General features: G+C 36.1%; 111 protein-coding genes and 1 pseudogene (1 of these 112 running past the window's edge). 34 read left to right on the top strand and 78 right to left on the bottom strand.

Annotated elements, in window-relative coordinates:
* The first annotated feature begins 772 nt into the window (after positions 1 to 772).
* On the top strand, positions 773 to 1,471 hold the full coding sequence (locus EV200_RS07345; RefSeq protein ID WP_132530706.1) for a ComF family protein: 699 nt from the start codon (positions 773 to 775) through the stop codon (positions 1,469 to 1,471).
* Positions 1,472 to 1,821: 350 nt separating this feature from the next.
* On the opposite strand, the gene glyA is transcribed toward EV200_RS07345, so the two are convergent.
* A complete protein-coding gene (gene glyA, locus EV200_RS07350) occupies positions 1,822 to 3,093 on the bottom strand; it encodes a serine hydroxymethyltransferase (RefSeq protein ID WP_132530708.1) in 1,272 nt (423 codons plus the stop codon).
* Positions 3,094 to 3,434: 341 nt separating this feature from the next.
* A complete protein-coding gene (locus tag EV200_RS07355) occupies positions 3,435 to 4,169 on the bottom strand; it encodes a segregation and condensation protein A (RefSeq protein ID WP_132530710.1) in 735 nt (244 codons plus the stop codon).
* Between the two features lie 161 nt (positions 4,170 to 4,330).
* On the opposite strand from EV200_RS07355, the gene dxs reads away from it, so the two are divergent.
* Positions 4,331 to 6,259 carry a 1-deoxy-D-xylulose-5-phosphate synthase gene (gene dxs, locus EV200_RS07360; protein WP_132530712.1) on the top strand — a complete coding sequence of 643 codons (1,929 nt, stop codon included), beginning with the start codon at positions 4,331 to 4,333 and terminating at the stop codon, positions 6,257 to 6,259.
* A gap of 133 nt (positions 6,260 to 6,392) precedes the next feature.
* Here the strand turns inward: dxs and EV200_RS07365 are convergent, their stop codons facing one another.
* From EV200_RS07365 to EV200_RS07475, 23 genes are all read right to left on the bottom strand, one after another.
* Positions 6,393 to 7,784: an undecaprenyl-phosphate glucose phosphotransferase gene (locus EV200_RS07365; protein WP_132530714.1), complete on the bottom strand. Its 1,392-nt coding sequence runs from the start codon at positions 7,782 to 7,784 to the stop codon at positions 6,393 to 6,395.
* 246 nt (positions 7,785 to 8,030) lie between these two features.
* Positions 8,031 to 9,176, bottom strand: coding sequence for a mannose-1-phosphate guanylyltransferase (locus tag EV200_RS07370; RefSeq protein ID WP_229676800.1), 1,146 nt, complete (start codon positions 9,174 to 9,176; stop codon positions 8,031 to 8,033).
* Positions 9,177 to 9,186: 10 nt separating this feature from the next.
* A complete protein-coding gene (locus EV200_RS07375) occupies positions 9,187 to 10,161 on the bottom strand; it encodes an NAD-dependent epimerase/dehydratase family protein (RefSeq protein ID WP_132530716.1) in 975 nt (324 codons plus the stop codon).
* A gap of 5 nt (positions 10,162 to 10,166) precedes the next feature.
* Positions 10,167 to 11,099 carry a glycosyltransferase gene (locus EV200_RS07380; protein WP_132530718.1) on the bottom strand — a complete coding sequence of 311 codons (933 nt, stop codon included), beginning with the start codon at positions 11,097 to 11,099 and terminating at the stop codon, positions 10,167 to 10,169.
* Positions 11,099 to 11,812, bottom strand: coding sequence for a glycosyltransferase family 2 protein (locus tag EV200_RS07385; RefSeq protein WP_208864526.1), 714 nt, complete (start codon positions 11,810 to 11,812; stop codon positions 11,099 to 11,101). Before EV200_RS07385 ends, EV200_RS07380 begins: the two co-directional genes overlap by 1 nt.
* Position 11,813: 1 nt before the next feature.
* Positions 11,814 to 13,064, bottom strand: a complete 1,251-nt coding sequence (locus tag EV200_RS07390) for an O-antigen polymerase (RefSeq protein WP_165877888.1) — start codon at positions 13,062 to 13,064, stop codon at positions 11,814 to 11,816.
* Positions 13,054 to 13,764, bottom strand: coding sequence for a glycosyltransferase family 2 protein (locus EV200_RS07395; RefSeq protein WP_132530722.1), 711 nt, complete (start codon positions 13,762 to 13,764; stop codon positions 13,054 to 13,056). Before EV200_RS07395 ends, EV200_RS07390 begins: the two co-directional genes overlap by 11 nt.
* Positions 13,765 to 13,768: 4 nt before the next feature.
* Entirely contained in the window at positions 13,769 to 14,905 is a 1,137-nt protein-coding gene (locus tag EV200_RS07400; RefSeq protein WP_132530724.1) for a glycosyltransferase, read from the bottom strand.
* Positions 14,884 to 15,774, bottom strand: coding sequence for an NAD-dependent epimerase/dehydratase family protein (locus EV200_RS07405; protein ID WP_132530726.1), 891 nt, complete (start codon positions 15,772 to 15,774; stop codon positions 14,884 to 14,886). The genes EV200_RS07400 and EV200_RS07405 overlap by 22 nt, the downstream gene beginning before the upstream one ends.
* Positions 15,771 to 16,397 (bottom strand): acyltransferase, encoded by a 627-nt coding sequence (locus tag EV200_RS22155; RefSeq protein WP_132530728.1) that lies wholly within the window; start codon positions 16,395 to 16,397, stop codon positions 15,771 to 15,773. The genes EV200_RS07405 and EV200_RS22155 overlap by 4 nt, the downstream gene beginning before the upstream one ends.
* Positions 16,394 to 17,659: a lipopolysaccharide biosynthesis protein gene (locus tag EV200_RS07415; protein WP_132530730.1), complete on the bottom strand. Its 1,266-nt coding sequence runs from the start codon at positions 17,657 to 17,659 to the stop codon at positions 16,394 to 16,396. Before EV200_RS07415 ends, EV200_RS22155 begins: the two co-directional genes overlap by 4 nt.
* Positions 17,656 to 18,561, bottom strand: a complete 906-nt coding sequence (locus EV200_RS07420) for a glycosyltransferase (RefSeq protein ID WP_132530732.1) — start codon at positions 18,559 to 18,561, stop codon at positions 17,656 to 17,658. The genes EV200_RS07415 and EV200_RS07420 overlap by 4 nt, the downstream gene beginning before the upstream one ends.
* Before the next feature lie 20 nt (positions 18,562 to 18,581).
* Positions 18,582 to 19,886 (bottom strand): lipopolysaccharide biosynthesis protein RfbH, encoded by a 1,305-nt coding sequence (rfbH, locus tag EV200_RS07425; RefSeq protein ID WP_132530734.1) that lies wholly within the window; start codon positions 19,884 to 19,886, stop codon positions 18,582 to 18,584.
* Positions 19,876 to 20,757, bottom strand: coding sequence for an SDR family oxidoreductase (locus EV200_RS07430; protein WP_132530736.1), 882 nt, complete (start codon positions 20,755 to 20,757; stop codon positions 19,876 to 19,878). Before EV200_RS07430 ends, rfbH begins: the two co-directional genes overlap by 11 nt.
* A gap of 1 nt (position 20,758) precedes the next feature.
* Positions 20,759 to 21,295, bottom strand: a complete 537-nt coding sequence (locus EV200_RS07435) for a dTDP-4-dehydrorhamnose 3,5-epimerase family protein (RefSeq protein ID WP_132530738.1) — start codon at positions 21,293 to 21,295, stop codon at positions 20,759 to 20,761.
* Positions 21,295 to 22,386 (bottom strand): CDP-glucose 4,6-dehydratase, encoded by a 1,092-nt coding sequence (rfbG, locus tag EV200_RS07440; protein ID WP_132530740.1) that lies wholly within the window; start codon positions 22,384 to 22,386, stop codon positions 21,295 to 21,297. The genes EV200_RS07435 and rfbG overlap by 1 nt, the downstream gene beginning before the upstream one ends.
* Before the next feature lies 1 nt (position 22,387).
* Positions 22,388 to 23,164, bottom strand: a complete 777-nt coding sequence (gene rfbF / locus EV200_RS07445) for a glucose-1-phosphate cytidylyltransferase (protein ID WP_132530742.1) — start codon at positions 23,162 to 23,164, stop codon at positions 22,388 to 22,390.
* A 9-nt stretch (positions 23,165 to 23,173) separates the two neighbouring features.
* Complete coding sequence (locus EV200_RS22160) at positions 23,174 to 24,205, bottom strand: ferredoxin--NADP reductase (protein ID WP_132530744.1); 1,032 nt, start codon at positions 24,203 to 24,205, stop codon at positions 23,174 to 23,176.
* Positions 24,205 to 25,155, bottom strand: coding sequence for a GDP-L-fucose synthase family protein (locus EV200_RS07455; protein WP_132530746.1), 951 nt, complete (start codon positions 25,153 to 25,155; stop codon positions 24,205 to 24,207). The genes EV200_RS22160 and EV200_RS07455 overlap by 1 nt, the downstream gene beginning before the upstream one ends.
* Positions 25,155 to 26,282: a GDP-mannose 4,6-dehydratase gene (gene gmd / locus EV200_RS07460; protein WP_132530748.1), complete on the bottom strand. Its 1,128-nt coding sequence runs from the start codon at positions 26,280 to 26,282 to the stop codon at positions 25,155 to 25,157. The genes EV200_RS07455 and gmd overlap by 1 nt, the downstream gene beginning before the upstream one ends.
* Before the next feature lies 1 nt (position 26,283).
* A complete protein-coding gene (locus EV200_RS07465) occupies positions 26,284 to 28,647 on the bottom strand; it encodes a GumC family protein (RefSeq protein ID WP_132530750.1) in 2,364 nt (787 codons plus the stop codon).
* 20 nt (positions 28,648 to 28,667) lie between these two features.
* Positions 28,668 to 29,477 carry a polysaccharide biosynthesis/export family protein gene (locus EV200_RS07470; RefSeq protein WP_132530752.1) on the bottom strand — a complete coding sequence of 270 codons (810 nt, stop codon included), beginning with the start codon at positions 29,475 to 29,477 and terminating at the stop codon, positions 28,668 to 28,670.
* Between the two features lie 198 nt (positions 29,478 to 29,675).
* Positions 29,676 to 31,406 carry a capsule assembly Wzi family protein gene (locus EV200_RS07475; RefSeq protein ID WP_132530754.1) on the bottom strand — a complete coding sequence of 577 codons (1,731 nt, stop codon included), beginning with the start codon at positions 31,404 to 31,406 and terminating at the stop codon, positions 29,676 to 29,678.
* Between the two features lie 217 nt (positions 31,407 to 31,623).
* On the opposite strand from EV200_RS07475, the gene EV200_RS07480 reads away from it, so the two are divergent.
* The 4 genes from EV200_RS07480 (at position 31,624) to hisS (ending at position 36,481) form a co-directional block, all read left to right on the top strand.
* A complete protein-coding gene (locus EV200_RS07480; RefSeq protein ID WP_132530764.1) occupies positions 31,624 to 32,376 on the top strand; it encodes a polysaccharide deacetylase family protein in 753 nt (250 codons plus the stop codon).
* A gap of 305 nt (positions 32,377 to 32,681) precedes the next feature.
* Complete coding sequence (locus tag EV200_RS07485) at positions 32,682 to 34,274, top strand: sensor histidine kinase (RefSeq protein ID WP_132530766.1); 1,593 nt, start codon at positions 32,682 to 32,684, stop codon at positions 34,272 to 34,274.
* Entirely contained in the window at positions 34,275 to 35,018 is a 744-nt protein-coding gene (locus tag EV200_RS07490) for a LytR/AlgR family response regulator transcription factor (RefSeq protein WP_132530768.1), read from the top strand.
* 65 nt (positions 35,019 to 35,083) lie between these two features.
* Positions 35,084 to 36,481: a histidine--tRNA ligase gene (gene hisS, locus EV200_RS07495; protein WP_132530770.1), complete on the top strand. Its 1,398-nt coding sequence runs from the start codon at positions 35,084 to 35,086 to the stop codon at positions 36,479 to 36,481.
* Positions 36,482 to 36,706: 225 nt separating this feature from the next.
* On the opposite strand, the gene EV200_RS07500 is transcribed toward hisS, so the two are convergent.
* Both EV200_RS07500 and EV200_RS07505 read right to left on the bottom strand, forming a co-directional pair.
* Positions 36,707 to 37,438, bottom strand: a complete 732-nt coding sequence (locus tag EV200_RS07500; protein WP_132530772.1) for a class I SAM-dependent methyltransferase — start codon at positions 37,436 to 37,438, stop codon at positions 36,707 to 36,709.
* 3 nt (positions 37,439 to 37,441) lie between these two features.
* Complete coding sequence (locus EV200_RS07505; protein WP_132530774.1) at positions 37,442 to 37,840, bottom strand: VOC family protein; 399 nt, start codon at positions 37,838 to 37,840, stop codon at positions 37,442 to 37,444.
* Between the two features lie 136 nt (positions 37,841 to 37,976).
* Here EV200_RS07505 and EV200_RS07510 point away from each other — a divergent pair, with 136 nt between their 5' ends.
* The 4 genes from EV200_RS07510 to EV200_RS07525 all read left to right on the top strand — a co-directional run bounded on the left by EV200_RS07510 (position 37,977) and on the right by EV200_RS07525 (position 42,336).
* On the top strand, positions 37,977 to 39,257 hold the full coding sequence (locus EV200_RS07510; protein WP_132530776.1) for a replication-associated recombination protein A: 1,281 nt from the start codon (positions 37,977 to 37,979) through the stop codon (positions 39,255 to 39,257).
* 59 nt (positions 39,258 to 39,316) lie between these two features.
* The gene (locus tag EV200_RS07515) at positions 39,317 to 40,789 is read left to right on the top strand and encodes a DUF5687 family protein (protein WP_132530778.1); all 1,473 of its coding nucleotides are present in this window, start codon (positions 39,317 to 39,319) and stop codon (positions 40,787 to 40,789) included.
* A 2-nt stretch (positions 40,790 to 40,791) separates the two neighbouring features.
* On the top strand, positions 40,792 to 41,484 hold the full coding sequence (locus EV200_RS07520; protein ID WP_132530780.1) for an ABC transporter ATP-binding protein: 693 nt from the start codon (positions 40,792 to 40,794) through the stop codon (positions 41,482 to 41,484).
* A 174-nt stretch (positions 41,485 to 41,658) separates the two neighbouring features.
* Complete coding sequence (locus EV200_RS07525; RefSeq protein ID WP_188754110.1) at positions 41,659 to 42,336, top strand: OmpA family protein; 678 nt, start codon at positions 41,659 to 41,661, stop codon at positions 42,334 to 42,336.
* Between the two features lie 97 nt (positions 42,337 to 42,433).
* On the opposite strand, the gene EV200_RS07530 is transcribed toward EV200_RS07525, so the two are convergent.
* Together EV200_RS07530 and EV200_RS07535 are read right to left on the bottom strand one after the other, a co-directional pair.
* A complete protein-coding gene (locus tag EV200_RS07530) occupies positions 42,434 to 42,682 on the bottom strand; it encodes a DUF6814 family protein (RefSeq protein WP_132530784.1) in 249 nt (82 codons plus the stop codon).
* A 3-nt stretch (positions 42,683 to 42,685) separates the two neighbouring features.
* On the bottom strand, positions 42,686 to 44,206 hold the full coding sequence (locus EV200_RS07535; RefSeq protein WP_132530786.1) for an MFS transporter: 1,521 nt from the start codon (positions 44,204 to 44,206) through the stop codon (positions 42,686 to 42,688).
* Between the two features lie 120 nt (positions 44,207 to 44,326).
* On the opposite strand from EV200_RS07535, the pseudogene EV200_RS07540 reads away from it, so the two are divergent.
* A pseudogene (locus EV200_RS07540) lies at positions 44,327 to 45,220 on the top strand (bestrophin family protein); the annotation flags it as partial.
* Positions 45,221 to 45,265: 45 nt separating this feature from the next.
* Here EV200_RS07540 and EV200_RS07545 read toward each other — a convergent pair.
* The 6 genes from EV200_RS07545 to EV200_RS07570 form a co-directional block, all read right to left on the bottom strand.
* Entirely contained in the window at positions 45,266 to 46,042 is a 777-nt protein-coding gene (locus tag EV200_RS07545; RefSeq protein WP_132530790.1) for a TerC family protein, read from the bottom strand.
* A 74-nt stretch (positions 46,043 to 46,116) separates the two neighbouring features.
* Positions 46,117 to 46,671 (bottom strand): TlpA family protein disulfide reductase, encoded by a 555-nt coding sequence (locus EV200_RS07550; RefSeq protein WP_132530792.1) that lies wholly within the window; start codon positions 46,669 to 46,671, stop codon positions 46,117 to 46,119.
* Between the two features lie 74 nt (positions 46,672 to 46,745).
* Entirely contained in the window at positions 46,746 to 48,107 is a 1,362-nt protein-coding gene (locus tag EV200_RS07555; RefSeq protein WP_132530794.1) for a S41 family peptidase, read from the bottom strand.
* 198 nt (positions 48,108 to 48,305) lie between these two features.
* Positions 48,306 to 49,586 carry a DUF4097 family beta strand repeat-containing protein gene (locus EV200_RS07560; RefSeq protein WP_229676801.1) on the bottom strand — a complete coding sequence of 427 codons (1,281 nt, stop codon included), beginning with the start codon at positions 49,584 to 49,586 and terminating at the stop codon, positions 48,306 to 48,308.
* 127 nt (positions 49,587 to 49,713) lie between these two features.
* On the bottom strand, positions 49,714 to 50,241 hold the full coding sequence (locus EV200_RS07565) for a hypothetical protein (protein ID WP_229676802.1): 528 nt from the start codon (positions 50,239 to 50,241) through the stop codon (positions 49,714 to 49,716).
* Positions 50,234 to 50,791, bottom strand: a complete 558-nt coding sequence (locus EV200_RS07570; protein ID WP_132530796.1) for an RNA polymerase sigma factor — start codon at positions 50,789 to 50,791, stop codon at positions 50,234 to 50,236. Before EV200_RS07570 ends, EV200_RS07565 begins: the two co-directional genes overlap by 8 nt.
* Before the next feature lie 201 nt (positions 50,792 to 50,992).
* Here EV200_RS07570 and EV200_RS07575 point away from each other — a divergent pair, with 201 nt between their 5' ends.
* The 4 genes from EV200_RS07575 (at position 50,993) to aspS (ending at position 54,139) form a co-directional block, all read left to right on the top strand.
* Positions 50,993 to 51,394 (top strand): hypothetical protein, encoded by a 402-nt coding sequence (locus EV200_RS07575; RefSeq protein ID WP_132530798.1) that lies wholly within the window; start codon positions 50,993 to 50,995, stop codon positions 51,392 to 51,394.
* 76 nt (positions 51,395 to 51,470) lie between these two features.
* Complete coding sequence (locus tag EV200_RS07580; protein ID WP_132530800.1) at positions 51,471 to 51,695, top strand: DUF2798 domain-containing protein; 225 nt, start codon at positions 51,471 to 51,473, stop codon at positions 51,693 to 51,695.
* A gap of 15 nt (positions 51,696 to 51,710) precedes the next feature.
* Complete coding sequence (locus EV200_RS07585; RefSeq protein ID WP_132530802.1) at positions 51,711 to 52,280, top strand: Crp/Fnr family transcriptional regulator; 570 nt, start codon at positions 51,711 to 51,713, stop codon at positions 52,278 to 52,280.
* A gap of 113 nt (positions 52,281 to 52,393) precedes the next feature.
* Positions 52,394 to 54,139 carry an aspartate--tRNA ligase gene (gene aspS, locus EV200_RS07590; RefSeq protein ID WP_132530804.1) on the top strand — a complete coding sequence of 582 codons (1,746 nt, stop codon included), beginning with the start codon at positions 52,394 to 52,396 and terminating at the stop codon, positions 54,137 to 54,139.
* Between the two features lie 453 nt (positions 54,140 to 54,592).
* Here aspS and EV200_RS07595 read toward each other — a convergent pair whose 3' ends face one another.
* From EV200_RS07595 to EV200_RS07625, 7 genes are all read right to left on the bottom strand, one after another.
* Positions 54,593 to 54,994 (bottom strand): hypothetical protein, encoded by a 402-nt coding sequence (locus tag EV200_RS07595; RefSeq protein WP_244312973.1) that lies wholly within the window; start codon positions 54,992 to 54,994, stop codon positions 54,593 to 54,595.
* 22 nt (positions 54,995 to 55,016) lie between these two features.
* Positions 55,017 to 55,397 (bottom strand): phage holin family protein, encoded by a 381-nt coding sequence (locus EV200_RS07600; RefSeq protein ID WP_132530808.1) that lies wholly within the window; start codon positions 55,395 to 55,397, stop codon positions 55,017 to 55,019.
* A 55-nt stretch (positions 55,398 to 55,452) separates the two neighbouring features.
* Positions 55,453 to 55,719: a YtxH domain-containing protein gene (locus EV200_RS07605; RefSeq protein ID WP_029282112.1), complete on the bottom strand. Its 267-nt coding sequence runs from the start codon at positions 55,717 to 55,719 to the stop codon at positions 55,453 to 55,455.
* 71 nt (positions 55,720 to 55,790) lie between these two features.
* Positions 55,791 to 56,840, bottom strand: a complete 1,050-nt coding sequence (locus tag EV200_RS07610) for an AI-2E family transporter (RefSeq protein WP_132530810.1) — start codon at positions 56,838 to 56,840, stop codon at positions 55,791 to 55,793.
* Positions 56,841 to 56,909: 69 nt separating this feature from the next.
* Positions 56,910 to 58,319 carry a sigma-54-dependent transcriptional regulator gene (locus EV200_RS07615; protein ID WP_132530812.1) on the bottom strand — a complete coding sequence of 470 codons (1,410 nt, stop codon included), beginning with the start codon at positions 58,317 to 58,319 and terminating at the stop codon, positions 56,910 to 56,912.
* A 172-nt stretch (positions 58,320 to 58,491) separates the two neighbouring features.
* On the bottom strand, positions 58,492 to 59,271 hold the full coding sequence (locus EV200_RS07620) for an enoyl-CoA hydratase-related protein (protein ID WP_132530814.1): 780 nt from the start codon (positions 59,269 to 59,271) through the stop codon (positions 58,492 to 58,494).
* 3 nt (positions 59,272 to 59,274) lie between these two features.
* Positions 59,275 to 59,694 (bottom strand): cobalamin B12-binding domain-containing protein, encoded by a 420-nt coding sequence (locus tag EV200_RS07625; protein ID WP_132530816.1) that lies wholly within the window; start codon positions 59,692 to 59,694, stop codon positions 59,275 to 59,277.
* A 258-nt stretch (positions 59,695 to 59,952) separates the two neighbouring features.
* Between EV200_RS07625 and EV200_RS07630 the strand changes: the two genes are divergently transcribed.
* From EV200_RS07630 to EV200_RS07640, 3 genes are all read left to right on the top strand, one after another.
* Positions 59,953 to 61,602, top strand: a complete 1,650-nt coding sequence (locus EV200_RS07630) for a glutamine--tRNA ligase/YqeY domain fusion protein (protein WP_132530818.1) — start codon at positions 59,953 to 59,955, stop codon at positions 61,600 to 61,602.
* Positions 61,603 to 61,733: 131 nt separating this feature from the next.
* Positions 61,734 to 62,033, top strand: coding sequence for a nucleotidyltransferase family protein (locus tag EV200_RS07635; protein ID WP_132530820.1), 300 nt, complete (start codon positions 61,734 to 61,736; stop codon positions 62,031 to 62,033).
* Positions 62,026 to 62,385 (top strand): HepT-like ribonuclease domain-containing protein, encoded by a 360-nt coding sequence (locus EV200_RS07640; RefSeq protein WP_132530822.1) that lies wholly within the window; start codon positions 62,026 to 62,028, stop codon positions 62,383 to 62,385. The genes EV200_RS07635 and EV200_RS07640 overlap by 8 nt, the downstream gene beginning before the upstream one ends.
* A gap of 191 nt (positions 62,386 to 62,576) precedes the next feature.
* Here the strand turns inward: EV200_RS07640 and EV200_RS07645 are convergent, their stop codons facing one another.
* Positions 62,577 to 63,413: an N-acetylmuramoyl-L-alanine amidase gene (locus tag EV200_RS07645; protein WP_132530824.1), complete on the bottom strand. Its 837-nt coding sequence runs from the start codon at positions 63,411 to 63,413 to the stop codon at positions 62,577 to 62,579.
* 114 nt (positions 63,414 to 63,527) lie between these two features.
* On the opposite strand from EV200_RS07645, the gene EV200_RS07650 reads away from it, so the two are divergent.
* Together EV200_RS07650 and EV200_RS07655 are read left to right on the top strand one after the other, a co-directional pair.
* Entirely contained in the window at positions 63,528 to 65,207 is a 1,680-nt protein-coding gene (locus tag EV200_RS07650) for a dipeptidyl-peptidase 3 family protein (RefSeq protein WP_132530826.1), read from the top strand.
* Positions 65,208 to 65,473: 266 nt separating this feature from the next.
* Complete coding sequence (locus tag EV200_RS07655) at positions 65,474 to 67,912, top strand: TonB-dependent receptor domain-containing protein (protein ID WP_165877889.1); 2,439 nt, start codon at positions 65,474 to 65,476, stop codon at positions 67,910 to 67,912.
* Positions 67,913 to 68,004: 92 nt separating this feature from the next.
* Here EV200_RS07655 and carB read toward each other — a convergent pair whose 3' ends face one another.
* Positions 68,005 to 70,842, bottom strand: a complete 2,838-nt coding sequence (gene carB / locus EV200_RS07660) for a carbamoyl-phosphate synthase large subunit (protein WP_132530830.1) — start codon at positions 70,840 to 70,842, stop codon at positions 68,005 to 68,007.
* Positions 70,843 to 71,189: 347 nt separating this feature from the next.
* A complete protein-coding gene (locus EV200_RS07665; RefSeq protein WP_132530832.1) occupies positions 71,190 to 71,507 on the bottom strand; it encodes a carboxypeptidase regulatory-like domain-containing protein in 318 nt (105 codons plus the stop codon).
* Positions 71,508 to 71,985: 478 nt separating this feature from the next.
* Here EV200_RS07665 and pnuC point away from each other — a divergent pair, with 478 nt between their 5' ends.
* Together pnuC and EV200_RS07675 are read left to right on the top strand one after the other, a co-directional pair.
* A complete protein-coding gene (pnuC, locus tag EV200_RS07670; protein ID WP_244312976.1) occupies positions 71,986 to 72,597 on the top strand; it encodes a nicotinamide riboside transporter PnuC in 612 nt (203 codons plus the stop codon).
* Entirely contained in the window at positions 72,581 to 73,111 is a 531-nt protein-coding gene (locus tag EV200_RS07675; RefSeq protein ID WP_132530834.1) for an AAA family ATPase, read from the top strand. The genes pnuC and EV200_RS07675 overlap by 17 nt, the downstream gene beginning before the upstream one ends.
* Before the next feature lie 514 nt (positions 73,112 to 73,625).
* Here the strand turns inward: EV200_RS07675 and typA are convergent.
* Positions 73,626 to 75,431, bottom strand: coding sequence for a translational GTPase TypA (gene typA, locus EV200_RS07680; protein ID WP_132530836.1), 1,806 nt, complete (start codon positions 75,429 to 75,431; stop codon positions 73,626 to 73,628).
* A 229-nt stretch (positions 75,432 to 75,660) separates the two neighbouring features.
* Between typA and EV200_RS07685 the strand changes: the two genes are divergently transcribed.
* Entirely contained in the window at positions 75,661 to 76,008 is a 348-nt protein-coding gene (locus tag EV200_RS07685; protein WP_132530838.1) for a hypothetical protein, read from the top strand.
* A 100-nt stretch (positions 76,009 to 76,108) separates the two neighbouring features.
* On the opposite strand, the gene EV200_RS07690 is transcribed toward EV200_RS07685, so the two are convergent.
* Positions 76,109 to 76,561, bottom strand: a complete 453-nt coding sequence (locus EV200_RS07690; protein WP_132530840.1) for a VOC family protein — start codon at positions 76,559 to 76,561, stop codon at positions 76,109 to 76,111.
* A 146-nt stretch (positions 76,562 to 76,707) separates the two neighbouring features.
* On the opposite strand from EV200_RS07690, the gene EV200_RS07695 reads away from it, so the two are divergent.
* Positions 76,708 to 77,385 (top strand): TIGR02117 family protein, encoded by a 678-nt coding sequence (locus EV200_RS07695; protein WP_132530842.1) that lies wholly within the window; start codon positions 76,708 to 76,710, stop codon positions 77,383 to 77,385.
* Positions 77,386 to 77,388: 3 nt separating this feature from the next.
* On the opposite strand, the gene EV200_RS07700 is transcribed toward EV200_RS07695, so the two are convergent.
* Complete coding sequence (locus tag EV200_RS07700; RefSeq protein WP_132530844.1) at positions 77,389 to 78,198, bottom strand: alpha/beta hydrolase; 810 nt, start codon at positions 78,196 to 78,198, stop codon at positions 77,389 to 77,391.
* 167 nt (positions 78,199 to 78,365) lie between these two features.
* On the opposite strand from EV200_RS07700, the gene EV200_RS07705 reads away from it, so the two are divergent.
* The 9 genes from EV200_RS07705 to EV200_RS07745 all read left to right on the top strand — a co-directional run bounded on the left by EV200_RS07705 (position 78,366) and on the right by EV200_RS07745 (position 86,226).
* The gene (locus EV200_RS07705) at positions 78,366 to 79,070 is read left to right on the top strand and encodes an esterase family protein (protein ID WP_132530846.1); all 705 of its coding nucleotides are present in this window, start codon (positions 78,366 to 78,368) and stop codon (positions 79,068 to 79,070) included.
* Between the two features lie 101 nt (positions 79,071 to 79,171).
* Positions 79,172 to 80,227, top strand: coding sequence for an ATP-grasp domain-containing protein (locus EV200_RS07710; protein ID WP_132530848.1), 1,056 nt, complete (start codon positions 79,172 to 79,174; stop codon positions 80,225 to 80,227).
* A 27-nt stretch (positions 80,228 to 80,254) separates the two neighbouring features.
* Positions 80,255 to 81,355: a carboxylate-amine ligase gene (locus tag EV200_RS07715; RefSeq protein WP_132530850.1), complete on the top strand. Its 1,101-nt coding sequence runs from the start codon at positions 80,255 to 80,257 to the stop codon at positions 81,353 to 81,355.
* A 7-nt stretch (positions 81,356 to 81,362) separates the two neighbouring features.
* Positions 81,363 to 82,190, top strand: coding sequence for a type 1 glutamine amidotransferase (locus EV200_RS07720; protein WP_132530852.1), 828 nt, complete (start codon positions 81,363 to 81,365; stop codon positions 82,188 to 82,190).
* A gap of 35 nt (positions 82,191 to 82,225) precedes the next feature.
* On the top strand, positions 82,226 to 83,413 hold the full coding sequence (locus tag EV200_RS07725; protein WP_132530854.1) for an ATP-grasp domain-containing protein: 1,188 nt from the start codon (positions 82,226 to 82,228) through the stop codon (positions 83,411 to 83,413).
* A gap of 413 nt (positions 83,414 to 83,826) precedes the next feature.
* Positions 83,827 to 83,985 carry a FeoB-associated Cys-rich membrane protein gene (locus tag EV200_RS07730; RefSeq protein ID WP_132530856.1) on the top strand — a complete coding sequence of 53 codons (159 nt, stop codon included), beginning with the start codon at positions 83,827 to 83,829 and terminating at the stop codon, positions 83,983 to 83,985.
* Positions 83,986 to 83,995: 10 nt separating this feature from the next.
* A complete protein-coding gene (locus EV200_RS07735; RefSeq protein ID WP_088299767.1) occupies positions 83,996 to 84,583 on the top strand; it encodes a Crp/Fnr family transcriptional regulator in 588 nt (195 codons plus the stop codon).
* Positions 84,584 to 84,750: 167 nt separating this feature from the next.
* Positions 84,751 to 85,281, top strand: a complete 531-nt coding sequence (locus EV200_RS07740) for a YceI family protein (RefSeq protein ID WP_132530858.1) — start codon at positions 84,751 to 84,753, stop codon at positions 85,279 to 85,281.
* A gap of 75 nt (positions 85,282 to 85,356) precedes the next feature.
* Positions 85,357 to 86,226 carry a pirin family protein gene (locus EV200_RS07745; protein ID WP_132530860.1) on the top strand — a complete coding sequence of 290 codons (870 nt, stop codon included), beginning with the start codon at positions 85,357 to 85,359 and terminating at the stop codon, positions 86,224 to 86,226.
* Between the two features lie 65 nt (positions 86,227 to 86,291).
* Here the strand turns inward: EV200_RS07745 and ispF are convergent, their stop codons facing one another.
* Positions 86,292 to 86,771, bottom strand: a complete 480-nt coding sequence (ispF, locus tag EV200_RS07750) for a 2-C-methyl-D-erythritol 2,4-cyclodiphosphate synthase (protein WP_132530862.1) — start codon at positions 86,769 to 86,771, stop codon at positions 86,292 to 86,294.
* 56 nt (positions 86,772 to 86,827) lie between these two features.
* Positions 86,828 to 88,012, bottom strand: coding sequence for a type IX secretion system outer membrane channel protein PorV (gene porV / locus EV200_RS07755; protein ID WP_132530864.1), 1,185 nt, complete (start codon positions 88,010 to 88,012; stop codon positions 86,828 to 86,830).
* A 426-nt stretch (positions 88,013 to 88,438) separates the two neighbouring features.
* Between porV and EV200_RS07760 the strand changes: the two genes are divergently transcribed.
* The gene (locus tag EV200_RS07760) at positions 88,439 to 90,100 is read left to right on the top strand and encodes an SUMF1/EgtB/PvdO family nonheme iron enzyme (RefSeq protein ID WP_165877890.1); all 1,662 of its coding nucleotides are present in this window, start codon (positions 88,439 to 88,441) and stop codon (positions 90,098 to 90,100) included.
* Between the two features lie 59 nt (positions 90,101 to 90,159).
* Here the strand turns inward: EV200_RS07760 and EV200_RS07765 are convergent, their stop codons facing one another.
* From EV200_RS07765 to pckA, 28 genes are all read right to left on the bottom strand, one after another.
* Positions 90,160 to 90,660, bottom strand: coding sequence for an acetyl-CoA carboxylase biotin carboxyl carrier protein subunit (locus EV200_RS07765; protein WP_132530866.1), 501 nt, complete (start codon positions 90,658 to 90,660; stop codon positions 90,160 to 90,162).
* Positions 90,661 to 90,664: 4 nt separating this feature from the next.
* A complete protein-coding gene (locus EV200_RS07770) occupies positions 90,665 to 91,288 on the bottom strand; it encodes a DUF4159 domain-containing protein (RefSeq protein WP_132532161.1) in 624 nt (207 codons plus the stop codon).
* A gap of 88 nt (positions 91,289 to 91,376) precedes the next feature.
* Positions 91,377 to 92,081 carry a 16S rRNA (uracil(1498)-N(3))-methyltransferase gene (locus tag EV200_RS07775; RefSeq protein ID WP_132530868.1) on the bottom strand — a complete coding sequence of 235 codons (705 nt, stop codon included), beginning with the start codon at positions 92,079 to 92,081 and terminating at the stop codon, positions 91,377 to 91,379.
* Positions 92,082 to 92,090: 9 nt separating this feature from the next.
* The gene (locus EV200_RS07780; RefSeq protein WP_165877910.1) at positions 92,091 to 93,446 is read right to left on the bottom strand and encodes a hemolysin family protein; all 1,356 of its coding nucleotides are present in this window, start codon (positions 93,444 to 93,446) and stop codon (positions 92,091 to 92,093) included.
* 71 nt (positions 93,447 to 93,517) lie between these two features.
* Entirely contained in the window at positions 93,518 to 94,069 is a 552-nt protein-coding gene (locus EV200_RS07785; RefSeq protein ID WP_029282047.1) for an inorganic diphosphatase, read from the bottom strand.
* A gap of 8 nt (positions 94,070 to 94,077) precedes the next feature.
* The gene (locus tag EV200_RS07790; protein ID WP_132530872.1) at positions 94,078 to 94,728 is read right to left on the bottom strand and encodes a DedA family protein; all 651 of its coding nucleotides are present in this window, start codon (positions 94,726 to 94,728) and stop codon (positions 94,078 to 94,080) included.
* A 47-nt stretch (positions 94,729 to 94,775) separates the two neighbouring features.
* Positions 94,776 to 96,149, bottom strand: coding sequence for an NADH-quinone oxidoreductase subunit N (locus tag EV200_RS07795; protein WP_132530874.1), 1,374 nt, complete (start codon positions 96,147 to 96,149; stop codon positions 94,776 to 94,778).
* A 3-nt stretch (positions 96,150 to 96,152) separates the two neighbouring features.
* A complete protein-coding gene (locus EV200_RS07800) occupies positions 96,153 to 97,634 on the bottom strand; it encodes a complex I subunit 4 family protein (protein WP_132530876.1) in 1,482 nt (493 codons plus the stop codon).
* Between the two features lie 20 nt (positions 97,635 to 97,654).
* Positions 97,655 to 99,550: an NADH-quinone oxidoreductase subunit L gene (nuoL, locus tag EV200_RS07805; protein WP_132532164.1), complete on the bottom strand. Its 1,896-nt coding sequence runs from the start codon at positions 99,548 to 99,550 to the stop codon at positions 97,655 to 97,657.
* 19 nt (positions 99,551 to 99,569) lie between these two features.
* Entirely contained in the window at positions 99,570 to 99,899 is a 330-nt protein-coding gene (gene nuoK, locus EV200_RS07810) for an NADH-quinone oxidoreductase subunit NuoK (RefSeq protein WP_132530878.1), read from the bottom strand.
* Positions 99,899 to 100,402, bottom strand: a complete 504-nt coding sequence (locus EV200_RS07815) for an NADH-quinone oxidoreductase subunit J family protein (RefSeq protein WP_132530880.1) — start codon at positions 100,400 to 100,402, stop codon at positions 99,899 to 99,901. Before EV200_RS07815 ends, nuoK begins: the two co-directional genes overlap by 1 nt.
* Before the next feature lie 111 nt (positions 100,403 to 100,513).
* Positions 100,514 to 101,017: a NuoI/complex I 23 kDa subunit family protein gene (locus EV200_RS07820; protein ID WP_029282034.1), complete on the bottom strand. Its 504-nt coding sequence runs from the start codon at positions 101,015 to 101,017 to the stop codon at positions 100,514 to 100,516.
* A 2-nt stretch (positions 101,018 to 101,019) separates the two neighbouring features.
* Positions 101,020 to 102,057, bottom strand: a complete 1,038-nt coding sequence (nuoH, locus tag EV200_RS07825; protein WP_132530882.1) for an NADH-quinone oxidoreductase subunit NuoH — start codon at positions 102,055 to 102,057, stop codon at positions 101,020 to 101,022.
* Entirely contained in the window at positions 102,057 to 103,067 is a 1,011-nt protein-coding gene (locus EV200_RS07830) for a 2Fe-2S iron-sulfur cluster-binding protein (RefSeq protein WP_132530884.1), read from the bottom strand. The genes nuoH and EV200_RS07830 overlap by 1 nt, the downstream gene beginning before the upstream one ends.
* Before the next feature lie 69 nt (positions 103,068 to 103,136).
* A complete protein-coding gene (locus EV200_RS07835) occupies positions 103,137 to 103,679 on the bottom strand; it encodes an ORF6N domain-containing protein (RefSeq protein ID WP_132530886.1) in 543 nt (180 codons plus the stop codon).
* Between the two features lie 60 nt (positions 103,680 to 103,739).
* The gene (gene nuoF, locus EV200_RS07840) at positions 103,740 to 105,107 is read right to left on the bottom strand and encodes an NADH-quinone oxidoreductase subunit NuoF (RefSeq protein WP_132530888.1); all 1,368 of its coding nucleotides are present in this window, start codon (positions 105,105 to 105,107) and stop codon (positions 103,740 to 103,742) included.
* Positions 105,108 to 105,182: 75 nt separating this feature from the next.
* The gene (locus EV200_RS07845; protein ID WP_132530890.1) at positions 105,183 to 105,698 is read right to left on the bottom strand and encodes an NADH-quinone oxidoreductase subunit NuoE family protein; all 516 of its coding nucleotides are present in this window, start codon (positions 105,696 to 105,698) and stop codon (positions 105,183 to 105,185) included.
* The gene (locus EV200_RS07850) at positions 105,691 to 106,905 is read right to left on the bottom strand and encodes an NADH-quinone oxidoreductase subunit D (protein ID WP_132530892.1); all 1,215 of its coding nucleotides are present in this window, start codon (positions 106,903 to 106,905) and stop codon (positions 105,691 to 105,693) included. The genes EV200_RS07845 and EV200_RS07850 overlap by 8 nt, the downstream gene beginning before the upstream one ends.
* Before the next feature lie 5 nt (positions 106,906 to 106,910).
* Positions 106,911 to 107,411, bottom strand: coding sequence for an NADH-quinone oxidoreductase subunit C (locus EV200_RS07855; RefSeq protein ID WP_132530894.1), 501 nt, complete (start codon positions 107,409 to 107,411; stop codon positions 106,911 to 106,913).
* Entirely contained in the window at positions 107,411 to 107,953 is a 543-nt protein-coding gene (locus EV200_RS07860) for an NADH-quinone oxidoreductase subunit B (protein WP_025146324.1), read from the bottom strand. Before EV200_RS07860 ends, EV200_RS07855 begins: the two co-directional genes overlap by 1 nt.
* Before the next feature lie 186 nt (positions 107,954 to 108,139).
* Entirely contained in the window at positions 108,140 to 108,511 is a 372-nt protein-coding gene (locus EV200_RS07865) for an NADH-quinone oxidoreductase subunit A (RefSeq protein WP_029282018.1), read from the bottom strand.
* Between the two features lie 83 nt (positions 108,512 to 108,594).
* Complete coding sequence (locus EV200_RS07870; RefSeq protein WP_229676804.1) at positions 108,595 to 110,181, bottom strand: tetratricopeptide repeat protein; 1,587 nt, start codon at positions 110,179 to 110,181, stop codon at positions 108,595 to 108,597.
* 203 nt (positions 110,182 to 110,384) lie between these two features.
* Positions 110,385 to 111,293, bottom strand: coding sequence for a PstS family phosphate ABC transporter substrate-binding protein (locus EV200_RS07875; protein WP_132530898.1), 909 nt, complete (start codon positions 111,291 to 111,293; stop codon positions 110,385 to 110,387).
* Between the two features lie 243 nt (positions 111,294 to 111,536).
* A complete protein-coding gene (locus EV200_RS07885; protein ID WP_132530902.1) occupies positions 111,537 to 112,358 on the bottom strand; it encodes an energy transducer TonB in 822 nt (273 codons plus the stop codon).
* 17 nt (positions 112,359 to 112,375) lie between these two features.
* Complete coding sequence (locus EV200_RS07890) at positions 112,376 to 112,882, bottom strand: ExbD/TolR family protein (RefSeq protein ID WP_029282008.1); 507 nt, start codon at positions 112,880 to 112,882, stop codon at positions 112,376 to 112,378.
* A gap of 3 nt (positions 112,883 to 112,885) precedes the next feature.
* Positions 112,886 to 113,500 (bottom strand): biopolymer transporter ExbD, encoded by a 615-nt coding sequence (locus EV200_RS07895; protein ID WP_132530904.1) that lies wholly within the window; start codon positions 113,498 to 113,500, stop codon positions 112,886 to 112,888.
* A gap of 74 nt (positions 113,501 to 113,574) precedes the next feature.
* Positions 113,575 to 114,405 (bottom strand): MotA/TolQ/ExbB proton channel family protein, encoded by an 831-nt coding sequence (locus EV200_RS07900; protein WP_132530906.1) that lies wholly within the window; start codon positions 114,403 to 114,405, stop codon positions 113,575 to 113,577.
* 299 nt (positions 114,406 to 114,704) lie between these two features.
* A protein-coding gene (gene pckA / locus EV200_RS07905) for a phosphoenolpyruvate carboxykinase (ATP) (protein WP_132530908.1) crosses the window boundary here: on the bottom strand, positions 114,705 to 115,343 show its end. Its footprint extends 957 nt past the window's final position; the window shows 639 of its 1,596 coding nt (coding positions 958-1,596); its start codon lies off the right edge, out of view; it ends in the stop codon at positions 114,705 to 114,707.

Consider the following 115,343-nt stretch of genomic DNA (forward strand, 5'->3'; position numbering starts at 1 on the left):
AACTTATCGACTGTTGTTGCCTCGCGGCCCGTCTTTATATATCTTCAAACTTCAGTTCGCTTAAGTCGTATTCGTCTTAGCTTGTTTTTCGTTCGTTTCAATCTTGTTTTCTAATCGCCATGACATCCGCCACTTGATTCTTTTTTCCTTCCCTTTCGGTTGGGAGTGCAAAGGTAGAAATCTTTTCTGAACTTCCAAATAAAATAATTTTATTTTTTCTGTCCCTCTTTCCTCTCTAACCTTTCAATTTGCCAGCCTTTAAAACCAGCTCCCCGTTCTTTCCGAACCGGGATGCAAAGGTAATGATCTTTTCCATTCGAGCAAATTTTATTTGAAATAAATTTCACCCTTTTTATCCCCTCTCACCATCATTAACCCCCTTTTCAATACATCCGTTTCCTCCGAAGCGGGATGCAAAGGTAGCAAAAATTAATACCCCTGCAAACCGATCAACACTCTTTTATCCCCTAAAATCATAAACCCCTGTCAATCATCACGAAAAAATCGAAATAAATAAAACATTTCGTAACAATGGGTGTTTTCGAGGGTTGTTACCAAGGCTGGATTTGGGTAAATTGGTTTTGGACCATATAGGCATAGAGAACATGTAGGCTTAAAGAAAATGAAGTATCCATGAAATTTATTAATATAATATATAGCATATAGAAACTGTATAACCCAGAAACGCCATATACAATAGAAAATACTAGCCTAATCATACAATAATATAAAGACCATACAACTTATTGCTATAAATAGGTAAATTAGTGATATGCTAAGAATATCACGTTGGGGAAGTGACTTATTAGGCCTGCTGTTCCCGAATTTATGTAATGCATGCGGAGCAAGCTTATTCCAAGGTGAGAAGCTAATTTGTACCAAATGCCTTTTTGATCTTCCATTTACAGATTATCATTTGTATCAGGAAAATAAAGTCATGAAACAATTATGGGGAAGGGTTCCTTTAAATGCAGCGATGGCGCTACTTTATTTTAGAAAAGGAGCAACAGCACAACGGCTTATACATAGCTTAAAGTATAATGGAAAAACTGATGTTGGCCTACTGCTAGGTAGTATGATTGGTGAGAGATTAAAGTTAAGTTCGCAATATTCGGATATCGATTTTATTGTGCCTGTTCCACTCCATCATTATAAGTTACGATCAAGAGGTTATAATCAAAGCAGTTTCATTGCCGAAGGTATTGCGCAAACCATAAACATTCCTTTTAAAGAAGAAATTTTAATCCGTACTGTTTCAACAGAAAGTCAGACAAAGAAAAATAGATTCAGCAGATATGAAAACATGAAGGCTGTTTTCAAAGTACCGGAAACTAATCAGATAGCTGGCAAACATATTTTATTGGTAGATGATGTCGTCACTACTGGAGCGACTTTAGAGTCATGTACAAATGCGCTGTTGGCATATGGTGCATTAAAAGTCAGTATCGCCGCTGTAGCTTTTGCAGAATAATGGAATATATTTAGTTTACCCATAATCTTCCATACCCGGCGTCAGTGATATCAATCTGAAATTCTTAGTGAAAAATCCAGAGATTTAGATAATCAATTAATTAGTACCTCTGAATAAGGATAAAATCAGTCTGATAATATTTTTTCACTTTTTAAAAACAATCGGGCTATATATAGGTTATTATACCGAGAGCGTTAATTTAGATGGTAAGGGTCGATACTTCTTTTGGGGTATCGGCCCTTTACTTTTTAGAGAAGATTTTCAGGATTAAAGAATTCTTTTCGTTTAAATAAAAAGAGCCTTACAAGTAAATGTAAAGCTCTATATTTTCAACGCTTAAAGTTTCTATATTATTTATAAAGTGGAAATGCGCTTACTAAATTAATAACTTCAGCTTTCACGGCATTTAGATTCGCTTCATCTTCAGGGTTTGTTAATACCTGATCAATTAAATCTACAATTTTTTCCATTTCAGTTTCCTTTAAGCCTCGGGTAGTAATCGCTGCAGTACCTACACGAATCCCTGAAGTTACAAACGGAGATTTATCATCGAAAGGAACCATATTTTTGTTTACTGTGATTTCTGCTTTCTCTAATGCGTTTTCAGCAACTTTACCAGTTATATTTTTATTTCTTAAGTCGATTAACATTAAGTGGTTATCTGTACCGCCAGAAATAATACCATAGCCTTTTGCCACAAAAGCTTTGGCCATGGCCTGTGCATTGGCAGCAACCTGTTTGATGTAAACACCATACTCATCTGATAAGGCTTCACCAAATGCAATGGCCTTAGCCGCAATGATATGCTCTAACGGCCCACCCTGCGTGCCTGGAAAAACAGCCATATCTAATAAGTTGCTCATCATGCGGGTTTCGCCTTTTGGTGTTTTTAATCCCCATGGGTTTTCGAAATCCTTACCCATCATAATCATTCCACCACGAGGACCACGTAAAGTTTTATGGGTGGTAGTGGTTACAATATGACAATGCGGAAGAGGGTTAGCCAATAAGCCCTTAGCGATTAAGCCGGCAGGGTGAGAAATATCGGCTAAAACCAAAGCACCAATTTTATCGGCAACCGACCGAATAAAAGCATAATCCCACTCACGAGAATAAGCAGAAGCACCACAAATAATCAACTTTGGTTTTTCAGCTAAAGCAACTTCTTCTAATTTTTTATAGTCGATCAATCCAGTTTCCTTTTCTACACCATAGAATAAGGGTTGATAAAGTTTACCAGAAAAATTCACTGGCGAACCATGTGTTAAGTGTCCACCATGCGATAGATCGAAACCTAAAATTTTATCGCCAGCCTGCAAAACAGCAAGCATTACGGCTGCATTTGCCTGCGCACCAGAATGTGGCTGAACATTAACCCATGCAGCACCAAATAATTCCTTTGCTCTATCGATAGCAATTTGCTCCACCACATCAACCACCTGGCAACCGCCATAATAGCGTTTTCCCGGTAAACCTTCAGCATATTTGTTGGTTAGCACCGAACCAGCGGCTTCCATTACTTGCTTGCTGACAAAGTTTTCTGATGCAATAAGTTCTAAACCATGTTCCTGGCGGTTTAATTCCTTATCAATAAGTTCAAAGATTTTGGTATCACGTATCATCCTGTATAGGTTTGTGTTTTTTTGGCAAAAGTAAGAAAATTAATCCTTAACATACAGATGAATATGAGTGAATTAAAGGATAAATGTTTAATCCTAAAAAGGTAAGAGTGTTGCAATAAAACTTATTTGTGGTTAGAAATATAAAGAAAAGAAGAAAGTTTAAACACGAAGTCTTGCCTTGCAACGAAGCTTATTTTTTTAACTTATAAATGCTCCACCCTGAAGCGATAAATAAAATGTGGCAATCTGAAAAAGTCGCTGTACTCAGCATCCAATCTTGATACTTGATACTCACTGCTCGATACTTGATACTTGATACTCGATACTCAAAACCCCCAACCCTACCTGATGCTAAAATTATTAAAACCACTACCAATAGTAATTTCCACTAGCTGTTGCTGTAGCATCTCCAAAATAGCCAGAAAATTATAAACAAAATGAACTTTGTTTTCAGAATGCTTCAATACCAGGGCAAAATCAATTTGTTTATTAATGTTTAATAAGTTCGCCATAACATACTTCTGCTCTTCAATAGTATAAGGATATTGCACTACCGTATGCTTAACCTCTTCGCTGCGCAGTTCATACTTTTGCATTAGGCGATGATAAACTGTAAGCAGCTTATAAAGATCAAGTGATAAAAGTTCATCCTGATGGGTGGAAGCTTCCGCAGCAAGACTGAGATCGTATTCAATGTTTCCCCTGCGTTCTTGTTTCAGCCTGGCATCTTCCAAAACCTTCATTTCTTCAGCGGCAGACTTAAATTGTTTGTAGGCAATTAATCGTGCAATCAGATCTTCTTCGGGATTAATTTCCTGACCAGACTCATCCAATTCCATCCTTGGCAATAACATCCTGGATTTGATACGCATAAGCGTGGCTGCAACCAGAATGAATTCACTGGCAACCTCTACATTTACCGCCAGGAGCTGATGGATATAAGCTAAAAAGTCATTCGTAATTTTTGCAATCTCCACATCCTGAATATTTAATTCATCCCTTTCGATGAAAAATAACAAAAGATCAAATGGTCCTTCGAATACCGGAAGTTTTATCTCAAAAATCTCTGATTGCATTTATAAAAACAAACATAATGAATTTTATATTAAAGCTTTAGCAAGGCATTTGAGTTTTAAAAAATAAGCCAATCTGGCTTTCAGCGCATTGATTGTTTTTTTACATGAATATTAAAACAAAAATACCTTACTTTGTATCTTGTTTCTACTAAAAAAATTGAATGCAAGTTAAAGCTGGCCCCCTATTATCTAAAATTAACTATCCTGCTGATTTAAAGCAGTATGGTGAGTCTGACTTAGAACAAATAAGCCAGGAATTACGTCAGTATATTATTGACGTGGTAAGCGTAAATGGTGGTCACTTTGGCTCCAGCTTAGGTGTTGTTGAATTAACAGTTGCTTTGCATTATGCCTTGAATACCCCTTATGACAAACTGGTTTGGGATGTTGGACACCAGGCATATGGCCATAAAATCCTGACTGGCCGCCGTGAATTGTTTCATACCAATAGAATTTATAAAGGCATAAGCGGCTTTCCAAAGATTTCAGAAAGTGAGTACGATACTTTTGGTGTTGGCCACTCCTCTACGTCTATTTCTGCCGCTTTAGGCATGGCCGTGGCTTCGCAGCTAAAAGGCGAGACCAACAGACAACATGTTGCCGTAATTGGTGATGGTGCCATGACAGCCGGTTTAGCCTTTGAAGGTTTAAACCATGCCGGGATTGAAAACAGCAATGTACTGGTGATTCTAAACGACAATTGCATGTCGATTGATCCCAACGTTGGTGCGCTGAAAGAATATTTAACCAGCATTACCATATCAAAATCTTATAACCGTTTTCGTGATGATATTTCCAATGTGCTCGCCGGCTTATCCAAGCTTGGCCCTAATGCACATAAATATGTAAAGAAAATCGAGAAAAGCATCAAAGGAACACTCCTGAAGCAGAGTAATTTATTTGAAGCTTTAAACTTCAGGTATTTTGGTCCTGTTGATGGACATGATGTGACGCGTTTAGCACAAGTCATAAAAGACTTATCGGCCATTCCAGGTCCTAAGCTATTACATTGTATTACGGTTAAAGGTAAGGGTTTTGCACTGGCAGAAAAAGACCAAACCATTTGGCATGCACCAGGTCTGTTTGATAAGATCACCGGAGAAATTAAGAAAAGTGTTCAAGATAAACCGCAGCCACCAAAATATCAGGATGTTTTTGGCCATACCATGGTAGAATTGGCTGGGGCGAATGAAAAAATTGTAGGGATTACACCTGCTATGCCATCAGGTTCTTCGTTAAATATTATGATGAAGGCCATGCCCAAACGTGCTTTTGATGTGGGCATCGCAGAACAGCATGCTGTTACCTTTTCTGCAGGTTTAGCTACTCAGGGATTAGTTCCCTTCTGTAATATTTATTCCAGCTTTATGCAAAGGGCATATGACCAGGTGATCCATGATGTGGCCATTCAAAAACTGAATGTTGTGTTTTGCCTGGATCGGGCAGGTTTAGCCGGAGCAGATGGTGCCACACATCATGGTGCTTATGATATCGCATATATGCGTTGTATCCCAAATCTGGTGATTTCTTCACCCATGAATGAAGAAGAATTGAGAAACCTGATGTTCACTGCCCAGCAAGAAAATATGGGTCCATTCGTGATCCGTTACCCACGTGGTAATGGAGTGATGCCCGATTGGAAACGCCCATTTAAAGCTTTAGAAATTGGTAAGGGCCGTAAAATATGTGATGGGGAAGAAGTGGCTTTGCTTACCATTGGTCACGTAGGTAATTTTGCCGTTGAAGCACGGTCGGATTTAAATAGCGAAGGCATTTACCCGGCTCATTATGATTTACGTTTTGTAAAACCACTAGATGAACAAATGCTGCATGAGGTTTTCTCTAAATATAAATACATCATCACCGTAGAAGATGGATCATTGCCAGGCGGTGTCGGTTCCGCAATTCTAGAATTTATGGCAGATCATCACTATAATTCAAATGTAATTCGCCTGGGCATTCCCGATCAGTTTATTGATCATGGCGAACAGCCTGAATTATGGGCAGAATGTGGTTATGATAAAGATGCCATCGCAACTGCAGTAAGAAAGGTGGCCGTAAAGCGGACGACGAATACCATGGCAGGATAAAATTGTTGAACAGAAACCTGTTTGTTCAATCAATACACCAAAACAGTTTAATCAAAAAAGCTCGATCTGTAATAGACCGAGCTTTTTTGGAAGATCTTATCTTTAATTAAGACTTACGGTGATCTAACCTAAGTTAAAAAGCATTTTCCTCGCCTTTAACCATATTAATTGCCGTCATAAAAATGATTTTAACATCTAGCGCAGCGGTCCAATTTTCCAGGTACCAGATATCATGTTCCACGCGCTTCACCATTTTATAATCTTCTTTCGTTTCTCCACGATATCCATTTACCTGCGCCCAGCCCGTAATCCCCGGTTTTAAAAAATGGCGCACCATAAACTGATCTACAATACCTTTGTACTGTTCGGTGTGGCTTAACATGTGTGGACGTGGCCCTACTACACTCATATGCCCCATAAATACATTAAAGAATTGTGGTAACTCATCCAGACTGGATTTCCTTAAAAACTTACCAATTGGCGTAATCCGGTCATCATCTTTACTGGCCTGTCTTTTATCGCTATCTGCATTCATCCGCATACTTCGAAATTTAAAACAATAAAACGGTTCATCATCCCGGCCGCTTCTTAGTTGTTTAAACAATACAGGTCCTTTACTTTGCCACTTAATCAAAAGTGCTATAATAGGATATAACCAGCTCAACACAAATAAAATCACCAGTCCACTAAAAATAACATCAATCAGTCTTTTCTTGAAACGGTTATGGATTTTCTCTAAAGGCTCTGAACGAAGTGAAATCACAGGAAATTCATTTCCTAAATAACTTACTGTATAAGGAGATAATAATGCGCCACTGATATCCGGTATAAACTTCAACCGTACACACTGACGTTCAGCTTCCTGGGTCAGAATCAGCATATCGCTCATGCGTTCTGGCGCTATGGTGACATAAATATCCTTAATTCCTTTTTCTACAGCCAATTCAAATTGCTTGCCAACAGCACTACTTAACTGACCATCTCGCTCCAGGTAGTGATCAGGAACATCTGGAATAAATCCATGAAATTCAATATATTTTTGTTTCTCAAAATAACTTGCCAGCTGCTCACCTGTGGCATTGTTTCCCATAATGGCAACAGATTTTACGCCCCTTAAATGGTTAAACAACAAAAACTGAAAAGAAGTACCGATAAAACGATTAACTAAAAAAAGAATCCCAAGGGTGCCATAAAATACGACTAAAAAAGACCTGGAAAAATCATTCTGCTTAGAAAAGAATAAATAAACTGAAAACAAAATGGCGTGTAAGAATACACTTCGCCAGGTTCCTCTATAAATTCGTTCAATGCGCCTCGATCCATATTCAGTGTAAAGGCCAAAAGACGTAGTAGAAACAATCCAAAGCAAGCTACACACCACCACATAATGCCACTGTAGCTCAGAATCAACGCTTTTGCCTAAATAACTCGTAAACTGATAAGAGAAGAAGTAAACGGCCAGCACCATTAATAAGTCAGTGACTGGTAAGATGAATTTCAGGATGTAAAGGTACCGTGTTTGCATAAAAATTTGTGCGTTAACAATAAAGTGCTACAAATGTTTTACCCATAGCAATAATAATGCCCCAATAAATTCAATGTGAAGTTTAACTCAATAAACCTATTCATCAATATTTTAAGATCACAGCAAAGTTACACTTTTTAGCTTAAACAAAATGAAAAGTATGATTGGTTAATCATTTAGTCGAGCTACATATATGGATGGTAGAAAAGAGCCCATTTATCAGATGGGCACTCTTCTATTATCGCATTATGAATATTGATTTCCGAATTTTGAAACCATTTCTTTTGATACCCCTTTAATTTCCTGTTCTTCTGATTTGGGATAAATCAATAACACCTGTTCATCATCCACCACTATAAAGTTTTCCAGCCCCCTGATTACTGCTGCTTTTCCTTTAGGTAAGTTGATCATGCAGTCATGCGTATCATGCAAATGAATATGTTCCGAATTGCATACATTTTGATGTTTGTCCTGTTGAGCAATGGCATGTAAAGAAGCCCATGTTCCTAAATCAGACCAACCAATATCGGCCGGGATAGTATAAATATTATCTGCTTTCTCTAAAATGGCATAGTCAATGGAAATATCCGGACTAGTAGGGTATTTCTCTAAAATAAACTGCGCTTCTGCAGGGGTATTGTAAAATTCATTCCCTAATTTGAATAAGGTATCAATTTCTACTTCATATTTTTCAAATGCTTTCTGTAGGTTTTCCGCTTTCCAAATGAAAATCCCTGCATTCCAAAGGTAATTTCCGCTATTCAGGTATTCCTGTGCTTTTTCCAATACTGGTTTTTCCTTAAAAGCATTTACCTTGTGAATTCCATTACTTGATTCTTGATACTCACTACTCGATACTTGATACTCGCTACTTGATACTTGATACTCGCTACTTGATACCTCATATTCAATATACCCATAACCTGTATCTGGCCTGGTCGGACTAATTCCTAACGTAAGCAAAGCATCATTTTCTGCAGTAAAATCCAATGCCTGATTGATCTTCTCTATAAAAACATCCTCTTTCAAAATCAAATGATCCGATGGTGCGACTACAATATTCGCATCTGGGTTCTTTTGAAGAATTTTATAAGTGGCATAAGCAATACAGGGCGCTGTATTGTTGCGGCTCGGTTCTAATAAAACATTGTCAATTAATACTGCGGGTAGCTGTTCCTTCACCAGGTCTGCATAAACAGCATTAGTCAAGATCAGGATGTTTTCATTCGGACAAATCTTTAAAAAGCGCTGATAAGTCAACTGTAACAACGACTCTCCTGTACCTAAAATATCGATGAATTGCTTTGGGAAATGATTACGGCTCTTTGGCCAAAAGCGGGAACCTACCCCGCCAGCCATAATGAGCACAAAAGTATTATTTGTATTTTTCATCTATGCTGATTTAATATAACCCATTTCTTCCGCAATCCTCAAACCAATCCAATAACGCCTCTTTTAAGGTAAACTGGAGATGATAGGGTGACTGACTTAACTTTTCTCCCGAAATATTCGTAGAAATCATGAGTTTTTTCACCCGATCCGGATGGATACCCGCTATTTTCTTGCCTAATAATCTTCCACCGGTATAAGCACTTCTGGCAGCTGACTTTAATGCCCATCCCGGTACCAAAACCTTTGGCGCTTTTACGCCAGTAGCTTCTGCCATCGTTTCACAGATTCTTTCAATTGTGGGTGCCGGAAAATAGGTCAGGTTAAAAGTAACTACGCCTGGTAATTCCTTTTGCGCCGTTTCGAATAGAATCCGAACGACATCCTTCACATATACGGAGGCTTTAATCGTGTCTTTTCTACCAGGATAAAAAAAGAATCCCTTCTTCATAGATTCGTACAACCTGGTGAAATTTCCACCTTCCTGTTTACCAAATACCACACCTGGACGAACAATAATCAGTTTTCTTTTAGCAGGATTTTCTGCCTGCCACAATTTGTGAATATATTCCGCCGTTAACTTAGATATCCCATAAGGGGTATTGGGCATAGGCAAAGTATCTTCAGTTTTATATTCTTCTGATGCACCGTAAGGGGCAATAGAGCTGGTAAAAACAATCGTTTCAATATTATTTTTCCTGGCAAAATCGCAAACATTTTGCGCACCATAAATATTGGCTTCAAAATATTCATGATCCGGATGACCTGGTGTGGTATGAACAGCCGCAAGGTTGTAAATAATGCTGTTAGCTGCATCAGGTATATTTACGGAAATGGCTTTTCTAATGTCAAGTTCAGTAAAACCATCACTAACTTTTTTCCTGATGTCATAACTATAAACTTGATCAGGCAAAGCTAAGGTTTCATTAATATAGCGTTTTAAATGCGTTCCGATAAATCCGGAGCCTCCAAATATGATGTGATTCATTTTTTCTATTTTACTTTATCCCAATATCTTTTATGCATCGAGAAATCCTTTCTCTGTTTTGGCGATAGCTTTTTATGCATCATGCCAAGCTTATATCCTAAAAATTTTGCCCCAATAGAAAGCATCATTTTTGGCAATACCAACGGATTATTTTTTAATACGTATTTTAATTCCGATTTTAGATATTTAAGACCTTCACCTCCTGCTGTACCAAACTCCTCCAGTAACCACTTATTAGTTGAATGAAATACACCAATATCAAAATATCGCTTAAATTCTTCTTTTGTAGTATAATCATGAGAATGATATACCTGCGACTCTGCAACATAGGCAATCTTCCAGTCTTTAATCAGCAACTGGCCACCTACTATTACATCTTCTGCAAAGATCGTATGACTTGGAAAGCCTCCAACATCTTGTAAGGCAGTTTTCCGATAAGCAGCATAAGAATTTGAACACGAAGCTGTTTTAATTCCCAGTTCATTCTTATCTTCTATTGTCTTTACTCGGGAAACGTCGGTATAGTTAAATAGCCTGGCATGGGTCTCTAAAGTCTTTGCACCAATATGAGGTAACTGTCTGCCATAAGCAAGACCTACCTTTTCATCCTTGAAAGCATTAACAAGGTAAGCAAACGAAGTAGAATCTTTTAAAATGCAATCCTGAGTCAGGTAAATTAGAATATCACAATCACTTGCAGCCTCCGCAAGTAATTGCCTTGCATAACCATGATCAAAATCAACTTTATCTATTGTTAGAACTTGAAAACCGTTCTTTTCAGCTAATGGGACAGTTTCATCCAATGAGCCAGAATCTATTATTATTTTACGGTCTACTTTTACTGATTGTAAACTTATAGATTCAAGGATTGTAGTCCATACCTTTCCAGCATTAAGCGTAGGGATAAGAATAGCAATCTTTAAAGTATTATTAGTCATTATTTCAATTTTATTAAATTGTAAATCAAATGCATTCGATTTTTAATTTGATCTTTAAGTGGCAAAGTTACGGTTAAGGTGCCGGAAGCATTATTGCTATGCCTTATATAATACATTAAAGGTTTATTTAAAAAATACACTTCTCCTTTTAATTCAGCAACAAGACCTATCCACCAATCATGCATGTGCAATCCATCAGGAAAAGGTAAAGCATGCCCCAGAGTCTTCCGATTGAAAGACATGCAACAACCTATATACCTATTCTTTAATAAATTATGTAAAATACCTGACTTTGAATTCCTAGCACTAAAAAAAGACGGATATATTATTTGCAGTTCTGGATCCACTACTATCGCATCGGATATTACCAAATCATATTTCTCATGCACTTCTAAGTGATCTTTAATTTTTGTATCAAACCATATATCGTCTTGATCACATAAAAATACAATATCACCCTTTGCTTGCTCCATTGCAAAACCAAAATTTAATGCCGGATTCCTAAAATTATTCCCTGTAAATATTTTTATTCTATTATCGTTAAACGTCTTTATAATATCTATCGTATCATCAACAGAGGAATCATCAGAGATAATTATTTCATCTTCTGAAGACAACTGTGGAAGAACACTTTCAAGTTGTCTTTTTATAAAATGACTACCGTTATATGTAGCTAAACAAACTGAAATCATTCTTTCAGATTTTATATCCATTTTATTTAAATGTGAATTTGTTAATAGGATAGATAACAAAATAAAAGACTAACAAACCAGAAATCATTAACAAAACCCAATATTCTATATCCTCTGATAAAACGTAGGATGTCGATGAAAGAAAAAATGAAAGAGGTAAAAAAGATATTGATTTGAATTTAACCGTCCTCAGTTTTGCCGATAAATAAGCAATTATAGGAACATATATAAAAAAAAATTGATATCCTAAAACCATTGTTTGAAGCAAAAATGTGTAATTAGAACCTTGAGTAAATTCCAATTCGCCCAAAACTAGCTCAGATAATTGCAACCCTACATTTTTATACTCTTCACCAGTAAATCTTTTTATATAAATCCCAAAAATTGAATAAATATATTCTCCAAGGCCAGACTTAATTTTATGCAGACCATCATAGTTCATGTAGTATTCAAGTCCATCACCAGCAGCTAAAAATCTATTGGTAACTATTGAAAATCCATCTTTTACGCTATAATCGGAGCTATAAAAGGAGGTTACTAAAATGGCAGCTAAAACTGCTAACATAACAAAAAATAAGCTTCTATTTGTAAACTTTTTAATTTCTGTAATTTTAAAATAATCTGAGAAATAAAAAATACCTAAGCCTAAACTAAATATAACACCAATGAGAATAGATCTTCCCCCAGCAACTACTTCTAGCGCAATTATAGAGCCATAAGCAATTACAACAAAGTATCTCCACCTTTTCATCACTGCAAAAAGCAAAAAAGTATAAAATAATAGAAAAATTATTGAGGATGTTGCAAGTATTCTAAAAAGAGGATCTCTTCCTTGCATATCTGTAAAGCGATACATAAACCAAGAAGAAACATCAGGATTTGAGAGAATAAATTTGAAAAAATTAATTTTAGAAATTATATTTAATATTAATAATACTATAAATATGATTTTAATTCTATTTATCTTTTTAAACAAATCATCAGCTTTCTTTCGAGAAAAAAGCTTTATAGTATTTCGCTTTAGAAAGAATTTGTATACAAAAGTGTAAAGTAACATATTTAAAAAAAAGAAAGCTGGTAGCATACTAACTCCATTCTTAAACATGTATCCACATAAAAATGCTAGATGGCCCGCCATCCAGATTAGGTGCATAGTTATAGGATCAATAATAGAAACATAATTAGATCTAAACAGATAGACCCCTCCTCCTAAAAAAAATATTAAGGAAAAAAAAAGTACGTATTGATTATAGTTTGTTATATCAAATAGCATAACTTATTTTAAATTTTATAAAATATAACCACCTTAATATAGGCTTTTTACCTAAAAGTTTTTCTCTAACCGTATTTGTCTCATTAAAGGCGAGATTTAGCATTTTCCGACTTGCCCCTCCATCTGAACAAATACTGATATCATCTTTAATAAATTTATATCTAAATCTTTTTTTATTTAAATAAATAAACAAATTTAACTCATAATCAGCAATAAGCCTTAAGTTTATATCATATGAAAAATTATCATATAAATTTTTATTGTAAAATGCTCCTTGATGATGTATAGTATTATTTAATAAGGTTTTAAAATTGAAGCTTGATTGAAAAATCTTTCCAGTGTCATAAGATATATTGCCAACTAAGAGATCTAGGTTGTCAGAATTCAAATAGTTGGAAACATTTTTTAAAACATCAGTATTAGCTAAAATATCGTCAGCCCCTAAAAAATATAAATAACGTCCTTTCGCAACTGCTATACCCTTATTCATTGCGTCATAAATGCCTTTATCTTCTTCAGATATAATTTGTGTTATACTCTTGCTATACTTTGAAATTATATTCATAGTACCATCTGAAGATTTACCATCAACAATAATAAACTCAAAATCTTTATAAGATTGAGAAATGACACTTAAGATAGTCTTTTCTAAGGATTCATCAGCGTTAAAAGTCACTGTAATTATAGAAATACATGCCATATTTTTAATTAAATAAGGATAAAAATCTGGTGGAAAATTCTTTAATTTTTAAATTATAGTCTTCTGAAACAATTTCAACTCCCGATAATACTTCTATCATTGTTTCTGCCAAGCTTGCTGGACTATATGGATCAAAGAATTTACGATTAGATAACATTTGTTCTCTGTGTAAAGGAATATCAGATAATATAATAAAATGATTGAGAGCCTTAGTATCTTCTACAACAGTACTCCATCCTTCAAAAAGTGACGGTTGGATAATAGACTTAGAATTTTTCATTAATTGTAACTGTTCATCCCGATCAATAAATCCCAAAAACTTTATATGTCCTTCCAAATTATTTTCTCGAACAAACGCCTTTATTGAATCTACATATAAAGGATTCCTATGATCATACTCTTTACCAGTGAAAACAACCTTAAAACAATATCCTTTTTCTTTTAAAATTTTGGTCGCTTTTAAAACTACCTCATGGTTTTTATGTTTCCAAAATTGGTTTGGAACCATAAAATATGGATCAGTTATTTGATACTTTTCTAATAAACCTGATATATCAATTTGCTCGTATCTACTATCTATTATACTAACAAAATTTAATATTTCCTTTCGATTCTTATTGCCTTTATAAAATTTATTATAATCTTCTTTAGCATTCCAACTACTAAAAATTATTGGAACCTCATTATTTTTCATCCATATTTGAGTATTGTACCTGGTATTAATTTCTGATTTAGAAAAGAAATGAGGAAGATAATGTTCTTGAAAGTCTGGTATCCAATAAAAAAAATTAGATACGTTCTTAGTTTCTATACTATCTGATACTGGATATAAATTATTTATCTGTTTTAGAAAGATTCTTTTTTTAATTAGTGGCTTCTTCAATAGCGTTCTTGCAATTTTGTTGACAACTTTCTCTGCCAGACTAAATTGCAAATCTTGCCCTAAATAAGTGATAAAAGGATATTTTAAAGCATAAATAGCCTCATATCCACTCTTCAAGTCATATATAATCGTTAATTCGGGTTGTAATTCACTTTCTAGAAATTTTAATGACCTTATAATATTTAGAATATAATAGGTGCCCCCAATCCAATTATCGTTATATTGATAAATTAATGTTATTTGTTTTCTTTCAGCCATTCTACTGTGTTTTCTAATCCAACTTCAATTTTAACTCTTGGTTGAAAGCCAAAACTCTTCAACATATTTATATCTGCAAGCCAATTTAAGGGATCACCTGGTTTGACAATCTTATTGAAAGAAATTTTTATAGCTGGATCAATAAATTCACAAAACTTTTGAGTTGCATCTTTTATGGTGGTCTCTTCGCCAGAAGCAATATTCACAGCCTCGCCATTAAAAAGACCTCTATTTATTATGCAATCTATTGCATCTAATAAATCTTTAACATAAATAAAATCCCTAGTTTCATCACCTGTGCCAAAAAGCTCTATATGCTGTGATCTAAGGGTTTTCTGATAGGTATCCCAAAATAATTGTTTTCTCAAATTTTCTCCATATACAGAAAACAACCTCAAATTGATTGTTTTAATATTATATAAATAATAATATTCCTTACAAAGTTGCTCAGCATAAAGTTTGTGCCATCCATATGGCGATAACGGTTTAAGCTCCATTGTTTCCACGATAGGTAGAGTTATTGGATTTCCATAAACTGCAGCTGAAGACATATTGATAAATTTGCATGATGGATTGTGCACTCTTATCGCATCTAATATTTTTATAGTATTAGTAACATTTAGTTCGTAATCAAAAACGGGTTTATTTAATGATATCGGCACGCTTCCATTACCGCTAGCATTGATACATACATCAAACTCCATTTGTTCAAAAATGATTTCAAAATTCGTATTTTGCATATCAAGTTTGATGTAATTTTTTTCAGATTTATCGTATACATCAGCACCCCAAACTTCATGGGAAATTGAAAAATACTTAACAAGATGAGATCCGATGAATCCTTTAGCACCAATAATTAATATTTTCATTTTTTTCTCAATTCTAGTGGTATATCTTTAATTTTTTTTGCGGGATTACCCCCTACTATTGTCCAAGGTTCGACATCCTTTGTAACGACACTCCCTGCTCCAACTATTGCACCCTCACCAATTGTCACACCCTTAAGTATTAAACAGTTCATACCAATCCAAACATGATCACATATTATAATTGGCTTCGAATTAACTACGCTCCAGTTCTTATTTGTAATAAAGCTCCTACCCGCCTTATAATCAAGTAATTGATCAGTAATATCATTTTGTCTTTCCCTATAATCTAAGGAATGTGAATCATGATCATAAATATATCCTCCCCAAGCTATAAAAACATCATTTCCAATTTCTATTTTATTTCTTGAAATCAAATGACTATTACCAACGAAGGATCTGTTACCCACTATAACCTTACCTTCAGTTGACTCGAAAGTGATTTGGCAATCTAGCATACTATTGTCTCCAATTATAAGATATTTTTTATCTTTCAAAGGAAAAAATACATCAAGATTGAATTGTTCTAAAAAAAAAGAATTTCCATTTTGAATAAAAGAAAACACTGTGGCTAATTTCTTCTTTGAGCGGTACTGCCTGAATTTTTTTATAATTGTGCCTATCATGATAAATCTTTTATAACATTTCTTGCTTTAAAAATAATGATTATTGCAGTTGGAAGAAGTAAAATAGAACTGGCTAAAGGCACCGATCCAATACTAAAATGAGACGCAAAAAGGAAATTGGCTAATGGTATAATTAGTACGCCAGAGATAACGGCAAGAATAATCTGTTCTTTTAGCCGTTCAAATGCGTTTAAGATAACCCCTCCAGAATAAGCAAATGCTTGTATACAAACTAAAATTACGAAAGGATAAAGTTGGGCAAATTTAACTATAATTATTTTTTTTGTCCATATGCTAACTAACATGGGCACAAAAAAAGTGAAAATTACAGCACCTATCGAAAATAGCAATGCTATTATTAAAAGTTGCCTAAATAGTTTGCTCAATAATAATTTGTCTTTAACCGCCTTGGCATGAGATATTTCAGACCAATACACTGAAATAACTACGTTAAATAAGGTCATGCCCATTAAATATATTTTATTTATTGTATCATACTCAGCTACATCTGACAATGTTAAATTATTATATGTAAGTATATTACCTAAAGAAAATAAAAATAAAGATGAGATTTGAAGTAAAAAAAATCTGTATCCAACTTTTAATGAATCTTTAGAAGCTGATAAATTTTTGAAGTTTACGATCTGTTTTATATCGAAGCTTAGACCTTTCAAAGAATAAATAAAAATGGCTAAGTTAGTTAGTAAAAACAGAGAACTATAAATAGCTGCTAACGTGTATATATCTAGGCTTATAACATTAAATCGATACGCCAGAACAAAAAAGAACCATCCTCCAGACTGAGCTAATAACAGAAAGTTAAACACATTAAATTTTTTTCGCCCTTGAATAATAAAGTGACCTAATGTGAAGGGAAAAGAAAATATAATTGGCAAATATAATATTAGAGCCAATATTTGATTACTTTTAAAAATCTCAACAGAGTATAATGCTCCACAAAAAATCAGTAGTATAGCTATCGACATTAAAAAATAAAATTGGATAGTTCCAGCTATTAAAGTATTCAATTCTCGATAATCATTAATGGCCATGCTTTCTGTCACCTTATTTTTCAAACTATATCCAGATCCAAAATCAAAAAGATTTAACCAAGCAATTAAGGCCGTTGATGTTACCCAAACTGCATAGCTTTCTTTTCCTAATGCATGTAATAATAGAGGCACTGTTATAAAAGAAATTAAAGCAGATATAAGCTTAAAAGAAGTAGAGCCTGCTATAGATTTGACTAGGTTCTTTTTCATTTTAAAGCTATTGACTTTAATATATGGAACTTTGTTCGAATAGTCGCATTCCATGGAAGTCTATTCGAAAGAACAAATTTGACAACTGAAAACAAATTCTCATTATTTCTTTTCATTACATGAATTCCATTTAACAGATTTTGTGCATAAACCTCGTCCTTAACTAATTCAAAATCATTATTATCTATGTTATGTTTACTCAACTCTAAAGCAATTTCATCTTGCCACCTATCAATTTTCTCCAGCCATGCTTTTGATGCTATTAATTGATTGGTGAAATTGTTTGGCCAAGTACGATACGCTCCAATGATCTTATCTATAAATACTGTATTTCCATTAATCAAACATTTTTGAACAAGCAGACTATCGCCTGCAGTAAAGGAGTAACTGGTATCAATGCCTCCCATTTTCCTAACGTGTTCTGTACGAAATAAAATAGATGGAAACCTGGCATTTACACCGTATTTAAATTGATAAAATCCCTTAGGCATGAGATATTGTTCCTCCTTATCAGGCAGCCATTCTGAAAGAATATTATCATTTTCGTCAATTACATTATGACCAAATATAATAACATCAGCATTTGGATACTTCCTTAAAGCATCACATATAATGTATAGTTCTTCTGAATAGTACAAATCATCATCAGATGGAATAAAGAACCAGTCTGTTTTAACCAGGCCAATTACTTTATTCCAATTATCATACATTCCAATAACTTCTTCGGACGAAATGATTTCAGTTTTATCTCTATGAATTTGAATAGTTTCCTCTTGCACATAATTTCCATTATCACTAATCACAAAATTTGCATTAAGCGATGCGGGAATTGAATGTAATAATCTTTTAAGATATTCATTCCTATTATAAGTAGGAATAGCAAAGGTCACTTCCTCAAGCATAACGTTGTTATTTATCAAAATTAAGAATTAATATAATCCCGAATAACATCTGCAATATAGTCGTAATGAGTCGCTTCCAATCCTGGCCAAACACCTAACCAAAACGATTGATTCATGATGATATCTGTATTGGTTAAATCGCCAACAACACGGTGTTCTACATTTGCGTAAGCAGGTTGCCTAAGTAAATTTCCAGCAAATAATAACCTGGTTCCAATTTTATTTTCTTCTAAGTGTTGAACCAACATGTGCCTGTCGTTTGCATCACCCTCTCTAAGCGTTAGTAAAAATCCAAACCAGGATGGTTCAGAATCTGGCGTAGCTTCAGGTAAAATGAAAACTTCCTCAAACTCTTTCATACGTGTATATAGAAGTGCAAAGTTTTCACGCCTTTTTTGTATAAACCCATCTAATTTTTTTAGTTGGGAAACACCCAATGCCGCCTGCATATCTGTTACTTTTAAATTAAAGCCTACGTGGGAATAGGTATACTTATGATCATAACCAAAAGGTAACGAGCCTAACTGCTGGCCAAAGCGACAGCCACAAGTATCATCTTTACCAGGTAAACAATAGCAATCTCGACCCCAATCTCTGAAGCTTTCCGCAATCTTAGCCAATTCAGGATTATTTACAACTACTGCTCCACCTTCACCCATGGTAATATGATGAGCAGGATAGAAAGAGAAAGTAGATAAATCACCAAAAGTACCTGTTTTTTTACCTTTATAAGTTGCACCTAAAGAATCACAATCATCTTCAATTACCCATAAGTTATATTTTTTAGCCACCCTCATCACTTCATCTAATTCAAAAGGATTTCCTAACGAGTGTGCAATCATGATGGCTTTAGTCTTTGGCGAGACAGCTGCTTCGATCATATCTGCCTTCACGTTATGTGAAGCAACGTCAACATCGATGAAAACTGGTATTGCTCCTGCTTGCACAATAGGATTTACTGTAGTCGGAAAACCTGCAGCAACAGTAATAACTTCATCACCCGCCTTTATCGCTCTATCCCCCAATTTAGGTGATGTTAAAGTATAGAAAGCTACCAAATTAGCAGATGAGCCTGAATTAACTAATAATGCTTTAGAAGCCCCAAAATACTTTGCAAATTCCGCCTCAAATTCTGTAGCGAACCTTCCTGCAGTTAACCATCCGTCAAGCATAGAATCAACGCCTAACAATAAGTCGTCCTCATCCATTACCTTCCCAGTTACAGCAATATAGTCTGTTCCAGGGATAATCTCTCTCTTAGCATTTTTCGCTGCAATGACAGCAAGTTTCTCTTGCAAATCACTGCTAAAATTTTTATAATTCATTTTTTAAACTTTTTAAAATATAGGAGTCTACGTTAGTAAGTGAGAAGTTAGGGTATTCGTTAAGAAATTTGTTGTTTAGCAAACCTCCATTTAATGGCCTAACTGCCGCTTGATTCGCATTAATTGTCTGTACAGGATTAAATTTTACCGACTTATTTTTTTCAAAATAGGAACTAATCTTAACCGCCAAATGATATCTGCTATAATAATCGGATGAACCTAAATGGTATAAACCATTTTTTTGATCTCTTAGCAATAAAAAAACCATGTTCGCAATATCACCTGCATAAATGGGTGTAGCAAACTGATCGTAAGGTAGATTTAGCATCTTTTCTGGTTGTTGAACCAAATCTTCCATTAATCGCGCTATGAAATTTTTAGATCTTAATTCTTCACCATAAACATTGGTTATGCGAAGAATTAAGTTTCTTTTCAGTGAGGAAACAAGTCGTTCCGCTTCTAGTTTATGGGCGCCATATACGTTTAATGGATTTACAGATGCATCTTCAGAATATGGTCCTTGTTTTCCATCAAAAACATAATCAGTAGATATATATGTTAAAGGTATTTCTGCCTCTTTGCAAAATTCAACTATTTTAGCTGTGGAAAGAACTGTCGCTTTATGACTGGTCTCAACATTATTTTCACAAAAATCAACATTTGTAAGGGCTGCACAGTGAACAATTGCATCAGGGGCAAAATTATGAACAGAAAAAAAATCTTTTAAATTATCAATTAAAGGATCGAAATATACCGTTTCCGATGTCGGATAGTTCAAGTGTGTGCCTAATGTTAGCCAACTATTATTCTGAAATACTTTCGTACAATGTGAGCCAACCAAACCAGATGCTCCTACAACAAATATGTTCATATTAAAAAAGACTAATTGTTTCTGTAAATTTCTGAAATGCTAAATCTCTGTCAGACATGATTGGTTTGGAGACTTTCCAGTCGAAACCAAAGGAATCATATCTAATGCCCGCTTCAAATTCTTTATGCTGTGAAGTTGTGGTATGATACTCAACGGTAGTATCATCTTCAAGTGCCAAAAAACCATGAGCAAACCCTTTGCCTATGTAAATCCCATTTCTGTTATTTTGTGATAATTCGACAAAGAAATACTTTCCATATGTTATAGATTCCTTTCTGATGTCAAGAACTACATCTATAATAGCACCTGTTAATACGTAAACAAGTTTTACATGATCTTCAGGAGGATTCTGATAGTGCATTCCCCTAATTACATCTTTGGCAGAAACAGAATAAAAACTTTCTGTAAATACTGATTCCAGCCCAAACTCATCAAAAGTTTGTTTATGGATTGTTTTTACAAACTCTCCTCTATTATCTTTATAAGAACTATAGTCCATTATAAATAAGTTTTCAAATTCTGTTGAAACAATTTTCATTATATAGACCAGTTTATTAACTTTTCTTCTGCTTTCTTCGTGTATTCTTTTATCTGATTCAACCGCGATTCGAGAATGTTTCCATCATCCGCAATATCAGTAAGATACCCATCAACAGTAAATTTCACTGTTTCTTTAAAATTTAATACGGGCTTCCATTTCAAGTAATTTGCAGCCTTTGAAATATCTAATTTTAATAAAACGGCTTCATGCAATTTTGGAGTTCCTTCAGGAATGATATATCCACCTTTAGATTCAATTAATAAAGTTTCATCAATTAAATCTTTTACAGAATAGTTAGAGGTATCCTCAGGACCGAAATTCCATCCACCACTAAAACTTTTCCCTTTAGAAAACAATTCTGCTCCCAGAATCAGGTAACCACTTAGCGGTTCTAAAACATGTTGCCAGGGCCTGGTTGCATAAGGATTTCTAATTTCTAATTTTTGATTGTCTTTAACTGCTCTAAAATAGTCTGGAACTATACGATCGGCTGCCCAATCTCCTCCTCCAATCACATTACCAGCTCGTCCTGAGGCAATGTTACAGGTCCCTTCATTCTTAAAAAAAGACTCTAAATAGGAATTTGTAATTAATTCGGAACACCCCTTTGATGCACTGTATGGATCTTTGCCCCCCATTGGGTCATTTTCTCTATATCCCCATACCCACTCTCTATTATCGTAACATTTGTCAGTTGTTACATTTACAGCAGCTCTAACAGATGGTGTAGCCCTTACCGCTTCAAAAAAGTTGACAGTTCCCATTAGGTTAGTATCAAAAGTACCAACAGGATCTTGATAAGATAATAAAACTAAAGGCTGAGCAGCAAGATGAAATGCAAAGTCTGGCTGCACTTCCTGAAAATATTTTTTCAGTTTTTCCCCATCGCGAACATCTCCTTCCTGGTGATGAATGACATCTGCCAGATTTGTAGTAACGAAATTATCTAAAGGCGTGTATGGAGCTAGTGCGTATCCATATACTTCAGCACCAAGTTCTTTCAACCAAATGGATAACCAGGAACCTTTGAAACCTGTATGTCCGGTGACTAACACCTTTTTACCTTGATATATATTCTGAAAACTCATACTACCAGATTTTCCATTTTGCCTGGCCGGTTGACCAGAGTTGTTCCAATTCTATTCTATCTCTTAATGCATCCATTGGTTTCCAAAAACCAGAATGTTTAAAAGCCGCTAATTGACCATCATTTGCAATTTCTTTTAAGGGTACATTTTCCCATTGAATCTCATCCATTTCTCCTTCCAAATATTTGAAAATCCCCGGTTCTAAAACAAAAAAACCGCCGTTAATCCACATCCCATCACCTTGCGGTTTTTCCACGAAGTGTTTAACACCACCATATTCATCCATTTCAATATTGCCGAAACGGCCTGGTGTCTGAATGCTGGTTAGTGTCGCCAACTTGCCATGCCCTTTATGAAATTCAGCTAATTTGTTAATATCTATGTCAGCAACTCCATCTCCATAAGTGAGCATGAAAGTCTCTCCATCTACATACTTTTGAATTTTTTTGATCCTGCCTGCTGTATTAGTAGTTAAACCGGTATCTACCAAAGTAACTTTAAAAGATTCAGAATTGGAAAAATGAACATCTACCTTATTCTTCTCAATATCAATAGATACATCTGAATTATAGAGATAGTAATTTAAAAAATACTCTTTAATGCTTTGCGCTTTGTATCCCAAGCACAATACGAAATCATTATAGCCATACGCTTCGTAAATCTTCATAATGTGCCATAAAATTGGCTTACCACCAATTTCAACCATTGGTTTTGGACGGGCTTCTGTCTCTTCCATAAGCCGGGTTCCCAAACCACCCGCAAGTATTACAACTTTCATATCTTTATCTTATATTTCTATATGTACATTATCTGTTAACGGATGCGTGCAACAAAGTAAAAACTCGTCTATTTCTAGATCCTCCCGTTGCTTACTCAACCCAATCATTTTCGCACTGCCAGCAATTAACTTCCCCTTACAGGTACTACAGTTACCAGTTTGGCAAGAATAAGGCAATTCTATATCTGCATTTAAGGCGGCTTCTAGAATACTTTTTCCCTTTACTATTTCCAATGCATGTTTAGTACCTTCAAATACTAACGAAATTTTCTGGGTATGTATATCCTCAAAATCCTTTGGATCTTTGATGAGCTCAAAATCTTCTGAAAATACATTAACTAGATTCCCGTATTTGCTTTGTATGGCATTTTTTACCGACTCTTTAAGACCTGCTGGCCCACAAATATAGTGGGCACAATTTTCTGGCGCAAGCTGTCCATCAAGGATGGAGAGGGCTTTATTTTCATCAATTCTTCCTTGAATAACAGATGGATTGCTTTCATCTACAATGAGCTTCGTATGAAAATGCCTGATTATTAATCTTCTTGAATATTTCTTTTCAAGTTCCAGTATTTGTTTTCTGAAAATGGTAGCCTCATTATTTTTATTCCCATAGCTTAAATGTACCCTTACATCTGTTGTTGAGGTAAGAATATGTTTGATGATAGACATTAGGGGTGTAATCCCACTGCCTACTCCCCAAAAATAAACATCGGTGAGATGTTCTTGAGATTCAAAAATAAAATCGCCCATGGGCGGCATGGCCTCTATTACATCACCTACATTAATCATATCGTTAATGTGGTTTGAAACTAAGCCACTTTCAACACGCTTAATGGTAACTTCTAAATATGAATCTACACTTGGGCATGAAGAAAAAGAATAAGGCCTGATGTAACGCCTGCCGTTGATTCGGAAGATTAAGGTTAAGTATTGACCAGCCAGATATTTAATTTTCTTAAGGCCAGGTTGTTTAAAGCACAAGGTCACTGTATCTTCAGTTTCCTTTCGGATTTCAGCAACCTTTAAAGTATAATTCATTAAACCAATGTTTTGTTTCTAAAGTCTTTATAAGCAATTTGCAAGCCATCATTAAGTGAGGTTGAGAATTTCCATCCTAATGCAGAAAGTTTATCAACATTCATCAGTTTACGCGGTGTTCCGTCAGGTTTTGACAAGTCATACTCAATCGTTCCTTCATAACCGATGACCCTCTTAATTTCATTTGCCAATTCCGCAATACTTAAGTCAGATCCACACCCAACATTTACCAAACCAGACTCATTGTAACTCTTCATCAAGAACACACAAGCATCTGCTAAATCATCTGCAAACAAAAATTCACGTTTTGGTGTACCAGAGCCCCATATGGTTACACTTGGTAAATTTTGCTGTTTGGCTTCATGAAATCTCCTTATTAAAGCCGGTAACACATGCGAGTTTTGCGGATGGTAATTATCATTCAGGCCATAGAGATTAGTAGGCATAACGGAAATATAGTTACATCCATATTGATCCCGATAAGCATCACACATTTTGATCCCTGCTATCTTTGCGATGGCATAAGGTTCATTGGTTTGCTCCAATTCACCTGTTAATAAATATTCCTCTTTTAAAGGCTGTGGCGCCATTTTAGGATAGATACAAGAAGAACCCAAAAACATCAGCTTTTTTACATCGGCTTTTCTGGAGGCCTCAATAATGTTGCTTTGAATCATGAGGTTATCATACAAAAACTCCCCGCGGTATGTATTATTGGCAACAATCCCTCCAACCTTAGCAGCAGCTAAGAAAACGTATTCCGGTTGATTTTTTTCAAACCAATCTGAAACGGCATGCTGATTACGTAAATCTAAGGTTTTAGAATCTGCAACCAAGATATTCCGGAAGCCTTCGCTTTCCAGTTTTCGCTTAATTGCAGATCCTACCATGCCTTTATGTCCGGCAATGTAAATTAATGATGATTTATCCTGTAAATATAGTTCTGGCATTACTCATATTGATTTTTAATGGTGTACCCATGAGATTTCAAGAGTGTTTCTTTCTTGAAGTGATCCACATCAACAGCTACCATTTCTTTTACTAAAGCCGCTAAATCATATTTTGGCTCCCAACCCAATTTCGTTTTAGATTTGGTTGGATCACCAATTAACAAATCAACTTCAGTAGGACGGAAATAGGATGGGTCTACGCCTACCACTTCAGTGCCGATGGCAACCTGGAATTCAGGATTCGAGCATGCACTTACAAAGCCTTTTTCTTCTACTCCTTCACCTTTAAAATCGATGGTGATGCCTACTTCAGCAAATGCCATTCTTACAAATTCACGAACCTTTGTCGTTACACCTGTAGCGATAACATAATCTTCAGGTATATCTTGTTGTAAGATTCGCCACATCGCCTCAACATAATCTTTTGCATGCCCCCAGTCACGCTCCGCTTCTAAATTCCCTAAAAACAATTTGTCTTGTAAACCTTGTGCGATTTTGGCTACCGCTCTTGTAATCTTGCGGGTCACAAAAGTTTCACCTCTTAAAGGACTTTCATGGTTAAATAAGATACCATTGCAAGCAAACATGCCATAAGCCTCGCGGTAGTTTTTAGTAATCCAAAAACCATAAATTTTGGCTACACCGTAAGGCGAGCGTGGATAAAAAGGTGAATGCTCATCATAAAATCCACTTGCATTTTTATTTTCCGGCATACCTCCATATAACTCAGAAGTAGATGCCTGATAAATTCTGGTCTTTTTTTCTAAGCCTAAAATCCTTACCGCTTCCAATATACGCAATGTACCGATACCATCTACATTTGCAACATATTCTGGCGAATCGAAAGATACCTTTACATGACTCATGGCGCCCAAATTATATATTTCATCAGGTTGAATCTCTTGCACAATCCTAATTAAATTAGTAGAATCTGTTAAATCACCATAGTGTAATTTGAATCTAACATTTTTGTCATGAGGATCTTGATATAAATGGTCAATACGGTCGGTATTGAATAAAGAACTTCTTCTTTTGATACCATGAACCATATATCCCTTCTCTAATAACAGTTCTGCAAGATAAGCCCCATCTTGTCCAGTAATACCAGTGATTAATGCAATTTTCATTTTATTTTTTACTAAATTTTAAATATTTGGAGATTTTTGAAAGAAAATTATCATTTATTTCTTCCCCATAATTTCCATAACCATAACCATAACCATAAATTTTTGTGATGATATCATTGACAACTATTCCCAAATTTTTCATCTTATTGGTTCTATATAGTTCTTCTACAATTTTTAATTGATCTTTTTTAGTAATTTTTTGTCTTATTACATAAATTGTTAAATCAGCATAAACTGCTAGAAGCTGAGCATCAGTAATAATACCTACTGGTGGTGCATCCATAATAATATAGTCGAATTGATCTTTCAACTCACTAATTAGTTCCGGTGTACGTTCTGAAATTAAAGTTTCAGCAGGATTTGGCGGCAATGGTCCTGAAGAAATAATAAACATATTTTTGTTAACGGCTAAAGGCTTAATTATATCTTCAATTCTTACTTTTGAATCTATTGTATAGTTACTAAAACCAATATCATTACTTACTCCTAACTTAGCTGATAACCCTGGTTTTCTTAAATCTAACTCCATTAATAAGACCTTTTTACCAGCTAATGCCAATATATTACCAAGATTAATTGCAGTGAAGGACTTACCTTCGCCGCTCATACTTGAAGTAAGTAGTATTATTTTTTCATCAGCATTTTTAAGGTAAAAGGATAGATTTGTTCTAAGTGCCCTGAATTGCTCTGATATTGCAGACCTTTCCTGGTTTGCGACAATTAAATTATCATTTTCTGAATTATGGCTAATCTCACCAATAACGGGAACGCTAGTAGAATTAGTTATATCCTCTTTTGTTGAAATAGTAGTTTTTAACATATCCCCAATAATCAATACTAAAGAAGGTATTATAAGCCCTACAATTAAACCCAGTAAATATACTACGTTTTTCTTTGGGCTGATTGGTCTATTATCTGCCTTAGGGGGATCAATGAGTTTGGCAACTGATATATTCGAGGTTTTAGAAATCGCAGTTTCTTCTGCTTTCTGCATTAAGAAAATGTATAGCTCCTGCTTTATATCCCGATTACGTGCCAATTTGAGATAGTTTTTTTCTATCTGAGGAACTCCGCCTATTTGGCCCTGAGCCTGCTCTAATTGATTTCTTAATTTATCTCGACTTACTACAAATGAATTTTTAGTACTTTGAATATTAGCCAATATCCCAGCTCGCATCTGTGAGATTTGTTCATCGATATTTTTAATAAACGGACTTTCCTCAGTTACACTAAGCAATTGTTTTTCTCTTTCAATTAATAAAGCATTATATTGATTCATTAAGCCCGAGAAAACCATATCCTGAGGAAGTAAAGATGCAGGAAAAACACGTTTATTTTTACCAGAATCTTTCATGTAAGACTCTAGATCATTTAATATTGTAACTTGACTTTCAGCTTTTGCTAATTCACTTGTCAATCCACTAGTACTTTGTACCAAAGCCTTTCCTTGCTCCGACATATCTGCGAGTTTATTTTTCTCCTTAAAACTCTCAACATCATTCTCCACATCACCCAATTCGGAAGCAATAGCATTAATTCTTTGTTTAATAAACTTTCCCGTACTATCTGCAATGGAATTTTTATCCCTCAAATTAGTTACTATATACTGGTATATCAGTTTATTTAAAATATCCTCTCCTTTATTTGGCAAAGAATAAGCCAATCCTAAGTCAACAATTGAAACTTGCTTGTTAGCTACACCGACAGAAAGCTGTTTCATCATTGTGGCTACACGATCATCAATTGAGTATATATCAATTAGCACCTTACCATCAATAAATTTAATCTCAGTCGGCAACAAAGATACTACACCCACATTTTCGATGGAGAATGCCTGTCCCCATTCCACCTCCCTCTCAGAAGCTTCAGTTTTAACACTTATTTTTGAATTAGAAATTTTTTTTACTTCTATTTCTGTACTCTGAATTGAATCTATACCTTTTAGAATTGTAAGTTTTATAGGTGATTTATATAACTCTTGAGTCATTAAACCATTTTTTTTCGAATACACTATATTTAGTTGCATATCCCTAACGACTTGCTCCATTAAAAATCTCGTCCTAAGTATTTCAACTTCATTCTCAACCGAGTTTTTACCAGTCATTAGACCACCGAGATCCATTAAAGCACTTGCCTGCTTACCAATACTACCACCTTTTTCATCATCATTAACGAGTAATTTAGCACTAATTTGATAAGATGGAGATGTATAATGTAGATAAATATATGACGAAATCAAGCCAAAGCAAACAAAAATCGCTAGCCAATACCAACCAGATAATAACCTATTAATTATTACTTTGATATTTATAAATTCTTCTGTATCAACGTTATGTTGATCGTTAGTTGATTGATTATGACTCATTTATTTGATAGACTAATAGACTATTTGAAACTAGATATTGCTAAAACAATTACTGATACCACAGATGCGATCACACCTACCGTTTGGATTTGTGCGGAATTAGAAGCAGAAACTTTACGCTTATTTGGTTCTACATACACCACATCGTTTTGCCTTAGATAATAATATGGACTATTAAATATTTCAGAAGAATTTAAATCCAAACGGGCAAATTCTTTCTTACCATTGTTATCCCGAACAATTAATACGTTTTCACGTTTTCCATAAATGGTTAAATCACCTGCTAAACTCAATGCATCTAGTATTGAAACCTTTTCATTTGGGAGTGTGTAGGTAGATGGAGAATTTACTTCCCCTAAAACACTAACCTTGAAATTTGCAAATCGGAGCTGAACATTAGGCTCCTTGTAAACGATAGCAGCCTTTTCGCGAATCAATTCCCTAGCTTGAAAAGTAGTTAATCCTGCAACTTTTACTTTGCCAATTAAGGAAAGTTCAACCTCACCATTCCGATCCACTAAAAAGCCCGTAACTTGTTGTGATGCTACTGCAGTATTTGCGCCGCCCCCTAATACCGTATTGGAAGCTGCCTGATTGACGATGGCACCACTTTGAGGATTTAATGTAAAAACATTTATACTCAGAATATCATCAGGCTGAATAATAGGCTCAGTAAATTTAGTAGCGTTTTCCAATTGGGCCTGGTTAACCGTTTGAATGTCCTGAAAATAGGCAATTTTTTTATTGCTCACACAAGAGGTAGTGAAGCAAAAAGCAACAAGTAACATACAATAAATGACCTTGTTTCTGTTTAATTTATATTTATTCATAGGTATTTTAGAGGTAAGCATCGAATTATCTATGACAGTACACAACACACATTACTTATAGATATATATGGAGGATTATCAAAAAATATCACATCAAACCGGTTGCAAACTTAATCATTTAAATGTAATAACAAAAAAGGCGTCTTTTCAAGTTCTTTCTTATTAACACAACCAAATTCTATATTAATAAATTTGTTTTTAATTAAACAAATATACTAAGCCAATTTTCGCATGCACATTATTGACATCTTGTTTGTTCCAGTTCCAGTAATCTCCCGGAGGAGTACTATCCTGCCATTGATATAGATAGTTCAGTGATCTGATATAGGTAAGTTGCGCATTGGCAACAAAGCGCTTAAAATTCCAGGAGAAAGTACTGCCGATCGCTAAATCAACCCAATGTCTATTAATATATTGTCTTCGGTCTGCGGAAGCAAATGCAAATTCATAAAATAGGTCGTTATTGTTTACTTTACGCTCTAATTGAAATCCAATTCTTTTCAATCCTTTTACCCAACTAATATCCAAGGTCTGTAAGTTGCTTCCAGGTCCAATACCTGCACCTAACACTTGCCCCTTGTTGGTATACCCATCCAATACCTGTCCGTGAACGTACCATGTTGGATAATCTCTTAGTTGTGTAGTAGCACTTCTTTCCAACTGAGTCAGTTCCACCCCAACCTGAATAAATTCATCAGCTCTCTTTAGTGGAATTAATTTTCGCACACCAACAACGTATGCACGGGTATGTTCTGGTTCAGCTAAGGCATCACGTAAATCATAAGAATGGTCATTTCTCCCAAATTGGAAATAAACCTCTGCTTTACTTTCCGTAAATACATATCTAGTAAAAAATGAAATATACTGATCTCTCTCTGCAGCATCTTCACTGTAAGTTCCTTCTGGTGTTACATAACCTACTTTCTCTACCTGGGAAAATATTGGGAAATAGTCACCAAATTTATTTCCCATTTTTGATCGGTTCACGATAAAGGAACGATCAAATCCTACATAAAAACCAGGCACCCATTTAGGTTGATAGGTTAGCACCATACCTGAAAAGTAACGCCAATCGTATGGCTTTTGAACCAATTCATTCCTAATGGCTTGTGGAACAGTAGGGTCTCTATTTAAGGTGTAACCAGATTGCTCCAATCGTCCGCCAACAATTTGAGCTTCAAAAGATCCGATATAAGTTTTTATCGGACGGGTAGTATTTAATGTTAAGTGCCTAAATCCAGATGCATTGTTAGTCATTAATAAAGAGTTTCGAACACCTGGTCCCCACCATAAGTTTTCATTAGAGAACCCAGCAGACACTGGCCCAACATTTAATCGGATACTGCTCTGCCCTAAACTTAACTTAGAGTACTGCCTGTTGCCCATACGATCAGGTAAGTCTATGCGGTTGTAATAGGCCCCAGTTACAGGGGTATTCCAATAAACACCATTTGGAGCGTCAGCTATACGCTGAAAAACACTATTTTGCGCAAACACGTATTCCGGTCTTAGCTGGATCGATAAAGGCCCGATCTTAGCATAAATGCCACCAGAAATTTGAGTTTGATATCCTTTTGCCTGAACCATCGAACCGTCATTCATGCCATATGGATGGTGAGAATTGAATTGTTGTTGCCAGGCTATAGGCAAAGCGTAAATTTGTGTCTTGAATTTGGGATTGTTATACAACAACTTCCGGAAATGAAGCAAAGAATAACTGGTATCCGGGTCTAAGGCCAGGTCATTTCCATCAGACATGAACATCGGTCTGATCATATAAGAACTATTGGAAGTATCCTTCCCTAAAAGCTGCTGCCTTCTGTAGGCATCCTCTACATTTTCCAATAAACCAACTGGTAAAGTCTGTGCAGACACCCATGTACTTATAAAGATCAGCAATAAAAAGGGATAAAATATCCTCATAGTCATGATATAGTTTTGTTACAAGAACGTTAAAATGCTTGCAAAGGTATGTAAACTTTCCCCTGCTTAGAAATTTTTTTACAAGTTAGCAAAGATCATACCACGTAAAGAAATTTATTTTATTTATTTTAGCTTTACAAAACCCACAAATATCCAAGGTTTTGTACGATTAAATGTGTTTATTTGAGAGATATAATTTTCGCTGACGATTAACTGGAAAACCTTGAATATTCCCATTGCCATGCTACACCACGTAGCAGAACAGCCTCACCCGAGTTTGCAAACATGGTGTATCAGTCACAGTAAGTTTCTGGAATTTTTAACCTGCATTGAAAACAAAGGTTTACAGACCACTACTTTTCAGGAAATTATCACCCAAAAACCCAGCCCCAAAGATTTAAGGAACCGAATCATCATCACTTTTGATGATTGTGCCGCCGAACTTTTGGATTTTGCGATCCCTGAACTGGTAAAACGCAACATGAAAGCAGTGTTTTATATGCCCTCCAATCACATTGATGGTGAAAACATCTGGGACATTGAGGAATTTGCCATGACCAGCGTTAAACTGATGAATCTTCAACAGCTACAATACTTGCTGACCCTAGGAATGGAAGTGGGGAGCCATGGTGAAAACCACATTAGACTAAACCAAGTGAGCGAGGAAATGGCTAATCAGGATATTACCCTTTCAAAGAAAAACCTGGAAAATTTGTTGAAACATCCCATCTATTCATTTGCCTACCCTTATGGAAAGATCCCCGATCATCATCAAAAAATGCTAACTCAGGCAGGTTATTACTTTGGCTTATCCATTTATACCGCATTGGAAACAAAGTATACCTTACGTAGATTTGCCATTAATGAAACAGATGACCGGAAGATTATCAACATGAAACTGAGCAGGCGATATCGCTTAATGCGTGCGCTATATGATCCTGTTTTATTGCTGAAAAATCAACTGGCTAAAGATTAAAAGTCTTTAAATTAAGTCCATCATTGCGAACTAAAAGGCACACCATTGCAATAGCTTGAATTAATCTTTCTTATAAAAGATGTCATCATGCCTAAAAAGCCACTGTATAAAACCCCTTATTGCGAACAGCTATAACGAACAATTTTTATCAAAGCAGATAGCTTTTTGCCGCTCAAAAGAGTTGAAAAAAATGAGCAAAAATAAATTCTGCTCCAAACCATTCAAATACTAGGTTATAGGTTTCGTTTACTATTTTGGCATTTTGTAAACCAATTTTTAAGCGGAGGTTTATAAAAAATTAACGTATGAAAAAGATATTCATCACATTCTTCAGTTTCATTTTTGTGGTATCTACAGTATTTGCGCAAAAAATCATCAACTTTTCTCAGATTTATTCAGGCGGAAGAAAATTGGGATTTTGTGTTGATAGTTCTGCCAAAAACATTTATTATGACAATAAATTTCCAAATCAGCCTAATACATCATTTACCTATTTACCTGAAGTGAATAACATAAGTATACAAGCTTATTTCGATCGGAAAGATGATGTAAGACAGTATAGATACACAATTTTGGTAGATAACAAGCCAATAGTGGTAAACAAGTCTATTAACAAAAAACAACTAACCGATATTGAAACTCCTGATTTAATGAGCTTCACAAAGCTTGGTGTTTTCGCAATAAAAGGTAAAAATATAACAACCCTTATTTATAACATCAATAAACCTCTTGATATTTATAAATCTGTTTTTTATGCTAAACCAATTCCCCGAGCAAAAATAGTTTTATTTTCAAAGCTTGTTGCAATCAACCAAGGCGAAGGCTTTACAAATGTCATTGCCCCAAAAGAAAGAACAAGCTTTAGTTTCTCTAAAAAAGATATTGGTTTAAGAATTATAAAAAACAAATCGGATATAGACTATCTCTACTATGTTTTAATAAAAAATAAGCTAACAAACAAAATAATTTTCAGATCCACTTATTGGGAATATGGCAGCTATATTGATGCAAATGAATTTTTGCCTTACGTAAAGATTGATAAGAGCATTTTCAAAAAATCAGGAGATTATGAAATTATTATTCAACCATTCATTAATGAGAATACGCCGCTAAAAGAAATAGAAAAATACACAACCAGATATACGCTTGCTTTAACTTTAGATGAACCAAGAATGTTCTCTGGAAGAACGATGTTAATTTTTGGAATTATTACTCCATTACTGCTTGCTGCTATTTTTGTAGCAACACTTATCTACACCAAAAGGAAGAATGAAAAAAAACTTGCTAAACAATATAAAGAGAAAGAAATTGCTCAGCTCCAACTCAATTCTGTCCGTTCGCAATTAAATCCACATTTCCTGTTTAATGCCTTGGCAGGTATTCAAAATCTGATGAATAAGCATGAAATTGATAAGGCTAATCGCTACCTCAGTAAATTTGCCCGGCTAACGCGTAATGTTCTGGATAGCCAAAATCTGATTAACCTAACAGGTGAAAAAACCTTGCTTGATGATTATCTGCAGATGGAGCAACTGCGCTTCGGCTTTAACTACACGATCACAGCTTCAACTGATATAGATACCGAAAATATTGAAATACCATCAATGCTTTTACAACCCTTTGTAGAAAATGCAGTAAAACATGGCATAGCCGAAAATGGCGTTGAGGGAAAAATAGAAGTGAGTTTTGATCGAAAATCTTCAGATTTACTACTTAAAATAGTGGACAATGGCAAAGGATTCACCACCACAAAAACTTATAATGGTTTAGGTTTGTCGCTTAGTAAAAACAGAATATCTTTACTAAATACGATATATAAAGACGCACCATTCGTTTTGGATATTCAATCGAGCATTCAAGGAACAGCTATTACAATTACTTTAACACAATGGTTATAAATGAGAGCAATTTTAGTAGATGATGAACCTGCAAACTTAGAAAATCTTCAGATTTTGCTGACCAAGAACTGCCCTCAGGTTAAGGTGGTTGCCGTTGCCAATAACATCCATGATGCTTTCGAAGAAATAAATCTACACCTCCCTGATTTGCTCTTTCTCGACATTCAGATGGGAAAAACAACAGGCTTTGATCTTCTTAGCTTACTTACTGAAAACACTTTCGAAGTCATCTTTGTTACCGCTTTTGATAACTATGGCATCCAGGCGGTAAAATTTGCTGCCCTTGATTATTTGCTCAAGCCAGTAGACCTTGATGAATTAAAGATTGCTGTTTCAAAAGCTGAAGGCAGGATAAAGCGCAAAATAAATGGCGATCAACTTAATTTTTTGATCCATCAGATTAAAAGAACAGAACCCAATATTCTAAAGATTGCTTTACCTCAGCAACATGAAATCCGTTACGTTTCAGTGAATGACATTGTGCGCTGTGTTGCTGATAATACTTACACTTTTTTTTATTTATTTGATGGAGAGAAAATTTTAATTTCAAAACCACTAAAAGAATACTCAGATTTACTAAAGCCTCAAGGTTTCGTTCGGGCGCACCAAAGCCATCTGGTCAATCCTAAATTTGTTAAAAGCTGGCTAAAAGAAGACGGCGGAACTTTATTGATGAAAAACGGCGATAAAATCCCAGTTTCGAAACCGAATAGAGACATCGTTAAGGCGGCATTAGGAAAATAGTTAACAAACCTTGCAGTTTTAAAAACCTGTAAGGTTTAAGCCCACATTTTTGTACTTTTGCGGCTATGTCAGTTATTAAACCCTCATTAGCAAAAGGTACCCGCGATTTTTCACCAATTGAAATGGTTAAACGCAACTTTATTTATGACACCATTAAAACGGTTTTCAAAAAATATGGTTATGCAGAAATTCAAACGCCAAGTTTTGAAAACCTTTCTACCTTAACCGGCAAATATGGCGATGAGGGAGATAAACTGATATTCAAAATCCTAAACAGTGGTGAATATTTAAAAGACCCAAAAAAGAAATCCTTTGATTTTTCAGAAGAGGAAAATAGCAATAAATTAATTCCACTTATCTCTGAAAAAGCCCTCCGTTACGACTTAACCGTTCCATTCGCCCGTTACGTGGTGATGCACCAGCATGAAATCACCTTACCTTTTAAACGTTTCCAGGTGCAACCCGTGTGGCGTGCAGACAGACCACAAAAGGGAAGATACCGTGAATTTTATCAGTGTGATGTAGATGTGGTTGGTTCAGAAAGTTTATTAAACGAAGCAGAATTTATCCTGATTTACAATGAAGCTTTAGCAAAATTAGGTCTGAAAGATTTCAGCATTAAAATTAATAATAGAAAAATTCTATCAGGCATCGCCGAGATTATAGGTAAACCTGATTTGATTATAGACATGACTGTTGCCATTGATAAGCTGGATAAAATCGGTTTAGATGGGGTAAGTAAAGAACTGTTAGAACGTGGTTTTACTGAGGATGATTTAGAGAAACTACGTCCAGTGATTTCATTAGAGGGAAGCAACGAAGAAAAATTGGCAAGCCTGAAAGAAGTTCTTGCTACTTCAGAAACAGGTTTAAAAGGGGTAGCTGAAATTGAACAGGTTTTTGAATATGTAGAAAGCTTAATTTCTTATGCTTTACCACTAACCGCTAAACTGGAACTAGACATTACTTTAGCGCGGGGTTTAAATTATTACACCGGTTGCATTTTTGAAGTAAAAACCAATGAAGTATCTATGGGCAGCATTGGTGGTGGTGGCCGTTATGATGACTTAACAGGTATGTTCGGGTTAAAAGACTTAACTGGCGTTGGTGTTTCTTTCGGTGCAGATCGTATTTACGATGTTTTGGAAGAATTAAATCTTTTTCCTGCCGCAGCAGAAGTAGGCACAAAAGTTTTACTTAGTAATTTTGATGCAGCAGCAGAAAAATATGCTTTACCCATATTACAACAATTTAGAAACGCAGGTATTTCGGCTGAATTATACCCATCATCTGCAAAATTGAAAAAACAAATGGCTTACGCTGATGCAAAGAAAATACCATATGTTGTTCTTATTGGTGGAGATGAAATTGCAAGCGGTGAATTAACCTTGAAAGATATGCAAAGCGGTGAGCAGAAAAAGCTAACGGTTTTAGGTATCCTGGATTTTTTGAAAGATATTTAACCGCAAAAACCGCTAAGTTTTGCGCAAAGAAACACAGCGTAAATTCATCGTCATTGCGAAGCCAATTCTTCATTGGATGAAGCAATCTCTCTTAAGGATTAGTTGAAAGTTTAACCGCAAAGACCGCTAAGTTTTGCGCAAAGAAACACAGCGCTTGGTTAAAACAACAACCAACTTCGCGCTTCTTTGCATTTTCCTCCTTCTTTACTTTGCGGTTAGACCTCCTTACTTCCCCACCCGCAACAATACAGGGAAACGTACGTCTTTCTCCGCATCATCACCCCAGGCTTCCTTTAATTCTGTCATCACGTATTCTAGTGGATTTCGGTCATTCGCCTTTTTATAATGCTGAAGTGAAGACCAGGTATTCAAATATCCAATCATCTGGTTAAAATTCCAGGTGGTTTTAATTTGAAAATGAGGTGCCGTAATTTCTTCAAACGGGAAAGGAATGGTTTTATAACCTTCTTCGATATATCTGCGTTCACTATCCCAGTATTTCCCGAGGATAGTTTCATACAACTTGTAAATAACCTGATCTACCTTCTTATCAATAAACATCAGGCCATAGCCTATAACAGCAACAATTCCATTTGGCTTCAAAGTACGCTTAACCTCACTATAAAATGCATCGAAATTAAACCAGTGAATGGCCTGCGCAACTGTAATCAAATCAAAACTTTGATCCGGAACATTTACCTGATCTGACGATTCTACCTGGTAAACCACGTTAGGCAATGGAAGTGCCTGGCTCAATTGTTTCTCACTGATATCAGTAGCATAAACACGCTGAAAATGCTGTGCCAGTACACTTGCTACCTGACCATTTCCTGTAGCACAATCCCATGCAGCACTTTTCTCCGTCACTAATTTAAAAAGGAAGTCGTATAGATTATCTGGATATTTTGGGCGGTAAATGGCGTATTCAGCCGCTTGTGTAGAAAAGTTATCTTTCATGTCTTAAGGATTGGATGAGTGAATAATATAATTGCTAATCTCAATTAAATTTAAATCCGGATCTCGAAGGTAAACAGACCTGATTTTTCCATTTGCACCAGTCCTTTCTACAGGATCATTTTCAATTTCGATACAGCATTGTTTTAGTTCATGAAGTACTTCTTCAATTGGTTGATCAGTGATGAAACATAAATCGGCAGAACCTGGCGTAGGCTTAAAAGCCTTTGTCGCAATTTCATCTCCATATTGATGAAGGTTGATTTTCTGGTTGCCAAATTTTAAGGCTTTCCGGTTTTCATCAAACTCCACAACTTCCATACCCAAAGCATTCGTATAAAATTTGCAGGTACTTTCCATATTTACCACTGTGAGTACCAAATTGTCTAAGTTACTAACTTTCATATTCGATTATTTAATAAGAACTAAGCTTTTATCTAATTGTTTTAGATGATGGTGACGCATTTTAAATGCAGTTTTCGCAATAAAGTGTTGGCAATAATCTAACGACTAAATAATCAATTTTTATATATTTACCATTATGCAAAATCAAGCTCCATTAGCCGAAAGAATGCGTCCGCAAAACCTTGATGAATATGTGGGACAAAAACATTTAGTAGGTACAGGTGCTGTATTACGCAAAGCGATAGAGAGCAGTCAATTGCCTTCCATGATTTTCTGGGGACCTCCCGGAGTGGGAAAAACCACATTGGCATATATTATTTCCCAGGCACTGGATCGTCCATTTTTTAATTTGAGTGCCATCAATAGTGGCGTGAAAGATATCCGTGAGGTTATTGACAAAGCTGCTGCATTAAAAGATAGTTTTTTAGGTTTGCCCATTTTATTTATTGATGAGATACATCGTTTCAGCAAATCGCAGCAAGATAGTTTGCTGGGTGCGGTAGAACGTGGTTTGGTAACGTTAATCGGGGCTACAACAGAAAACCCATCATTTGAGGTGATATCCGCTTTACTTTCCCGTTGTCAGGTTTATATTTTAAAATCATTAACAGAAGAAGAATTATCTGGCTTATTAAAAACAGCTGTTAAAAAGGATGTATTACTTGCTCAAAAGAAAATAACGATTAAAGAACACGAGGCGCTTATACGTCTCTCAGGCGGTGATGCACGCAAGCTTTTAAATGTACTGGAAATTGCCATAAATGGTATTGGTGGTGATCAAATCACCTTAACGAATGAAAATGTTCTCGCCCATGCTCAACAAAATTTAGCGCTCTATGATAAAGCAGGTGAACAACATTACGACATCATCTCGGCCTTCATTAAGTCTATTCGTGGTAGCGACCCAAATGCTGCAGTTTACTGGCTGGCCAGAATGATTGAAGGAGGTGAAGATCCTTTGTTCATAGCCAGAAGATTATTGATTTTATCCTCAGAAGATATTGGAAATGCCAATCCGAATGCCTTGCTTCTGGCCAACAATTGTTTCACTGCAGTCAACGTAATTGGTTACCCCGAAGCAAGAATTATCTTATCACAATGTGTGACCTACCTGGCCAGTTCACCAAAAAGCAATGCCTCTTACGAAGCCATCAATCATGCTCAGGCTTTGGTTAAACAAACCGGAAATTTACCCGTGCCATTACATATCCGTAATGCACCGACTAAATTGATGAAGAATATCGGCTATGGAAAAGATTATAAATATTCGCATGGCTATGAAGGGAATTTCGAGGCACAGGAATATTTCCCTGATGAATTAAGCGGAACCAAGCTTTATGATCCGGGTAAAAATGCTGCCGAAGAAAAGCTGAGAGAAAAGCTTAGGCAAAACTGGAAAGACAAATACAACTATTAATGTAACATTTCGTGAAAAAGTGATACTAATAGATGAAATTAACTAATACCTAAACCTATATGCTCAATACTTTCTTAAGCCATCAAAGGAAATCTTTCTGGCGTTCGCGAAACAGGGGTGGCAGCATTGCCGCTCAGGTTGTTTTAGGCCTTTTTATGCTCTATTTTTTATTGGTTGCGCTTGGAATAGGTTTTGGAATGAAAATTTTCTTACCTAAATTTTTCCCTCACCAGGATGCCATCACCAGTTTCAACGGAATCATTCTTTATTATTTTGCTTTCGACTTACTGATGCGTTTACAACTGCAGGAACTCCCTACTTTAAGCATCATCCCCTACCTTAATTTGAAAATTTCAAAAAGCAAAATTGTAGCTTTTTTAAATATCAAGGCGCTGTTTTCAGCATTCAACCTTTGGCCATTCTTACTATTTCTACCCTTTTGTTTCGTAGCTGTATTACCGCAGCATGGTTTTCTTGTGGTTTCAGCCTATATTTTAAGCATCATATCTTTAATGCTGCTCAACAATTATCTCATCCTGTTTCTAAAAAGGAAATCAATTTCAAATATTCTCTTTACCATTGGCGGCCTAGCCATCGTTTCAGCTTTTGTAGCGCTAGAATATTTTAAGATAATTTCTATTATGGCCGGATCGGATTGGGTATTTAAGGCCATAACCAAACAACCACTATTAGCACTAATTTTCCCAGCAATTGCATTTTTGATTTTTAAAATAAATGCTGCTTTTTTACGCAAAAACCTTTATGTAGAAGAATTAAGTGCAAAGCAGGAGAAAAAGGTAAGTACCGATTATGCCTTTTTTAACCGTTTCGGAAAAGCTGGCGAGCTTGCAGCCTTAGAATTGAAACTGATCATCAGACATAAACGCCCTCGAAGTACCGTATTAATGGGTACCATTATTCTTGTTTATGGTTTTCTATTTTATAAACCAGAAGTGATACAATCTAATTCATTTGGAATGATGTTATTCGCTGCCGTATTTATGACGGGGATGTCTATTATCAGTTATGGCCAGTTTATGTTCGCCTGGCAAAGCTCACATTTTGATGGCTTATTAAGCAATAAAATTGATTTCAAGGATTTCATTAAAGCCAAATTTTTATTGTTTACCATTGCTTCTACCATCCTCACGATTCTGGCCAGTTTCTATTGTTTCATTAGTGCAAAGTTACTTATCCTGCATTTAGTGGCTTATTTATACAATATTGGCTTTACAACGGTAATGGTATTAATATTGGCCACCTATAATTACAAAAGAATTGATATTTCCAGAAGTGCGAGTTTTAACTGGCAAGGCATGGGCGCAACCCAATGGATCTCTATTTTTCCATTCATTTTACTCCCAATATTAATTTATTGGGCCTTCAATATATTTCATCAGCCTTATATGGGCTTATTGGCAATAGGTTTATTTGGATTAATCATGCTGGTTACGCGTGGATTTTGGGTAAATTTTATTGTAAAAAGATTTGAAAAACAACGTTATAAAATAGCCGAGGGCTTTAGAGAATAATTATGATTTTAGAAGTAAAAAATTTGAAGAAAGTTTATGGCGATAAAACAGTTGTAAACATTGAGCACATCCAAATTACCCCAGGTGAAACCATTGGTTTAGTTGGAAATAATGGTGCCGGAAAAACCACGTTTTTCAGAATGCTTCTGGACCTCATCCGACCGACTGAAGGGGAAGTTTTATCAAAAGGGGAAAATGTTGCTCATCAGGAAAACTGGAAAAATTATACCGCATCTTTTTTAGATGAAGGTTTTTTGATCGATTACCTTACACCTGAGGAATATTTCACCTTTATTGGGAGTCTGAATCAGTTAAGTACGGCAGATGTAGGCGCTTATTTAATGCAATATGGTGAGTTTTTCAATAATGAGATTCTAAACAGTGGCAAGTATATTCGTGATTTTAGTAAAGGTAATCAGGTTAAAGTAGGCATAGCCGCAGCATTGATGCAAAAGCCAGAAATCCTGATTTTAGACGAGCCTTTTGCCAACCTTGATCCAACTACTCAAATCCGTTTAAAAAATCTTTTGAAGGCACAGGCTGGCAGTATGACAACCTTTATATCCAGTCATGATTTAAATCATGTTACCGACGTCTGTAATAGAATCATTTTGGTAGAAAAAGGACAAGTGATTAAAGATTTTCAAACGGATGAAAATACCTTAAGAGAACTGGAAAGCTATTTCTCTGCTTAATTCTTGTACTAAGAATGATACATTATAAATGAATGACAATTTGATTGCGCATTTTATATTGCCATATTTTATTCTTTTTAACACTTAGCTGTGTAAATCTCACGAAATTTTATTTAAATGATTTTTTGGCATCGTGTTTGAATATGATCGCTTAGAATTTAAATATAAATAATCATGAGTATCTCAAAAGTAAGAATAGCAACATTAAGCATAGGATTAGCAGTAGGTTCAATCGCATTTCAAAGCTGCGACAGTTTAACCAAAACACAAAAAGGTGCAGGTATTGGTGCAGCCGCAGGTGGTGTAGTAGGTGCATTAATTGGTAAAAAAGCAGGTAACACTGCAGTTGGTGCATTAATTGGTGGTGCTATTGGTGGTACTGCTGGTGCTTTTATTGGCCGTAGAATGGACAGACAAGCTGCTGAAATTCAAAAAGCAATCCCTAATGCAGAAGTTATTCGTGAGGGCGAAGGTATTATTGTAAAATTTGATAGTGGTATTCTATTTGATTTTGATAAAACAGCATTGAAAGATGCCGCTAAAACAAATGTTCAAAGCTTAGCTGCTTCTTTAAATCAATATCCTGATACTGACATTAAAATTATCGGTCATACAGATAGTAAAGGTACAGAATCTTACAATCAAGGATTATCAGAAAGAAGAGCAGCAGCAGTTAAAGCTTATGCTGTTTCACAAGGTGTTCCTTCATCAAGATTAGTAACCATTGGTAAAGGTTTTTCTGAGCCAATTGCTGATAATGAAACTGAAGCCGGTCGTGCAGCAAATCGTCGTGTAGAGATTGTAATCGTTGCAAACGATTCATTAAAACAAACAGCTCAAAAACAAGGATAATAAGCAATTACCCTCTACCTATGAGGTCATCATATATCCACCCCGATGCAAGCAGCATCGGGGTTTTTTATTTTATGGGCATTTTCACATCATTGAATTAATCTGAAGAATGATCTGCCAATTGATCATATTCACCCTTCCAGGCGTAATAACCGAAAACCATTAAGCCAATACTAATTGGGAAAAAGATAAACAGAATGATTCCCCACTGCAAAATGGTATTCGTTCTTTCCATATCACTGTGCGCCAAACCTACTTTATCTAAGGCCTGCATCAATAAAAACCCCATGGCTAGTGGCCCCAAAATCATCCAAACCAAGCCCAAAAATTTCTTTACCGTACTCATAATTTAATCGTTAATGGTTTCATCTTTTTTATTTGATAAATAAACAGTTCCTATAATTAAACTCAGTGAAGCAATCCCTATCGGATACCATAAGCCAGAAAGCGGTGTGGAACCAGAGAAACTGGCAATTAATGTGGCCACAAAAGGCACCAACCCACCAAAAACACCATTACCAATATGGTATGGAAGTGACATAGAAGTATATCTGATTTTAGTTGGAAAAAGTTCGACTAAAAATGCAGCAATCGGACCGTAAACCATAGTTACCAACAAAATCTGAAAGAAAATTAATCCAACAAATTTCCAGAATATGGGGGTTGGCAAAACTTTATCCTGAATGAATTCCTGAGCTGGATGGATACCGGATTTTACGGAAATGGTATCTACCTGCACTTTATTAAATGAAGCACCGCTTTTTAAAACCACATGAGTGATGGATGTATATAAGCTGTCCTGAATTCCGGCAATCTGCTCGCGTTTAAGCACAGGTGCACTATATTTTGCTTCTGTTAAATCCATTTTGGTCGTGTCCGTATCATCCAGAAAGACCTGATAAATGGGTCTGTAGAAGATAATCCCCAGAAGCATGCCACTTAACATGATCCACTTGCGACCAATCCGATCACTCCACGCGCCAAAAATCACAAAAAATGGTGTGGCAAAGGCAATTCCCCAAAGTAGAATATATCTCGAATCATTAAAATCAAGTTTGCAGGTATTTTCCAGAAAGGATTGTGCATAAAATTGTCCGGTGTACCAGATTACGCCTTGCCCCATAGTTGCACCAAACAAAGCCAGCAAAACCATTTTAAAATTAGCTTTATTATTGAAGCTTTCTTTCAACGGATTTTTAGAAACATTCCCTTCGGCCTTCAGCTTTGAAAACATAGGAGATTCATGCATTTTCATTCGGATATAAATCGATACAACGACCAAAAGAATGGAAAGTAAAAAAGGAATCCGCCAGCCCCAATCTGCGAAAGCATCTGCACCTAAAACATTTTTGGTGATGACGATAACACCCAGAGAAAGAAATAAGCCTAAAGTTGCTGTGGTTTGAATCCAACTGGTAAAAAAACCCCTTTTGTTTTTTGGTGCATGTTCTGCAACATAAGTTGCCGCACCACCATATTCGCCACCTAGTGCCAATCCCTGAATTAGCCTTAAGATCAACACCAAAATTGGCGCAGCATACCCAATACTTTGATAGGAAGGAATTAAACCAATTAGAAACGTTGATCCTCCCATTAATACCAGTGTGAGCAAAAAGGTATATTTTCTACCAATTAAATCACCGAGCCTTCCAAAAACCAAGGCTCCAAACGGACGAACAATAAAGCCCGCAGCAAAAATAGCAAGCGTATTAATCAGTGCCGAAGCCCCGGCATCTTCAGGGAAAAGCTGATGTCCAATAATTACGGCTAAACTGCCGAAAATGTAAAAATCGTACCATTCGATAAGTGTGCCCAATGATGATGCACCAATAACTTTGAAGATGTTATTCTTCGGTAGCGTTTCGCTCATAAACAGGAATATTTGGTTTCCCAATATAAACATTTGAGTGATAAAAAGATGATGAATGATTTTAATTTGAATAGTAAACCATTTTGGAACTAGTTTTGTACTTTCACACCGAAAACCAAACATATGCTTTTAATACAAAATATTAGATTAAGTAGAATCCTGAGGAATACATGGCAAGTTGATCTCATTATGATTGCATCCTGCACTGCGGCTTATTTTGTTAGGGAATATTTAATTGCTCATCATTTTGAAATCCCATCGATAATCCCTACCGTTTTGGGTACGGCTATTGCGTTTTTTATTGGCTTTAATAATAATCAGGCTTATGATAGGTGGTGGGAAGCCAGAAAAATTTGGGGCGCTTTGGTAAATGACTCCCGATCCTTTGCCAGGGCTTTAATTAATTATGTAGATGAAGATGAGGCCAGTTCTAAAAGAATAATCTTTAGGCACATAGCCTTTTTATACGCACTAAAAGCAGGTTTACGAGGTACTGTTGATGAAATCTATATTAAATATTTATTGCCTGAAGACCTGATAGAAGTTCGAAAACACACCAATGTACATAACGCGATCTTAAATATCCAATCAAGAGAATTACAAAAACTTTCTAAAGAAAATAAAATTGATGGCTTCCGTTTTATTGAAATCAACGAAATGCTGGTTCGCTTTTCTGATTCGATGGGCATGAGTGAGCGGATTAAAAATACCATTTTTCCTACCACCTATACTTATTTAACCAAAGTTTTTATCTGGCTTTTTGTGGTTACTTTCACGCTGGTGATTAGTCAGTCTGCTGGTCCGGCCGCTATCTTTTTAGGTTGGTTAATCGGTTTTGTATTCGTTTCTACCCAAATTAATGGAATGAGCCTGGTCGATCCTTTTGAAAATAACTCTGCAGGAATCCCTTTAAATCAGATTACCAGAACTATCGAAATTAACCTTTTACAAATGCTGGAAGAAACTGATATTCCGGAGCCGATCAAGCCAATTAACGAAGAATATATATTATAAAATTATTCAGATGATTTGCGATCATCTGATTGACTAGATTGCACATTATTTCTTTGGTACATTTCTGAGCTCAATTGGTTTTTTCGTATTCTTTTTCATTTTAAGATTCAGCATTTCAACCAGAACTGAAAATGCCATAGCGAAATAAACATAGCCTTTCGGAATATGCTGATCTAATCCTTCAGCCAATAATGAAACGCCAATCAATAACAAGAATGATAACGCAAGCATTTTAACCGTTGGATGGTCGTTTACAAACTCACTGATTTTACCAGCTGAAAACATCATGATAATTACGGCAATTACCACTGCAGCGATCATAATTTCGATATGTTCTGCCATCCCTACTGCAGTAATTACAGAGTCTAATGAAAATACAATATCCAGAATTAAAATCTGAACGATAGTTGCCCAAAATGAATGAACCTTTGTTTTACCTTCCTCATCTTCTTCACCCTCTAATTTGTTATGAATTTCGTGTGTACTTTTATAAATTAGAAACAGTCCGCCGGTAATTAAAATTAAATCGCGACCCGATATAGCAAGTTTTTCATACCACTCTCCACCGTTGATGCCGATCCAACTTCCAATATTAAATAAAGGCGAGGTAAGCGTCATGATCCAGTTGAGCGAAAGTAGCAATAGTACTCGGGTAATCATGGCCAGGCCCAAGCCCAGCTGTCTGGCTTTTTTCTGCTGATCCTGCGGCAATTTGCCTGAAAGAATGGAAATAAAGACAATGTTATCAATACCTAAAACAATTTCAAGCAGTGTTAAGGTTAAGAGTGAAATCCACGCTTCAGGTGTACTTAAGAAATCCATATGTATTTTATCTGATAGGCGAAGATATATAAATCGCTGCCATTTACGGAAACATATTTTTTAGACAATTGGTTTTAGTTTGCCTCTGGATGATTTTTGATTTCAGTTTTTAATTTCTCTTCAAAAAGGATTGATTTGGCTTTGAACGCTGCGTCGGAAAAGGAAATATTGGCAGTGGCGTAGATTATCTTCCCATTTCTCCCAACCAAAACATTTGATGGAAAACCATGGTTGATATTCAACTTTTGGATTTCATCCAGAGTTAATGAAACAATTTCATATTGATAACCATTTCGTTTCTGAAAACGTTTGGCATTCGCCGGTAGATCGTGCGTAATACCAATAAACCTAATGCCTTTTGCCTTGTATTGCGCTACCAGCTTATTTAACGCCGGCATTTCAGCAATACAAGGTGGGCATTTCTCAAACCAAAAATTGATAACAGTGATCTTATTTTCCAGCTGCTTACTTGAAAATTTTTTACCATCTACTGTTAGTCCATGAAATTCTGGCAATGGTTTACCAACCAGGTCTTCAAAAAAAGTTTCTTGTGTAGCCCATTTAACAGGTTTTTCCTGGGCACTGGCCAAACCTGCTATCAAAAGAAATGCAGCAAAGTAAATCTTCATAGAAATTTTGATGATCGAACGTAGTTATAATACTTGCAGCCAATATGGTGAGACTTATTGGTTTATCTAGTTAATTATTTTATCTTTTTATTAAGGTAATTTACCGCAGTATTTAGGGTTGCATCCTTATTAGCAATAAAATCTTTTACTGTTGGGATGATTTCTATATCAGGTTTTATGCCATAACCAACAAATTCACGCCCATCCGGATAAGTATCTTTTTTAGTGCATACTCTTGCGCTTCCTCCGCCAGGAAGATCGAACCAATAAGGTTGTCCGGTACTTCCACAAGAATTTCTACCAATTTTGGTCATGTGTTTTTGGTTATCAGCATAAATCAAAAAATCTTCGGCAGCCGAAGCGGTATGGTGGCCAATTAATAAAACCGTAGGAACGACTATTCGCTTTGCCGAAAGATCATTTTTCAGTGGATGATAATCAAAATCGTAAAAATAATTATCCTGATAAGTTAGCAATGCCTTTTTGTTCCATTCGCTATTGACTGTATCCTTTGTGGAGGTATATTTCCCCCAGGCCTTAAAGGCCGAGTTCAATTGTCGGGTAGAATAGCGTGCCCCATAAAGTAAGCTATCGTTTGTTAAGTATTTCAAGATGTAACTTCCAACCCAGGTATCCCCTCCTCCGTTCTTTCTTAAATCAACAATTATGCCCTTCGCTTTATATAATTCTGGAAGTTTGCTGATAAAAAGAGAATCTATTTTCGCCTCTACAAACGAATTAAGCGCAATATAGGCTACGTTATTAGGATACCATTTAAAATCTAACAGAGATGACGAGAATGCAGGAAAAACTTCCTTTTCCTCAGTATGCTGATGCGTTAATTTTAAACTTAAAATCTGCCCCTTAGGTTTTTTAATTTTGATTTCGAACTGACTTCCTTCTAATCCCTGAAGTAGGTTACTCCTACTCCAATCCTTTAAACCATAATCGGTTGATGAAGAGATATACGGAGCAACATATTCGGCGATATATTTAGCAGTGGGGATTCCATTCACCTCTATAACCTCACTTCCAACCGGGATTTCATCCTTTTTACTAAAGTTAACACGTGTAATGATTGCCTTATCTTCTACATTTTCGATAAAGAGGCGATAGTTGCCAAACATGGTGGTTAGCGGTTCAAAATCCTTACCGGCAGGCATGTTAACATTGGTATGGCCATCTTTAAGTGTGGCGCAAAACCGTTGCATTTCGTGGTAGTATTCGTAATCGGTTTTGGTTTCTGGAATAGAAATAATTAATGCTTTATAAGTACTATCCCATTTATTCCGATCTATTTTGTTTAAATAAACGAAGTTATAATTTACTTCCTGCCAGAATTTTGATAACCCGTAAATTTTATCTGCCTTGGTTAATTGGTGAGATTGAGCGAAAGCTACCGCAGGCAGGAGCATCAGTAAAAGAAGTTTTTTCATATTATTTGTTCAGTTTTATCTGGATGATTTTGAATTTCAACTTTTCTACCAGTCTAAAAAACACCTTTTAAGTAAAGATATTTGCATTTCGAGAAAAATACAGCAACTCCTAATCTGACACTTTTACATCAAACAGCATAAACAAATCAGAAGCCTTACTAAATAGCAAGACTTCTGATTTGTTAAGCTTAGAAATTCTTATTTAAAGGTAATTGAACCATAGCTGGTTTTAATATTTATATTTCCTGCACCACCGTTACCAATCTTACCCGCATATCTTTTGTCTTCATCATCTTTACTGGCCAGTGAAGAGGATACATTTGTACCAAATTTAAAGCCGGCATAAGAGGTAGAAACATTAAAGTTACCGTTATAACGATCAGAAAAGCCAAGGCTAACACTCACATACTCACCTCCAAAAGTAAAATTTTTACAAGCAGGATTGATTTCATTAACATTTAAACGATTATAATCCATTCTGATATTGGCATCGCCATTAACCGAGCCTAAAGTTACATTTGAATATTCTGCATCTACAGCAATCTTACCTGCCGATGCAATGGTTAAATCTGCATAAGCTTGTTTGGCAACCATGTTTCCTTTAACAGTATTAATATTAACTTTTGCATATTCTGCATCTAGCAGAAGATTTCCGCCTATGGTACCAACTGTTAAACCCTTACCGTATTGAATTTTGAGATCTGCTGATCTGCGAATGCTGTTAATATTTACAGCAACATACTCTGCGTCTAATTCTAAAGTGCCAACACTACCAATATTTACCGGACCATTATAACTGTGCTTGACTACGCCGGTATTAATTTCCCGAATATCACATTTACCATATTGCACATTTATATAATTATTACTATTGTTTAAGCTGCCCGCAACCAGGTTTCCATATTGAACTTTAAGTGAGGTTGGACCAAAAATATTACCAACTTCTACATTTCCATATTGCTGAGAAATGGTGAGCGAATTTGATGCTGGCATATAAACTACATAATCAATTTTAACTTCTCTCCTCCAGGTGGTTACTCCATTTTTCGTTCCACGGCCATAACGACCATCTCTTTCGCTCATATTGGTACTCACGGTAACTACATCGCCGTTTTTACTGGCATCAATTGTTACTGTATTAATCATTTTTTGCGCCTCACTATCGGAGTTACTAAATGCCTTGATGTCTATATCTACCTTAACTTCTTTCTTATCCCAGGTTTTAATGGTAATAGAACCATATTGATTATTAAGGTTCACTTTATCATTTGCATCGACACTGAAACTTTTACTAAAAGATTTAGACTTTTCACTATCGCCATTCTGTTTTAATGATATAGAGGTATCAGTGTTTGTATTTGTTGAAATTTTTGAGTTTACAGCATAAGTTTCTGTCGGCAACACCGTAATAGTGCTTTCCTGTGCATTACTTTTTACGGCTATAAAAGCCATAAAGGCTAATAATATTTTTGTTTTCATATAGTTAATTATAAATATGGCTCAAACCTGCCGGCGGGCTAAACCATTGTGCGTTATTTTAATATTAAAAAGCAAGTACCTGTAATTTAAAATACTGAACATCAGCATTATATTATCTCTCAGAAACTTAAATCTGGTTAACTTTTTTATAGTCATCAACCTGGTTTATAATCAACAACTGTTGCTTGAGCAGTTGTAATTGAATTTCACGGTTTTTAACCATTGCCTTTACTACAAAAGTTTGATTAGGAGAAGTAGGAAGTTCATTTTTCAAACGTTCATATTCTTCATCCAATTTCTTTAAATCAGCAGTGAACTTTTTGTATAACTCTGGGTTTGCAGCGGCAAAAATGGCCAGGCTATCTCTTTTTTCTATAATTAATCCAGCAAACTGAACCTCTTTCTTAGCGTACACCGCATTTACATCAGCAATTTCAATCTCCCCGCTTTGCATTTTTCCCGCGTATAGCCAACCTAAACCAAAAACGACTATTATGGCTGCTGCCACACTCATCCATAAATATAGCTTTATTGGTTTTTTTTCTTTTTTTTGATCTAGCTTTTGTTCAATTTTTGCCCAAAGTGCTGGTGATGGTTCCATGATATCGAACGATCTCCGGTTCTCTTTAACAAAGGTTTCTAATCTATTATTCATCTCTCATCCCTTTCAGATCTAATATGCTTTTTAATTTCTTTTTCGCCCTCATGTATTGTGTGCGACTTGTATTTTCACTAATTTTTAAAATGTGCGATATTTCTTCATGATCATAACCTTCTAAAAGGTACAAACTCAATACCACTCTGTAACCATCTGGCAATTCTGTAATCGCCTTTCTAACCTCTTCAGCTTGTAAACGGGTATCATAATCGTCAAAACTTACTTCATCAGGCACCTCAGAAACTTCATCTGTGCTCACAAATTCCATTTTGCGTTTTCGCAGATAATTAATGGATTTATTAATGACGATCTGCTTCAGCCAAAGTCCAAATGTTGTTTCCTGCCTGAAATCTACAATTCTGGTAAAGGCATCAAGAAAGGATTCTTGCAAAACATCTTCGGCTTCTTCTTCGTAATTTAAAATCCGCAAGGCTACATTATACATCGCCTTAGCATACAATTTGTATAAATCAAATTGTGCTGCCCGGCTGCCCTGCATGCATGCTTTTACTAATTCCAGGTTTTTATTGATATATACCGTTTCCAAATTTTCGAAGATTCTGATTATAAGACATAAGGGAATTTAAAACGTTGCATCAATGTATAAAAAAGATTAAATAAACTTGAAGACGTATCAATTTATAATTAAATCCTTTAAATCTTTTACTTGTTTCATCTGTTAGTTTCAAAATGATGATCACATTCATTATTATTTTTAAAGTATTCTTCAAACTTTTAACTTCATGCCATGGAAATTGATTTAACTACTAAAGAACTGGATACGGTACATCAAAAAGCCAACCTGGCATTTGAAAAAAAAGATATTAGTCTCTATATGAGTCAATTTGACAATAGCATTCAATACACCAAGGCCGATGCTACCATTTATGACCGAAAAGAACTCCTTTACCAAACCGAATCTTTTTTCAAAAAAACAAAAGAGATTTCTACATCGTATTATCGCATAAAATCATCCATGGATGGTGAAATTCTTTCAGAAAAGATTGCACGTAAATCAATTGTTTATGTGAAAGGTTTGGTGTTTGCAAAAAAACAAACTATCCAAACAGAAGAAGTTTTTCAATGGAAGAAGATACAGGCTAGTTGGAAGGTAATTTCTGTACAGGTGGTTCTGGAAGAGAAATATTAAGCCATCTTCATTTATTGACTTACATCATAGTTTAGCTTTTTTTATCCCTGCATCTTTGTTTTAAAACAAATTCAATATGAAAAAAGCATATTTTAAATACCTCAACACGCTATTGGTTGTAATTCCAATGACTTTGATTATGGCATTCGTAGGCCTGATGCGAAACTATGGTTTTGGTGAAGATTGGTTTATCAAATTTTTAAAGGCCTGGAGCATTATGTTGCCAGTTTCATATCTTTCTGCCTTTATGATCATTCCTCTTGCCCGTAAGCTGGCAGAGAAAATTGCATCGAAAAACTAAATACGCTATTCATTAATGTACCAACAGCTTTCTAATTATATCAGCAATCGGATTGGGATTAGTGAAAATGATCTGAAAACTGTCTTTTCGTTTTTCAGTGTATTAAAAGTAAAGAGAAATGAACACTTGGTAAGCCCAGGTCAAATCAGCAATAAAATATATTTTGTAAACAAGGGTTGCCTGCGCATCTATTTTTTAAATGAAAAAGGTAGTGAAGCAACCAGGCTCTTTGCTTTCGAAGATCAATTTGTAACTGCTTTGGTCAGTTTTGTTACCGAAGCGAAGTCTTTGGAATTTGTTCAGGCCACAGAGAGTACCACATTGTTGAGTATTAATAAAACTGATTTCTATAACCTTTTAGCAATCGTTCCACATTGGGAAAAACTGTATCGCCACTACCTGGAGTACGCCTATGTAACCAATACAAACCGTTTAATGTCTTTTATTACATCAGACGCGACGGAGCGGTATCAGCAATTGCTTAATCAAAATCCAATTGTTGTAAAAAGACTTTCAAATAAAATGATCGCATCATATCTGAATATTTCACCTGAAACGCTAAGCAGGTTAAAATCCAAAAGTTGATTGTTTTGGGTGCAATTCATTTTAACGGGTATTTGCTTAAAAAAGCTCAAATCTTCTATTCCAAAGTTTAAAACTAATTCGGTATTTTTGCCGCTCAATTTAGATTACAATATATGTTAAGAACAGTAACTTGTGGTGCGCTCACCCTTAATAACTTAGGCGAAAGCGTAACCTTGTGTGGTTGGGTACAAAAATCAAGAGATTTAGGTGGAATGACTTTTATAGACATTCGCGATCGTTATGGTATTACCCAGTTGGTTTTTAACATGGATGATAACCGCGAACTTTGTGAATCAGCACGTTTATTAGGTCGTGAGTTTGTAATTAAAGCCACTGGTATAGTTGTAGAGCGTAGCAACAAAAACCCTAAAATGCCAACTGGCGATGTAGAAATCAAAATCACATCTTTAGAAATTTTGAATGCTGCTAAATTGCCTCCATTTATGATCGAAGATGATACTGATGGCGGTGATGAATTACGCATGAAATATCGTTATCTGGATTTGCGCCGTAACCCGGTTCGCAATAACCTGATTTTACGTCATAAAATAGCGCAGTCTGTTCGTCGTTATCTGGATGCTTTAGATTTTATTGAAGTTGAGACGCCTGTCTTAATTAAATCGACTCCTGAGGGTGCTAGAGATTTTGTGGTGCCAAGCCGTATGAATGAGGGTGAATTTTATGCCTTACCACAATCACCACAAACCTTTAAGCAATTGCTTATGGTTTCTGGTTTCGACAGGTATTTTCAGATCGTAAAATGTTTCAGAGATGAAGATTTAAGAGCAGATCGTCAGCCTGAATTCACACAGATAGATTGTGAAATGTCTTTTATTGAACAGGAAGATATATTAAATACTTTTGAAGGCTTAATCCGTACTTTATTCAAGGAAGTTCGTAATTACGATTTACCAGAAGTTCCAAGAATGCAGTACGCAGATGCCATGCGTTTGTATGGTTCTGATAAACCTGATACCCGTTTTGCTATGCAGTTTGTAGAACTGAATGATTTGGTAAAGGGCAAAGGTTTTCCGGTTTTTGACAATGCGGAATTGGTTGTTGGGATTAATGCAAAAGGAGCAGCAAGCTATACACGTAAGCAGTTAGATGAGTTAACCGACTTTATCAAACGACCACAAATTGGTGCTACGGGACTTATCTATGCCCGTCATAATGAAGATGGAACGATAAAATCATCAGTTGATAAATTTTTTAACGAAGAAGATTTAAAACAATGGAGCCAGGTATTTGAAACTGAAAAAGGTGACTTACTTTTAATCTTGGCAGGCTCTACAGATAAAGTTCGTAAACAATTGAATGAGCTTCGTTTAGAAATGGGTAATCGTTTAGGTTTACGTGATAAAAACAAGTTTTCTGCCCTTTGGGTATTGGATTTTCCACTTTTAGAATGGGATGAGGAAACTGAGCGTTACCATGCCATGCACCACCCTTTTACTTCTCCTAAGCCGGAAGATATTGCACTATTGGATTCAGACCCTAAAAATGTACGTGCCAATGCTTACGATATGGTTATTAATGGAACTGAAATTGGTGGAGGTTCTATCCGAATCCACGATAGGACGCTACAGGCTTTAATGTTTAAACATTTAGGTTTCAGTGCAGAAGAAGCTCAAAAACAATTTGGTTTCTTGATGGATGCCTTTGAATTTGGCGCACCGCCGCATGGTGGAATTGCCTTTGGTTTTGACCGTTTAACGTCTATTTTCGCTGGTTTGGATTCCATTCGTGATGTGATTGCTTTCCCTAAAAATAATTCAGGCAGAGATGTAATGATTGATAGCCCAAGTACTATTGATGAAAAACAATTAAAAGAATTGAAAATTAAAACGGATCTTTAATTATAAAGTTCATCTGGTCATTGGTTGAATGGTCTAGGAGCATAAATAGCATGGCTTATTATTTAAGTGCAGAAAATAGGATTATTATCGGTTGGTGTCTCGCGATAGATGTTCAGAAGATTATGATTTGTCAATTAAAAACTAATGCGGAATGGTTAACCACCCCCTGTCCCTCCTAAATTAGGAGGGGAGTTCCCCTCATAGCAGTACAATGTAAATTATTCTATCAGTTGGTGTCTCACCAACCGAAAAATCAGACTATAATTCGATGATTATAGAACTGGTTGGTGAGACACCAGCCAGCAGGTCAAAAGACTTAGGGTTAGTTCACTAGGCGCCAACCAGTAGATTAGGTTAAATAAAAAGCCTCAGAATTTTAAATCCTGAGGCTTTTTATTTATATGGTTTCTGCTCTTTGCTAACGAATGAACAAATGACTAATGAACCATGAAACTAATATGTCTCACTATCTGGCGGAATACCATAGTCAATAAATTTCTTTGCTTTTTTTTCTTTTCTAGTGCCAAACCAGCCTTTTACTGAATTAAAAATAGCGGAGATATGTTCAGCATCTAAAGATTTTCCAACTTTTCCAGACACTAATCCAACGGCTGCTTTCGTTAAAAAGCCAGCACCCCTAAAAATTGTCTTATTCATAAACATGGGAAGCAACAATGACATTGCCGTTCCACTAATGTTTAGCTTTTCATCAGCCTTGAAAAAGTTATTTGGGGTAGCATATTTTTTAATCAGCGCACCAATTGTAAATTGTTTTGCATAAGCTTTTGAATTAGTTACAAGCATGTTTTGCTTCAGCGTATACTCTACCTTCAGCTCCAATTTCTTGGCTTGCAAATCTTCCAGACTGTTGATGTTTTTATAACTTCTCATCTTCTTCCTCCTTATCTGCAAGTTTAGTAAAATACTTTCTGATGGCAATATTGATAATCGCCTTTTCAATGTATTTATCTTTAGTTAAATACACTACAACTGCGAGTAAAATATAAATTAATGAAACACAACCAAAGCCTCTTGTATAACTACCTAAAACATCTGACAAGAAAAGAGCTAATGTTACACTACCAAATAAAAAGGCCAGTATAAAACACACAATTACTGCCGTACTCGTAACTAAATCGGCAAATATTTTAGATACCTTTTCTAAAAGGTAAAGTCGGGTATATTCTACTCTAGCCTCTAAATAGCCTTTGGCATCCTCGAAAATATCCTCGATACCTTTCTCTTTATTTTCTTGCATAGTTAAGATGAAATTTAACTGGGCGCAACTAAACGCCCAGCTATTATTTTATTGCTTATGCGTGCTCTACGTCGTCACTATACTCTTCTTCAACACTTCTCAATTTGGTTTTAATTGAGCTTACTACTTTTTCTTTTAAACTAGCCAGGCTGTTAATTTCATCAGCAGCTTTATCTTTGATAGAATCGCCTAAATCTTTTAAAGACTGGCTTAATTTATCGCGGGTTTCGTCACCTTTATCTGGTGCAAATAAAATACCTAAAGCGGCACCGGCAGCTAGTCCTGCTAAAAGGGCAACTACTACTTTCGAGTTATCATTCATAATTATGTATTTTAAGGGTTTAACGTTTACAATATAAGGATTACTATATTATTTATTTGTTAAGCTGTAATTTATAACTCATTATGCTCATTATTTGTTTTAATTCTTTCTAATCTTTCTGAAGCTAATGTGCTGGATTCATAAATTTTAATCAGCAATATAAAATAAGAGAGTAAGAGCGGACCAAAAACCAGCCCTAAAATCCCGAATAAAGGAATACCAATAATTACGCCAATTACTGTGATGATGGGATGAATATTACCCACTTTTTTGGCAATCATGAATCTAAGTACGTTATCAATATTAATAATAACGACGAAGCCAAAAATCAGCATGGCCCAGCCTTCGAAATTATGTCCATTTGCAATTTGTAAAATAGCAGCCGGAACAAATACAACTGGTGGCCCTAAAACAGGCACAAAAGAAATGAATGTTGTAATTACTCCCCAAAAAACTGGATCTTGATAACCTAAAATATAAAAAGATAAGCTTACAAGAGAACCTTGCACTAAACAAATGAGCCCCTGCCCTAACACGTTTGCATATGTTGTATTTTTCATCTCATTGCCGAAACGTAAAGCATTTTGCTCTCTAAATGGCGCATATTTTACCAAAGAAAATTCAAATTGCTTTCTTTCAATAAGCATAAAGTAGAGTAAAAAGTACATCACGAGCAGACTCAATATAATATTAACGGCGCTGGAGATCAATGATGGAAAGAGTTGAGTGGCCCAGTTACCCAGTCTGTTTAATCCTTCCTGAATTAAATTTTCATTGATTCGAAAAGGAAGCATATGCTGAAGTTTAACCAACAAATTTTTAAAAAAGATTTCATTGCTTCTTAACTCAGAAATTTTACTGATCACCATGCTGCTTAGGGCATAAAAAGGCAGTATGATTAATACAATACTGATGGTAATGAGCATAATAGCAACCAAACGCTTGTTCCAATTTTTAACTTCAGCCAGATGAATATAAGCCGGACGCATGATGGTATACATTACCAATGTACTTAGAATTGCCGAAAAAATATCCTGTAAGGAATAAGCAATGAGAACACCAAGCGCAATGATGATGACGAGGTTGATATTCTGCCGCTGCTTATGAGAAAATACTGACATAACTTGGATGAACGATATTTCTTAAATAGCAAAGACTATAGATTTGTTTTAGCAAAAACAGATTTGAATTTATCCGTTTAATTTAATTGCCTTCATCTTATTATAGAGTGTTTTTCTGTCGATGTTTAAAATCTGAGCGGCCTTAGTTTTATTAAAATTAACCTTAATTAATACACTTAAAATAGCATCGTATTCTGCTTCCTGCGCGGCATTTTTTAAATCTTGTGGCTTTTGCTGTTCAGCTTTCAATTGAGTAAAACTTTTCTCCTTTTCGTAACTTCCAACGTAATTAAATAGTTCTAAAGGCAAAACATCTACCTGGATTTCATTTCCATCAGTTAATAATGCCAATCTTCTCACTACATTTTTTAATTCGCGTATATTACCTGGCCAGCTATAGTTGAGGAAACACTTTTTTACACCTTCTGAAAAGCCTTTGATTTTTTTATTTAATTCTACATTTGCCACCACTAAAAACTTCGTTGCAAAAATTAAAATGTCATTACCTCGTTCTTTAAGAGAAGGCAAATGGATAGAAAACTCATTAAAGCGATGGTATAAATCTTCGCGGAAGGTTCCTTTTTCAATATTTACAGCCAGATTTTCATTTGTTGCTACAATAATTCTGACATCGATATCAATTTCTTTTGTACTTCCTATACGCTTTATCTTTCGTTCCTGAACGGCTCTCAATAAAATGGCCTGAATTTCATAAGATAGGTTTCCTACTTCATCTAAAAAAAGTGTGCCCCCATTTGCTTGTTCAAAATGCCCTATTTTGGTAAATAAGGCACCTGTAAATGCACCTTTTTCATGTCCAAAAAATTCACTTCCGGCAAGCTCTTTGGTTAATGAACCACAATCCATTGCAATAAAGGGCTTATCTCTTCGTAAACTATTTGAATGAATTGCTTCGGCTACTCTTTCTTTTCCTGTTCCACTTTTACCTGTTAAAATAATGCTATAGGACGTTGGTGCGATAAGATGGATTTGTTTTAAAAGTTTGGCAGATGTTTCACTTTCACCACCAATAAAATCGCTAGAATTACCATATTCTGCCTCGTTATTTAATTTACTTCTGGCATCATCCTGTACCTTAATTTCTTTTAAACTTTTCTGACTTTCTAATGCTTTGTTAATGACAGATAAAATCTCATCCGGATATAGTGGTTTGGTAATATAGTCATGTGCGCCAAGCTTAATCAACTCTACTGCAAGTTTAATATCTGAATAACCGGTAATAATGATTACACCAGTTGAAGGGTAGCTTTCTTTTACTTTAATTAAGATTTCACGTCCGTCAGTATCATTAAGTCGGTAATCACACAGAATTAAATCGAACGTTTCCTTGGATAGAATTTCCATTGCAGAGGCACCAGAGATAGCATTTGCCACTTCGAAACCATCTCTTGCCAGAAATTTTGACAACAGTAATCCAATATTTACCTCATCATCTACAATTAAAATCTTCTTATTCATGAGCGTTATATTATATAGCTAAAAACCCCTCCAGATTGGATGGGAAAGCATTCTGAAAATAGAGCATCATTTTAGAAAACCATAGGATGCATAGTTACTAAAAACGTTTTTAAATGGGAAACATTTAACGTAAATTATTAAAAAAATTGTGTTTCCAATTCGCCTATTTATGCTATCGCCCCTTAAATAATGATTTACGCTTATTGATAAATGCGGAAACACCTTCTTTAAAATCTTCTGTTTCGAAGCATTTTCCAAATTCAGAAATTTCAACATCATAGCCATTTACCTCATTTACAGCAGCATTAACCGATTTAATGGCTGCCGATACCGCCAGCGGTGCGCGTTGCTTAACCAGATTTAAAATTTCTGTTGCTTTAATGATTAAATCTTCTTGGGATACCGTATGATTTACCAAACCAATTTTTAAAGCTTCTTCAGCTGAAATCATGCCGGCTGTAGTGATTAATTCAATTGCTTTTCCTTTACCAACCAGCTGAGTGAGCCTTTGTGTACCGCCATAACCAGGTATTAATCCCAATGTAACTTCTGGCAAACCTAGTTTGGCATGACTTGCGGCTATGCGCATGTGACAGGCCATTGCCAGTTCTAAACCACCGCCTAAAGCAAAACCATTAATGGCAGCAATAAAGGGTTTTGAAGATCTTTCAATCGCATTGAAAACATGATGTTGTCCATTTCTGGCTAATTCTTCTCCTTGTTCAGCATTGTAGTCAGAAAATTCTTTAATATCTGCACCTGCTACAAAAGCTTTTTCGCCCGCTCCAGTTAAAATTACGCCCCTAACATCTGCGTTTTCATTTGCAAAAGCGATTACATCTGCAAGTTCGGTAAGTGTATCTCTATTTAAAGCGTTTAAAGCTTTTTCACGATTGATGGTAATGTAAAGAATATTTTCTTTTATCTCTGATATTAAGTTCTGATATGCCATAGTTTAAAAATTTCTGTTTTCTGCCACCCAATTCTGAATATATGCTACAATACTTGCCATGGTCGTTCCTGGCGGAAATAACTCTCCAACGCCAATTTCTGCAAGCTTTCTACGATCCGATTCTGGTATAATTCCTCCGCCTGTTAATAAAACGTCATCAAGTTGCTTTTCTTTCATAAATTGAATGATTTTAGGAAAGACCGTCATGTGCGCTCCAGATAGGATGGATATGCCAATAGCATCTACATCTTCCTGCAATGCCGTATTGACCACCATTTCTGGCGTTTGGCGCAATCCGGTGTAGATGACCTCCATACCTGCATCCCGTAAGGAAGTGGCAATTACCTTAGCACCTCGATCATGGCCATCTAACCCAACTTTGGCAACTAATACACGTATTGGCCTATTTAATACTTTGCTCATAGTGAATATTAAGTTGATGTAAATGTATTGATTTTGATCAGATAAGAAAATAGACCGTGGATCAATTTCCAACATGGATGTTCACCCATCCACTTCCTGTAATCTCCATTCTCAAAGCAAATCAGGCTTATTCTTATTCCCTGTTATTAATTTCCTATCACCTATTTCCTATTTTCTGCCCACTATTATCTATTTACTATTCCTTACATAATATACGCTCAATCTTTTTAACTTTGCGTTCCTAATTTACAGGTTTTTATGAGTGAAGAAAAGTCATTGAACTTTATTGAAGAAATTGTTGAGAACGATCTAAATAGTGGCAAGTATAAAACTTTGGTGACGCGTTTTCCGCCTGAACCTAATGGTTATTTACATATTGGGCATGCAAAAGCAATATGCCTCAACTTCGGATTGACACAAAAATATGGTGGTTATACTAATTTGCGTTTTGATGATACCAATCCGGTTACAGAAAAAACAGAATACGTTAATAGTCAGCAGGAAGATATTAAATGGTTAGGTTTTAACTGGAAGAATGAATTATATGCGTCAGATTATTTTGATGAACTATATTCTTTTGCCATTAAATTAATTGAGAAAGGTTTAGCATACGTTGATGAAAGTTCAGCAGATGAAATCGCAGCTTTAAAGGGGACACCAACTGAACCCGGACAGGATAGCCAATACCGTAACCGTAGCATTGAAGAGAACTTAGACATTTTCACCAGAATGAAAAATGGCGAATTTTCTGATGGCGCTTATATTTTAAGGGCAAAGATAGACATGGCTAGTCCGAACATGCTAATGCGAGATCCAATTATCTACCGTATTAAACATGCTGAACACCACCGTACTGGCAACAAATGGTGTATCTATCCCATGTATGATTTTGCACACGGCCAAAGCGATAGCATTGAAAACATCACGCACTCTATTTGCACCTTAGAATATGTTTCACACCGTGAATTATATGATTGGTTTATTAAAAAACTGGAAATTTTCCCATCTAAACAATACGAATTTGCGCGTTTAAATCTTACTTCAACAGTAATGAGTAAACGTAAATTATTGCAACTGGTAAATGACAATTTAGTTAATGGCTGGGATGATCCACGCATGCCAACCATTTCTGGTCTGCGCAGAAGAGGCTTTACACCAAAAAGTGTTCGCGAATTTTGCGAACGAATAGGTATTGCTAAACGGGAAAACCTGATCGAACTAAGCTTACTTGAATTTTGTATTCGCGAAGATTTAAATAAATCAGCCAATCGCGTAATGGCAGTTTTAGATCCAATCAAATTGGTGATTACCAATTATGAAAAAGGAACAGAAGATTTAATCGGCGAAAACAATCCTGAAGCTGAAGGTGGTACTCGTGTAATCCCTTTCAGCAATGAGCTTTGGATTGAGCGTGAAGATTTCATGGAAGTGCCCGCTAAAAAATGGTTCCGTTTGGCACCTGGAGCGATGGTTCGCCTGAAATTTGCTTATATCGTAAAGTGTGAGGATTTTGTTAAAGATGAAAACGGTAACGTAACAGAAATTCATTGTACTTACATTCCAGAATCGAAAAGTGGAAATGATACCAGTGGCATCAATGTTAAGGGAACCATTCATTGGGTAAGTGTTCAACATGCTAAAACAGCAGAAATTAGATTATATGATCGTCTATTCACTTCCGAAACTCCAGATGCTGAAGAAGGCGACTTTAAAGATTACTTAAATCCAGAAAGCTTAACTGTTCTTCCAAACGCTTTCATCGAACCGGCTTTGGCTGATGCAGATTTAGATAGCCGTTATCAGTTTATCAGAAAAGGTTATTTCTGTTTAGATAAGGATTCTACCGCCGAAAAGTTAGTTTTTAACCGGACGGTAACTTTGAAAGATACTTTCAAAAAGCCGAAATAGTTTAAATATAACGATAGATAAACACGGATGAACTTAGATTTATCCGTGTTTTTTTTTAATTTTTAACACATAAAATCGCAGACTTAAATACCAATAGATGTCATTTACGAAAATTTAGTTAAATTTGAATAATGAAAGTGATTGAAAATCATATTGATAGCATAAAAGAGCTTTGCAACACTCACCATGTGGATAAGATGTATCTTTTTGGCTCTGCCTTGAATTCTGATTTCAGTAATAAAAGTGATATAGATTTTCTAGTAAGATTCAATGCTATAGAACTTTCTGGCTATTTTGATAATTACTATAATTTCAAAGAGAGCCTAAAAAAACTTTTCAAACGTAATATTGATTTAGTGGAGGAACAAACTTTGAAAAATCCCATTCTTATTAACTCAATAAACCGCAATAAGAAGCTTATTTATGGATGAGCGAATTCTTAAATGGCTTTTAGATATTAAAATTGCGATAACAGAAATCGATGGATACTTTCTTGAACATCCTAAAGACTTTTTCAAATATCAGAAAAACGTGATGTTAAAAAGAGCCATAGAACGAGATCTTGAAATAATTGGCGAAGCAATGAACAGAATTTTAACGAGAGATAGTGAGTTTCACATAAAAATTACGAATGCAAAATTAATTGTCGGACTTAGAAATCAGGTAATCCATGCTTATGATAGTATATCTGATGAAAGTATCTGGTCTATCCTGCTAAATCACCTGCCAAAACTTAAAATAGAAGTAAACATTCTACTCGATAATAATCTAACTATAGATTAATGATTTAACTATCTAGGCAAGTAGATATTATACAAGTTATTGATCTCATGGATTATTGAGACTTCCAAAACGAAAAAAAACACAAATCACCGAAACCTATTCAAAATTATTTACCTTGAAAATATTTAACTATTTACTTTACCTTCTGCTCCAAACCCTTCTACCATCAACCTTCCTACCCTCTACCTCTTTTAGTATTTCGTATAAACATTATACAACACCAATAAATCAACAGGTGTAAGCTTTGGAGTGATATCACTTTGTATAAAGTGACGTTTAAAACCAACTATTGCAGCGCCCAAATCGCTGGTGTCGTAGCCCATTAATTTTAGTGCGTTTGGTCCATCGAAATCAACTGGTGGGTTTTTAAGCACATCATCATACCAATAACCAAAGCCTTTTAAAGCTAATTTTTTCCATGGAAACTTATTCGGATCCGGCTTACGCTTAGGCGCAATATCAGAATGGCCAATAAAATTTGCTGTCGGAATATTATAGGCTTTTTTTAATGTTTCTAATAATTTAACCAGGCTATTGATTTGTGCATCCGGCCATGGGTCTGTCGTGCCATTATTATCCAGCTCAATCCCTATCGAAGAGGAGTTTAAATCCGTATCTTTTCCCCATTTACCAATACCGGCGTGATTTGATCGTAGGTAATCGTTCACCATATGTACTACTTTCCCATCCCGGCTAATCACATAATGTGCACTAACTGCTGCCTTAGTGGAATGGAAGGTCTTAATCGTCTGGGCTAAACTATCCTGAGCAGTGTGGTGAAGGATCACAAAATTAGGTTTACGTATCCCAAAATTTACAGAACCAACCCAGGTTTGGTTTGTTGCATTTTGTAGATCATAAAGCTGACCTTCAGGTGGAGTAGTTGAAATTATTTTCGCAAAATCTTTACTTTTTTGCTTGTAAATCTTTTCTGTTGCAGCATATTTATTCGTCCCGCAGGAAGAAAAGAGTAGCGCTAATGCCAAAATTGAAGTGCCTTTTAAAATATAAGATTTTACTGGAAACATGGTATAATTTAAATAAAATATGAAGTTACAAAGTTAGGTTAAACTTCATCCATTACATCAAATTTTATACAAAGCTTTCAAATTTTAGTAATTTAGTCGCGATATATCTTAATCATGAAAAAACTATACAAACCTATACTATTTGTATCGGCAATAGCCTGTTCTACAAGTTTATTTACTGCTTGTAGAAATACGGGCAAACCTACTGAAGAAAAAGTAACCGTTGTACAAAAAGATAGCTTAACGGACTATGTTGCAAACAGACTTCCTATATATGAAAGGGTAAAACTTAGCACAAATCTTAATCAGCTTAGTGTTAATGACCGTAAAATTTTGCCGCTTCTTATTCAGGCAGCTGAAATTATGGATGAACTTTATTGGAAGCAGGCCTATCCTCAACGTGATAGTTTATTGGCCACCATTAAGGATGAAAAAACCCGCGAATTTGTTAATATTAACTATGGACCTTGGGACAGGTTAAATAATGACAAACCTTTCGTTGCAGGAGTGGGAAATAAACCTGAAGGTGCCTCATTTTATCCTTATGGCACCACAAAGGAAGAAATTGAAAAAGCTGAATTAACAGATAAATATGGAGCATATTCAGTAGTAAAAAAAGATAGCCTCGGAAAATTCATTACTGTTCCTTATCATGTATTATTCGCTTCTGAATTACAAAGAGCAAGTTCCCTTTTGAAACAAGCAGCACTAATCGCAGAAGATGCTGGCTTAAAAAAATATCTAAACCTACGCGCTGATGCCTTAGTAACGGATAAGTTTACCGCTAGTGATTATGCCTGGTTAGACATGAAAACAAACGGATTGGATATTATTATAGGTCCGATTGAAAATTATGAAGATAAACTTTTCAATGCCCGTACCAGTTATGAAGCCTATGTTTTAATTAAAGATAAAGAATGGAGTAAGCGCCTGGCAAAATACGTAAAGCTTTTACCAGAATTACAAAAAAACCTTCCAGTACCGGCTAAGTATAAAACCGAAACACCAGGAACAGATTCTGAATTGAATGCTTACGATGTAGTGTATTATGCCGGAGATTGCAATGCCGGATCAAAAACCATTGCGGTTAACTTGCCGAATGATGAGAAAATTCAACAGGAAAAAGGGACCCGCCGCTCGCAACTCAAAAATGCGATGCAAGCGAAATTTGATAAGATTCTCCTTCCTATTTCGAGGGAATTAATTGATGCCGATCAGCAGCAATATATTAAGTTCGATGCTTTTTTTGCCAATGTAATGTTTCATGAGGTTGCACATGGTTTGGGAATCAAAAAAACCATTACAGGAAAAGGCTTTGTTCGTGAGGCTTTAAAAGAACAATACAGCTGGTTGGAAGAAGGCAAAGCTGATATTTTAGGCTTGTACATGGTTACTGGCTTATTAAAAAAAGGTGAGCTTCAAGGCGACATTAAAAGTTATTATACCACCTTTATGGCTGGCATTTTAAGATCAGTTCGTTTTGGCGTATCAGAGGCACATGGCAAAGCCAACATGCAATGCTTTAATTACTTTGCAGAAAAAGGCGCTTTCGAGCGTACATCCAAAGGAACATATAAAGTTAACTTCGAAAAGTTTGCCTCTGCTATGAATGAGCTTAGTGCATTCATTATTACTTTACAAGGGAACGGTGATAAAGCTGCAGTAGAGAAGACTCAAAAAGAAAAAGCGGTTATTCCAGCTACACTTCAGCAAGACCTGGACCGTTTGACCAGAAAAAACATTCCTGTTGATGTTGTTTTTGAACAAGGTGTAGACGTATTAGGTGTAAAATAGCAGTAAAAACAAATAGCACATTGTTTTTCGATGTGCAAAATAAATCCCTGATTTAAAGACTTATACTCGTCTTTGAATCAGGGATTTTTCTTTTTTTTTAAAAACTGCGTAACCTTTTAAAAAAACGTTCGTCTTACTGATAACTAAAAAGGGAGACTATTCGTTTCCAAGCTAAACTTTAAACATAAAGGCAAAAATAGAAAGCGTATGCAACATGCGTTATGGAACTATTTTGCCTGGATTTTTTAAAACTTAAACCGAAACAAATGAGAATTTTATACAAAATATCCTTCATCATCATTACTGCTTTCTCTTCAGTAAGTTTATTTGCACAAACTTCGCCCAAGCCTAACCTAACGGGAATTATCCTTGATGAGAATAAAAAACCAGTAGATTATGCAACAGTAGTATTATATAAAGCAGCTGATTCAAGCATTGTAAAAACCAGTTTTACGGATCAAAATGGCATTTTTGGTTTTGCTGTCAACACAGAAGGAAGCTACTTTTACAAAGCCAGTAACATGGGCTACAATACTTTTAAAAGTAAAACCATTACACTTACAGACAAAAACCAGAAGGTAGATTTTGGTTCTGCTCAACTCGCCTCCAGCACTCAAAATTTAAAAGAAGTAAGTATTGCTGTAACCAAACCATTAATCGAAAGAAAAATGGATAGGGTAGTGATGAACGTTTCAACCAGTGCCATCATGACGGGCTCTACCGCACTGGAGGTATTACAAAAAGCACCGGGAGTTTCGGTAGATCAGAATGATAACATTTCAATGCAGGGCAAACAGGGTGTTTTAATTCAGCTTGATGGGAAACAAACCTATATGAGTAGCGCCGATGTAGCGAATCTACTTCGGAACATGCAAAGCTCAGAAATTGAAACCATCGAATTGATTACTAATCCATCCTCTAAATACGATGCAGCCGGAAATTCGGGAATTATCAACATTAAAACAAAGAAAAACAAAGCTGGTGGCACAAATGGAAGCCTAAATGCAACAGCCGGATATGGTAAAAACTTTAGAGGTAACACAGGTCTGAACCTGAACCATAGAACAAAAAAACTGAATCTGTTTGGAAACTATAATTACGGAAAAACTACCCGTGAAAATATCATTACTATTGACCGTATTTCAAACGGAACACCAGATACTTATTTTATGCAATCAGGATCGAGCTTAAGAAAACAGCAAAACAATAATTTCAAAGCAGGCTTAGATTACTTCATCGATAAAAATAATACAATAGGCGTATTGGTAAATGGCTATTTTAATCGCGGAACAGAGGCTTCTAAAAATAATACGTTAATTGGACCGTCATTCCAACAGGTAGATTCAACACTAGCATCTAATAGTTTGCAAACCAATAAATACAATAATATTTCTTATAACCTCAATTACAAATCAGTTTTAGATACCGCAGGCTCTGAAATTTCTGCAGATTTTGATTACTCTAAATACAATGGAAACGATGGTTCTGAATATGAGAATGATTATATGTTCGCCAATGGAAATAGAATTCGCCCAATTAATTATACCAGAAACGGTACACCTTCAAAAATTGATATTAAAGCTTTTAAAGTTGATTATAATGTTGCATTGAGTAAAACCATCAAGCTTGAAGCTGGCCTAAAAAGTAGCTGGGTAAAAACAGATAACGATTTGCAGGCTGAAGAATTGGTTAATAATGTTTGGCAAAATGATGTTCGCCGCAGCAATCAGTTTGTGTATGATGAAAATGTAAATGCGGCTTACACTAATATTAACAAGCAATTCAAAAATACCAGTATTCAACTTGGTTTAAGGATTGAGCAAACCAATTCTAAAGGAAACCTGGTTACTACAAATACGATAGTAGAACGAAATTATTTCGATTTCTTCCCGACATTATTTGTGCAGCAAACACTTTCGAAAAATAATCAATTGGGTTTCTCCTACAGTCGCAGGATAGACCGTCCAAGTTATGATGCTTTAAATCCTTTTATATACTATCTGGATCAATATACCTACAATAAAGGAAATCCATTTTTGAAACCGCAATACACCAATAATGTTGAGTTAAGTTACACTTTCATGAAGAAATATATGCTTTCCGTTGGTTATAGTAAAACTAACGATGTAATTACTGAAGTATTATTACCAGATTCAGCACAAAAAGCATTATTTCAAACCAATGAAAATCTAGCTAAAAACACCAGTTACAATGCCAACTTAAACATTCCTGTTCAGGTAGCAAAGTGGTGGTCGATGAACAACAACTTAAACGTTTTCTACTTAAGTTTTGAGGCGCCGGATTTAGCTGGTGTGGCCTTGAAAACTGGAAAAACATCCTTCCAGTTTAAATCTCAGCAAAGCTTTACCATTGTAAGTGGTTTTACTGCAGAGTTAAATGGCAGCTATGAATCACCCCTAGATTATGGCACTTTAAGAATCAAATCCCGCTATTCTATTGATGCTGGTTTAAGCAAATCATTATTAGACAAAAAAGCAACTTTGAAATTGGCTTTGTCTGATATATTCAATACCTACAAAAATGATATTTCCAGTGCTTACCCAGGCTTGAAATATGAGGTACATCAGAAAAATGAAAGCCAGATTGGAAGAATAACTTTCACTTACCGTTTTGGTAAAGAGATTAAACCTGCCCGTCGCCGCACCACAGGTTCAGAAGCAGAGCAAAACAGAATGAAGAATTAAATTATGAAGTTTGAGACCTGCTGTTTATACCTCATTTTGATCAGCACAATTTGAAAACAAAAAGGGCGATGTTTCCATCGCCCTTTCCTATTTTATTTACTCAAATACATTGATTTATCTTTGTAAAGCTTACGGAAGTAAGGATCTTCTAAATCTTTAATGAAACGTATCGCTTCACCAGTAGATTTCATTTCAGGGCCTAACTCTTTCGTAACCTCAGGAAATTTATCGTAAGAAAATACCGGTTCTTTAATTGCATAACCTTTAAGCTTACGTTCGATAGTGAAATCTTTCAATTTCGCTACACCTAACATAATTTTAGCTGCAATGTTAATATATGGAACGTCATATGCCTTGGCAATAAAAGGAACCGTACGAGATGCTCTTGGATTAGCCTCAATCACGTAAACCTTTTCATCCTTGATGGCAAACTGAATATTCAACAAGCCACGTACATCTAAAGCTTTCGCAATCTTGATGGAATACTCTTCCATTGCCTTAGTTACCGATTCTGGCAAGCTAAAAGTAGGTAACACCGCAAATGAATCACCGGAGTGAATACCCGCAGGCTCAATATGTTCCATCATCCCAATAATGTGAACATCATCACCATCAGAGATTGAATCAGATTCAGCTTCCTCTGCCCTATCTAAAAAGTGATCAATCAACACACGATTACCAGGCAAATCACCTAATAATTTTACTACTGCTTTTTCCAGGTCTTCATCGTTAATTACAATGCTCATCCCTTGTCCACCTAATACATAACTTGGACGAACCAATACTGGATAACCTACTTCATTGGCAACCACAATAGCTTCTTCAGCATTTTCAGCTACACCATATTTAGGATATGGAATATTTAACTCTTTTAATAAATCTGAGAAGCGACCGCGATCTTCAGCGATATCCATATTCTCGAAAGATGTTCCGATAATTTTAACGCCTAGTGCCGATAATTTTTCTGCCATTTTCAAGGCTGTTTGACCGCCCAATTGAACAATCACGCCAACTGGCTTTTCTAACTCAATAATTTCACGAACATGTTCCCAGAAAACTGGCTCGAAGTATAATTTATCAGCCATATTAAAATCTGTAGAAACCGTTTCAGGGTTACAGTTCACCATGATGGCTTCAAAACCAGACTCTTTAGCAGCTAATAAACCATGTACGCAAGAGTAATCAAATTCTATTCCCTGACCAATACGGTTAGGGCCAGAACCTAAAACAATTACCTTTTTATTTTCTGTAGGGATTGATTCATTTTCCTCATCAAAAGAAGAATAGTAATAAGGTGTTTGAGCAGGGAATTCCGCAGCACAAGTATCCACCATTTTATAAACTCTGTTGATGCCTAAAGCCTTACGGCGATCATAAACCTCATCTTCGGTAACATTCCCTAACAACCAGGCAATCTGAATATCAGAGAATCCTTTTTGTTTAAGGGTAAAGAAGAAATCACGAGGAATATTATTTAATGAATATCTTTTTAATTCAGTTTCTAAAAGAACAAGATCCTGAATTTGGTTTAAGAACCATTTATCAATTTTAGTTACCTTACGGATAGATTCCAAAGGCACACCCATTGTCATGGCATCTTTTATTAAGAATAAACGATTCCAGGAAGCATGCTCCAAACCGTCCATAATTTCTTCGATGTTTCGCACTTGTCTGCCATCAGCACCTAAACCCGCACGGCTTATTTCTAAACTCTGACAGGCTTTCTGTAAGGCTTCGATAAAAGTACGGCCGATTGCCATTACCTCACCTACAGATTTCATTTGTAAGCCTAGTTCTTTGTTAGCTCCTTTAAATTTATCGAAATTCCAGCGAGGGATTTTAACGATTACGTAATCTAAAGTAGGCTCAAAGTATGCTGAAGTTGTTTTGGTAATTTGATTTTCAATCTCATCCAAGTTATAACCGATAGCTAATTTCGCTGCAATTTTAGCGATTGGATAACCAGTTGCTTTACTCGCTAAAGCTGATGAACGGGATACACGTGGATTAATTTCGATGGCGATAATGTCATCATTTGCAGGATTTACCGAGAATTGAACATTACATCCACCAGCAAAAGTACCGATAGCACGCATCATTTTGATGGCCTGATTTCTCATATCCTGGTAACAACGGTCAGATAAGGTCATCGCTGGTGCTACAGTAATGGAATCTCCTGTGTGGATACCCATTGGATCGAAGTTTTCGATTGAGCAGATAATGATTACATTATCGTTGCTGTCTCTCAATAGCTCCAACTCATATTCTTTCCAGCCTAAAACAGCTTGTTCTACCAAAACCTCATGTGTTGGCGAAGCTTCTAAGCCACGTTTAAGTGCAGCGTCAAATTCTTCCTTTTTGTGCACAAAACCACCACCAGAACCACCTAAAGTATACGATGGGCGAATTACCAAAGGAAAACCAATTTCTTGAGCAGCTTCTTTACCTTCTAAAAATGAGTTGGCAATTTTAGAAGGTGCTACACCTACACCTATATCAACCATTAACTGGCGGAAAGATTCACGGTTTTCGGTTTTTTCGATAGCCGCTACATCAACACCGACAACTTTAACACCATATTTTTCCCAAACACCACGCTCGGAAGCTTCTACACAAAGATTTAGCGCTGTTTGACCGCCCATAGTTGGCAAAACAGCGTCAATTCTAGGTAAATCTGTAGAGTTTATATGCTCTTGAAGAATAGCTTCAATTGAATCAACAGTTAAAGGGCGAAGATAAACATGATCACCAATAACTTTATCCGTCATAATTGTTGCCGGATTAGAGTTGATAATGGAAACGGTAATCCCTTCTTCTTTTAAAGAAAGTGCCGCTTGCGAACCGGCATAATCAAATTCGCAGGCTTGGCCAATAATAATTGGTCCCGATCCGATAATTAATACTGAGCGTATTGAAGTGTCTTTAGGCATGATTAAGCTTAAACAATGATTAAAATTCTAAAGTATTTGACTTGGTAAAGGTGAAGAAGCAAGGAGGTTTTTTGCTTTTTGAAGAGAAAATCCCAACTGTTCTGTCGGGATGCAAAGATATGTTTTTTGAAGTAGTTTTTTGATTAAATTTTTAAAATTAATATACCCTAAATCAAACCACTGGAATGCACCTTTTTATGCTAACAAACTAAAGAATAAATTAAGGTTATGAAATAGTTAAACAGATGTTTTCAAGAAGAATTATTCTTTCTGTTTATTGGTAATGAGATCGATCTAAATTCTGAAAACAAAAAAGGAGCTGATGCTCCTTTTTTGTTTTTTTTATGCTATTGCTTCAATCTCACTTCTCCCAGGTCGGTAGTGGTACTGTCTTTAACAGCAACATTTTCAATAACAGCATCTTTATATGGCGCATTGGCTTTGATCACTAACGTATAAACCCCTTCTTTCAGCTTGGTAAAAGAAAAGCTACCTTGATTAACGGGAACACTCATAGTATCCTGACCAGCAATAAGTGAAACACCCGTCGCTGCGTCAGCTGGGCCTACCCGCCCAACAATACCACCTAATTTAACAAAAGTAAAAGCCACAAACAGAATAGATGAAAGAATTAAGGCTACGCAAAAAACACTCAGCTTTTTCATAATTTATTTTTTTTGTTTTTAAAATTCCATCTCGATGGAAACTCCGTTTTAAACGATTCATACAACCAATTTGTTTGTCGCCAAAACAGAACACTGTATTATTTTTTAAAAAAATTATATTCTAATTGGCACAATTTAATCACGCATTTGATTATAAACCGATTGCAAAAGTAAGGAACAATCGTTAAAAATTTGTTAAAATGTAACATAAATATAGTGTTAAAAGAACACGAAGTCATGTTTAAGTCATGAATGATTTAAATGGGTATTATTGGCAATAATGTTGTAATAAGCAGAACATATATGCGTTTTGTATATACTTTAGAAAAAGATCTAAAGCTTCCTCGGCGGAGTAGTTAACCGCCAATGAGGATTTCTTCATAAATAGTTTGTTTGGTTTATTATCCGGTTAGAGGAGCCCTCCTCTACCGGATTTTTTCTTTTATAGCTTTTTCTCTTACTTTTGATCAATATGATCATGCTAATAGCATCATTCTTTCAATTTGTTACTTCACAGTTTCAGCAGACCACCCTTTTAGAATGGGTTGCGGTGATTGCTGGTTTTCTCTGCATTTATCTTGCCGCCAAAGAAAGTATCTGGAACTGGCCAATCTCCATCATCAGTGTGGTCGCTTATGGCATATTGTTTTTTAGAGAGGCAATGTACGGCGACATGACGCTTCAGATTTATTTCTTGTTTACCGCATTTTATGGCTGGTATTTCTGGATTAATAAGAAGGTGGAGCAACATCGGCCAATTTCCAGGCTGACATTGAGACAGTGGCTTTTGGTAATTTTATCTATTACCCTGCTAAGTGTTTTACTCGGTTGGTTTATGGATCATTACACTAACAGTACCGTACCTTATGCAGATGGATTTTGTACTTCTGTAAGTTTTGCCGCGCAGTTGCTCTTAACCAGAAAAATGTTAGAAAACTGGTTACTGTGGGTTTTTGCCAATATCTGTTATGTTCCATTATTTATTTATAAAAATCTTAACCTAAGCGCATTACTATATCTCGTACTAATTGTTATTGCATTTAATGGTTATTTAATCTGGAGAAAAACATATCGTGAACAAATCAATTAAAAAAATTGCCATTGTCGGGCCAGAGAGTACAGGTAAATCGACCATGTCTCAATTACTGGCAAAACATTATGGCGTTTCCTGGGTGCCTGAATATGCCCGTTATTACTGTGAAAATTTAACAGCTCCTTACACCTTACAAGATGAGGTGAATATGTATTATGGACAGGTAGCATTGGAAGATGCCATCCTCACCACCACCAAAAGTAATTTTATTATCTGTGATACAACTTTTGTAACGGTAAAAATCTGGAGCGATGAGATGCTAGGTGAAACTCCCAAGGTGGTATTAGATGCGCTTCCGAAAAGGCCTTATGACCTCTATCTCTTAATGGATATTGATTTGCCATGGCAGGATGACCCTCTTAGGGATTTTCCGAATCAACGGGAATATTTCATGGAAGTTTGGCACAAGGAATTAAAGGCTTTGGATGCAAAATACGAAGTAATTGGTGGCTTGGGAGCGCTGCGAGTAGAAAATGCAATAAAGGCTGTTGATAGTTTTTTAGGGCAGTAGAGCCTCTCCCTATGAAAGGTTTTAGGTTCGGCTAATGGTGCAACTCTCCCTCTCCTGAAAGAGAGGGAAACAAAGTTTAGTGGTTGAAACCTAAACGCCAAGAAATTTACGCCATCCAAATTATATTAACTTATATTCCTTAAATGGTCAAAGAAGACTTCTCCCTATGAATGGTTTTAGGTAGGGGAACAAAGGATAGTAGGTAAAGCTTGTGAACGCTAGAAATATCTTCAATCCAACTTACATTATCTTATATTCCTTAAATGGTCAAGAAGACCTCTCCCTATGAAAGGTTTTAGGTTAGGCAAGCTTGCGTAGCCGTCCCTTTCCTGAAAGAGAGGGAAACAAAGGATAGTAGGTAAAACCTAAACGCCAAAAATTTACGCCATCCAACTTACATTACCTTATATTCCTTAAATGGTTAATAAACAAAAAAGCCCCGATTTACATCGAGGCTTCTATTATAGCTTATCCAACTCCACCTCCGTTAGAAAGGGCTGGAGTGATGCTTTTTCTAAGAAAATTGCTTTCCTTTAACTTTACGTTCTTGCTCTGTTAAGAAGATTTTACGTAAACGCATGCTTGCAGGTGTAACCTCGATATACTCATCAGCCTGGATGTATTCCATAGCCTCTTCTAACGAGAATTTAATTGCAGGTGCGATACGAGCATTATCATCAGTACCAGATGCACGCATGTTGGTTAATGCTTTTCCTTTAACAATGTTTACGACCAAGTCATTATCACGGATGTGCTCACCCATAATTTGTCCTTCATAAACATCAACTCCCGGATCAACAAAGAAACGACCTCTATCTTGTAACTTATCAATAGAATAAGCAGTTGTTTGTCCTTTATCCATCGAAACCAATACACCATTAGAACGACCTGGAATTGTACCTTTCCAAGGCTCGTAAGCTTTGAAACGGTGTGCCATAATCGCCTCACCAGCAGTAGCAGTTAAAACGTTGTTACGTAAACCGATAATACCACGAGATGGGATTTCGAATTCTAAGTGTTGTAAATCGCCTTTTGGCTCCATAATTAACAACTCACCTTTACGTTGAGTTACCAATTCAATTACTTTACCAGAAACTTCACCCGGTACATCAACAATTAAAGTTTCAATTGGCTCATGTTTTTTACCATCGATTTCTTTTACGATAACCTGTGGCTGACCAACCTGAATTTCATAACCTTCACGACGCATCGTTTCGATTAGAACTGATAAATGGAGAATACCACGACCGTAAACCAACCATGAATCCGGAGATGCTGTTTCAACAACTTTTAAAGCTAAATTTTTCTCAGTTTCTTTAATCAAACGCTCTTTAATACGTTGAGAAGTAACCAATTTACCTTCTTTACCGAAGAATGGAGAGTTATTGATGGTAAACAACATGTTCATTGTTGGCTCATCAATGCTGATTACTGGTAATTGTTCTGGTGCATCAAAGTCAGAAATCGTATCACCAATATCAAAACCATCAATACCTACAACTGCACAAATATCACCAGAACTTACTTCTGTGGTACGGATTTTTCCTAAACCTTCGAAAGTATAAAGTTCTTTTACTCTGGTTTTAACAATCTTACCATCGCGTTTAATTAAAGTTACCGGTTGGTTTTCTTTAATCGTACCACGGTGAACACGACCAATTGCAATACGACCTACGAAAGATGAATAATCTAACGAAGTAATTTGCATTTGTAAAGTACCATCGTTAATTGGCGCAGGTGGAATGTTTGCCACAACCGCATCCAATAAAGCAAAAATATCAGTAGTTGGAACTTTCCAATCTGTACTCATCCACCCTTGTTTAGATGAACCGTAGATAACCGGGAAATCCAATTGCTCTTCAGTAGCCTCAAGGTTAAAGAACAATTCGAAAATTTGCTCATAAACCTCTTCCGGGCGACAGTTTTCTTTATCCACTTTGTTTACCACCACAATCGGTTTTAAACCAAGGGCTAAAGCTTTTTGCGTTACGAAACGCGTTTGAGGCATTGCACCTTCAAAAGCATCGCAAAGTAAAAGTACACCATCTGCCATTTTCAAAACACGCTCTACCTCACCGCCAAAATCCGCGTGACCAGGAGTGTCAATAATGTTAATTTTTACGTCTTTGTACTGAACTGATACGTTTTTAGATACAATCGTGATACCACGTTCGCGTTCTAAATCGTTATTATCCAATATCAAGTCTCCTGTTTGTTCGTTGTCACGAAAAATAGAACAAGAGTGTAAAATCTTATCAACCAACGTGGTTTTACCGTGGTCAACGTGTGCTATAATAGCTATATTTCTAATCTTTTGCATAAAATGCGCCTCAAATTTGGCGCAAAGATAGTGTTTAGAAATGGATTTTCAACTATAATGAACACTATTTTAATGAGACAATCTTATTGTAATGAGCTCATTTTTAATTAGAAAAGTCATCCAAATTGTTTAGCTTCACAAAAGCAGTCAAACAGAAGCACAGACATTTATAGAAATCAAATTCTACAAATGAACAAAACCAAATGAACATTTTTAAGGTCTTACCTAAATGGAAAAATCAATACAAGAATTATTTGATCATTATGAAGAAAAGTCGATTGAGGTAGAGGCTGCCAAAAGGGCTATGGATGCGGCTGAAGTACCAGATTTATCGAAGGAAAAATACATTACTTCCGACCAGGCCGATGAACACCTTATTGCTTGTGTAGAAAGGGAACGCAAAGAAAAGGAATTGGAAACCCTTAGCCAGGAGTGGGCTGAAATTCAGGATGCATTAGTAGAAAAACTTTGTAAAATCAATACCAAAGTGCTGGTAAAAGATCGACGAGATGAATGTACTGTCTTAATACATTGCGAAGGTGGCGGCATTATGATTGAAGACAAGGAAGTAAATTAACTTCTTAATGCCCTAATGGTTAATAACTTATACAAAAACATACCTATATTTATTTGAACCATTAAGGCGTTAAGATATCATTCATAAATTCTGATACTAATTACAAGTTTACCTTTAACCAATCCGGGTAAGAAATCACGCCTAACTCAGGTTTGGCTTCGCCCTCCAGAATAGCAATAAACTCCAATGCATTTCCGTCAGGATCATTGAAATAAATAGCAATAGCCGGCATCCATGCAAAAACCATAGGCGCTAAATCATCGCTCTTTAAAAAATTATACGGCTTTAGGTTGTTCTCTTGCAAAAAGCTTACGGATTTGTTCAGCACATCATCCACATCGCATCTAAAAGCAAAGTGTCTTACACATACTTCACCTTTCGGTTTTTCCCAGAGTCCAAGCATTGCTCCTTTCGGTTCGCCAACCCAAAAGAAAGCAATTCTCCTTCCTTCTTCATAATAACATTGGGTTAAACCCATTACATTTTTATAAAAATCTATAGATCTTTCTAGATCTTCAACATCAATATGTGTTTCAAATAGTCCTTTTATCATACCACGAAGATAAAAAATACACCAGCCTATAAAAAATCACCTTTTTCGATAACAACATCATCAAAATTGATAATTATACAATAAGAACAATTTTGGGTTACCCTCTTACAAAGTTTGTATTAACCATAAAACCATTTAATTTTCAGATGAGCAAAAGATTGTTAAAATATGCTGTCAGGTTCACATTGATCTTTATCTCGTTGATTGGATTTTACTTTCTGCTGGCTTTTTGTTTTTCGAGAATTACCATAAACGCTCATCCTAAAAATAAAGCAGAAGTAGCCATCTATATTTTATCCAATGGCATCCATACTGATATTGTAATGCCCGCAGCAAATAAAGATTTTATCTGGACAGATAAAATCCCTTATTCCAATACTTTGGAAGCTGATGGCACATACCATTACCTGGCCGTAGGCTGGGGAGATCGAAAATTTTACCTGGAAACACCAGCATTTTCTGACTTAAAATTAACCACTGCTTTAAAGGCTATAACCGGCCTAAGCACTTCTGCCATACACGCAACCTATTATCAGTATCTTAGAGAAGATGAAAACTGCAAAAAAGTAATGATTAGCCATGATCAGTATCAACAGCTGATTCAATATATTACAAACAGTTTTCAGGTAGATTCCTCAGGGCATTTTATTAAAGTAAACACAAACATTCATTATGATAAGGGTGATGCCTTTTATGAGGCAAAAGGCAGTTACAGCATTTTTAAAACCTGCAACACCTGGACAAATGCAGCATTAAAGTCATGCGGACAAAGAAGCTGTTTATGGACTATATTTGATACGGGAATACTTGAAAAGTACAATTAGCAGTTAAGCCTCAAATGCCCAATTCAAAAAAGCAGGCATCACATCACCCCAGGTTGTTACATCATGCTTTCCACCAACCTTTTCATAGTAAAAGATGTTATCTGGCCGCTTGTAACCTTTTTTCAGGAGCTCTTTTACCACATCAATGGTATCATCTATCGAATCAATAATTAGGTTTCTATTGCGATCTGCCTTTTCATCTTCTGTTCCGGTCATCAGCCAGAATTTCATATCCGGTTTGGTATCGCTAGAATCGATTAATTCGTGGATAATTCGATCCGCATCGGTGTACCCATCAGTTAAATCTTTTTTACGCCACCAGAATGCACCCGAAAAAACACCCACAACATCAAAAACAGCCGGATTATTCCAGGCTATATCAAAAGCAGATAAACCACCAAGTGAAAAACCTGCAAAAGCAACTTTACCTGTAATGGGCATCGCAATTTTCTTTTTAACGAAAGGCAAAAGTTCCTTAATGATAAAATCGTTATATAACCCAGCATGCGCCCCTCTCCCTTTAAAATCAGGTGTGCCAGCAACGCCATATTCCATTAAACGATCTGCAGATGCTTTTATCGCAACCACAATTAACCGATGATTTCGTTTAGTGAGGTGTGCATCCTCCAGTAGTTGAGCAAAATCCATTTTCGCTACATCCTGGCCATCATTAACTAAAAGAAGTTCTATTTTTTCATTACCTAAAATCCCTTCAGGGACATACATATCTATATCTACTTCATGCTGTAAATAAGCAGAAGGAATTTTAAAATGATTGATATTAACTTTTACTGATAAAATTGCGGTGTACATATATTAAATCCCCTAACACTGGCATATTGCCCTTTAATTGGGCAAAGGTACAAATCTCACTAAACTATTAATTATCAGTATTCAATTTTTACATTACGCTTTTATTTAGGCATACAAGATTCTTTTTATAATAATAAATTTCTATCTTAAAACATTCAATTTTCAATATGAGAGAAGAACATAAAAAGTGGTACAGCCCAAATTTAAGTACAGATATAGATATGCTCATCTTTGGTCATGCTGGCATTCCTGTTTTGCTATTTCCAACCAGTATGGGACGCTATTATGAGAATAAAGATTTTAAACTAATTGATGCAGTGGAGGGTTTTATTAAGGAGGGTAAAATTAAAGTTTACTGTCCTGATAGTATTGATAAGCTAAGTTGGTACAATAAAAGTATCCATCCTGCAGATAGAGTTAAAAATCACATTTGGTATGATAAGTATCTGTTGGAAGAAGTAGCTCCATTGGCTAGAAATGAAACTGGGAGTAATAAAATCATTACCGCAGGCTGTAGCTTTGGTGGTTATCATGCGGCCAACTTTGCTTTTCGGCATCCTTGGCTGGTGAGCCATATGTTTAGCATGAGTGGTGCATTTGATATTAAAGGTCAGTTAGATGGCTTTTATAATGATGATGTATATTTTAATAACCCAGTAGATAACCTGATGAACAACAGTAACCCAGAATTGCACCACATGAAAATTGTTTTGGGAACCACAGACCGGGATATGTGTCGTGCAGATAATGAAAATTTATCAGGCATTTTAGCAAAAAAAGGCATTGATCATTGGCTGGATATCAGGCAAAATGCAGATCATGACTGGCCGATCTGGAGAGAAATGTTCCCCAGTTACATTGCGCAATTATAGTTTTCTGCAGCAATTATAAGTTTAGGATTTATACAAGCAATAAAACAATTAACCCAGTTATACGATTAACCTGTTAACACAATTAAAATTAAATAGTACAAATGAAAAAAATCGGGATTCTATTTGGCCAGGAACGTTCATTTCCTGAAGCTGTTATCGAAAGGATTAATCAAAAAGCAGAAGATGGCATTACTGCAGAGGCAGTTAAAATCGATAAAATATTTCAAAATGTACCCCTTGGTTATTCGGTGATTATCGATCGTATTTCTCAGGATGTTCCGTTTTACCGTGCATCGTTAAAAAATGCAGCTACCACTGGTACCGCCGTAATTAATAATCCATTCTGGTGGAGCGCGGATGAGAAATTCTTTAACAATGCACTTGCCGAACAAATTGGTGTTCCGGTTCCGAAAACGGCTTTAATTCCGTCAAGACAACACCCAACAGGAACCACAGGTGAGTCTTTTTCTAACCTGACAATGCCATTGGATTGGGATGCGATTTTCGAATATACTGGTTTTCCGGCTTATATGAAACCATATGATGGCGGTGGATGGAGAGATGTTTATAAACTTCATGACAAAGAAGATTTTTTCGATAAACACAGTGGGACCGAACAATTGGTGATGCTTTTACAAGAGGAAATCATCTTCGAAGAATATTTTAGATGTTATTGTATAGGCGGGAAACACGTTCGTATAATGCAATATGATCCACGCAATCCACATCATTTACGCTATGCTGTTGATGGGAAAGCACCAGATGCTAAATTGCTAAAAACAGTTGAAGAATATACACTGAAGTTATGCCAGTACTTAGGCTACGATTTTAATACAGTAGAATTTGCCGTTCGTGATGGTGTGCCTATTGCGATTGATTTCTGCAACCCTGCGCCCGATGCAGATATTAAAAGCGTCGGACAAGAAAATTTTGACTGGGTAGTAGAAACCACTGCAAATTATGCCATCGAAAGAGCCAAAGCACAAATAGATGGTCAGGATAATTTAACCTGGGGCGAATACATTAAGGCATCGGTTGCCGGAAAACCCTTAGTGGCTAAAGCGGCACCAAAAGCAACTGCTAAAAAACCTGTTGCAGCTAAAACAACAACCGAAAAAACAACTGCAAAACCTAAGAAAGCAGCTTCAAAAAAATAAAAGGGATAAAAATAAACTTCAATTAGGATGAACGAATTTACGCTGGGCATAGAGGAAGAGTATATGGTAATCGATCCCGTTACCAGGGAACTTACCTCGCATGATCAAAAGATTGTAGAAGCTGCACAAAAGATTCATAAAGACCAGGTAAAGGCCGAAATGCATCAGGCTGTGGTAGAAGTTGGAACCGGAATTTGTAAATCAACTACCGAAGCGAGGAAAGAAATTTCTCAGCTGCGCTATACCGTTTCACAACTGGCCGGAGAACAAGGATTACGGATTGGTGCTGCGGGTACGCACCCCTTTTCACACTGGGAAAAGCAATTGATTACCGAACACCCCCGCTACAATGAAATTGTAAATGAATTACAAGAGGCTGCAAGATCTAACCTGATCTTCGGTCTTCATGTTCATGTTGGTTTTCAATCGCGTGAGCTGGCTATACACATTGCCAATCAGGTTCGGTATTTTTTGCCACACGTATTTGCATTATCAACCAATTCACCTTTTTGGGAATCAAGAAATACCGGCTATAAATCTTTCAGAACTAAAATTTTCGACAAGTTTCCTAGAACAGGCATTCCTGATATTTTTAATAGTATTGAAGATTATGATAGTTATGTAAAGCTGCTAATCAAAACCAATTGCATGGATAATGCTAAGAAAATCTGGTGGGACATTCGTGTTCACCCATTTTTTGATACGGTAGAATTTCGCATTTGCGATTGTCCGATGCTGATTGACGAGACAATGGCTTTCACCGCACTGTTTCAGGCACTTTGTGCTAAATTATATAAGCTGCGTTTGCAGAATATGGAATTTATCAGCTATTCCAGAGCACTCATTAATGAAAATAAATGGCGTGCTGCCCGTTATGGAATTGATGGGAATTTGATTGATTTTGGTAAAGAAATGGAAGTAAATTGCCGTAACCTGATCCTCGAATTATTGGATTTTGTTGATGATGTGGTGGATGAATTGGGATGCCGTGATGACATTAATTATGTACACCGAATATTGGAGCATGGCACTGGTGCTGATAGACAATTGGCAGTTTATCAGCAAACTGGTAGCTTTGAATCGGTAGTGGATTACATTACTACCCAAACACTGATTGGTGCCAAGTAATTTTACGATGAATAAAAAAGATTTTAAGGTCGCCGTTATTGACATGAATAACGGCGCTCCTAACCAGGGCATGCGGGGAATTCAGGAAATTCTTGCACGCTACAGAGATGATAATCACATTAACCTTTCTTTTGATCTTTTTGATTTAAGGCAAAGGGGAGAAATCCCTGGATTGGATTACGATGCTTACATTTCAAGTGGCGGACCTGGAAGTCCGCTGGAAAGTGAAGGTGAGAAGTGGGAAAATGATTTTTATAACCTCCTGGATCAGATTGAAGCTTTTAATACACAAAGTGAAACACAAAAAAAACATGCTTTTCTGATTTGTCATTCCTTTCAACTGGCTTGCCGAAAATATAAACTGGGTAATGTAACCGAAAGGCGATCGAATGCTTTTGGGATCTTTCCAATCACACTTACTGAAGAAGGCGAGCAGGATGAGATTTTTAACGGCATCACCAATCCATTTTTCTCTGTTGACAGTAGAGATTGGCAAGTGATAGAACCTGATTTTGATGCCTTTGAAAAAAAAGGTGCAAAGCTTTTAGCAATAGAGAAAGAGCGCAAGCATATCGATTTAGAACGTTGCATGATGGCTATTCGATTTTCTAATGAAATTATTGGCACACAATTCCATCCTGAGGCTGATCCGGTTGGAATGAAAATGTACTTACTTCAGGAAGAAAAGAAGAAAGCTATTGTTGATATGCATGGTGAACAAAAGTATTTAGATATGCTGAATAGCCTAGATGACCCTGCAAGAATTGTTTTGACACAAAGTGTGATTTTACCTAATTTTTTGAATAAAGCAATCGGAAATTTGCAAGAAGCATAACATCAAAGTCGGTTGTCAAAAACAAATACTAACATATGATACCTTCCCAACGCGAAAAATACAATAAGCAGATTAATAATGAAAAATATCGAACATTCATTAAAGACCTGGAAATTGGTTATCCTAAAATACCTTTTCGCGTGGCGGAAACGCCCGTATTCATTCCTAAAGCTTTAAAAGAAAAACTTGTCGCCGCTGGGGAAGAAATCATTAAACTGATCAAACAGCCTAACTTTAAAGACATTACCTCTCCATCAATTCCGCCAGAGTGGAGCGTACCTCATGAAAATGATCATCCTCATTTTCTCACTTTTGATTTTGGTATTTGTAAAAGTGAAGCCGACGGATTAACGCCAATGTTGATCGAAATGCAAGGCTTTCCATCGCTTTATGGATTTCAGCACCACATGGGAAAAACTTTTACAACGCATTTTGAAATTGATTCATCCGTTAACTATTTCCTGAATGGATTTAATGAAGAGAAATACATCCAGTTATTAAAAGAAGTCATTATAGGTAAACATCAGCCACATGAGGTAGCACTGATGGATGTCGATGCCCCAAACCAAAAAACAGCAATCGATTTTTTTGTGACACAAAAAATGCTGGGTATTAAAATACTGGCACTGACAGATATCAAAAAAGTAGGTAAGCAACTCTTCTACGAGGAAAATGGTAAACAGATTCATTTAAAACGAATTTATAATCGGTTAATCTTTGATGAAGTAGCCAATAATCCGGAAATCTTTAAAACCAGCTTTGATCCCCGCGAGGAATTGGATATAGAATGGGTTACCCATCCAAATTGGTTTTACAGAATTAGTAAATACACCATGCCTTTTCTAGATAGTGAGTTTGTTCCTGAAACCCGTTTCTTGAATCAAATTGACAGCATTCCAACTGATCTTGAAAACTACGTACTGAAACCTTTATTTTCTTTTGCGGGTATGGGCGTAATAATAGATGTTACAGAACAAGATATTAACGCCATTGCAGACCCTGAAAACTGGATTTTGCAAAAGAAGGTAAACTATGAACCTGCAGTAAAATCACCATCTGGCGGAGTTAAGGCAGAAATCAGAATGATGTATTTATGGCCAGATGATGGTGAACCACAGCTTTGTATTAGCCTGGCCAGGTTAAGTCGTGGCAAAATGATTGGTGTGAGATACAACGCAGATTTTGATTGGGTTGGTGGTACGATTGGATTTATGGAAGAATGATTTTTGATTTTATTAACTACAGAGATATAATTCTTCCGTGATTTCTGTGATTCCGTGGCGAAAAATTAATATCAAACATTACGGAATGATTACTGATTTTTTAACCACAAAGAAAAGGCGCAGAGCACACAAAGCTGGGTTAAATAGGCTTAAGCTAACAACTTTTACACCTCAGTGTGCTCGGTGTAACACTCTGTGACCTCGGTGGTAAATTCTATTTCAATTGCATCAAGCTTAACCACGGAGAACACAAAGAATAAGCATAGAGAACACTAAGCATGGGTTTTTACTTTTAACCCGGTGTAAAAACGCTGTTCTCCCTCTGGTAAAATGTTTTCCAGTTAACCCCAGCCCGTTTAATAATTTACATTCACCTGAACACCAAAACTAAAAAAGCCTATTATATTTGTGTCATGAATATTCAAACCATTTTAGTCTTTTTCCTTTTTGCGGTAGCATTGGTATATGTTGGCCGTTTGGTTTATAAATCGCTTCAGGTTAAGAAAGATGGCTGCGGTGGCAACTGCAAGTGTGGGGTAGATTTTTCAGACATTAAACCTTCAAAAAAGTAATACTTCCTTTATGATTGATCAGTTTAAAAACTATCTCAAAGAAAAAATAGCCATAACTGATGAGCAATTTGATAGCATTTCTTCTCCATTAAAAGTAAAGAAATTCGACAAAAGCCAAATCATTCAATACACAGGAGATAATCTGAAACATGGCTTTTTTGTTTGTAAAGGACTATTGCGAGCTTACTCCATTGACTCAAAAGGCAAAGAACATATACTTCAGTTTGCACCAGAAAACTGGTTAATTTCAGACAGGAATAATATGAATAATGAGCCATCAATATTTTTTATTGAGGCGATTGAAGCTTCTGAAGTAGTGCTCATGCCAAATGACTTTATGGAGCAGGCAGCTATTCAGGTACCATGTTTGCAACCCATGCAAGTTAGATTATTAAACAATTCGATTCGCTTCATGCAGAAGAGGATTAATATGTTATTAAGTGCAACTGCAGAAGAACGCTATCTAGATTTCATCAAACTTTATCCAAACCTTACACTTCGCGTACCTCAATGGATGATTGCGTCATATTTAGGCATTACCCCAGAATCGTTAAGTAGAGTAAGAAAAGAACTTGCCAATAAACACTTCCGACCTTAATTAATTTTGAATGAAAGAATTTTGAATGATGGATGGCCTTTCAATACGTTAACATTCTCTAATTCAATCCTTCAATAATCACCCATTAGTTAACATACATCAATCTCCTCTTTAACCTTCTTACGTATTTTTGTGATGTAATATTAAACGCATCAAAACAAAAATATATGGCTACTACAAAATGGACATTAGATCCAACACATAGCGAACTTCAGTTCAAAGTAAAACACTTAATGATCACTACCATTACTGGTAACTTAAAATCTTTTACAGCTGAATTGGACGCAGAAGATGATGAATTTGAAAACAGTAAGATCTCATTTGAAGGCGACATTAATTCTTTAGATACAGGGAATACAGACCGTGATCATCATTTAAAAAGTGCTGATTTTTTTAATGCAGAGCAGTTTTCAACGATGGAATTTCAATCTTCATCAGTAAGAAAAGAAGGCAGTGATTATCTTATCAATGGTAATTTAACTATTAAAGGCGAAACCAAGCCAGTACAATTAACTGCAGAATTTGGTGGCATTGCAACTGATCCATGGGGAAATACTAAAGCTGGTTTTACACTAAGTGGCAAAATTAACCGAACAGATTTTGGCCTCACCTGGAATACAGCCATAGAAGGTGGCGGTGTAATGGTGAGTGAAGAAGTTCGCTTACTAGGTGAACTACAATTCGTTAAACAAGCATAATACAGCATAGTGTTTTGAGTTTTGGGCATAGAAGCTCTATGCTCAAAACCCCATGCCTCAATAATTGAAAAGGGAATGGAAACAAAACAAATAGCCAGCATCTTAAAAGCACCTGCACCACACATGGTTGGAGATGGCTTTAGGGTACACAATTTTTTTCCTGAAGGATATAAAATTAATATGAGTCCCTTCTTTCTGATGGATTATGGTTCAAAAATTGAATTCTCAGCCCGGAAAAATCCGCGTGGAGTAGGAATTCATCCACATCGTGGTTTTGAAACTGTAACCATAGCCTATCATGGCGCTATTGCACATCATGATAGTACGGGAAATAGTGGCGTTATTTATCCTGGTGATGTTCAATGGATGACTGCTGCCCGGGGTATTCTGCATAAGGAATATCATGAAGAGAATTATAGTCTAATAGGCGGTCCCTTTCAAATGGTTCAGTTGTGGGTTAATTTACCTGCAAAAGATAAAATTGGAAAGCCCGGATATCAGGCGATCAAGCAATCTGAAATAGCCATTTTTAACTTACCAGATCATGGAGGTAAAATTGAGGTTATTGCAGGAAATTACAAGGGTATACTTGGAAACGCAAATACCTTTACACCAATTCATTTATATAACGCCAGATTAAATAAAGGCGAAAAAGCAAATTTAAGTTTTCCCGCCAATTATAATACTGGCCTCATGGTGATTGAGGGATCAATAGAAATAAATGGAAAGGAAGAAGCTCATGCAGATAGTTTTGTACATTTCGAAAATAAGGGAACGGAAATTGAAATCGAAGCCTTAGAAAATAGTGTCATTCTAGTTTTAAGCGGCGAACCTATTGATGAACCCATCGCACACTACGGCCCCTTTTTAATGAATACAGAAGCTGAAATCCATGAGGCACTATCAGATTACAATCAGGGAAAATTCGGTTACCTGGAAGAGTAATGACTTAAAAAGCTGGATAGTCGAAATCCATCCAGCTTTTGAGTAATTTAAATTGTTGGTAAAAATCAGGCCTTTTCAATTAAGCATACAGCATAAGCCACTACCCCTTCTTCACGCCCAATAAATCCCATTTGCTCATTTGTTGTTGCTTTGATGGAGATTTCTTCAGTTGAAATTCCAATGGCATCAGCAATATTTTTCTGCATATCAGGAATGTGAGGATTAATTTTGGGTGCTTCCAAACAGAGCATGGCATCTATATTCCCTACCTGCCAGCCTTTTTCAGTGAGTAATTTTATGGTTTCTTTTAATAGAATTACACTGCTAATCCCTTTCCATCGGTCGTCTGTATTTTTAAAATGGAAGCCAATATCACGGAGATTGGCTGCACCTAAAAGTGCATCACAAATGGCATGTAGTAAAACATCAGCATCTGAATGACCAAAAGCGCCTTTATGGTGTGCTAATGTTACGCCACCTACTACAAAAGGGTGTTCATCTTTTAACTGATGGACGTCAAAGCCAAAGCCTACTCTTATTTTCATGTATCTTGATTTATGATTTAATTTGAAGAATCGATTGTAAAAAGTCGAATCGTAAGTTACTTCACGATTTTACGATCGCCAAAGTTAAACAAAAGACTAAACCGTAAAGTATTAGCAAGGGGACTAGTTTGCGCATTTGCTAATAAATAAGAAAAATCTATATTGAAGACATTGTATTTAAGGCCTAATCCCATTGTAAAATAACGGCTATCGCCTTTCTGTGGGCTTTGATAATTATAGCCGGCTCGGATAGCAAACTGTTGGTTGTACCAATATTCCATACCTGTAGAAATGCCTACTTCCTTTAATTCTTCGCTAAAGCCACCGGGTGCATCACTAAATGACCCAAATATTCCTGCGGGAACAGATCTGTTTGGGTCCTTTCCACTTACTATATTATTATTAGCATCGTAAATTGGTTGCGTGGGTACCAATAACTTATTAAAATCAAGCGCAAAAGTAAAGGTGCTGTAATCGTCTAACGTAATGGTAGAAGCCCCGCCTAATTTAAAATTTGTTGGCAGAAAAAAGCTTTGACCATTGTCAGAATAACTCATTTTAGTACCAATATTAGAAATATTAGCTCCTGCTGATAAGATTGTTGGTTTGCCAAACAGGTTACTCGATGTTTTATATAATCCTGATACATCCACTGCAACAGCATTACCTCCGCGAACCTGACCAGAAGCAAACTGGCCTGATGCCAGATTGGAATATATGTAACGGAGGGACGTTCCTAATGAAAATTCTTCTCCAAAATTTCTTGCAAATGTAACATCAAAAGCCAGTTCATTTGGGTTAGCTATTCCCAGCTCCTGCTGATTAATATCAGTTAGTTGAATTGACCCTAATGAAAAGTACCTTAAAGATGCACCAATAGTATTTCGATCGTCTAATTTGTAAAATCCACTGAGGTAAGCCAGACTAATATCAGGAACCAGGCTTTTCAACCAAGGACTATAAGATACTGCAAATCCATATGGCTTATCAAGAAATGCAAGTTTAGAAGGGTTAATACTTGATGAATTTACATCACCAGTTACTGCTACTCCTGCATCACCCATTGCGCCTGCACGGGCATCTGGCGTAATCAATAAGAATGGAACAGCCGTTACAATATTATTAGATTCACTTCCATTGGTTAATGTATTGCCAACCACAACCTGTGCATTTGTTTTAACAAACACTAAGACCAGTGACAGTGCAGAAAAGGCAAGTTTACAGATGTAATTGAAGTTCATCCTTTAAGGGTACGTAATTTTAGATGTTGGCATTTGGTAAAACCTGAGAATACGTTTCTTAACGTAAAACCAAAAACTATATTTTACCAAATTACGAATTAAGTCATAATTTACTAATTAAACCCACATTTTTTTACAAGCCACTGTGATTATCTTAACTGTGATCTATTACTTGCGTTGAATATCAATTGTATTCTTTTAAAGTAGCTATTTAATTTATCAGTAATAATTTCTACTACTATTTTAGTTTCTTGCTTTCTCTGCATCAATTTATATTATAAATCTAAAGCAATATGAAAACTAACCATCCGTTATGCCTTAAAAATATATCAGTAATTTATATTGTGACTAAATTTATATTTTCATTTAAAATGTTTAATTTTATCTATTGAAACTGCTGGTGTTGATACTTTTTTAAAGTAACTTATGAAAAAACTATTACTATATTCTTTTACGTGTTTGTCGTTAGTCGTTTTGCTTTCTGGTTGTAGCTCGAAAGGTGGAAACAGCTCTAGTAAAACAGGCATACCATACGCAAATCGCAAAAGTAAAAATAATGCTTCTGGTGCCTTTGCTGTGGCTACACAATACAAACGCGCACCCGGACCTGGATTAATTCCAATTGAGGGTGGTGTTTTAGTAGTTGGTGGAAGCGCCATCGAAATACCTGGTGTAGAACCTAATATCTACAATTATAAAAGACAGGTTACAGTCCCTTCGTTTTATATGGATGAAACAGAGGTTTCCAATACAGACTGGTTGGAATATCTACACTGGATCAGGTATAATTATCCTGAAGACCGTGAGTTTTATTACAATGAGTTACCAGATACATTGGTTTGGAGAAGCTCACTATCTTATAATGAACCATACGTAGATAACTATTTGAGGCATCCGGCTTACCGTGACTATCCTGTTGTTGGTGTATCCTGGGAACAGGCCTCACGCTACTGTGAATGGAGAACTTCCAGAGCCAATGAATTTATCTTACGTGAAAAAGGTATTTTAACAGATTACAAAACTCTTAGTGCAGGCACGACTGGCAAGGGAAATAATGCTGCAGCTGTACCTAAGCCAGATAAACCATTCAATACAGATGCTTATCTTAATGGCCAGTACGATGATAAAGGTAAAAACGCACCTGTTGACTACAATACAAAGGCAGGCGCAGCAACAACAACTGCTGGTACAGGCAAAGGAAATGCTCAACCACGTAGAACAGCAACATTGGAAGATGGTGTAATTATGCAGCCTTATCGCTTACCTACAGAAGCCGAGTGGGAATATGCTGCCTTAGGCCTTATTGGTAATACTGAATATGAAAACATCAATCAAAATAAAATATACCCTTGGAATGGCTTAGGTGTTAGTTCAGCCAGTAAAAAAACAAGAGGTATGATTCAGGCCAACTTTAAAAGAGCTCCTGGTGATTATATGGGTGTTGGCGGATCATTGAATGATAAGGGTGATTTAACGGTACCTGTTATTCAATATGCCGCAAATGATTTTGGCTTATATAATATGGCTGGAAATGTAAATGAGTGGGTTAATGATGTGTATAGAACTGGAACATTTACAGATGCAGATGCTTTTAATCCTTACCGTGGTAATTATTTCACCAATAAGAAATTAGAAGATAGCCAAAACGGTAAAATTGCGCTTGATAAATATGGTAATCCAATTAAAGAGAATGCATATTCGGGAAGAAAGCAAACCTGGGCAGAAAAACAGGCTCAAGCTAAACGCGTAGATTCTATTTCAAAATCTACTGATCCACAATCCATTACTGCTTCCAACAATTATCAGGCAGATCAAAGAGGTTATCGTGATAAGCAAAATTTATTGCTTAATGAAGAAGGTGTAACCTTGGTTAATGATAAGTCAAGAGTTTATAAAGGTGGTTCATGGAACGATATGGCCTACTGGTTAAATCCTGCAACACGTCGCTTTATGCAACAGGATGAATCCTCTGCAGAAGTTGGATTTCGCTGCGCCATGACCATGTTAGGTGCGCCAGAAATCAGCACTGCTGGAAAAAGAAGTTTCAAAACCCCACCTCCTAAACCTTACCGCGTTAAAGGGAGATAAATTATAAAAAAGTCCGGGTTTTGAATCCGGACTTTTTTTATACAGAGATTTAGATATTGTTATTTAAATTGGATTAAGATCTGGTTCTTTTCAACCTTATCTCCTTGCTTAATCAATACTTTACTAACTATTCCATCCGTCATCGACTTTAAGATATTCTCCATCTTCATCGCTTCCAGAATTAAAAGATTATCGCCTTTCTTAACTTCAGCACCAGCATCAACCAATACTTTCAAAACTAAACCAGGCATGGGCGCTTTCATTTCTAAAACTTTATTAGAAGTTAAGTTATCCATTCCCAGATTTTTCAATAATTGATCAAATCGATCTTCAACTTTGGTTTGATAAATTGTTCCGTTGACCTTAACTTTACAAGTCTTATCTTGTTGGTTTGCCTCAATAACCTCTACATTGAAGGATTGATTTTGATATAAAATATGTGCTTCCGAAGCCGATATATTAATCAAGTCCAGCTCTACAGGTTGATTATTTACAGAGAGTTTAGCATTGCTTTCCTCAATATTGAAAACTGTATTTTTATTTACCGCTATCTTATCCATAGATTTATTGTGTTAAGGCATATTGCACTAAATTAGCACCCATTTTTAAAGCTTTTGAACGTGTTTCCTGTGTATCTTCAGGATAAGTACCAAAGTCTTCCCAACCATTACCTAAATCACATTCAAAAGTATAATAACAAACCACACGTCCTTTATAAATCAATGCAAAACCCTGAGGTCGCTTATTATCATGTTCATGAATTTTAGGCAATCCATTTGGAAACTTAAACTTTTGATTATAAATAGCATGATTAGATGGTAACTCTACAAACGCCAATTCGGGAAAAACTTTTTTCATTTGTGGCCTGATGAATTTATCTAAGCCATAATTATCATCTATATGCAGAAAACCACCACCAACTAAATATTGACGTAGGTTTTTAGCTTCGAGATCACTAAACTGTACATTTCCATGCCCAGTCATGTAAATAAAAGGATAGTTAAATATTTCTTTTGAGCCCACATCCACCACGCTTTCTTCAGGATAAAAGTTAGTTTTAAGATTGGAGTTGCAATACGCAATCAGGTTTGGGAGTGCAGTTCGATCAGCATACCAATCTCCCCCACCACTATACTTTAATTTAGCCATCCGGTAAGAAGGGGGTAAAGCGGTGAAAGCCGAAAGCATAAAGCTAAAGACTAAAATACCAAAGCAAAAAACCACAGGCTTTAGCACTTTTAATGATTGAAAACTGATCACTGTAAACTTCAAATGATTATCGGTTAAGGTAATTGATTTCAAAACAAACAGCTAGCGCAGCAGTTTCAGTACGCAACCTGTTCTCTCCTAAAGTTAAGGGTTTATAGCCTTTATTCAAAGCTAAATCAACTTCTTCAGGAGTAAAATCACCTTCGGGACCAATAAGAACTAAATATTTTTCGTATGGCTTAACCAGATCTGAGATGTATCTTTTTTGTTGATTATCAATACAATGGGCTATTAATTGCTGGCCATCAAAGGGTTGTTTTAAAAAATCATCAAAAGAAATGGCTTCATTGAGTTTAGGATGATAAGCCTTGATTGATTGTTTTACAGCAGCTGTAATCACTTTATTCAACCGATCATCTTTCACTACACGCCTTTCAGAACGATCAGTGATAATAGGTGTGATTTCATCAATCCCGAGTTCAGTGGCTTTCTCTAAAAACCACTCCATCCGATCAATATTTTTTGTGGGTGCTACAGCAATATGAAGGTAATGATTCCTTTTATGAAATTCAGTCTCTACATTTAGAATGGATAGTGTGACCTTCTTAGGATGATCATCCGTAATTTCTGCTGTATAGAAACCGCCAACACCATCAACCAGATTAACTACCGTTCCTTTTGAAAGCCTAAGCACCCGAACACAATGTTTACTTTCTTCTTCGTTTAGGGTATAAGTATTTTGTGAAATATCTGGTGTGTAAAAAATATGCATGTGTTGAAATTAGTGATTATCAACCATATCTTCTTTATTGATGACCAATTCTAACTTTATTGTTTCAATATTTTGCTCAGTTTTCTTCAGAATGGTAAATAGGTAGCCATAAGATTCATTGCTTTCTCCTACCTCTGGAATACGTTCAAAAACATGAGATACTAAACCACCTATGGTATCAAAATCTTCATCCTCCGGTAAATCGTGGGGCAAATGTTCATTAACATCGTAAACCGTAGCAAAAGCATTAACAATAAACTCGTTATCAGAAACTTTTTCTACCAATGGTTTTTCCTCATCGTATTCATCCTGAATTTCTCCCACAAGCTCTTCTACAATATCCTCAAGCGTAACCATACCTGCTGTTCCGCCAAATTCATCCAAAACAATCGCAATCTGAATACGATTACTTTGAAGCTCGCTCATTAAATCATTAATCTTTTTCGTTTCTGTAACGAAATAAGGCTTACGAATAATGTCATTTAATGTCCAGTGTTGATTACCTGCAGCAACAAGAGGCAAAATATCTTTAGCGTGAATGATACCGACAATTTTATCCATAATATCATCGTAGACAGGCAAACGGGAATATCCTTCTTTAATAATCGTATCCACCACTTCTTCCTTTGGTGAAGTTAATTCAATACCCGAAATTTTTGTTCTGGGCACCATAATATTTTTAACTACACGTTCATTAAAATCAAATACGTTTTTTATTAATTCGTGTTCGTTATTATCTAGGGCACCACTTTCTTTACCTTGTTCGAGCAGATATTGTAATTCTTCAGAACTATGAAGTGATTCATGTCCGGCAGAGGTATCAATGCCAAAAGGTTTTAGAATTATGGCAGCTAAACTATTCAGTGTCCAAATAAATGGTCTGAAAACGACATAAAAAATTTGTAAAGGTACCGAGACAAATAATGTAGTAGCTACTGGCCGTTGAATGGCGAAAGATTTGGGCGCAAGTTCACCAAACACAATATGCATGATCGTGATTAACGAAAAGGCAACGATAGTAGATGTTGTATGGATTGTTGCATCACTTAAGCCCCAATGCAAACTATCAAAGAGGTTCTTAAAAATAGTATGCATAACGCCTTCACCTACCCAACCTAAGCCAAGTGATGCAAGCGTTATACCGAGTTGTGTGGCGGCCAAATAACCATCCAAATTGTGGATAATTGTTTTGGCCATTCTACCTACTCTGCTGCCTGTTTTTGCTTTTATTTCTATTTGTGAGGCGCGGACTTTAACAATAGCGAATTCTGCTGCAACGAAAAATCCATTCAATATTACTAGAAATAGTGCGAAAAATAACCGCCATCCAACTGATGCTGTATCAGCTTCCTCCAGGGCAACCATCGCCAAATCTGTTGATGGAAGGATTGCGCTTAGTTTAAAATTTAAAAACAAGCAAACCGTGGGTAAATCCATTAAGCTAATTCTCTAAATGTGGTATTATAAAGTTCCATGCTCTCTTTTATTACTTTATGAGCATAGCGAACACCTAATAAATGTTCAATAGTTACATTTTTATCTTCTAATGCTTTATAATCCTGAAAGAAACGAACAATTTCCTTCATTTGATGTGGAGGCAATTCATCTAAATCATTGATATAATTTACAGACATATCATGTGCAGCTACGGCGATAATTTTATCATCTTGCTCTCCATTGTCTACCATATGCATTACGCCAACAACTTTGGCCTCAATTAGTGTCATAGGATAAACATCAACAGAACAAAGCACCAAAATATCTAAAGGATCTTTATCATCACAATAAGTTTGTGGAATAAATCCATAATTAGCAGGATACATTACTGATGAAAAAAGAACTCTATCTAATTTAATTAAACCAGATTCTTTATCTATTTCGTATTTTGCTTTTGAGCCTTTTGGGATTTCAATAATTGCGTTTACAATTTCCGGTACGTTTTTACCTGGTGATACGCTATGCCAAGCGTGGGTTTCTTCTTTTGCCATTTTTAATTTTAATCTGTCTTATCTTCTTCAGAACTTGTTACTTTACTTTTTACAAATGTAATCAATAAAGGGATAGTTGTAATAATGATGAAGCCAATAATAATATATAATAAGTAATCGTTAATTTCTTTTTCAAACCTTTTCCCTAAGAAATACCCCATTAATGTAAGTGAGCAAATCCATAGTACTCCGCCAACTACATTGTAAAGTGCGAACCGCTTAAAGTCTAATCTTACTACACCAGCAAAAATCGGTGCAAAAGTTCTAACAATCGGAACAAACCTTCCCATTATTAAGGCAAAGGCACCTTGTTTGTTATAATAGCGCTCTGCTGCTTTAAGATATTTCTTTTTGAAGAAAAAACTGTCTTTTCTAGTGTACAGCACAGGACCCGTTTTTCTTCCGAACCAATAACCCGTAAAATTGCCTGAAATTGCAGCTACACATAACCCAGCTAAAAGCAATGCAATATTTACATCCAGCTTTCCTGTTGCTACAAACATTCCTGCTAAAAACAGTAAATAATCACCAGGGAGAAAGAAACCGAAGAATAAGCCGGTTTCTGCATAAATTACAAATATAACGAGATAGAAACCACCTTCCCTCAATAATTTCTCGGGATCAATCAGGTGATGCAGGTTATTCCAAAAATCGTGCATATTGAATTATTCGTAAAACTACAAATAATTATCTAACAACTGTATACCTATATTAGGTTTAAAATAATTGCAGGATAAATACCCAAAATAAGAGTAATCGCTACTGAAACCAATAAAACTAATTTATATTGAGTTGGAGTAACTAATTCTATATCTGCACCATCTTTAAACCAAACGGCTACAATAACCTTAAAATAATAATAAAAACCTACCAGAGCATTTAAAATCGCAAATGCGACCAACAGCATCTGATAATCGCCCATCACGTTCAGGAACATTAAATATTTACCGATAAAGCCACCAGTTAATGGAATACCAGCTAATGATAGCATGGCAACTGTAAGGGAAAGTGCTACTAACGGATTTTTCTTACCTAAGCCATTGAAACTTTCGAAGCTATCACTTCCTGTTTTTTGTTTCACCAGGATTAAAACTGCAAAGGCAATAATTGATGCAAACGTATAAGCTGCTGCATAAACCAAAACATTGTTTTCTGAATTTGCACTTAATACTATAAGAGAAAACAACAGATAGCCAGCATGGGAAATACTTGAATAGGCCAGCATCCTTTTAAAGTTCTTTTGGAACAATGCAGTAACATTTCCAATAAATAGGGTTAGGCAAACGATAACAATTAACGGCTGTACCCAGAATTCATGAAGTGGCCCAAACGCACCGGCAAACAATCTTAAGAACGCTGCAAAGCCAGCGGTTTTAACTACGGTACTCATAAAAGTCGTAATTAATGTTGGTGAACCTTCATAAACATCAGGTGTCCAGAAATGGAAAGGTGCAGCACCAACTTTAAAGCATAAGCCAATCATCATTAAAATTACTCCTGGATAAAATATCGGCGAGATTGCTTTACTATTGTCAACCAGATATGCCTGAATTTTATCTAAGTCAAATGAACCTGTAGCACCATAAATTAAAGTAATCCCAAATAATAAGAAACCTGTGGAAAAGGCACCCATCAGGAAATATTTCAATGAAGCTTCGTTTGACGCGAAATCCCTTTTACGTATTCCCGCAAGGATATATAAACTCACAGACATGATCTCTAACCCCACAAATAACATCGCCATGTTTTTATACGATACCATCATAATCATTCCCGCCAGGGCGAAAAGAATTAGGGTAAAATATTCAGCTACGTTATCGCTCTTAGCGTGAAAATAATTTTGAGTTAATAAAAAAATTAAAAGCGTTCCAACAATACAAATACCAGAAAATGCAAGGGCAAAATTATCTGTTTGCATCATACCGAAATGAATAGCATTGCTATTCCATGCGCCGATAGTAAATCCTAATGCGGTAAGCAAGCCAACAACAGTAAGCGGCAGTAATGCTTTCTTTGCTTTAAACAAACCTGCGTAAAGTACAATAAAAGCTGTTATACTAATGGTTATGATAATATTCATTGCTTATTTTACTGATGTTAATTTTTGATTTACCTGTTCTAATAAATGTTGTACAGATGCCTCTGTTAAGTGCAATAATGGTTTTGGATAAACACCAAAAATAATGATCAAAGCACAAATAATGTAAAGGACTAATTTTTCAGTTCCTTGAATATCTGTGAAAGTGATGGTTAGTTCATTGGTTTTACCTAGCATAACATTTTGATACATCCGCAACATATAAACTGCTCCGAAGATGATCGTTAATCCTGCAATAGCAGCTGCCCAGATACTGTAGTTATAAACGCCCATTAATAACAAGAATTCACCAATGAAACCATTTGTACCCGGTAAGGCTACTGTTCCTAAAACGATAATTAGAAAAGTGATAGCCAGTTGAGGGGCTAACTTAGCGATACCGCCCAATTCTTCAATTTTATTGGTTTTAACTCTTGAGAAAATGATATCCAGTACGAAAAATAAACCTACTACATTAATACCATGACTTAACATTTGAACCATAGCACCTTGCATACCTTGTACTCCATTATTTCCCAGATTAAAGGATGCGAATATCCCAGCAGCAATCAATCCAACGTGTGCAATAGAAGAATAAGCAACAAGTCGTTTAGCATCTTTCTGAGTAAAAGCAATAAGTGAAGCGTAAACAATTCCAATAATAGAAAGTATCATCGCTAAACTAGACCAATCATGAACTCCTGTCGGTACAATTGGCAATAGCCATCTGATTACGCCATAAATACCCATTTTGAGCATAATGCCTGATAATAGCATTGTTCCTTGTGTAGGCGCTGCAGTATAGGTATCAGGTTGCCAGGTATGGAAAGGAAATATTGGCATCTTAATCGCAAAGGCAATAAAGAAAGCCCAAAAAATCCACCCCTGTTGTGCGCTATCTAAATTTAAAGCGTAAAATGCCTGGATATCAAAGTTATGTGCGGGATTTTGTAAATAAAGGTAAATGATCCCCATTAACATAAACAATGAACCTCCTATGGTATACACAAAGAATTTCATGTTGATGCGAATTCGATCTTTTCCACCCCAAAATGCACAAATAAAATAAATTGGAATCAATGCTGCTTCCCAACCAATATAAAACAGAAAAGCATCCATGGCTGTAAACACCAATAGCAAACCAGTTTGCATGAATAAAATCAATGCATAAAAAGCAGCAAGATTTTTATAGTCATGTTTGTAGCTTGATAAAATGATAATTGGTATTAACAAGTTAGTCAGCAATACCACCAACATGCTGATTCCATCAATACCTGCATGGAAGCGAATACCCAAATCAGCAATCCAAGGTAGGTTTGCTTCAAATTGTGTGCTCGCATTCGGAATGAAATTACAGGCGATAAACAAAGCCAGGACTAAGGAAGCAACCGAAATTATGGTTGAGACCATTTTAGCCGACTTACCTGCAAAAGCGGTGATGATAGCACCTGCAAGCGGAAGAAATATAAGTAATAAAAGTTGTTCCATTATTTAATTTTGAACCCTTTTTAGATGTAATAAAATGTATATGCAAGCAATGCGATGATACCGAATACCATCATAAATATATAGAAACCTACGTTTCCACTTTGTAATAAACGAATACCTTTACTGGCTTCGGATGTGCTCCATCCTAGTCCGTTCACGATACCATCAATAAATTTCGTATCAATAATTCTGTAAAAGAATTTTGATAATGCATCTAATGGTTTGGTAATGATGAAATCATAGATCTCATCCAGATAAAATTTGCGGTAAGATAATTTTGCTAATGCAGAACGAGGTGCTTCATCAGCTACAGGAACACGAGCACCTTTAACATACCTGGTGTAAGCATAAAGCAAAGCAAAAATTGCAGCAACAACCGAAACGCCCATCAAGGTGTATTCAGTAGAATGGCTTAAATCCAATTCATGTTGTGCAACGCCAGCACCTGATAACCAATGTGCCAACCATTCATTTCCACCAAAAATATGAGGAATGTTAATAGCACCTCCAATCGCTGCCAAAACAGCTAAAATAATTAATGGAATAGTCATCGCTTTAGGTGATTCATGAACGTGACTTTCTTCATGGTGTGTTCCTCTATATTTTCCTGAGAAAGTAAGGAACATCATTCTGAACATATAAAATGCAGTTAAAAATGCAGTTAATACACCAACTCCCCAAAGTACCGGACTATATTGGAAAGCATGTGCTAAAATTTCATCTTTTGAAAAGAAACCCGAAAATGGTGGTAAACCTGCAATAGCGATGGTACCAATCATCATGGTTAAGAATGTAACAGGAAGTTTCTTTCTTAAGCCACCCATATGGCGCATATCTTGTTCGTGGTGCATGGCGTGGATTACGGAACCTGCCCCTAAGAATAATAACGCTTTAAAGAATGCATGGGTTAACACATGGAAGAATGAACCTGTATAAGCACCAACACCTAAACCTAAAAACATGTATCCCAATTGAGATACAGTAGAATAAGCCAGAACCTTTTTAATATCTGTTTGTGTTAAGGCAATAATAGCAGCCACTAAAGCTGTTGCTGCACCAATAATGGCAATAATGTGCTGCGTAAATGGAGCTAGATCAAATAATACGCTTGAACGGGCAATCATGTAGATACCAGCTGTAACCATTGTAGCCGCATGGATTAATGCAGATACAGGCGTTGGTCCGGCCATCGCATCTGGTAACCAGGTAAATAATGGCAATTGTGCCGATTTACCACAAGCGCCGATAAATAATAAAATGGTAATTAAAACCAAAGTATTGTTTCCAGGTAACATGTTTGCAGCCTGAGGGAAGATTTTCGAGAACTCCACACTTCCAAAAAAGTTAAACATTAAGAATACACCTAATAAGAAGCCCAAATCGCCAATACGATTCATTACAAAAGCTTTCTTGGCTGCCGATGCATAAGCGCTATTAGTATACCAGAAACCGATCAACAAGTAGGAACATAAACCTACGCCCTCCCAGCCAATAAACATCACGATATAGTTTGAACCCAAGACTAAGAGTAGCATGAAGAACACAAACAAGTTCAGGTACGAGAAGAATTTACCAAATTCTTCATCATCGTGCATGTAGCTGGTAGAATATAAATGGATCAAGAAACCTATTCCAGTAATGATCAAAAGCATGATTGAACTTAATGGATCAACCAGGAATGATAAGGGAATGTGTAATGTTCCGGCGCTAATCCAATCGAATAAAAATACTTCGTGAGATTTTTGTGTGTCGCCTTGTAAACTAAAGAAAATAACTACGCTGATTAAGAAAGAAGCCAAAATTACGCCACTTCCGATAATACCTACAAGCCCTTTAGATAAAGATTTTCTGCCCAGCCCGTTGATTACAAACCCTAAAAAAGGAAGTAAAGGAACCAACCAAATCAATTGTTCTATTGTCATTCTTACTATATATTTACCACTTAAGGCGATTTAAAATATTAATATCTATAGATTTCGTATTTCTGTAAACCATTACGATAATCGCTAAACCCACTGCAACTTCTGCAGCGGCAAGTGCCATAATAAAGAATACGAAAACCTGCCCTGATGGGTCGTTGCTATGTACCGAGAAAGCGGTTAAAAGCAAATTTACTGCGTTTAACATCAACTCAACCGACATAAAGATTACGATTGCATTTCTACGGGTTAACACGCCAATTACACCAATTGTGAAAATAATTGCACATAAATAGATGTAATGATTGAGTGGAACGCCAGCCATTTGTGTAGTTAAATTTTCCATTATATTTCTACCTCATCTCTTTTAGATAATAAAACTGCTCCAACCATTGCTGCTAATAGTAACAGAGATGATAATTCGAATGGCAATAAGAATGGCCCAAAAAGTTCTTTACCTAAGTTCTCTACTAAACCTAATCCCGGATTTTTTAAAATTAAAGGACTTGTAATGGTCGCGGCTTTGAAAGAACCAACTAAGGTTACAACCAAGCAACAACCTGCAATTACGCCTACAATTTTAATCAAGGGTGATTTTGATGGCTCTGTTTCATTATTCAGGTTGAGGAGCATCAATACGAAGAGGAATAATACCATGATTGCACCCATATAAACAATAAAGTTTACAACGGCCAAAAACTGAGCATTTAACAATACATAATGTACCGTAAATGTGAAAAAGGTAAGAATTAAGTACAATACACTATGGATTGGATTTTTTGCAAAAATCACCATCAGCGAAAAGATGATACTTAATGTGGCTACGAAATAGAATACTTGTGTACTCATTAATTTGTTATTTTATACTCCTCGTCATTGCGAGGCACGAAGCAATCTTATTAGTTTTACGTCTATCGCATTAGGATTGCTTCGTTCCTCGCAATGACGGACTGGGTTTAATTATTTTTTCATTTCTAACGGAGCCTCGACCAACTTATCTTTTCCGTAAATAAAATCCTTACGTAAATAATCAGCAGGTACAATTGGTCCATCTAAATAAATGGCCTCTTTAGGGCAAGCCTCTTCACATAATCCACAGAAAATGCAACGTAACATATTGATTTCGTAAGTGGCGGCATATTTTTCTTCACGATATAAATGTTTTTCATCTGTTTTACGCTCTGCCGCAATCATTGTAATTGCTTCAGCCGGACAAGATAATGCACATAAACCACAAGCAGTACAACGCTCTTTTCCGTTTTCATCACGTTTAAGGGAATGCATTCCTCTGAAGTTTGCAGAAAATTCACGTTCAACTTCCGGATATCTTACTGTTGCTTCTTTTTTGAACAAGTGGCTGATGGTAATGCCCATTCCTTTTGCAATAGCTGGAAGGTACATTCTTTCCATAAAGCTCAACGGCTTTTGTTCCAGTACTTTTTTCTTGTTACTTAATGATTCCATAATTAAAACTTCTCTATAATCGCAATCACAACTCCAGTTATTATAATATTGGCAATGGCCAAAGGTATTAAACCTTTCCAACCTAAATTCATCAATTGATCATAACGGAAACGAGGAATTGTCCAACGCACCCACATGAAGAAAAAGATAAAGAATACTATTTTTATAAAGAAAACACCCACACCAAAAAGTGGTGCCCATGTTGGCCCTAGCAAAGTAGCCATATAATCCATCCCAGGATAGTTATATCCACCGAAGTATAATGTTGCCATTACAGCTGATGAAACAAACATGTTGATGTATTCAGCGAAAAGGTAAAAACCCAATTTCATCGAAGAATACTCTGTATGGTAACCGCCAATTAATTCGGTTTCACATTCAGGTAAATCAAATGGTGCACGGTTAGTCTCTGCAAAAGAACAGATCATAAAGATTAAAAATCCGAGTGGCTGATACCAAACATTCCAATTAAGGCCATGTTGCTGTTCAACAATCGTTTTTAAACTTAGGGTATTGGTCATTAAAAGCAAAGCGATGATGGACAAGCCCATCGCAATTTCATAACTGATGTTTTGAGAAGCTGCACGAATAGCACTTAATAATGAATACTTATTATTTGATGCCCAACCACCAATCATTACCCCATAAACACCTAAAGAAACTACACCAAAGATGTATAAAACCCCAACATTAATATCGGCCACCTGAAGAGGAACAATTTTGCCTCCAATTTCCATGGGGCTTCCCCAGGGAATAACTGCAGTACCAATACAAGCACAAAGTAGTGCCAAACCGGGACCAATAATAAATAACCATTTGTTTGATGTAGTAGGAATAATCTCCTCCTTCATAAACATTTTTACACCATCGGCTAAAGGTTGCAATATCCCAAAAGGACCAGCTCTATCCGGGCCTAAACGATCTTGAAGATAAGCAGCAACCTTACGTTCTGCATATGTAGAATACATGGCAATTACCAAACTAATACCGAAAATAACCGCTACCAGAATAAATTTTTCAATGATAAAACCTGTATCCATTAGTATTTTACTGTTTTATGTAACTCAATTTCATTTGCTGCCTGTAAAGCCGCATTCGGCTTAATGACAGGAATTGGCTTTAATGTTTCGTAGTGGTTAGATGCAATTACAGAGGTATCATCGATATGTGTTGGATGTTCAATTGTCCAGTCTGAAGTTGCTTTTTTATCAAAACGACAAGTGTTGCAGATAAATTCTTCTACTTCACCGAACTGATCTTTACGGGCCGTAACACGTAAAACATCTTCACCTTTATACCAAAGTGTTACTTTGCCATTGCATTTTTCATGGTCGCAGTTGCGATGCGCATCAACCGGCTTGGTAAACCATACACGGTTTTTGAAACGGAATGTTCTATCCGTCAAAGCACCAACCGGGCAAACATCAATTACGTTACCTGAGAAGTCATTATCAACGGCTTGTTGGATATAAGTCGAAATTTCTGAATGGTCTCCTCGGTTTAAGATCCCATGAACACGTTTGTTTGTAATTTGATCTGCAGTGAAAACACAACGGTAACACAGAATACAACGATTCATGTGCAACTGAATTTTATCGCCAATATCGATACGCTCAAAAGTACGACGCTCAAACTCATAACGTGTTTTCTGCAATCCGTGCTCGTAGCCTAAATTTTGTAAATCACACTCACCTGCCTGATCACAAACCGGGCAATCTAACGGATGGTTAATTAATAAAATTTCTACCACACCTGCACGTGCTTCTAAAACTTCAGGAGAAGTAATGTTTAACACTTCCATGCCATCCATTACTGTGGTACGGCAAGATGCAACCAGTTTTGGCATTGGGCGTGGATCCTTTTCCGAACCCTTTGTTACCTTAACAATACAGGTACGGCATTTACCACCACTGCCTTCTAACTTAGAATAATAGCACATGGCTGGCGGAACGATATCACCACCTATTTGCCTTGCAGCATTCAGGATAGTGGTTCCGTTATCAACCTCTACTGTTATTCCATCTATCGTAACCTTAACTTTTTCACTCATGGTTAATGATATTCTTTTATTTTTTATGCTTATACCACCATTACGAGGCACCAAGCAATCTTTTATAATTTATTTTTTCTCTTCCGAGATTTTGTAACCAATTTCTTTTCTTGGTTGCGCTTTCTGTTCTAGTAGCTCATCAAAATACCTGAATATGACTTCAATATTTTTATCCTGATTATCTACCTTCTTCTTTATTTTTTCTACTTCGAGTCTTATTTCCGTATTACTTAAAACCATTGTTCTAAGCTGTACAAATACATCAATAATTTTAATACTCACTTCTATCGCCTGTTTACTTTTTAAAACATTTGATAGTTGCAAAATACCATGTTCGCTAAATGCAAACGGAGGGTATTTTGAGTGTTGTCCATGTCTTAAGGTCGCAAATTGCGACCTTAAGACATCGTTTTCTTCTTTTGTTAATTCAAACATAAAATGTTCAGGGAACCGTTCTATGTTTCTTCTAACCTGTTCTTTTAGTCGTTTAGTCTCAACACCAAAGAGCTCTGCTAAATCAGAATCTAACATCACCTTTACTCCTCTAAAAAGATATATTTTATTAATTATTACTTCGTTGGGGATGATAGCTGGTGATATTTCTTCTTTCATTTACATATACTTCATTGTTAAGTTAAATTTTCTAAGGTCACATTTTGCGACCTTAAGATTTTATTTCTCTTCTGTTACAGGAGCTTTTTCTATCGGCACTGCATAATTTGCAATACCATAATTTTGACTCTGACTTTTAACAGGTTCTTTAATGTGCCATTCAAATTCATCTCTGAAATGACGGATTGCACTTGCCACAGGCCAGGCTGCTGCATCTCCTAATGGACAAATGGTATTCCCTTCAATTTTGCGTTGGATATCCCAAAGTAAATCCACATCACTCATTGTTCCATGGCCATGCTCAATTTTGTGTAATACTTTTTCCATCCACCCGGTACCTTCACGGCAAGGCGAACATTGTCCACAACTTTCATGATGATAAAAACGAGAGAAATTCCAGGTATTGCGAACAATACATTGGTCTTCATCAAAAGCAATGAAACCGCCAGACCCCATCATGGTTCCAGTAGCAAATCCACCTTCTGATAAAGATTCGTAACTCATTAAACGAGGCTCGCCGTTAGCATACTTTAATGTTAAGTTTGCTGGCAAAACTGGCACCGATGATCCACCAGCAACAGTTGCTTTCAAACGTTTTCCATTGGCAATGCCACCGCAATATTCATCAGAATAGATAAATTCTTCAACTGGTAAACCTAATTCAATTTCATATACTCCTGGTTTTACTAAATTTCCAGATGCTGAGATTAATTTTGTACCTGTACTTCTGCCGATACCAATTTTAGCATATTCATCACCACCATCATTAATAATGGGCACTACTGCAGCTATTGACTCTACATTATTCACTACGGTTGGACACCCATATAATCCAGCTATAGCAGGAAAAGGCGGTTTAATTCTCGGATTACCTCTTTTGCCTTCAAGTGATTCTAATAAAGCAGTTTCTTCACCACAAATGTAAGCACCACCACCTGGCTGAACGTATAATTCTAAATCGTATCCTGTTCCTAAAATATTTTTACCTAACCATCCGGCAGCTTTTGCTTCTGCAATGGCTTTCTCCAGAATACGGATCTGAGGCATCATCTCTCCACGAACGTAGATGTATGAAACCTTTGCACCCAAAGCAAAACTGGCTACAATCATGCCTTCAATTAAAGCATGAGGAATGTGAGTCATCAGATAACGGTCTTTGAAAGTGCCAGGCTCAGATTCGTCAGCATTACACACCAAATAACGTGCAACTCCTTCTGGTTTAGCCAAAAAGCTCCATTTCATTCCCGTTGGGAAACCCGCACCACCACGACCGCGTAAGCCTGACTTCTTAACTTCTTCAACAATCTCTTCAGGTGTTAAAGTTTTAAGGGCTTTTTCAACGGCACGGTACCCGCCTTTCTGGCGATAGACCTCAAGTGTATTGATGCCTGGTACGTTTATATGCTCAAGTAACAGTTTTCGAGACATTTTTATTAGTCTATAGTCTGTAGTCTGTGGTCCATAGCCTTGAGTCATAACGACTCCCGACTTAAGACTTTGGACTTAAGACTTATTTTTCAAATCTTCTATCAATTTATCTACACTCTCAGTAGTTAAGTTTTCGTAGAAAGTATATTCCGGGCTAATTTGCAACACCGGACCAAATCCACAGGCAGCTAAACACTCAACTCCTCTGAAGCTGAATAAACCATCTGCAGTAACTTCACCTTCTTTAACACCTAGCTTTGCTTCCAGGTGATCTAATATTTTTTCTGCACCCACCAGGCAACAAGGCCCTGTACGACAAACCTCTAAAGCATATTTACCTTGTGGTTTTAAGAAGTACATGGTATAAAATGTAGCTACCTCATATACTTCAATAGGTTGAATGTTCAGGTAAGCAGCAACCTGATCCATTGCAGATGTAGGTACCCAAAGAAATTCTGCCTGTACCAAATGTAATAATGGCAACAAAGCTGATTTTTGTTTCCCTTCAGGATAACGACTTTTAACTTCATCAAATTTGGCAAGCAATTCTGATGATAATTGTACAGGTGTTTGTTCTTCTACTTTAAGCATCTAATTCTCCTGCAATAATATTCATACTACTCATGTTGATAATGGCATCAGACAATAACATGCCTTCGCTCATTGGTGCAAACATCTGGTAATTTATAAAACTAGGTCTGCGAAAGTGTAAACGGTATGGCGTACGACCACCATCATTAATCAGATAGAAACCCAATTCTCCGTTCCCACCTTCTACAGCGTGATAAACTTCTGCTTTTGGAGCATCAATTTCACCCATCACAATTTTAAAGTGATAGATCAATGCTTCCATATTGTTATAAACTTCTTGTTTTGGAGGAAGATAGAAATCAGGAACATCAGCATGAAAAATACCTTTAGGTTCTGTTTTCAACTTCAAAATTGCCTGCTCAATAATGCGCAAACTCTGCCACATCTCTTCGTTACGAACTAAATATCTGTCGTAAATATCACCACTGGTTCCTACTGGAACTTCAAAATCAAAATCTTGATATGATGAATAAGGGTCGCTTACCCGAACATCATAATCTACACCTGTCGCACGCAAAAGTGGACCAGTCCAGCTATATTCTAAGGCAGCCTCTTTAGTAACTTCAGCAACACCAGCTGTTCTATCAATAAAAATACGATTACGGGTTAAAAGGTTTTCGAACTCTTTTAAAGCTACTGGAAACTCTTTTAAAAATTTATTGATTTTGGTAAAAGCAATTTCATTAAAATCTCTTTCAAAGCCACCAATACGACCAATGTTAGTGGTTAAACGAGCGCCACAAACCTCTTCGAAGATCTCGTAAATATGCTCACGGAATTGAAACAGGTAAAGGAATGTTGTAGTTGCCCCGGTATCCTGACCAATAATCGTATTACAGATAATGTGATCGGCAATACGTGAAAGCTCCATGATGATTACGCGAAGATAATCTACACGTTTTGGCATTTGGATATTCAGCAACTTCTCAACCGTCATGTGCCAGCCCATATTATTGATAGGCGAAGAACAATAGTTTAAACGATCAGTAAGTGGTGTGATTTGATAAAACGGCCGATGCTCGGCAATCTTTTCGAAAGCACGATGGATGTACCCAATTGTAGAAACGCCGCTCACAATCCGTTCGCCATCTAATTGCAAAACGTTTTGAAAAACGCCATGGGTTGCAGGATGCGTTGGGCCTAAATTTAAGGTTACCAGCTCACTTTGCGGGTCGTTATCTGTATATACCGGATGGTTATGATTCATATAAATTACCTTCCAAAAAATTCGTCTTTTTTATCAACTCTGTTCGGATCTTCTAACGGATATTGTTTCAACATGGGGTGAACACCTAAATCGTCCATATTTAAAATCCGGCGTAAATCAGGGTGACCTTCAAATTTAACCCCGAACAAATCATACGTTTCACGCTCCATCCAATTCGCACCTTTCCAAATTGTTGTTGCGGTAGGAATAGTTGGATTTTGCTCAGAAATGAAAACCTTAATTCTGATCCTTACTTTCTCTACCATATTGTTTAGATGGTAAACTACCGCAATGCCATGATCTTTACCAGGATAATGAACAGCAGTAATATCAGTAAGGAAATTGAACTTTAATTCTTCTTTAAGATAGGAAAGCACATTAATAATCACATCTTTATAAGTTACAATAGTTAAAAAGCCATATGGCTCAGAAACAGCAGTAACTTTTTCGCCGAACTTTTCAGTCAGCTTAACATGAACATCGTTATTTAGTGTCGTTTCTTCCATTATTTAATGCCGTATTGACCTAAAAGTTCTTTATAATAATCAGAGTTTCTTCTTCTGCCTGATTCGTTTCTTACCAAATCCTGAATACGTTGAAAACCATCTAAAATGGCTTCTGGTCTTGGCGGGCAGCCTGGCACATAAACATCTACCGGGATCACTTCATCAATGCCTTGCAAAACAGAATAAGTATCGAAAATACCACCACTACTTGCACAGGCACCAACAGCCATTACCCAACGTGGCTCTGCCATTTGGATATAAACTTGTTTTAATACAGGAGCCATTTTTTTCGCAATAGTTCCCATTACCATTAAAACATCTGCCTGGCGAGGAGAAAAGCTTAAGCGCTCTGCACCAAAACGACCTAAATCATAGTGAGAACCCATGGTAGCCATAAACTCAATTCCACAACAAGATGTGGCAAAAGGTAACGGCCACAATGAATTAGAACGAGCTAAACCAATCACTTTATCTAAAGAAGTGGCGAAATAGCCAGGTCCTTCGGTTCCTGGAGGTGCGTCTACTATATTAATTTCACTCATGTTTATAAACAAAAAATGCTCATCCTTTTGCAGAATGAGCAACAAATTTACAATATTTAAAAGGCAATTAAACAAGCTTAACTTGATTTAGAACCTTTCTAAATAATTAAAGAGAATACTAGATAGTGTAATTGATACACTTTTAGTTTTCAGTTAAAATTAGTGGATTAAGAACTGTCAATTGGATTAGTTCCAGTCTAAAACTTTTTTCTTTATTACATAAATAAAGCCTAAAAGTAATGTCCCCATAAAAATGAACATTTCGATCATTCCGTCCATTCGCAATGCTCTGAAATTTACAGCCCATGGATACATAAAGATCACTTCAATATCAAACAATACAAAGAGGATCGCTACAACGAAATATTTGATGGAAAATGGCTGACGGGCATTACCTACACTTTTCACGCCAGCTTCAAATACCTCAAGCTTATCACTGGTTTTACGTTTTGGGCCTAAAAAGTGTGTAGCAACCAAAGTGGTAACGACAAAACCTAAAGCAACAATTACTTGAAATATAATTGGTAAAAAATCTATTGAGGTACTTTGTGCTTGCATAATCTAATATTTTCTGACGCAAAAGTAAAAGAAAAAGGCAGAGTAACCAAACTCTGCCTTTTCTAAATTATTTAACTTTAAAATTATTTACCTTTTCCTTTAGCTGCAGGAGCTGATAATTCTTTCAATTTCGCTGCAGCAAATGTTCCTGTAGGATATACCGCTACACTTTTATCAAAATACTCTTTTGCTTTTGCTTTATCAGTATTGAAATAAAACCCTCCAAGGTTATCATAAGCTTCTGATAATTTTTTAGCATTAGGTGTTACTAATTCTGGTTTTTCAGTTACTTTTTTGATAAACATTTCAAAGTGAGGTACCATTAATCCTTTTGGCGCCTTTTCATCATCCATTAAACTATTAACCCTTGCACGGTATAAATATGCATCAGTTGTTTCTGGAGCAAGTTGAGCTACTTTTGCTATAGAAGAATCTGCTTTAACTAATAGATCTTTAGAAGGATTTTTCTTAGCTGAATATTGAGTAGCATAATCAAAATAGTAAGCTAATCCATCATAGAAATAGCTATATAACACGCCTTTTCCATTAGGATTTGCAGCAATCACTTTATCGTATATCTGAGCTGCTTTAGCATACTTTTTAGCATCGAAAAATGTTTTAGCAACTTCTGCTAAAGCTTCAACATTAGTTGAATCTTTTTCTACTGCCTTAGTGATGTTAATTAATGCTAAACTGTCTTGACCAGATTTTAATTGTGCTTTACCTAAGTACAAATAATCAAATCCTAAGATTTTATTTTGATCTTTTTCCTTAGCAAAGAATTCATTCATGCTGGTTAAGGCTGCTGGATAATTTTTATTTTCATAGGCAGCCCATCCTTTTAATCTTGATACAACAGCACTTTTAGGATCATTAGCTGGAGCCTGAATAGCTGAAGCAACTTGTTCTAAAGTAGCATAATCTTTTGCATAAAATAAGAATTGTGCATAACGTAATTGAGACTCTAAAGATTTGTCTGTCAAATCCATATATTTTTTATAGTTCTCAATTCCTTTTTTAGCTTTTTCCTGATCAGTACCAAAACTACTCCATTGTAAGTAAAGCTCACCTAATTCACGATATGCAGGACCATAGTTTGGATCCGCAGCAATTACATCTTGTAATTCTTTCTCTCCTTCTGGAAATGCTCTGGATTCCTTATACATTTTACCAATCTGAGTTTTAGCTCTACGATTATTTGGATCTACATCACCAACACGCATGTAAGGACCTAATGCCTCAGAATTTTTCTTTTGCAAAGCATAAGCATCACCTAAAGCTAAGAAAACCTCTGCATCTTTATCTTTCGAATCTAATTCATCAGCTTTGGTAATATTAGCTAGAGCATTGGTGAAATCTGGTTTAGACACATCATCACTAGGTTTATCTTGTGCTAAATAAGCTTTACCAATTTCCAGATAGGTTTTGTAATTTTTTTTATCTAATTCGATAGCCTTATCGAAGTTGGTTTTAGCAGAAGTTGGATTATTAGATAACATATCTGCTTCACCTAAACCAATCAGGTTTAAGTTGTTTTTAGCGTCAGCCGTTAAGCCTTTGGTAAATACAGCACGGGCTGAATCAATATAACCAGTTTTTAAATAAACTAAACCCAGATTATAATAATTATCACCGTTTGAGGCTTGTGAGCTCACCAATGATTTAAGCATTGATGTTGCTTTTTGATACTGTTCAGCGTCAATGGCTTTTTTCGCATCATTTAAATTTTGAGCAAAAACTGCAGAACCCATCAACACCAAACCTACATTTAAGGTTATTGCTTTCTTTAAAATTTTCATCGGATATTCTGTTTTTTTAATAAAAATGAAGTGTCTGTTGAGATAACTTCGTGGTTCAATTTATAATTTGTTATTTATTTTCCTTTTGTCAGGTTAATCTCTCTCGGCATTAACTTATGAGGACCAAGTCCAGATTTAAGTACAATTAATTGTCCTCTCTGACTTCTTAACCATGTTGCAAATCCTGTGCCTAAACCATCTCTACCCTCACAATCTATAATATTTACGTTTCTTAGAAAAGGATAGATTCCATTAATGAGATTATCTTGTGTTGGTTTGTAAAATTGATCGTCTCCTATTTTACCTTTCAGGTTTTTTACTCCTAGTGTTTTTATTTTAGATAGGTAATCTGCATATTTTGTATTTCTGTCAGAAACCCAATCTACCCCTAAAATACCAATAAAATTTTTGTCTTCGGCTATTAATTTAATTACTTCTGCACTTGATTTTTTTGAATAAACACCTTGAGCAGGAAATTGACTAATATTAGCCAATTGCTTAAAGTATTGAAAGGTGCTTGAATAAGTATTATCAAAGACCAATTTTTTAACCGAAGTTTTTCCTTTTCCTTGTAAAATATCAATAACTTCTTTAACGGTAATAGTACTGTCGATATTGTCTTTGTTCGTGATTAATGCAATACCATCTACAGCAAAACGTGTTGAATTAATTCTTATGCCTCGTTGCGTATAATATTTCTCTTCCGCTTTAGTTAGTAATCTTGGCATCACAATCACCCTCACACTGTCATTTAAAAAAGCAGGAATAATTTTCTCCTCCGGCTTAACCGTAATCTGAAATTTGGCATCCGGATAATCAAGACTAAAAATATCAATCTGCTCTTGAACGATTGGACTTACGCTTTCATCAACTAAGATTTTTAATACCCCACTTGTCCTCGTCTCCTTAATTTGAGGAGTCTTATCCTTTCTCTTGCAAGAAATGAAACCCAAGACTATAAATATTAAAAGTATATTTCTCATTACTGGATTTTAATCTCTTCTGCCAAGACTTAACAGTCTTACAAAAGCGTAAAAAATTAGGAAGACACCTATAGCAATTCGTCCCCATGCAGGAATGAAATTAAACCTCATTCCTAGTGGTGCCCAAAAGATAAAGGCAAGTCCCATTACTAAATATAAAACGAAGGTGACTAGGCCTAAAATGAGCAAAAACCGCTGTTTAGGCGATTTTTGCTTAAAAATATCAAAATTTAACATTTACTTTTAGTTCAATGTAAAGTTAACGTTGATGTTATACTTTACCCTTACTGGCTTACCATTTTGGATACCTGGGTTCCAACGTGGACTAGCTTTTAAAACACGGATAGCTTCTTCATCAGTTCCGCTACCCAAACCACGGGTAACTTGAATATCAGTTAATTTACCATCTTTTTCAACAACGAAAGATAAAAATACTTTACCCTGTACGTTATTTTCTTGTGCCATTGGTGGATATTTAATTGCTCCACCTAAGTATTTATAAAACTTAGCGATACCTCCTGGATATTCGGGTTGTTTCTCGATACTAACAAAGTCATAAACCTTATTATCATCAACAGCAACGGCAGCTTCTCTTTTTGGTCCTTCGCCTACTGGCTCAGCAATTACAATATCCGCAGTTGGATCACCTTTAATATCTCTTTGACCTGGATCTGCCTCTTTAAGTTTCTCAACTGTTGGTGGCTCCTCATCACGTACCTGCTCATCTGGCTTTACAATCGCAGGTGGCATTTTAACCTGATCCACTTTTGGTGGCGGTGGCTCTACTGGTGGTGGAGGTGGTGTTTTTGGATCAACTGGTGGCGGTGGCGCAATAACTACTTCCTGCGCTTTTTCTACCTGCTCAGTATCATTCATAGAACCTTTGATAAGGCCATAAATTTTGGGAGCGAAGAAAAGTGCAAGGAAAATTATTGAACCAATAATTAATGCCCGTGTGGTATTGGCCCCATTGGTTTTACGCAATTGGTAGGCTCCATAGCTTTTGTTCTTTTCAGCAAAAACTACTTCAATCCACTCCTTTCTTAATATATCTAACTTTGACATGATTACGGATTTAACAATTATAAAATACCCTTCTCCTTCATGAATGCTTTTTCATTATCAAGGATATTTTCATCATCAATCTGACGAACTTTAACCTTTAATATTTCTAATTCATCCATAATATCAACGAAGTTTTTGAAATTTGATCCGCTGGTTGGTTTAACCAATACAACGAAATCACCCTTCACTCCAGATGCATCTGCAACTTTTCTGTTATCGATAATCGCTTTTTCAACCTGTGATAAACTTTCTATAGTTGGAGCTGTTGCACCAGCCTCTCCCATATACCAGGCTACCTTATCGCTTTTACCCAATAAAATAGTCATGGTTTTAGAAGCTTTCAGTTCCAATCTGTTTTCCTTATTGTTATCATCCTTATCAGGCTTTACAATATCCATCGCTTGTGGCGTAGAGATTGATGTAGTTAAGATAAAGAATGTAACCAAAAGGAACATCAAATCTACCATCGGCGTCATATCGACTCTTGGCGTGGCTTTCTTCCCGCCTGTGTTTAATTCTGCCATTTCTTATTTTCTTCTAGCTTCTGCGTTGGTTACCAATAAAAATTTGTTAACTTTTTGCTTCTGCAATACATCCACGATCTTTTTAATTACAGGATATTCTTCTTTTGAATCTCCTTTGATACTTACACGCATCGGTTGCTGATTAACTTCAGCAGTTGCTTTACGCGCGAGTAAAACCCAGTTATTCAACTGATTATCAGTAGAATCCGTAGGAATACCTGTTTGAATGCCTGGCTTCATACGATCGCCGCCTGGCATGTTTATAAACTTTTTAAGGTCTGCAACTGGTACTCCAAAGGTTCCGATAACCGAAAACCTGTTCACTTCATCAGGTGTAAACTTGATATTGTACTGCTCTCCAATTAACTCTAAGGTTCTAGCCCTTACTTTTTGGCCAGCCACTTCAAAGAATACCTTACCTTGACCAATGGTTAATGTTGCATTGTTCTCAGCTGGTACCTTAAATTCATATGTTGATGAAGGCGTAGATACCGCTAATGGTTCTGGTTGCTTTGCCGTAGCAGTTAATATGAAGAACGTAAGTAACAGAGCAGCTACATCGCACATGGCAGTCATATCTGTTACCGTACTGGTTCTTTTAACTTTAATTCTAGGCATAATATTATTTACTTTTAATAATGATGATCTTTTTCCCGGTTTTCCATAAAGCCGGTAAAAATTATTTCAAAATATTATTTATGCGAACTAGCGTAAGTCTGAACGATGCTAAATCCTGCTTCGTCAATTGCGTATGTTAACTTGTCAATTTTTGATGTTAAAATGTTATACATGATGATCGCTAAAGTAGATACACCGATACCAGTCATGGTATTGATTAATGCCTCAGAGATACCCACCGCTAATGCTGATTGATCTGGAGCTCCAGAATTTGCTAAACCGGCGAAAGCACGGATCATACCTGTTACTGTACCTAATAAACCGATTAACGTACCAATTGATACCAAAGTAGCAATGATCGTTAAGTTTTGCTCTAACATAGGCATTTCTAAAGCAGTAGCTTCTTCAACCTCTTTTTGGATGGCAACAATTGATTGCTCCACATCTAAATTAGTGTCAGCCTCAACTTCGCTATATTTTTTTAAACCTGATTTAATCACGTTAGCAACAGAACCTTGTTGTTTGTCACACTCAGCTTTAGCAGCTTCGATGTTACCAGCATTTAATAGACCTTTTACTTTAATGATGAAAGTATCTAAACTAGATTTTCCACTTGCTTTACCAATTACGATTAAACGTTCAATAGAGAAAACGATTGTAGTTAATAATAATCCGATTAAGATTGCTACAATTGGACCACCTTTGTAAGCAGTACCTGGATAGTTGTTTGGTAATGGTAAATTTTCATTGTTGTTGTCGATAAAGTTAGCTGGATCTCCTAACACAAATCTCCAGATAATAAATCCAATTACGATACAAATAGGAATAACCAATGTTGCGAAAACATTTGATGCACTTGAAGAGCTCTCTTTTTTAACAGTTGTTGGTTTTGGTGCGTTTGCCATTTTTTTTTAATTTTTAGTTTTAGTTCTTGTTTTTAATTTTTAGCTGTTTTATCTTTTGTACTACACACAACGGATTTGACTTGATTTTGTTGCGAAAAACAAATTTATAAATTGATTTTAAATTACAAATTAATAAATCAATAAACAATTAAATCGTTACCTAAGATTTTTGTTTATTGCAAACATACTTGGTGTATAACAAAAGAATTGCCTCAGCCGGAGGCAATTCTTTCACAATAAAACCTAAAAAAAAACCTAATTGCAAATTTTTCGTTCAAAAAATGCATTTTAAAGCTCATTTAACACAATTTTAACGCTTCGTCGTGTACTTTTGACACTTTGGGTACCCTAAATTGCTCAAAATTTTGTTCAAGGGCATTTGCCAATTCATAAGCTTTTATAAAATATTCTTCCTGGTTACTCCATGTTTTTGAAGGATCCAATACTTCACTTGGTACGTTAAGGCAATGTAAAGGAATCATTAATTTAAAAACATGGTGCATTTTATAATTAGAATGATCCAAATTTCCATTGAGCGCAGCACTAATCATTGCCCTGGTATAACTCAATTTCATTCTTTTACCTACACCATAAGGTCCGCCGCTCCAACCTGTATTAACAAGCCAGACATTCACCTGGTGCTTTTTCATCTTTTCGCCCAGTAAACTGGCATATACTGAGGGGTGCAATGGCAGAAACGCTTTTCCAAAACATGCCGAGAAAGTAAGCTGAGGTTCTGTAATTCCTGTTTCGGTGCCGGCAACTTTAGCGGTGTAGCCACTCAAAAAGTGAAACATGGCTTGTTCAACATTAAGTTTTGAAATGGGTGGTAATACGCCAAATGCATCCGCAGTTAAAAAAAAGATGTTTTTAGGTATAGGTGCAACTGATGGTAGCATTGCATGATCTATAAATTCAATGGGGTAGGCTACTCTGGT

This window comes from Pedobacter psychrotolerans (assembly GCF_004340665.1).
GTDB lineage: Bacteria > Bacteroidota > Bacteroidia > Sphingobacteriales > Sphingobacteriaceae > Pedobacter > Pedobacter psychrotolerans.

Coding starts and splice junctions, on each gene's coding strand:
- EV200_RS07345 (WP_132530706.1), top strand. CDS start 773: ATGCTAAGAATATCACGTTGGGGAAGTGACTTATTAGGCCTGCTGTTC.
- glyA (WP_132530708.1), bottom strand. CDS start 3,093: ATGATACGTGATACCAAAATCTTTGAACTTATTGATAAGGAATTAAAC.
- EV200_RS07355 (WP_132530710.1), bottom strand. CDS start 4,169: ATGCAATCAGAGATTTTTGAGATAAAACTTCCGGTATTCGAAGGACCA.
- dxs (WP_132530712.1), top strand. CDS start 4,331: ATGCAAGTTAAAGCTGGCCCCCTATTATCTAAAATTAACTATCCTGCT.
- EV200_RS07365 (WP_132530714.1), bottom strand. CDS start 7,784: ATGCAAACACGGTACCTTTACATCCTGAAATTCATCTTACCAGTCACT.
- EV200_RS07370 (WP_229676800.1), bottom strand. CDS start 9,176: ATGAAAAATACAAATAATACTTTTGTGCTCATTATGGCTGGCGGGGTA.
- EV200_RS07375 (WP_132530716.1), bottom strand. CDS start 10,161: ATGAATCACATCATATTTGGAGGCTCCGGATTTATCGGAACGCATTTA.
- EV200_RS07380 (WP_132530718.1), bottom strand. CDS start 11,099: ATGACTAATAATACTTTAAAGATTGCTATTCTTATCCCTACGCTTAAT.
- EV200_RS07385 (WP_208864526.1), bottom strand. CDS start 11,812: ATGGATATAAAATCTGAAAGAATGATTTCAGTTTGTTTAGCTACATAT.
- EV200_RS07390 (WP_165877888.1), bottom strand. CDS start 13,064: ATGCTATTTGATATAACAAACTATAATCAATACGTACTTTTTTTTTCC.
- EV200_RS07395 (WP_132530722.1), bottom strand. CDS start 13,764: ATGGCATGTATTTCTATAATTACAGTGACTTTTAACGCTGATGAATCC.
- EV200_RS07400 (WP_132530724.1), bottom strand. CDS start 14,905: ATGGCTGAAAGAAAACAAATAACATTAATTTATCAATATAACGATAAT.
- EV200_RS07405 (WP_132530726.1), bottom strand. CDS start 15,774: ATGAAAATATTAATTATTGGTGCTAAAGGATTCATCGGATCTCATCTT.
- EV200_RS22155 (WP_132530728.1), bottom strand. CDS start 16,397: ATGATAGGCACAATTATAAAAAAATTCAGGCAGTACCGCTCAAAGAAG.
- EV200_RS07415 (WP_132530730.1), bottom strand. CDS start 17,659: ATGAAAAAGAACCTAGTCAAATCTATAGCAGGCTCTACTTCTTTTAAG.
- EV200_RS07420 (WP_132530732.1), bottom strand. CDS start 18,561: ATGCTTGAGGAAGTGACCTTTGCTATTCCTACTTATAATAGGAATGAA.
- rfbH (WP_132530734.1), bottom strand. CDS start 19,886: ATGAATTATAAAAATTTTAGCAGTGATTTGCAAGAGAAACTTGCTGTC.
- EV200_RS07430 (WP_132530736.1), bottom strand. CDS start 20,757: ATGAACATATTTGTTGTAGGAGCATCTGGTTTGGTTGGCTCACATTGT.
- EV200_RS07435 (WP_132530738.1), bottom strand. CDS start 21,295: ATGAAAATTGTTTCAACAGAATTTGAAAACTTATTTATAATGGACTAT.
- rfbG (WP_132530740.1), bottom strand. CDS start 22,386: ATGAGTTTTCAGAATATATATCAAGGTAAAAAGGTGTTAGTCACCGGA.
- rfbF (WP_132530742.1), bottom strand. CDS start 23,164: ATGAAAGTTGTAATACTTGCGGGTGGTTTGGGAACCCGGCTTATGGAA.
- EV200_RS22160 (WP_132530744.1), bottom strand. CDS start 24,205: ATGAATTATACTTTAAAGGTTGCTGAAATCCGAAAGGAAACTGAAGAT.
- EV200_RS07455 (WP_132530746.1), bottom strand. CDS start 25,155: ATGCCAGAACTATATTTACAGGATAAATCATCATTAATTTACATTGCC.
- gmd (WP_132530748.1), bottom strand. CDS start 26,282: ATGAAAATTGCATTAATCACTGGTATTACTGGACAAGATGGGGCTTAT.
- EV200_RS07465 (WP_132530750.1), bottom strand. CDS start 28,647: ATGAGTCATAATCAATCAACTAACGATCAACATAACGTTGATACAGAA.
- EV200_RS07470 (WP_132530752.1), bottom strand. CDS start 29,477: ATGAATAAATATAAATTAAACAGAAACAAGGTCATTTATTGTATGTTA.
- EV200_RS07475 (WP_132530754.1), bottom strand. CDS start 31,406: ATGACTATGAGGATATTTTATCCCTTTTTATTGCTGATCTTTATAAGT.
- EV200_RS07485 (WP_132530766.1), top strand. CDS start 32,682: ATGAAAAAGATATTCATCACATTCTTCAGTTTCATTTTTGTGGTATCT.
- EV200_RS07490 (WP_132530768.1), top strand. CDS start 34,275: ATGAGAGCAATTTTAGTAGATGATGAACCTGCAAACTTAGAAAATCTT.
- hisS (WP_132530770.1), top strand. CDS start 35,084: ATGTCAGTTATTAAACCCTCATTAGCAAAAGGTACCCGCGATTTTTCA.
- EV200_RS07500 (WP_132530772.1), bottom strand. CDS start 37,438: ATGAAAGATAACTTTTCTACACAAGCGGCTGAATACGCCATTTACCGC.
- EV200_RS07505 (WP_132530774.1), bottom strand. CDS start 37,840: ATGAAAGTTAGTAACTTAGACAATTTGGTACTCACAGTGGTAAATATG.
- EV200_RS07510 (WP_132530776.1), top strand. CDS start 37,977: ATGCAAAATCAAGCTCCATTAGCCGAAAGAATGCGTCCGCAAAACCTT.
- EV200_RS07515 (WP_132530778.1), top strand. CDS start 39,317: ATGCTCAATACTTTCTTAAGCCATCAAAGGAAATCTTTCTGGCGTTCG.
- EV200_RS07520 (WP_132530780.1), top strand. CDS start 40,792: ATGATTTTAGAAGTAAAAAATTTGAAGAAAGTTTATGGCGATAAAACA.
- EV200_RS07525 (WP_188754110.1), top strand. CDS start 41,659: ATGAGTATCTCAAAAGTAAGAATAGCAACATTAAGCATAGGATTAGCA.
- EV200_RS07530 (WP_132530784.1), bottom strand. CDS start 42,682: ATGAGTACGGTAAAGAAATTTTTGGGCTTGGTTTGGATGATTTTGGGG.
- EV200_RS07535 (WP_132530786.1), bottom strand. CDS start 44,206: ATGAGCGAAACGCTACCGAAGAATAACATCTTCAAAGTTATTGGTGCA.
- EV200_RS07545 (WP_132530790.1), bottom strand. CDS start 46,042: ATGGATTTCTTAAGTACACCTGAAGCGTGGATTTCACTCTTAACCTTA.
- EV200_RS07550 (WP_132530792.1), bottom strand. CDS start 46,671: ATGAAGATTTACTTTGCTGCATTTCTTTTGATAGCAGGTTTGGCCAGT.
- EV200_RS07555 (WP_132530794.1), bottom strand. CDS start 48,107: ATGAAAAAACTTCTTTTACTGATGCTCCTGCCTGCGGTAGCTTTCGCT.
- EV200_RS07560 (WP_229676801.1), bottom strand. CDS start 49,586: ATGAAAACAAAAATATTATTAGCCTTTATGGCTTTTATAGCCGTAAAA.
- EV200_RS07565 (WP_229676802.1), bottom strand. CDS start 50,241: ATGAATAATAGATTAGAAACCTTTGTTAAAGAGAACCGGAGATCGTTC.
- EV200_RS07575 (WP_132530798.1), top strand. CDS start 50,993: ATGGAAATTGATTTAACTACTAAAGAACTGGATACGGTACATCAAAAA.
- EV200_RS07580 (WP_132530800.1), top strand. CDS start 51,471: ATGAAAAAAGCATATTTTAAATACCTCAACACGCTATTGGTTGTAATT.
- EV200_RS07585 (WP_132530802.1), top strand. CDS start 51,711: ATGTACCAACAGCTTTCTAATTATATCAGCAATCGGATTGGGATTAGT.
- aspS (WP_132530804.1), top strand. CDS start 52,394: ATGTTAAGAACAGTAACTTGTGGTGCGCTCACCCTTAATAACTTAGGC.
- EV200_RS07600 (WP_132530808.1), bottom strand. CDS start 55,397: ATGCAAGAAAATAAAGAGAAAGGTATCGAGGATATTTTCGAGGATGCC.
- EV200_RS07605 (WP_029282112.1), bottom strand. CDS start 55,719: ATGAATGATAACTCGAAAGTAGTAGTTGCCCTTTTAGCAGGACTAGCT.
- EV200_RS07610 (WP_132530810.1), bottom strand. CDS start 56,840: ATGTCAGTATTTTCTCATAAGCAGCGGCAGAATATCAACCTCGTCATC.
- EV200_RS07615 (WP_132530812.1), bottom strand. CDS start 58,319: ATGAATAAGAAGATTTTAATTGTAGATGATGAGGTAAATATTGGATTA.
- EV200_RS07620 (WP_132530814.1), bottom strand. CDS start 59,271: ATGGCATATCAGAACTTAATATCAGAGATAAAAGAAAATATTCTTTAC.
- EV200_RS07625 (WP_132530816.1), bottom strand. CDS start 59,694: ATGAGCAAAGTATTAAATAGGCCAATACGTGTATTAGTTGCCAAAGTT.
- EV200_RS07630 (WP_132530818.1), top strand. CDS start 59,953: ATGAGTGAAGAAAAGTCATTGAACTTTATTGAAGAAATTGTTGAGAAC.
- EV200_RS07635 (WP_132530820.1), top strand. CDS start 61,734: ATGAAAGTGATTGAAAATCATATTGATAGCATAAAAGAGCTTTGCAAC.
- EV200_RS07640 (WP_132530822.1), top strand. CDS start 62,026: ATGGATGAGCGAATTCTTAAATGGCTTTTAGATATTAAAATTGCGATA.
- EV200_RS07645 (WP_132530824.1), bottom strand. CDS start 63,413: ATGTTTCCAGTAAAATCTTATATTTTAAAAGGCACTTCAATTTTGGCA.
- EV200_RS07650 (WP_132530826.1), top strand. CDS start 63,528: ATGAAAAAACTATACAAACCTATACTATTTGTATCGGCAATAGCCTGT.
- EV200_RS07655 (WP_165877889.1), top strand. CDS start 65,474: ATGAGAATTTTATACAAAATATCCTTCATCATCATTACTGCTTTCTCT.
- carB (WP_132530830.1), bottom strand. CDS start 70,842: ATGCCTAAAGACACTTCAATACGCTCAGTATTAATTATCGGATCGGGA.
- EV200_RS07665 (WP_132530832.1), bottom strand. CDS start 71,507: ATGAAAAAGCTGAGTGTTTTTTGCGTAGCCTTAATTCTTTCATCTATT.
- pnuC (WP_244312976.1), top strand. CDS start 71,986: ATGCTAATAGCATCATTCTTTCAATTTGTTACTTCACAGTTTCAGCAG.
- typA (WP_132530836.1), bottom strand. CDS start 75,431: ATGCAAAAGATTAGAAATATAGCTATTATAGCACACGTTGACCACGGT.
- EV200_RS07685 (WP_132530838.1), top strand. CDS start 75,661: ATGGAAAAATCAATACAAGAATTATTTGATCATTATGAAGAAAAGTCG.
- EV200_RS07690 (WP_132530840.1), bottom strand. CDS start 76,561: ATGATAAAAGGACTATTTGAAACACATATTGATGTTGAAGATCTAGAA.
- EV200_RS07695 (WP_132530842.1), top strand. CDS start 76,708: ATGAGCAAAAGATTGTTAAAATATGCTGTCAGGTTCACATTGATCTTT.
- EV200_RS07700 (WP_132530844.1), bottom strand. CDS start 78,198: ATGTACACCGCAATTTTATCAGTAAAAGTTAATATCAATCATTTTAAA.
- EV200_RS07705 (WP_132530846.1), top strand. CDS start 78,366: ATGAGAGAAGAACATAAAAAGTGGTACAGCCCAAATTTAAGTACAGAT.
- EV200_RS07710 (WP_132530848.1), top strand. CDS start 79,172: ATGAAAAAAATCGGGATTCTATTTGGCCAGGAACGTTCATTTCCTGAA.
- EV200_RS07715 (WP_132530850.1), top strand. CDS start 80,255: ATGAACGAATTTACGCTGGGCATAGAGGAAGAGTATATGGTAATCGAT.
- EV200_RS07720 (WP_132530852.1), top strand. CDS start 81,363: ATGAATAAAAAAGATTTTAAGGTCGCCGTTATTGACATGAATAACGGC.
- EV200_RS07725 (WP_132530854.1), top strand. CDS start 82,226: ATGATACCTTCCCAACGCGAAAAATACAATAAGCAGATTAATAATGAA.
- EV200_RS07730 (WP_132530856.1), top strand. CDS start 83,827: ATGAATATTCAAACCATTTTAGTCTTTTTCCTTTTTGCGGTAGCATTG.
- EV200_RS07735 (WP_088299767.1), top strand. CDS start 83,996: ATGATTGATCAGTTTAAAAACTATCTCAAAGAAAAAATAGCCATAACT.
- EV200_RS07740 (WP_132530858.1), top strand. CDS start 84,751: ATGGCTACTACAAAATGGACATTAGATCCAACACATAGCGAACTTCAG.
- EV200_RS07745 (WP_132530860.1), top strand. CDS start 85,357: ATGGAAACAAAACAAATAGCCAGCATCTTAAAAGCACCTGCACCACAC.
- ispF (WP_132530862.1), bottom strand. CDS start 86,771: ATGAAAATAAGAGTAGGCTTTGGCTTTGACGTCCATCAGTTAAAAGAT.
- porV (WP_132530864.1), bottom strand. CDS start 88,012: ATGAACTTCAATTACATCTGTAAACTTGCCTTTTCTGCACTGTCACTG.
- EV200_RS07760 (WP_165877890.1), top strand. CDS start 88,439: ATGAAAAAACTATTACTATATTCTTTTACGTGTTTGTCGTTAGTCGTT.
- EV200_RS07765 (WP_132530866.1), bottom strand. CDS start 90,660: ATGGATAAGATAGCGGTAAATAAAAATACAGTTTTCAATATTGAGGAA.
- EV200_RS07770 (WP_132532161.1), bottom strand. CDS start 91,288: ATGCTTTCGGCTTTCACCGCTTTACCCCCTTCTTACCGGATGGCTAAA.
- EV200_RS07775 (WP_132530868.1), bottom strand. CDS start 92,081: ATGCATATTTTTTACACACCAGATATTTCACAAAATACTTATACCCTA.
- EV200_RS07780 (WP_165877910.1), bottom strand. CDS start 93,446: ATGGTTGCCCTGGAGGAAGCTGATACAGCATCAGTTGGATGGCGGTTA.
- EV200_RS07785 (WP_029282047.1), bottom strand. CDS start 94,069: ATGGCAAAAGAAGAAACCCACGCTTGGCATAGCGTATCACCAGGTAAA.
- EV200_RS07790 (WP_132530872.1), bottom strand. CDS start 94,728: ATGCACGATTTTTGGAATAACCTGCATCACCTGATTGATCCCGAGAAA.
- EV200_RS07795 (WP_132530874.1), bottom strand. CDS start 96,149: ATGAATATTATCATAACCATTAGTATAACAGCTTTTATTGTACTTTAC.
- EV200_RS07800 (WP_132530876.1), bottom strand. CDS start 97,634: ATGGAACAACTTTTATTACTTATATTTCTTCCGCTTGCAGGTGCTATC.
- nuoK (WP_132530878.1), bottom strand. CDS start 99,899: ATGGAAAATTTAACTACACAAATGGCTGGCGTTCCACTCAATCATTAC.
- EV200_RS07815 (WP_132530880.1), bottom strand. CDS start 100,402: ATGAGTACACAAGTATTCTATTTCGTAGCCACATTAAGTATCATCTTT.
- EV200_RS07820 (WP_029282034.1), bottom strand. CDS start 101,017: ATGGAATCATTAAGTAACAAGAAAAAAGTACTGGAACAAAAGCCGTTG.
- nuoH (WP_132530882.1), bottom strand. CDS start 102,057: ATGGATACAGGTTTTATCATTGAAAAATTTATTCTGGTAGCGGTTATT.
- EV200_RS07830 (WP_132530884.1), bottom strand. CDS start 103,067: ATGAGTGAAAAAGTTAAGGTTACGATAGATGGAATAACAGTAGAGGTT.
- EV200_RS07835 (WP_132530886.1), bottom strand. CDS start 103,679: ATGAAAGAAGAAATATCACCAGCTATCATCCCCAACGAAGTAATAATT.
- nuoF (WP_132530888.1), bottom strand. CDS start 105,107: ATGTCTCGAAAACTGTTACTTGAGCATATAAACGTACCAGGCATCAAT.
- EV200_RS07845 (WP_132530890.1), bottom strand. CDS start 105,698: ATGCTTAAAGTAGAAGAACAAACACCTGTACAATTATCATCAGAATTG.
- EV200_RS07850 (WP_132530892.1), bottom strand. CDS start 106,905: ATGAATCATAACCATCCGGTATATACAGATAACGACCCGCAAAGTGAG.
- EV200_RS07855 (WP_132530894.1), bottom strand. CDS start 107,411: ATGGAAGAAACGACACTAAATAACGATGTTCATGTTAAGCTGACTGAA.
- EV200_RS07860 (WP_025146324.1), bottom strand. CDS start 107,953: ATGAGTGAAATTAATATAGTAGACGCACCTCCAGGAACCGAAGGACCT.
- EV200_RS07865 (WP_029282018.1), bottom strand. CDS start 108,511: ATGCAAGCACAAAGTACCTCAATAGATTTTTTACCAATTATATTTCAA.
- EV200_RS07870 (WP_229676804.1), bottom strand. CDS start 110,181: ATGCTTAAATCATTGGTGAGCTCACAAGCCTCAAACGGTGATAATTAT.
- EV200_RS07875 (WP_132530898.1), bottom strand. CDS start 111,293: ATGAGAAATATACTTTTAATATTTATAGTCTTGGGTTTCATTTCTTGC.
- EV200_RS07885 (WP_132530902.1), bottom strand. CDS start 112,358: ATGTCAAAGTTAGATATATTAAGAAAGGAGTGGATTGAAGTAGTTTTT.
- EV200_RS07890 (WP_029282008.1), bottom strand. CDS start 112,882: ATGGCAGAATTAAACACAGGCGGGAAGAAAGCCACGCCAAGAGTCGAT.
- EV200_RS07895 (WP_132530904.1), bottom strand. CDS start 113,500: ATGCCTAGAATTAAAGTTAAAAGAACCAGTACGGTAACAGATATGACT.
- EV200_RS07900 (WP_132530906.1), bottom strand. CDS start 114,405: ATGGCAAACGCACCAAAACCAACAACTGTTAAAAAAGAGAGCTCTTCA.